General features: G+C 54.4%; 90 protein-coding genes (1 of these 90 running past the window's edge). 34 read left to right on the top strand and 56 right to left on the bottom strand.

Annotation, left to right across the window (positions count from 1 at the left end; translation table 11 throughout):
• The 8 genes from ACTU3N_RS09150 to ACTU3N_RS09115 all read right to left on the bottom strand — a co-directional run.
• A protein-coding gene (locus ACTU3N_RS09150) for a radical SAM protein (RefSeq protein ID WP_443085813.1) crosses the window boundary here: on the bottom strand, nucleotides 1–1041 show its 5' portion. It extends 333 nt beyond the left edge of the window; the window shows 1041 of its 1374 coding nt (coding positions 1–1041); its start codon is at nucleotides 1039–1041; its stop codon lies off the left edge, out of view.
• A 273-nt stretch (nucleotides 1042–1314) separates the two neighbouring features.
• Nucleotides 1315–1623, bottom strand: a complete 309-nt coding sequence (locus tag ACTU3N_RS09145) for a monooxygenase (protein WP_443085812.1) — start codon at nucleotides 1621–1623, stop codon at nucleotides 1315–1317.
• Nucleotides 1624–1786: 163 nt separating this feature from the next.
• Nucleotides 1787–2773 carry a hypothetical protein gene (locus ACTU3N_RS09140; RefSeq protein ID WP_443085811.1) on the bottom strand — a complete coding sequence of 329 codons (987 nt, stop codon included), beginning with the start codon at nucleotides 2771–2773 and terminating at the stop codon, nucleotides 1787–1789.
• Nucleotides 2770–4341, bottom strand: coding sequence for a hypothetical protein (locus tag ACTU3N_RS09135; RefSeq protein ID WP_443085810.1), 1572 nt, complete (start codon nucleotides 4339–4341; stop codon nucleotides 2770–2772). Before ACTU3N_RS09135 ends, ACTU3N_RS09140 begins: the two co-directional genes overlap by 4 nt.
• A 221-nt stretch (nucleotides 4342–4562) precedes the next feature.
• Complete coding sequence (locus ACTU3N_RS09130) at nucleotides 4563–5840, bottom strand: carbohydrate porin (protein ID WP_443085809.1); 1278 nt, start codon at nucleotides 5838–5840, stop codon at nucleotides 4563–4565.
• Nucleotides 5841–6129: 289 nt separating this feature from the next.
• A complete protein-coding gene (locus tag ACTU3N_RS09125; RefSeq protein WP_443085808.1) occupies nucleotides 6130–6771 on the bottom strand; it encodes a response regulator in 642 nt (213 codons plus the stop codon).
• Nucleotides 6768–8243: a PAS domain-containing sensor histidine kinase gene (locus ACTU3N_RS09120; protein WP_443085807.1), complete on the bottom strand. Its 1476-nt coding sequence runs from the start codon at nucleotides 8241–8243 to the stop codon at nucleotides 6768–6770. The genes ACTU3N_RS09125 and ACTU3N_RS09120 overlap by 4 nt, the downstream gene beginning before the upstream one ends.
• Nucleotides 8244–8373: 130 nt before the next feature.
• A complete protein-coding gene (locus ACTU3N_RS09115; RefSeq protein WP_443085806.1) occupies nucleotides 8374–8919 on the bottom strand; it encodes an RNA polymerase sigma factor in 546 nt (181 codons plus the stop codon).
• Between the two features lie 276 nt (nucleotides 8920–9195).
• On the opposite strand from ACTU3N_RS09115, the gene sctW reads away from it, so the two are divergent.
• The 11 genes from sctW to sctU are packed head-to-tail and all read left to right on the top strand — an operon-like array spanning nucleotide 9196 to nucleotide 19529.
• Nucleotides 9196–10338, top strand: a complete 1143-nt coding sequence (gene sctW / locus ACTU3N_RS09110) for a type III secretion system gatekeeper subunit SctW (protein ID WP_443085805.1) — start codon at nucleotides 9196–9198, stop codon at nucleotides 10336–10338.
• A 10-nt stretch (nucleotides 10339–10348) separates the two neighbouring features.
• Entirely contained in the window at nucleotides 10349–12472 is a 2124-nt protein-coding gene (gene sctV, locus ACTU3N_RS09105; RefSeq protein WP_443085804.1) for a type III secretion system export apparatus subunit SctV, read from the top strand.
• A 2-nt stretch (nucleotides 12473–12474) separates the two neighbouring features.
• Complete coding sequence (locus ACTU3N_RS09100) at nucleotides 12475–13344, top strand: FHA domain-containing protein (RefSeq protein ID WP_443085803.1); 870 nt, start codon at nucleotides 12475–12477, stop codon at nucleotides 13342–13344.
• On the top strand, nucleotides 13344–14705 hold the full coding sequence (gene sctN / locus ACTU3N_RS09095) for a type III secretion system ATPase SctN (RefSeq protein WP_443085802.1): 1362 nt from the start codon (nucleotides 13344–13346) through the stop codon (nucleotides 14703–14705). Before ACTU3N_RS09100 ends, sctN begins: the two co-directional genes overlap by 1 nt.
• Complete coding sequence (locus ACTU3N_RS09090) at nucleotides 14680–15144, top strand: hypothetical protein (RefSeq protein ID WP_443085801.1); 465 nt, start codon at nucleotides 14680–14682, stop codon at nucleotides 15142–15144. Before sctN ends, ACTU3N_RS09090 begins: the two co-directional genes overlap by 26 nt.
• Nucleotides 15141–15674: a type III secretion system HrpP C-terminal domain-containing protein gene (locus tag ACTU3N_RS09085; protein ID WP_443085800.1), complete on the top strand. Its 534-nt coding sequence runs from the start codon at nucleotides 15141–15143 to the stop codon at nucleotides 15672–15674. The genes ACTU3N_RS09090 and ACTU3N_RS09085 overlap by 4 nt, the downstream gene beginning before the upstream one ends.
• Nucleotides 15671–16708 (top strand): FliM/FliN family flagellar motor switch protein, encoded by a 1038-nt coding sequence (locus ACTU3N_RS09080; RefSeq protein ID WP_443085799.1) that lies wholly within the window; start codon nucleotides 15671–15673, stop codon nucleotides 16706–16708. Before ACTU3N_RS09085 ends, ACTU3N_RS09080 begins: the two co-directional genes overlap by 4 nt.
• A 5-nt stretch (nucleotides 16709–16713) precedes the next feature.
• A complete protein-coding gene (sctR, locus tag ACTU3N_RS09075; RefSeq protein WP_443085798.1) occupies nucleotides 16714–17367 on the top strand; it encodes a type III secretion system export apparatus subunit SctR in 654 nt (217 codons plus the stop codon).
• Between the two features lie 7 nt (nucleotides 17368–17374).
• A complete protein-coding gene (gene sctS / locus ACTU3N_RS09070; protein ID WP_443085797.1) occupies nucleotides 17375–17635 on the top strand; it encodes a type III secretion system export apparatus subunit SctS in 261 nt (86 codons plus the stop codon).
• The gene (sctT, locus tag ACTU3N_RS09065) at nucleotides 17635–18450 is read left to right on the top strand and encodes a type III secretion system export apparatus subunit SctT (protein WP_443085796.1); all 816 of its coding nucleotides are present in this window, start codon (nucleotides 17635–17637) and stop codon (nucleotides 18448–18450) included. Before sctS ends, sctT begins: the two co-directional genes overlap by 1 nt.
• A complete protein-coding gene (sctU, locus tag ACTU3N_RS09060) occupies nucleotides 18447–19529 on the top strand; it encodes a type III secretion system export apparatus subunit SctU (protein WP_443085795.1) in 1083 nt (360 codons plus the stop codon). The genes sctT and sctU overlap by 4 nt, the downstream gene beginning before the upstream one ends.
• 33 nt (nucleotides 19530–19562) lie before the next feature.
• Here sctU and ACTU3N_RS09055 read toward each other — a convergent pair whose 3' ends face one another.
• The 11 genes from ACTU3N_RS09055 to ACTU3N_RS09005 all read right to left on the bottom strand — a co-directional run bounded on the left by ACTU3N_RS09055 (nucleotide 19563) and on the right by ACTU3N_RS09005 (nucleotide 31729).
• Nucleotides 19563–19979, bottom strand: a complete 417-nt coding sequence (locus ACTU3N_RS09055) for a type III secretion system chaperone (RefSeq protein WP_443085794.1) — start codon at nucleotides 19977–19979, stop codon at nucleotides 19563–19565.
• 34 nt (nucleotides 19980–20013) lie between these two features.
• On the bottom strand, nucleotides 20014–25329 hold the full coding sequence (locus ACTU3N_RS09050; protein WP_443085793.1) for an AvrE-family type 3 secretion system effector: 5316 nt from the start codon (nucleotides 25327–25329) through the stop codon (nucleotides 20014–20016).
• Between the two features lie 63 nt (nucleotides 25330–25392).
• Nucleotides 25393–25578 carry an HrpT family type III secretion system protein gene (gene hrpT, locus ACTU3N_RS09045; protein WP_443085792.1) on the bottom strand — a complete coding sequence of 62 codons (186 nt, stop codon included), beginning with the start codon at nucleotides 25576–25578 and terminating at the stop codon, nucleotides 25393–25395.
• 15 nt (nucleotides 25579–25593) lie between these two features.
• Nucleotides 25594–27648: a type III secretion system outer membrane ring subunit SctC gene (gene sctC / locus ACTU3N_RS09040; protein ID WP_443085791.1), complete on the bottom strand. Its 2055-nt coding sequence runs from the start codon at nucleotides 27646–27648 to the stop codon at nucleotides 25594–25596.
• A gap of 33 nt (nucleotides 27649–27681) precedes the next feature.
• Complete coding sequence (locus tag ACTU3N_RS09035) at nucleotides 27682–27909, bottom strand: hypothetical protein (RefSeq protein WP_443085790.1); 228 nt, start codon at nucleotides 27907–27909, stop codon at nucleotides 27682–27684.
• Nucleotides 27910–27984: 75 nt separating this feature from the next.
• Nucleotides 27985–28581 (bottom strand): type III secretion system stator protein SctL, encoded by a 597-nt coding sequence (gene sctL / locus ACTU3N_RS09030; protein ID WP_443085789.1) that lies wholly within the window; start codon nucleotides 28579–28581, stop codon nucleotides 27985–27987.
• On the bottom strand, nucleotides 28568–29137 hold the full coding sequence (locus ACTU3N_RS09025; protein ID WP_443085788.1) for a hypothetical protein: 570 nt from the start codon (nucleotides 29135–29137) through the stop codon (nucleotides 28568–28570). The genes sctL and ACTU3N_RS09025 overlap by 14 nt, the downstream gene beginning before the upstream one ends.
• Nucleotides 29138–29143: 6 nt before the next feature.
• Nucleotides 29144–29908 (bottom strand): type III secretion system inner membrane ring lipoprotein SctJ, encoded by a 765-nt coding sequence (gene sctJ, locus ACTU3N_RS09020; protein ID WP_443085787.1) that lies wholly within the window; start codon nucleotides 29906–29908, stop codon nucleotides 29144–29146.
• Between the two features lie 5 nt (nucleotides 29909–29913).
• The gene (locus tag ACTU3N_RS09015) at nucleotides 29914–30279 is read right to left on the bottom strand and encodes an EscI/YscI/HrpB family type III secretion system inner rod protein (RefSeq protein ID WP_443085786.1); all 366 of its coding nucleotides are present in this window, start codon (nucleotides 30277–30279) and stop codon (nucleotides 29914–29916) included.
• 64 nt (nucleotides 30280–30343) lie between these two features.
• The gene (locus tag ACTU3N_RS09010; RefSeq protein ID WP_443085785.1) at nucleotides 30344–30583 is read right to left on the bottom strand and encodes a hypothetical protein; all 240 of its coding nucleotides are present in this window, start codon (nucleotides 30581–30583) and stop codon (nucleotides 30344–30346) included.
• A gap of 153 nt (nucleotides 30584–30736) precedes the next feature.
• Nucleotides 30737–31729 (bottom strand): sigma 54-interacting transcriptional regulator, encoded by a 993-nt coding sequence (locus ACTU3N_RS09005; RefSeq protein WP_443085784.1) that lies wholly within the window; start codon nucleotides 31727–31729, stop codon nucleotides 30737–30739.
• 465 nt (nucleotides 31730–32194) lie between these two features.
• On the opposite strand from ACTU3N_RS09005, the gene ACTU3N_RS09000 reads away from it, so the two are divergent.
• Both ACTU3N_RS09000 and ACTU3N_RS08995 read left to right on the top strand, forming a co-directional pair.
• On the top strand, nucleotides 32195–32872 hold the full coding sequence (locus tag ACTU3N_RS09000; protein ID WP_443085783.1) for a hypothetical protein: 678 nt from the start codon (nucleotides 32195–32197) through the stop codon (nucleotides 32870–32872).
• A 16-nt stretch (nucleotides 32873–32888) separates the two neighbouring features.
• Complete coding sequence (locus ACTU3N_RS08995) at nucleotides 32889–33923, top strand: hypothetical protein (RefSeq protein ID WP_443085782.1); 1035 nt, start codon at nucleotides 32889–32891, stop codon at nucleotides 33921–33923.
• A 58-nt stretch (nucleotides 33924–33981) separates the two neighbouring features.
• Here ACTU3N_RS08995 and ACTU3N_RS08990 read toward each other — a convergent pair whose 3' ends face one another.
• Both ACTU3N_RS08990 and ACTU3N_RS08985 read right to left on the bottom strand, forming a co-directional pair.
• Nucleotides 33982–35010, bottom strand: coding sequence for a lytic transglycosylase domain-containing protein (locus tag ACTU3N_RS08990; protein ID WP_443085781.1), 1029 nt, complete (start codon nucleotides 35008–35010; stop codon nucleotides 33982–33984).
• A 182-nt stretch (nucleotides 35011–35192) separates the two neighbouring features.
• Nucleotides 35193–37199 (bottom strand): hypothetical protein, encoded by a 2007-nt coding sequence (locus ACTU3N_RS08985; protein WP_443085780.1) that lies wholly within the window; start codon nucleotides 37197–37199, stop codon nucleotides 35193–35195.
• 1135 nt (nucleotides 37200–38334) lie between these two features.
• Between ACTU3N_RS08985 and ACTU3N_RS08980 the strand changes: the two genes are divergently transcribed.
• Nucleotides 38335–46902 carry a hypothetical protein gene (locus ACTU3N_RS08980; RefSeq protein ID WP_443085779.1) on the top strand — a complete coding sequence of 2856 codons (8568 nt, stop codon included), beginning with the start codon at nucleotides 38335–38337 and terminating at the stop codon, nucleotides 46900–46902.
• Nucleotides 46903–47010: 108 nt separating this feature from the next.
• On the top strand, nucleotides 47011–47688 hold the full coding sequence (locus ACTU3N_RS08975) for a type 1 glutamine amidotransferase domain-containing protein (protein ID WP_443085778.1): 678 nt from the start codon (nucleotides 47011–47013) through the stop codon (nucleotides 47686–47688).
• 208 nt (nucleotides 47689–47896) lie between these two features.
• Here the strand turns inward: ACTU3N_RS08975 and ACTU3N_RS08970 are convergent, their stop codons facing one another.
• Both ACTU3N_RS08970 and ACTU3N_RS08965 read right to left on the bottom strand, forming a co-directional pair.
• Nucleotides 47897–50266, bottom strand: a complete 2370-nt coding sequence (locus ACTU3N_RS08970; protein WP_443085777.1) for a phosphoketolase family protein — start codon at nucleotides 50264–50266, stop codon at nucleotides 47897–47899.
• 90 nt (nucleotides 50267–50356) lie between these two features.
• Nucleotides 50357–50680: a hypothetical protein gene (locus ACTU3N_RS08965; protein WP_443085776.1), complete on the bottom strand. Its 324-nt coding sequence runs from the start codon at nucleotides 50678–50680 to the stop codon at nucleotides 50357–50359.
• Between the two features lie 155 nt (nucleotides 50681–50835).
• Here ACTU3N_RS08965 and ACTU3N_RS08960 point away from each other — a divergent pair, with 155 nt between their 5' ends.
• From ACTU3N_RS08960 to ACTU3N_RS08935, 6 genes are all read left to right on the top strand, one after another.
• Nucleotides 50836–52158 carry a cation:proton antiporter gene (locus tag ACTU3N_RS08960; protein WP_443085775.1) on the top strand — a complete coding sequence of 441 codons (1323 nt, stop codon included), beginning with the start codon at nucleotides 50836–50838 and terminating at the stop codon, nucleotides 52156–52158.
• A 63-nt stretch (nucleotides 52159–52221) separates the two neighbouring features.
• On the top strand, nucleotides 52222–52419 hold the full coding sequence (locus ACTU3N_RS08955) for a hypothetical protein (RefSeq protein ID WP_443085774.1): 198 nt from the start codon (nucleotides 52222–52224) through the stop codon (nucleotides 52417–52419).
• Nucleotides 52420–53250 carry a hypothetical protein gene (locus ACTU3N_RS08950; RefSeq protein ID WP_443085773.1) on the top strand — a complete coding sequence of 277 codons (831 nt, stop codon included), beginning with the start codon at nucleotides 52420–52422 and terminating at the stop codon, nucleotides 53248–53250.
• A 697-nt stretch (nucleotides 53251–53947) separates the two neighbouring features.
• Entirely contained in the window at nucleotides 53948–54445 is a 498-nt protein-coding gene (locus ACTU3N_RS08945; RefSeq protein ID WP_443085772.1) for a YciE/YciF ferroxidase family protein, read from the top strand.
• A gap of 56 nt (nucleotides 54446–54501) precedes the next feature.
• Nucleotides 54502–55008, top strand: coding sequence for a ferritin-like domain-containing protein (locus tag ACTU3N_RS08940; RefSeq protein ID WP_443085771.1), 507 nt, complete (start codon nucleotides 54502–54504; stop codon nucleotides 55006–55008).
• A 21-nt stretch (nucleotides 55009–55029) separates the two neighbouring features.
• Nucleotides 55030–55908: a manganese catalase family protein gene (locus ACTU3N_RS08935; protein ID WP_443085770.1), complete on the top strand. Its 879-nt coding sequence runs from the start codon at nucleotides 55030–55032 to the stop codon at nucleotides 55906–55908.
• Nucleotides 55909–55965: 57 nt separating this feature from the next.
• Here the strand turns inward: ACTU3N_RS08935 and ACTU3N_RS08930 are convergent, their stop codons facing one another.
• Nucleotides 55966–56754: an OBAP family protein gene (locus ACTU3N_RS08930; RefSeq protein WP_443085769.1), complete on the bottom strand. Its 789-nt coding sequence runs from the start codon at nucleotides 56752–56754 to the stop codon at nucleotides 55966–55968.
• A 342-nt stretch (nucleotides 56755–57096) separates the two neighbouring features.
• Here ACTU3N_RS08930 and katG point away from each other — a divergent pair, with 342 nt between their 5' ends.
• Nucleotides 57097–59280 carry a catalase/peroxidase HPI gene (gene katG, locus ACTU3N_RS08925; protein ID WP_443085768.1) on the top strand — a complete coding sequence of 728 codons (2184 nt, stop codon included), beginning with the start codon at nucleotides 57097–57099 and terminating at the stop codon, nucleotides 59278–59280.
• A gap of 36 nt (nucleotides 59281–59316) precedes the next feature.
• Here katG and ACTU3N_RS08920 read toward each other — a convergent pair whose 3' ends face one another.
• Nucleotides 59317–59712, bottom strand: coding sequence for a RidA family protein (locus ACTU3N_RS08920; RefSeq protein ID WP_443085767.1), 396 nt, complete (start codon nucleotides 59710–59712; stop codon nucleotides 59317–59319).
• A gap of 113 nt (nucleotides 59713–59825) precedes the next feature.
• Here ACTU3N_RS08920 and ACTU3N_RS08915 point away from each other — a divergent pair, with 113 nt between their 5' ends.
• A complete protein-coding gene (locus ACTU3N_RS08915) occupies nucleotides 59826–60422 on the top strand; it encodes a TetR/AcrR family transcriptional regulator (protein ID WP_443085766.1) in 597 nt (198 codons plus the stop codon).
• A 221-nt stretch (nucleotides 60423–60643) separates the two neighbouring features.
• Here the strand turns inward: ACTU3N_RS08915 and ACTU3N_RS08910 are convergent, their stop codons facing one another.
• Nucleotides 60644–60853, bottom strand: coding sequence for a hypothetical protein (locus ACTU3N_RS08910; RefSeq protein WP_443085765.1), 210 nt, complete (start codon nucleotides 60851–60853; stop codon nucleotides 60644–60646).
• Between the two features lie 536 nt (nucleotides 60854–61389).
• On the opposite strand from ACTU3N_RS08910, the gene ACTU3N_RS08905 reads away from it, so the two are divergent.
• From ACTU3N_RS08905 to gap, 4 genes are all read left to right on the top strand, one after another.
• Nucleotides 61390–61575 carry a general stress protein gene (locus tag ACTU3N_RS08905; protein ID WP_443085764.1) on the top strand — a complete coding sequence of 62 codons (186 nt, stop codon included), beginning with the start codon at nucleotides 61390–61392 and terminating at the stop codon, nucleotides 61573–61575.
• Nucleotides 61576–62224: 649 nt separating this feature from the next.
• A complete protein-coding gene (locus ACTU3N_RS08900; protein WP_443085763.1) occupies nucleotides 62225–62386 on the top strand; it encodes a hypothetical protein in 162 nt (53 codons plus the stop codon).
• A gap of 98 nt (nucleotides 62387–62484) precedes the next feature.
• Entirely contained in the window at nucleotides 62485–63465 is a 981-nt protein-coding gene (locus ACTU3N_RS08895) for a GlxA family transcriptional regulator (protein WP_443085762.1), read from the top strand.
• A 75-nt stretch (nucleotides 63466–63540) separates the two neighbouring features.
• Nucleotides 63541–64554: a type I glyceraldehyde-3-phosphate dehydrogenase gene (gap, locus tag ACTU3N_RS08890; protein WP_443086176.1), complete on the top strand. Its 1014-nt coding sequence runs from the start codon at nucleotides 63541–63543 to the stop codon at nucleotides 64552–64554.
• Nucleotides 64555–64588: 34 nt separating this feature from the next.
• Here gap and exaC read toward each other — a convergent pair whose 3' ends face one another.
• The gene (gene exaC, locus ACTU3N_RS08885) at nucleotides 64589–66109 is read right to left on the bottom strand and encodes an acetaldehyde dehydrogenase ExaC (protein ID WP_443085761.1); all 1521 of its coding nucleotides are present in this window, start codon (nucleotides 66107–66109) and stop codon (nucleotides 64589–64591) included.
• Nucleotides 66110–66367: 258 nt separating this feature from the next.
• On the opposite strand from exaC, the gene ACTU3N_RS08880 reads away from it, so the two are divergent.
• Together ACTU3N_RS08880 and uilS are read left to right on the top strand one after the other, a co-directional pair.
• Nucleotides 66368–68119 (top strand): sigma-54-dependent Fis family transcriptional regulator, encoded by a 1752-nt coding sequence (locus tag ACTU3N_RS08880; protein ID WP_443085760.1) that lies wholly within the window; start codon nucleotides 66368–66370, stop codon nucleotides 68117–68119.
• A gap of 55 nt (nucleotides 68120–68174) precedes the next feature.
• On the top strand, nucleotides 68175–69035 hold the full coding sequence (uilS, locus tag ACTU3N_RS08875; protein ID WP_443085759.1) for a UilS family quorum-quenching N-acyl-homoserine lactonase: 861 nt from the start codon (nucleotides 68175–68177) through the stop codon (nucleotides 69033–69035).
• 191 nt (nucleotides 69036–69226) lie between these two features.
• Here the strand turns inward: uilS and mqo are convergent, their stop codons facing one another.
• Both mqo and ACTU3N_RS08865 read right to left on the bottom strand, forming a co-directional pair.
• Nucleotides 69227–70870 carry a malate dehydrogenase (quinone) gene (gene mqo / locus ACTU3N_RS08870; protein ID WP_443085758.1) on the bottom strand — a complete coding sequence of 548 codons (1644 nt, stop codon included), beginning with the start codon at nucleotides 70868–70870 and terminating at the stop codon, nucleotides 69227–69229.
• Nucleotides 70871–71162: 292 nt separating this feature from the next.
• Entirely contained in the window at nucleotides 71163–72044 is an 882-nt protein-coding gene (locus ACTU3N_RS08865; RefSeq protein ID WP_443085757.1) for an N-acetylmuramic acid 6-phosphate etherase, read from the bottom strand.
• 165 nt (nucleotides 72045–72209) lie between these two features.
• Here ACTU3N_RS08865 and ACTU3N_RS08860 point away from each other — a divergent pair, with 165 nt between their 5' ends.
• Nucleotides 72210–73814 carry a sensor histidine kinase gene (locus tag ACTU3N_RS08860; protein WP_443085756.1) on the top strand — a complete coding sequence of 535 codons (1605 nt, stop codon included), beginning with the start codon at nucleotides 72210–72212 and terminating at the stop codon, nucleotides 73812–73814.
• Nucleotides 73811–74530 (top strand): two-component system response regulator DcuR, encoded by a 720-nt coding sequence (dcuR, locus tag ACTU3N_RS08855; RefSeq protein WP_443085755.1) that lies wholly within the window; start codon nucleotides 73811–73813, stop codon nucleotides 74528–74530. The genes ACTU3N_RS08860 and dcuR overlap by 4 nt, the downstream gene beginning before the upstream one ends.
• On the opposite strand, the gene ACTU3N_RS08850 is transcribed toward dcuR, so the two are convergent.
• Both ACTU3N_RS08850 and ACTU3N_RS08845 read right to left on the bottom strand, forming a co-directional pair.
• Nucleotides 74511–75473 carry an FAD:protein FMN transferase gene (locus ACTU3N_RS08850; protein WP_443085754.1) on the bottom strand — a complete coding sequence of 321 codons (963 nt, stop codon included), beginning with the start codon at nucleotides 75471–75473 and terminating at the stop codon, nucleotides 74511–74513. The two genes, dcuR and ACTU3N_RS08850, sit on opposite strands and share 20 nt — an antisense overlap.
• Before the next feature lie 66 nt (nucleotides 75474–75539).
• Nucleotides 75540–78320 carry a flavocytochrome c gene (locus tag ACTU3N_RS08845; RefSeq protein ID WP_443085753.1) on the bottom strand — a complete coding sequence of 927 codons (2781 nt, stop codon included), beginning with the start codon at nucleotides 78318–78320 and terminating at the stop codon, nucleotides 75540–75542.
• 705 nt (nucleotides 78321–79025) lie between these two features.
• Between ACTU3N_RS08845 and ACTU3N_RS08840 the strand changes: the two genes are divergently transcribed.
• Nucleotides 79026–80465: an anion permease gene (locus ACTU3N_RS08840; protein ID WP_443085752.1), complete on the top strand. Its 1440-nt coding sequence runs from the start codon at nucleotides 79026–79028 to the stop codon at nucleotides 80463–80465.
• Between the two features lie 51 nt (nucleotides 80466–80516).
• Nucleotides 80517–82166 carry a class I fumarate hydratase FumA gene (fumA, locus tag ACTU3N_RS08835; RefSeq protein ID WP_443085751.1) on the top strand — a complete coding sequence of 550 codons (1650 nt, stop codon included), beginning with the start codon at nucleotides 80517–80519 and terminating at the stop codon, nucleotides 82164–82166.
• Between the two features lie 200 nt (nucleotides 82167–82366).
• On the opposite strand, the gene ACTU3N_RS08830 is transcribed toward fumA, so the two are convergent.
• The 25 genes from ACTU3N_RS08830 to ACTU3N_RS08710 all read right to left on the bottom strand — a co-directional run bounded on the left by ACTU3N_RS08830 (nucleotide 82367) and on the right by ACTU3N_RS08710 (nucleotide 112592).
• Nucleotides 82367–83059: a hypothetical protein gene (locus ACTU3N_RS08830; protein WP_443085750.1), complete on the bottom strand. Its 693-nt coding sequence runs from the start codon at nucleotides 83057–83059 to the stop codon at nucleotides 82367–82369.
• Nucleotides 83056–85578 carry a type VI secretion system tip protein TssI/VgrG gene (gene tssI, locus ACTU3N_RS08825; protein WP_443085749.1) on the bottom strand — a complete coding sequence of 841 codons (2523 nt, stop codon included), beginning with the start codon at nucleotides 85576–85578 and terminating at the stop codon, nucleotides 83056–83058. Before tssI ends, ACTU3N_RS08830 begins: the two co-directional genes overlap by 4 nt.
• Nucleotides 85579–85617: 39 nt before the next feature.
• Nucleotides 85618–85998, bottom strand: a complete 381-nt coding sequence (locus tag ACTU3N_RS08820; protein ID WP_443085748.1) for a DcrB-related protein — start codon at nucleotides 85996–85998, stop codon at nucleotides 85618–85620.
• 80 nt (nucleotides 85999–86078) lie between these two features.
• The gene (locus ACTU3N_RS08815; protein WP_443085747.1) at nucleotides 86079–87491 is read right to left on the bottom strand and encodes a serine/threonine protein kinase; all 1413 of its coding nucleotides are present in this window, start codon (nucleotides 87489–87491) and stop codon (nucleotides 86079–86081) included.
• Nucleotides 87492–87517: 26 nt separating this feature from the next.
• Nucleotides 87518–90130 carry a type VI secretion system ATPase TssH gene (tssH, locus tag ACTU3N_RS08810; RefSeq protein ID WP_443085746.1) on the bottom strand — a complete coding sequence of 871 codons (2613 nt, stop codon included), beginning with the start codon at nucleotides 90128–90130 and terminating at the stop codon, nucleotides 87518–87520.
• A 111-nt stretch (nucleotides 90131–90241) separates the two neighbouring features.
• Nucleotides 90242–91285, bottom strand: coding sequence for a type VI secretion system baseplate subunit TssG (tssG, locus tag ACTU3N_RS08805; protein WP_443085745.1), 1044 nt, complete (start codon nucleotides 91283–91285; stop codon nucleotides 90242–90244).
• Nucleotides 91282–93153, bottom strand: a complete 1872-nt coding sequence (gene tssF, locus ACTU3N_RS08800) for a type VI secretion system baseplate subunit TssF (protein WP_443085744.1) — start codon at nucleotides 93151–93153, stop codon at nucleotides 91282–91284. The genes tssG and tssF overlap by 4 nt, the downstream gene beginning before the upstream one ends.
• Nucleotides 93154–93155: 2 nt before the next feature.
• Nucleotides 93156–93719, bottom strand: coding sequence for a type VI secretion system baseplate subunit TssE (gene tssE, locus ACTU3N_RS08795; RefSeq protein ID WP_443085743.1), 564 nt, complete (start codon nucleotides 93717–93719; stop codon nucleotides 93156–93158).
• Nucleotides 93712–94524 (bottom strand): type VI secretion system accessory protein TagJ, encoded by an 813-nt coding sequence (locus tag ACTU3N_RS08790; RefSeq protein WP_443085742.1) that lies wholly within the window; start codon nucleotides 94522–94524, stop codon nucleotides 93712–93714. Before ACTU3N_RS08790 ends, tssE begins: the two co-directional genes overlap by 8 nt.
• A 9-nt stretch (nucleotides 94525–94533) precedes the next feature.
• Complete coding sequence (locus tag ACTU3N_RS08785; RefSeq protein WP_443085741.1) at nucleotides 94534–95505, bottom strand: hypothetical protein; 972 nt, start codon at nucleotides 95503–95505, stop codon at nucleotides 94534–94536.
• Nucleotides 95506–95525: 20 nt separating this feature from the next.
• Complete coding sequence (locus ACTU3N_RS08780; RefSeq protein WP_443085740.1) at nucleotides 95526–96320, bottom strand: PP2C family protein-serine/threonine phosphatase; 795 nt, start codon at nucleotides 96318–96320, stop codon at nucleotides 95526–95528.
• Nucleotides 96317–98113, bottom strand: coding sequence for a type VI secretion system-associated FHA domain protein TagH (gene tagH, locus ACTU3N_RS08775; protein WP_443085739.1), 1797 nt, complete (start codon nucleotides 98111–98113; stop codon nucleotides 96317–96319). Before tagH ends, ACTU3N_RS08780 begins: the two co-directional genes overlap by 4 nt.
• Before the next feature lie 526 nt (nucleotides 98114–98639).
• Nucleotides 98640–99641: a hypothetical protein gene (locus ACTU3N_RS08770; RefSeq protein WP_443085738.1), complete on the bottom strand. Its 1002-nt coding sequence runs from the start codon at nucleotides 99639–99641 to the stop codon at nucleotides 98640–98642.
• A gap of 77 nt (nucleotides 99642–99718) precedes the next feature.
• Nucleotides 99719–100201 carry an Hcp family type VI secretion system effector gene (locus ACTU3N_RS08765; protein WP_023480099.1) on the bottom strand — a complete coding sequence of 161 codons (483 nt, stop codon included), beginning with the start codon at nucleotides 100199–100201 and terminating at the stop codon, nucleotides 99719–99721.
• 196 nt (nucleotides 100202–100397) lie between these two features.
• A complete protein-coding gene (locus ACTU3N_RS08760; RefSeq protein WP_443085737.1) occupies nucleotides 100398–100826 on the bottom strand; it encodes a T6SS amidase immunity protein Tai4 family protein in 429 nt (142 codons plus the stop codon).
• Nucleotides 100823–101329: a type VI secretion system amidase effector protein Tae4 gene (locus ACTU3N_RS08755; protein ID WP_443085736.1), complete on the bottom strand. Its 507-nt coding sequence runs from the start codon at nucleotides 101327–101329 to the stop codon at nucleotides 100823–100825. The genes ACTU3N_RS08760 and ACTU3N_RS08755 overlap by 4 nt, the downstream gene beginning before the upstream one ends.
• 152 nt (nucleotides 101330–101481) lie before the next feature.
• Complete coding sequence (gene tssC / locus ACTU3N_RS08750) at nucleotides 101482–102981, bottom strand: type VI secretion system contractile sheath large subunit (RefSeq protein WP_443085735.1); 1500 nt, start codon at nucleotides 102979–102981, stop codon at nucleotides 101482–101484.
• A 3-nt stretch (nucleotides 102982–102984) separates the two neighbouring features.
• Nucleotides 102985–103509, bottom strand: a complete 525-nt coding sequence (gene tssB, locus ACTU3N_RS08745) for a type VI secretion system contractile sheath small subunit (RefSeq protein ID WP_443085734.1) — start codon at nucleotides 103507–103509, stop codon at nucleotides 102985–102987.
• 74 nt (nucleotides 103510–103583) lie between these two features.
• Nucleotides 103584–104591 carry a type VI secretion system protein TssA gene (gene tssA / locus ACTU3N_RS08740; RefSeq protein ID WP_443085733.1) on the bottom strand — a complete coding sequence of 336 codons (1008 nt, stop codon included), beginning with the start codon at nucleotides 104589–104591 and terminating at the stop codon, nucleotides 103584–103586.
• Between the two features lie 11 nt (nucleotides 104592–104602).
• The gene (tagF, locus tag ACTU3N_RS08735; protein ID WP_443085732.1) at nucleotides 104603–105307 is read right to left on the bottom strand and encodes a type VI secretion system-associated protein TagF; all 705 of its coding nucleotides are present in this window, start codon (nucleotides 105305–105307) and stop codon (nucleotides 104603–104605) included.
• A gap of 18 nt (nucleotides 105308–105325) precedes the next feature.
• Nucleotides 105326–108940, bottom strand: coding sequence for a type VI secretion system membrane subunit TssM (gene tssM, locus ACTU3N_RS08730; RefSeq protein WP_443085731.1), 3615 nt, complete (start codon nucleotides 108938–108940; stop codon nucleotides 105326–105328).
• Nucleotides 108937–110181 carry a DotU family type VI secretion system protein gene (locus tag ACTU3N_RS08725; protein WP_443085730.1) on the bottom strand — a complete coding sequence of 415 codons (1245 nt, stop codon included), beginning with the start codon at nucleotides 110179–110181 and terminating at the stop codon, nucleotides 108937–108939. The genes tssM and ACTU3N_RS08725 overlap by 4 nt, the downstream gene beginning before the upstream one ends.
• Before the next feature lie 17 nt (nucleotides 110182–110198).
• Nucleotides 110199–111542, bottom strand: coding sequence for a type VI secretion system baseplate subunit TssK (gene tssK / locus ACTU3N_RS08720; protein ID WP_443085729.1), 1344 nt, complete (start codon nucleotides 111540–111542; stop codon nucleotides 110199–110201).
• A gap of 24 nt (nucleotides 111543–111566) precedes the next feature.
• On the bottom strand, nucleotides 111567–112073 hold the full coding sequence (gene tssJ / locus ACTU3N_RS08715) for a type VI secretion system lipoprotein TssJ (protein WP_443085728.1): 507 nt from the start codon (nucleotides 112071–112073) through the stop codon (nucleotides 111567–111569).
• A gap of 24 nt (nucleotides 112074–112097) precedes the next feature.
• Nucleotides 112098–112592, bottom strand: coding sequence for a hypothetical protein (locus tag ACTU3N_RS08710; protein ID WP_443085727.1), 495 nt, complete (start codon nucleotides 112590–112592; stop codon nucleotides 112098–112100).
• 942 nt (nucleotides 112593–113534) lie between these two features.
• On the opposite strand from ACTU3N_RS08710, the gene ACTU3N_RS08705 reads away from it, so the two are divergent.
• Nucleotides 113535–115214, top strand: a complete 1680-nt coding sequence (locus ACTU3N_RS08705; protein WP_443085726.1) for an alpha,alpha-trehalase — start codon at nucleotides 113535–113537, stop codon at nucleotides 115212–115214.
• Nucleotides 115215–115343 lie beyond the last annotated feature (129 nt).

The raw sequence follows: 115343 nt of genomic DNA, 5'->3' as shown, positions 1-115343 counted from the left end.
GCACGGTTCTACCCCACCCTTCGCATTGACGTGCAAATAATTCGCACCGCCGGACATGCATCCATTGACTAAAAATCCATGGTTCCAGAAATCGGCTAAAAAAGCGAGACGACCTGATTTGCGTAATGCCTCAAGATAATGAAAACGCTGATAGCGTTGTTCTGCGCCTGGCACCAGTTCCATGGTTGCGTCTCTGCCCATTGGCATATACTGAAAAACCCACGAATATTTAACGCCGAGCGTTTCTATCAGAAAGTCCCAAAACTCATCACCGCAGATCTGATCATGGTTTTTCGACGTTGCCATAATCGACGCGCCACACAGCACGCCATATTTATTTAAACGTTCATACGCCGCCACTATTTTTTTATAAACACCTTCTCCGCGACGCCAGTCAGTCATCTCTTCGAAACCTTCAATAGAAATGGTGATACTGACATTCCCGAGCTGGGCAAGTTTTTTGACACGGCTTTCCGTTAACATAGTGCCATTGGTGAAAACCATAAAATAGCAATCATTGAAGTGTTCAAAGATCTTCATCATCGGTTTATACACAAACGGTTCACCGCCAGTAAAAGTAAAAAAGCGCAGCCCTAAATCGTAAAACTGCTGTATAACATCGAAAATTTCCTCTTCCGTATAGTGATATCTGTTGCCATAGAGCGCAGAGTAGCACCCTTTACACTCCAGATTGCACTCATAGGTTGGTGATATCAAAACCAGAAAGGGAATGTGCGTATCATTTGCCTCACCTGCCGCGTCGCGTAATTTTGCGCCATCGACAACATGGTTAAAAATAAGGTTTGAAATAAGTTTCTTACGCGCTACCGGGTTGAGTGCTTTAATGGTGCGGATCCAACCGTCCACCATCGGGTCATCATTTCTGCACAACTCCGCAAGCTTTAATAAATCCTCTTTGCTGGCACCTGACATTTTAGAGCCCAGCATAAAAATTTTCTCCAGGCCTTTTCTGTTCACATTTTTCAGGATAGATGATAACGCAACAGACAGCACGTTGTTACCGACATTTTTCATTTTCATAAGACTATTCCTTTACACCCTTCTTGCCTGAAAATCATTTCAGTGGATTTATTTTTAACGACTAATTAAATATACCGATAACTTTTCCATGTCATACCAATACATTTATTTTCAGGCGGGAACCAATGAATTATTTCGATAAATTCAATTCCGACAAAGAATAATTGACAAAAACGTATTTCAGGATAGTTAAGCAAAACGAAAAACACTGATAAATTACGGCTTATCAATCAGACTTGCCTCACGGGGTGAGGCAAGAAGCGCTAAGTGTGTTTATTTTATCTGACCATGATTTAATGCAGTTAATGGTTCATTAACATCAAAAAGTTTGAAATGAATATCTTCAATGCCCATTTGCTTCAGGCGCTCAGAATGTTTTTTAAGGTAAGCCAGCGCGGTCTCTTCGTTATGAAACAGATAAATCCCTCCCGCCTCATGCGTTTTTGCATTTTCAGTCCATATTTTCCAGATAAATCCCGGCTCCTGGTTAATACTCTTAGCCAGTTCAACAAGCTGCTCAGACATTTCGTCGCCGAATGGGCCGTTAAACGCAAAGTGAAGTTGCAATAGTTTATTCGACATATATCCTCCGTGATCACATGATCATAAGCGTAATAACATTATTTCCGCTGAAGTTAAACCGATACCTATTTTAAAAAATTGTACAAATATAATCACATCACGAAAAAAACGGATTTGTACGCCCCCTTTGCAGAGGGCGACGTGCGCCTGCCGGTATAACGTATTAGCGCTGTATCAAGGCGAGCGGGAAAAAGGAGTGATAAGCAAGCAGCGCGACGGCTACAAGGCTTAGAACGAGAAGCGGTGTGCAAATTAAGCGCCAGTTACGCAGGCTGCGCGCCTGTCCGCGCTGCGTAGCCTCAAATTCAGCCCTGAGTTTCTCCAGCGACGCCTGCCAGCGTTCATCCTGTGAGGTCAATGCGTGCTGCGTCTTCGCCTCTGCGGCCTCCAGCCACCGGTGCACTTCCTGCGCATGCTCCTTTGCACGAGCATCGGACTGCGCAAATTGTTGCTCTGCTGACGCTAACCGCGCCTCTGTTTCCTGTTTCAGCGACGCGTAGCGCTGTTCTGTCTCGCGTTGAAAGTTTGCCTGCAACCGAGCCTGCTCTTTTTTTAACCGCTCCATCGCCGCATCAACTAATTTGCAGGTCTCATTCATCAAGGCCATGCGCTTATCAAACTGATCGAGCAAATCGTCACGCGTTTGCTGAACCGCCTGGGCTATCTCGATAAGCTTTTTCGCCCCCTTGTCCGTTAAGCCTTTCAGGGCAAAGTACTCGCGTACCAGTTTCTCAAGTTCCTGATTCTGTTCTTCAAGCCGCTGGTGCTGGCCCTCCAGCTTTTTATCATTACGTGCAAGCTGTGCGGTTTGTGATTTTATGGTCTGCTGCTGTTCAGCAAGCTCCGCCTGTTGTTGATTCAACTGCTGCGACTGAGCAATACTGATAACCATCAGTTGCCCTAATTTTTTGGAAAAACTCGCCTGAAGCTCGGCAGCATTAAGCTGGGCGCTCTCAAGTTCATCGTTATTCCACCAGCGGCTGAACGCATTTCTGTCCTCGTGACGCTGACGAAATTTTTTTAAATCATCGAGTTTTTCATAATCCTGCGTGAACGCATTGAGCAGATTATGAATATCCACCTGTTCCAGCATTTCTTTGGATACGGTCATGGTCGCCATCGATTCGATGAGCTGGGTACCTGTACTCATTGCAACGTCCATCCCTTGTTATCTACGTCATTCAGAAACGCCTCAATTGCCGCCATATCGCTTTTGGCCGCCTCTATGCTTGCCTGCATATCGGTTAATACGCTTTCGCGCTGCGCGATTATTCGCTGCATATGGTTCACCGACGCGGTAGATGCCTGCTCAGAAAGCGCGAGATCAATTTCAATATCCACATACCCGGCAGAAATAGCCCGGTATTGTTGCGAGCTGGTATATTGCAGCGAAAGCCATTGCGCCATCTGTGTGATATTTTCGTGCAGTTGGCTGTTGTTGACTTCCTGTGCCTGTAATTTTTCTGTACCGCTCGAAGAGAGCCAGTCAAAAAAGCGGTCAATACCGTAAACCACCAGCGCCGTTGTCACGCCGGTTAATATCCCGCTGATTGCCGGCGCCAGAATGTCGGCAACGGGCGCTAATACTACAACGGATGAAATAAAGGCTTTCACCGACTCTTCAAAAACCATTCCTAACCCCAGCGTGACCACCGACGAAATAATTTTTGCAACCTGGCGACAAACTTCAATAAAAGGCATATCTTTGGGCGGATTAAGCAGCATTTTCCCGGCATCCCACAGCCCTTTCATACCCTCACGAATAATCGTTACCACTTTCGCAGAAGTAGTAATGACGGTATTGATAATAAAGGTGAGAAAATTACTGATAAATCCCTGCACGCCGCCGGTAATTAATGCTTCAAGCGCACTGCGTAATTTTGCAACTACCCGTTCGGCGACGCGTTTAAACGCGCTTATAATACGCTCCAGTAACGGCTCGTCGCTGGCGGTGGTCAGTGCTTTAAGCTCCACAAACGCGCCATTAACAAACTCATACAGTAATAGCCCCAGCGCCTGGCGTAATGCATTTTTCCCCGCCTCTTTTACGCCGGTTATCGCCAGCTCTTTTCCATGATATTTTACGCGGTCCATACTGGAGGGCATATGTGCATCAATGGCAGCCTGCGCTTTATCAATAATGGGTTGCGTAACACGGGTATCATAACCATTGGCTGCGGATAACGCGCTGTCAGCAGACTCATCACTCTTTTTCAGGTTATTATCTTTGGTCGTGTAATGCAGGTTTTCCGTTTCCGACGCTACCGCTTTACGCTGCTCTTTTGAGAGCATCCAGCCGCCATCTTTATGTATTTCGTTCAGCGGAATAGTATGGTCGAGATGGGCATTCATTCTCTGTTTGCCTTTCGACGTAGTGTACTGCGTCGATTCCGTTTTACCGGTATATTCATCGGTAAAGGTCTGGCTATTCATCGTGCCTTTTTTTACGGCGTCGGCCATTTTTTGCTTTTTGCCCGCCGTGTAGTCGTAATCATCTTTCCGGTTATACTCCTGCGATTCTTTAGCATATATTCCCTGGCTGGCGTTATGCTGGGTCGTGACATTCCCGCCCTGCTTATCGTCAAACATGGCAGGTGTTAAACCGAAGGGTCCGATGATTTGTTGTAATACCTGCTGCTGACAACTGGACAAAAGTTCTTCGAGCCGACGCTCGCGCAGTTCATTTTTCGTTAATATTTGCTGTGTGTGACTATTCATTATTTTGCCGTTCCGTCCATTCCTGACATGACATTTACGCATGCTGATGACACCGTGTATCGGTCATTATCGGCACTTATCCGCAATTCTTGATGAGTATTAATAACGAATATCCTGGCGATGACAGAAAATAACAGCATTGCTAAATAGCAGTATGGTTTCCAGAGCAGAAGATTAATTTTGCGGCACCAGACAGCGCCGCATTTTAATAAATAACAGGATCAAAATTCTATATTCGCCGACAGGCCGCCAACAAACGCATCATCGACTTTGCTTACCGCCCCTGGCGCGCTGATATATTGCAGATTTGGCCGCAATTGAAGCCATTTTGTTGTCTGAATATTGTAATAAACTTCGTAGTTATACTCAGAACCGCTCTGCACAGGCAAATACGTCGGGCTGTTGTAATCGCTCTCGCCGTTAAACCTATTTTGTTCACGCAGCGCCTGCGTATAAGCTGAGTTGACGTGAATGCGCGCGGCCCCCATCCCTATCTCATCGTCAGGACGCGCGTCGAAAGGCCCCTTCCACGTCAAAGCAATAGACTGGTAATTGTCGGTTTTCGAGGTTTTGTGATCGTTCATAACAGCCTGTACCGTCAGCGTTAACCCGCGAGCGTTACTGCCGCCCTGTGCCGTCAGCTGTTGCTGGGCAAGAATATAACCACCGTAAGAGTGCGCTTTATCCTCGTACCCACCGTTGCGCCACGAACCATAAACGTCACCGTTTACGGAGGAGTAGTAATAACCAATACGGTAATTACCCGACAGCTTATCAGCGCCAAACTGCGGCTTCCAGCCCAGCTCTACCGGCACAAGATTGCCTTCGGTTGGGCTGAACTCCAGACGGAAGCCATCGCCGCGCGCGTAGTTATACGGCGTCTGGTTATAGAAACCAACCTGCATAAAAACGTCCGGTGTTACGTTAACGCGCACACGCCCGCCCCACTGGGATACCGGCCAGTTATACCAGCGATCGCCGCGCCAGTTACCGGCCTGCCCGCTCCCAAAGGCCAGGTTCTGAAACTTGCTGTCGAAATTGTCAAAATCCTCGCCGACGGTCACACGCCCGGCTTTCACATCAAGGACATCATCAAAAAAACCTTTCCGCAGCCAGAACTGTGTCAGCCGCCAGGTTTGACCGCGCCCGTACACTTCCTGCGTGGATGAGAGCATCCCGGTGCGCGGGTCTGCCAACTGGTCAGAAACGTTCTGCCCGTCGCGGTTGGTAATGGTCATCTGGAATTCGGCATCCTGCCAGTGAAGTAACTTTTCCAGATCCAGGTTCACGCCAAACGCCCACTGATCGCTGTAACGCGCGGTGGTCGAGGTGTTATAGCCGCCGGCAAGATTGGAGGCAGTTTCCATGGTGTAGCCCAGCTGGAAATCCACGCCGTCCTGCTGCCAGGCGCTGCGATTTCCGCCCCAGTCGCCAAACAGCCACGGAGAATCCACGCTAAACGCGTCTGCTGCATATGCAAGCCCTGGCAGAGCTAACATAAATAAAACACCAGAAATCACTGGTAAAGTAGTTTGTTTTTCTACTGATTTAACTCTTTTCATTTCACTTATCCGTCTTCATTTACCACTTGCGGTATTTCAAGTGTGAAAGAGTTGGCTGGTCTGTTTTTATAGTTTTGTGCGTGTAAAAATTTATTGGCGGAAAAATATGATCCAGTGCACAAATTTATGCTGACCCATTTCCCTTTTAGAAAAAACCCAGGTCGCTATATATTTTCACAAATTAGCGGGAGGTCACCGCCAGAATGAACAGGCGGTGACAATGAAATTACTGCACCAGATTGTGCCGGAGGGAATATTTGACGATATGCGCGTTATTGGTGAATTTCATGCGCTTCATCATGCGGGATTTATAGGTGCTGACGGTCTTATTACTAATCGAGAGCGCATCCGCTATCGCATTAATGGATTCACCGTGGGCCAGCATGATCATTATCTGCCGTTCACGCATGGTCAGGCTTTCATGCGGTGCGCGATTATTACTCTGGTAGTCGGAAAATATAATTTCCTGCGCCAGATCGTGGTCAATATAACGTGAGCCTTGCGCCACAGTGCGAATCGCTTTCAGTAATATGTCGGGGGACTTGTCTTTTGTGATATAGCCAAGCGCGCCGTTATTTAACACCCGCCGGGCGATTTGCGGCTCGTTATACATACTCAAGACTAAAATTCGCAGCTGAGGATAGAGCGGCGTCAGGCGGGTTATCAAATCTTCACCGCTCAGACCCGGCATCGAAATATCCAGCAGCAGGAGATCGACCTCGTGCTGGCGCAGGCGCTCCAGTACCTGGCCGCTATCCGGCGCTTCACACACCACTTCAATGGTGTCATCGAGTGCAAAAATTTGCTTCAGGCCCTCGCGCATAATGGCATGATCGTCGGCAATCATCAGACGTATGCTTGGGTTCATCGGGTGATCCTCCTGGTTTTCGAACAGGATGGTGCTGATTTAACGCTGACAGAGAGCGGGAACTTCAGTTTGACCCGCGTCCCTTTCCCTGGCGTGCTGCTGATGGTGGCTTCGCCGTTGAGCATGCGCCCGCGCTCCGCAATCCCATGCAAACCACAGGTATCCTTCTTCACGCGATGCAGCGCAAACCCTTTGCCGTTATCCACCACTTCAATCAGCAGCGCATCGGGTTGAAGTTTGACAAAAATATAGACATTGCTGGCGCTGGCGTGCCGGGCAACGTTGGTCAACGACTCCTGCACCACACGAAACGCCGCCGTCAGCGTTGCGTCATCCAGCACCACGGAATGCTCTTCAGGAGCCAGTAAAATGCAGCGAACTCCGCTGTTTTTTATAAACTGGTCGCGCAGCCATTCCAGCGCCGGGATCAGGCCGAGGTTGAGGACGTTCGGGCGCAGGCGGGTCGAAACATCCCGCACCACCTGAATGGTGCTGTCCAGACGCGCCATCAGCTGCTGGATTTCCGCCTGCTGCTCCTCAACAGTGGGGTTTTTACGCATCGCCAGTAGCGACAGCCCGGTGCGTAAGGCGGTCAAATGCTGGCCCAGCTCGTCATGGATATCCCGCGCCAGCTGCTTTTTCTCCGCCTCCCGCGCGCGCTCCAGGTTATGGGTCAGCTGGCGCAGCTCCGCCTCGGTCTGGCGGATGGCGGAAATATCGCGCCCGACGGCCAGCACACTCATCAGCTCGCCGCGCAAGTCATATTCCGGCACGCAGCGCACATGCAGCGTGCGTTTTTCGCCGTTATGCTTAACCACCAGCTCATCTTCCGCGACCTTTTCATCCACCATCGTGCGGGAGACTAATTTAAACAGGCTTAGCCCGATGCCGCCGCGTGGCACGCTCTCGGTTAAAGGCACCCGGCTGATATCCTGCTCGCTGAGATTGAACCAGTTGCGCACCGCCAGGTTGGCGTACAGGCAGCGGGTCTGCAAATCAAAGCGCAAAATCAGATCCGGCGAATTCTCCACCACGCGGTGCATCTGTTTTTCCCGCAACAGCTGCTGCTCTTTTTGCCGACGCATTTCGCGCACATCGCGCACAATGCACAGAATATGTAATTCACCGTCCTGGTTGTATCCGCTGGAACTCACCTCCACCGGGAACACATTACGGCGCCCGGTATGCTGCGAGGTAAAATGGATACCTTCAGGGCGAGTACTCAGTTTCCACCACAAGGCAAAGACATCGCTGTCGCGCAATTCTTTATCAATAATATCAAAGCTGAGATGCGAAAATGCCTCGCGCGAATAACCCGTCAGCTGGCAGGCTTTTTCGTTGACATATTTGATACGCAGCTGGTCGTCTATCAAATATATCGCGTCATGGATTTTATTTAAGGCAATATTTGATAAGCCAGTGAAGGTGATATCGTGATGATCAGCCTGGCCAGATATACCCTGTAAAAGCATTACTCCCTCCAGGGATTTATCACACCGCAGGGAATAGTTTCCCGGCGGCATGATTGTCATAACCCGCTATAAATTAATGAGCTAATAAGCTTAGCAGCTAATTCTCTGCTGTTATCTGCCAGCGCCGGTTTCAGGCATATATTCTCCCTTTTAGCGTTTCCCGCGCGCGGGATAGTCGTGAGCGAACGGTGCCTACCGGGATATTTAACTGCTGAGCAATGTCCTGGTAACTGCCTTCATCCTCCACGAGGATCGATAACATAACCCGGGTGTCTTGCGATAATATTTCAATAGAAGCCAGCGTCTGACTCAGTAATTGCCTGTTTTCCGTCAGATCGCTGGGGTCATTTTCCAGCAGCAGATCGGCGGTAATATCATCATCAAGGCTGGCAAACAGATAATGGCTTTGCTTCGATTTATAGTAGTTGCGAATCAAATTCACCGCGATACCAAAAACCCAGGTTTCCGGACGGGACGCCCCGCGAAATTTATGGCGATTACACAACACTTCCAGACAGGTCATTTGCAAGATGTCATCGGCATCTTCATAGCTCGCGATACGTTTACGAATAAAGTTTAACAGCTTCTTATTATGCGTAATGAAGATCTCATCCCAATTTACGTTAATCGCGAAAGGTGACTCTACAGCAGCGGACACGAGCGTTGAATTTATCATTTCTTGTCTCTCTGATAGGTAGCAAATGATTGCGCTGCTACTTAGCAAGAGATATGCCACCCGCCAGACCAAACCCATCCTGTTGTTTAGTAGACACTTTCAAGTCTGATACGGAATTTTCCGAGCCAGTTTTTACCAGGATATTCATCACCGTTATGCAAAAAGTTGCATTGATACCAAAGCGAAATTATTCATCTTTTTTTTGCGCCTTTTGAGGGAACCGCCCGCCATCCTTTGACACAGAAAGAGGGTAATAACCACAGAGGATGGCTGGCGATGCTCAAGATACAACATGCGATACCGGCGCTGGCGCACTCGCTAAAAGCACTGCACAAAAACACGCAACAGGCCGCGGGTAAAAACAACGCGCCAGACAACGTTCGCGTGCGCGCAGAGTCGCTGAATGACGCGATGGAAGAGATAGGCACCATGTTCAGTGAAAAAATGGAGCGCAAACAGAAGGCGCAACAGCGGCGCAACGCGTTACGTAACCAGCTTCGCGGCAAGCACGCCATCAGCAAAGTCGGTGAACTCAACCAGCTTTTTGAACTGCTGGATGGCGGCGACGAGCAGCAAGCGCTTGAGCAGATGGAGTGGTTGCGTAACGCGTTGCGCCAGACACCGCCACCGGACAGCGACACCCTGCTCGACCACACCGGCGGCGACCCGGCACGCACGGCGCTATTGCTGCGTATGCTCGGCCAGCAGGCCGAAGAAACCGGCGACGGAGAACTGGCTGCGCTGGCCGGTGCGCAGCTCGATAAGTTGCAGCAAAGCCACGGACACACCATTCGCGCCGGGAATAACACGGCGGCGGCTATCGCCGGGTACACCAGCGATCCGCAGCGTAAACAGTCTCTGCGCAACCTTTACTACGACAGCATCGTGCACCAGCAATCCGCCATGATGATGCTGGATATGCTGCTGGAGCTGATTGATTCGCGCAATCTGTTGCCGACACTGCGCACGTTACAGCGCGCGCTGGCAGATGATATCGCCGCGTTAGCGCCCTCGATTAGCGTCAACACACTTGGGCGAATACATCGCGGGCTGCGCGATGCCGCCCGGATAAGCCAGACGCTGACCGAGAGCAGCCTCTTTTTACAGCGCATGCAAAGCAAACTGCCTGCTGTAGCCATGAACGCCCTGACGCTGGCGCGGCGGGTGTTGCACATCAGTCATAACGGCGCGTACCAGAGCGATTTCACCCAACTGTCGCAGGAAATTGTTGGCGAGCATAAACAGCATCTGCCGCTCTTTTTTAGCGCGCTGTTCCCGCTGGTTCACGGGCTGCCTGCCTCGCTGTGGCCGGAGCCGGACAACCGTATCAACGCGTTAAAACTGCTGCGCGGCATGATTTCAGACGTCGCCAAAACCGAGCAGCAACAGCAACGGCGCAGCCGGAACGCGGCGTCATGAGGTTATGTCGATGAATGTCCTGTTTCAGATCCTCAACCGTATCGCTATCAGCGCCATGCAGCGCTCCGAAGTCGTAGGCGCAGCCTTCGCCATGGCGCTGGTGTTCATGCTGATAATCCCGCTGCCGCTGCCGTTAATCGATGCGCTGATCGCCGTCAACATCTGCCTCTCATCGTTGCTGGTGGTACTGGCGATGTATCTGCCAAAACCGCTGGCGTTTTCGACCTTTCCGGCGGTGCTGCTGCTGACCACGATGTTTCGCCTGGCGCTGTCGATTTCCACCACCCGGCAGATCTTAATTCAGCAGGATGCGGGCCATGTGGTCGCCGCGTTCGGCAACTTTGTGGTGGGCGGTAATCTGGCGGTCGGGATGGTGATGTTCCTGATCCTGACCGTGGTGAATTTTCTCGTCATTACCAAAGGTTCCGAAAGGGTCGCCGAAGTGGCGGCACGTTTTACCCTCGACGCCATGCCCGGCAAACAGATGTCCATCGACAGCGATTTGCGCGCCGGGTTGATTGACGTGATGCAGGCCAAAAATCGCCGTAATGAGCTGGCAAAAGAGAGCCAGCTGTTCGGGGCGATGGACGGCGCGATGAAATTTGTTAAAGGTGACGCCATCGCAGGGCTGGTCATTGTGGTTATCAACCTGATTGGCGGCATCAGTATCGGCGTGCTGCAACTCGGTATGCCCGCTGGTGAAGCGATGCATATTTACTCGATTCTGACCATCGGCGATGGGCTTATCGCGCAGATCCCGGCGCTGCTTATCTCGCTCACCGCCGGGATGCTTATCACCCGCGTCTCCTCGGACAACGAACAAACGGTCGATAACAATATTGGCCGGGAGATAGCCGAACAGCTCACCAGCCAGCCGAAAGCATGGCTGCTCTCCTCGCTCGGGATGGTGGGTTTTGCGCTGTTGCCGGGTATGCCGACAACGATTTTTTTGCTACTGGCCTCGCTGACCATGATAAGCGGCGGTTTTCAAATCTGGCGCGTCAAAAAGAGCCTGCGCCTGGCGCAGCCGCAAATGGAAAACGAGGTCGTCCCGCCGGAGCTGAACGGTAAAGAGGATTTGCGCCAGTTCAATCCGACGCGCCCTTACCTTATCAATTTTCCCTCGTCGTGGCGCGGCCACCCGGAAATGCTGGAACTGGTGCAGGATATCCGCCGCCTGCGTAACCGCATCGTTTACCACTTTGGCTTTACCCTACCCGCGTTTGATATCGAGTTTCTCGATAACCAGCCGGAAGATGAATTTCGCTTTTCCGTTTATGAAATCCCCAAAGTCATTGGCACTTTCAATGTGACGCACCGGGCGGTGAAGCGCCGCTGGCAGGAGCAAATAGCGCCAGCCGATGCCCAAAATATCGTGCCTGGCGACGACCGACGCCGGGAAGGTGACCTTATCTGGCTGGCGACGGATCACCCGCTGCTGCAAAACGAGGAGGTCGAGCGCTGGACGGCGCGCGAGGTGCTGCTCAAACGTATGGAAAACGCTATCCACGCCAGCAGCCCGCACTTTATTGGCTTGCAGGAGACCCGCGCGCTGGTGAGCTGGCTGGAGGCGGAGCAGCCGGAGCTGTCGCAGGAGCTGCAGCGCGTGATGCCGGTGGCGCGCTTTTCCAGCGTATTACAAAAACTGGTTTCCGAACGCATCCCGCTGCGCTCGGTGCGCGCCATCGCCGAGGCGCTTATCGAGCACGGGCAGCACGAGCGCGACGTCTGGCTGCTCACCGACCAGGTGCGTATCTCGTTAAAAAATCATCTCTGTTACCAGTATGCCCGCCCGGATGGCCTGCATGTCTGGCTGCTGACGCCGGAGCTGGAAGAGCAGCTGCGCGATTCGCTGCGCCAGACGCAAAACGACCTGTTTTTTGCGCTTACCCATGAGCAGATAACCGCCGTGCTTGCTGAAATCACCGCCGCCTTCCCGGCAGACAGCGATGCCAGCGCCGTGCTGCTGGTCGCTCAGGATTTGCGCAGCCCCTTGCGCGGGCTTATCCAGGAAGAGTTTCACTATGTGCCGGTGCTCTCGTTTGCAGAGCTACAACCTAATCTCGCAGTAAATGTGCTGGGACGCATCGCGCTTGATCCGGCCGCTTACTCGCTTACCACGTGGGAGAGTTGAACATGTTCGAACTGCGCGTGCTGTCCGGCCTGCATTTAGGCGCCGCGTTACCCCTCTTCGGCGACAAATGGCTGATAGGCCAGGCCGATGAGGCCGATTTGATGCTAAGCGATGAGCGCGTTGCCGCCCGCCAGTGCACACTGCACTGTGAAGATTCGCAGTGGCGAATTGAGACCGACAGCGGCGAGACGGTTAGCGTCACGATAGAAGACCCATTTCAGGTGGCTGACGTCTGGCTGTGCGTGGCCCGCATCGATACCCCATGGGCCGCCTGTATGCCCCCCGCCTCACCCGAACCGCAAGCAAGCACGGCGCAAACACCGCCAGAGGTGGCCGCGCCCGCTGTCGCCCGCAAAGGGTTTTTCTCCAGGGGTATACGCACATTGTCATGGAGCCTGATGCTGCTGATGACCCTGACGGTAATGAGCTGGGTGTTGCAACCCACCGTTGCCCAGACCCAGGTCACCGCCGCCGGGGAGGCAACGCACAGCGCCGAAAAACTCAAAGCGCCATTAGTGAAAATGCTGCGCGAACGCGACCTGGCCTCTGCGGTGAAAGTGGCTGTCCATAACCATCGCCTGCGACTCACCGGTCGTCTGAGCAAATCACAGCTGCAAATATTTGACCGCATGATGGAGCGCTTTAACGCAACGTATGCCAGTGAGACGCCGCTGGATAACCAGGTCAAACTGCTGGAAGTCTCGCTGCCTTTTCGCATTGTGCAAATTACCACCGGCTCGCGCGCCAATATTGTGACCGATGACGGGCAGCGCCTGTTTGTGGGCGATGAAGTCGATGATTTGCGCCTGGTGTCGATAACCAGCAACCAGATTGAATTTAACGGTCGCGATAACATTAAGGTGAGCTGGTAATGACCGCCGTACTTGAACAGTGGTATCAACAGCAGCAGCGTCGCCTGGCGGCCTTTGCGCCGGTTACCAGCTATGGCCGGATAACCGGTATCAGCGGTATTTTGCTCGAAAGCAGCCTGCCGCAGGCGCGGATTGGCGATCTGTGCCAGATAGCCCGCGATGATGGTCACAGCGTGCTGGCGGAAGTGGTCGGTTTTAACCCACAACACACCCTGCTCTCCGCGCTGGGTCAGCTTGATGGCATCGCCCAGGGCGCACGCGTTGTTCCGCTGCGCCTGCCGCACAGTATTGTGGTCTCCGATGCGCTGCTCGGCAGCGTGCTGGATGGTTTTGGCCGCCCGCTGAACCCGGGCGAAACAGGCGCGTTCGCCCTGCCCGGCACGGTCGATAACGCCGTGGGCGTGCTGGGAGATGCCCCGGCCCCCACCGATCGCCCGCGCATTGATACGCCGCTGCCCACCGGTATTCGCGCTATCGACGGCCCATTGACGCTGGGCGTCGGCCAGCGGGTAGGGATTTTCGCCGGAGCCGGGTGCGGGAAAACAACCCTGCTGGCCGAGATCGCACGCAACACCCCCTGCGATGTCATTGTCTTTGGCCTGATTGGCGAGCGCGGGCGCGAACTGCGCGAGTTTCTCGACCATGAACTGGATGAAACGCTGCGCAGCCGCACGGTGCTGATTTGCGCCACCTCCGATCGCAGCAGTATGGAGCGCGCCCGCGCGGCATTCACCGCCACCGCCATCGCCGAAGCCTGGCGTGATAAAGGCAAAAGCGTGCTGCTGATTCTGGACTCCCTGACCCGTTTTGCCCGCGCCCAGCGCGAAATCGGCCTGGCGCTTGGCGAACCACCGGGGCGCGGCGGCCTGCCGCCCTCCGTCTATACCCTGCTGCCCACGCTGCTCGAACGCGCCGGGCAAACCTCGCGCGGGGCGATTACCGCGCTCTACTCGGTGCTGATTGAGGCCGACTCGATGAACGATCCGGTGGCGGATGAAGTGCGTTCCCTGATTGATGGTCACATTGTGCTGACCCGCCGCCTGGCCGAGCGCGGCCACTATCCGGCCATCGACGTACTGGCCAGTTTGAGCCGCACCATGAGCAACGTGGCGACCCGCGAACACATCCGGGATGCGACCCAGCTTCGGCGCATGATGTCGGCCTGGCAACAGGTAGAAATGCTTATTCGCCTCGGGGAATACCAGCCAGGGCACGACGCCATGACCGATGCGGCGGTAGCGGCTCAGGAGGACATTAACACCTACCTGCAACAGGCGATGCATGCCCCGTCCGGGTATGACAACACGTTGCACCATCTCTCGGAGGTCAGCCTGCATGCGCCGTCATCCGCTTCCCGATAACGACATCATCGCGCCCGATACCAGCGACACGCTGGCGCAGGCATTCGCCTTGCTGCTGCCTATTCGTCGCCAGCGGCTACGGCGCAGCGAACGCCTGCAACGTGAAGCCGAGCAGGCACTACATGAAACCGAGCGCCACACCGCCCAGACTGAGCAACAGCTTGATGAGGCGCAACAGGCCTATCAGGCACTGCGCGAGGGCTTCGCCGAACACCACCAGGCGGGCGTGCAAAAGCAGGAGCGTCTGATGGAAGGCCTGGCGCACGAACGCCAGGCAAGCGATGTGGTGAGCGGGCAGCGAAATCAACTCCAGCAGTACCGCCACCAGCACGTCACGCAACAGCAGCAGATGCAGCACGCACAGCAACAAACCCGGGCGCGTCAGCGCGAAGTGGAAAAACTGGAATATCTGATTGAACACAGCGAGGCATTGCGATGACAGCTCTGGCGCACACGCAGCAAAACGGTCAGCCCGCTCGCCCGGAAGCGGCGCGCCGCACAACACACGCCGGGCAGGCAGAGAGCAGCGCCGAGCGCAAAGCCCGGCCAGAAAGCGCTGGCGAGGCCAGTTCCCTTTTCGGCGAGCTGCTGTTAACCACGCCTTTTGCGCCACAGTCGCCGGTTATCACCCCCTGGGAAGGCACAAGCACTGCGCGAGGGCAGTTAACGCCCACGCAGGAGGCGCCCGCCTCTCCCGCCCGTGCCTGGCAGCAGCTGGAACCGGTGTTATGTGGCATGGTGGAAAAGCAACCCACCGGCCCGGTCTCCATGACCCTGCTACTGCCCATTTTAGGCGAAGTGGATGCGCGCATTGGCCCTTTCGCGGCAGGCTGGGATATCAGCCTGCGCTTTGCCCCGCAGGCCATGAGCATGATTGCGCCGCATCAGGAGCGCTGCCGCGAGTCGTTGCGCCGCCGGATGGCCTGCCCGGTGCGCCTGCGTTTTGAGCAGCGCGGAGGCCAGCAATGAAACCGCTGTCCCTGCGCCCGCTGCCCTTGCAGGAAGCCAGCCTGCGCCAGCGTATCGGCCACGGCCTGCGCTACCCTTATACGCTTGCCGACGAGCCAGGCGAAATCCAGCTGCGTCTGGCCCCTTCGCCTGATACACCACCGCACACGCAGACATTTTCCTGCCGTGCCGGTCTGCTGCATATCGCAGGGAGTGAAACGCTGCTGAGCCTGTTTTCCGCTTGTCCGCTGCTGGCGGAATCTGGCGAATGGTACTGGGCGCTCTTTAACCAGCATCTTAGCCCGGCGCTGCGCACGCTGTTTGGCACGCTTTCACCGCTGCCAGGCATACCGCCTTCGCAGGATGGACTGTGGCTTACGGTCACGGTCACGCTCGGCGAGGCGCACGCAGAAGGTTTGTTATGTCTTGCGCCCGCGACGCTTGCGGCGCTTTCAGACAACCCTGAGTGGCAACCTCTGCCCGCGCCGCTTTGCAGCGCATTACCGTTATCGCTACCGATAAAACTGGGCGCCCTGTCAGTTGCGCTGGCGCAGCTACGCCAGCTTCGCCCTGATGATGTTGTTTTCCCTGCTACCTCGTATTTTTCCCCGACCGGTCGCGGCGAGCTTCGCCTTGCGCAATTACACCTTGAGGGCGAATTGCTGTTCGAGGAGGGCCATCCCGCCCGTTTTCTTATTACCCGTCTGGAGAATACTTACGTGAATGTGACCCCCGAAGACCAATTACCTGCCGATATATCGCAACCCGATACGCCCCTGAGCGAAGCCCCGCTCAGCCAGGCGTCGCCGTTTGATGCCCTGCCGCTGGCCTTAACTGTTCGCTGCGGCCATCTCAAATTGACGCTCGGGGAGTTACACCGCCTGGACGTAGGTTCGACGGTCACGGTTGATAATGTCGTGCCAGGGGAAGCGCTGCTGTGTCACGGCGAATTTCCACTGGCAAAAGGTGAGCTGGTGGACGTGGAAGGCCGTCTGGGGCTGCAAATTACCCATATGTTGCCAGGCGTCGCCAGCCTGTCGGATGCAAACAGGTGACAGCGATGGAAATGGGACCGCTGAATCCAATTATGCTGGCGCTGTTTCTCGGCGCGCTGGCGCTGCTGCCGATGATGCTGATTATCTGTACCAGCTTTTTGAAAATCACCATGGTGTTGCAGCTCACGCGTAACGCCATGGGCGTGCAACAGGTGCCGCCCACGATGGCGCTGAACGGTATCGCGCTGGCGGCGACGCTATTTATTATGGCGCCGGTTTTCAGCGATATCACCGACCGGCTGAAGGCGATCCCCGTCGATTTTAGCAGTATGGAGCGGCTCGAATACACCGTGGGTAACGGTATCGAACCGCTTAAAAATTTTATGCGCAAAAACACCGACCCGGACATTGTTGTTCATCTGCAAGAGAACACGCAGCGCATGTGGCCGGAGAGAATGGCGAAGTCGGTGGCAACGGACAATATGCTGCTGGTTATCCCGGCGTTTGTGCTCTCGGAGCTGCAAAACGGTTTCAAAATCGGTTTTCTGATCTTCATTCCGTTTATCGTCGTTGACCTGATTGTGTCGAATATTCTGCTGGCGCTGGGGATGCAGATGGTGTCGCCGATGACCGTTTCCCTGCCGCTAAAGATTTTACTTTTTGTGCTGATTAGCGGCTGGACACGGCTGCTCGACGGTCTGTTCTACAGCTATTTATGAGGACGCCATGGATATTCTGACGCTGTTTCGCCAGGGATTAATGCTGGTGGTTATTCTCTCTGCGCCGCCGCTGCTGGTGGCGGTTGTCTCCGGGGTGATTATTTCGCTTATTCAGGCCGCGATGCAGCTTCAGGATCAGACCCTGCCGTTTTGTATCAAGCTGATGGCCGTGGGCCTGACGCTTGCGCTGACCGGGCGCTGGGTCGGCGTTGAGCTGATGCAACTGGCGCAGACGGCGTTTGCGATGATGTCCACGGTCAGCAACTGATGCTTATTGGCTACCCGTTAACCGATACGTTTCACGCCATCCTCGCCTTGTCGCTGGGGATGGCGCGCATCTTCCCGTGCCTGTTATTGACGCCCATCTTCTCTTTTAGCGTGATAAAAGGCCTGCTGCGCACCGCCATTGCCGTGGCGCTGGGGTTGTTTATCGCGCCGGTTATCAAGCCGCAAATTGATGCCCTGCAACCCGACATGATGACGCTTGCAGGCCTGGTGCTCAAAGAGCTGTTGATAGGCACCCTGATAGGGCTGCTGCTGGCGATGCCCTTCTGGCTGTATGAATCCGTCGGCGCGCTGTTTGATAACCAGCGTGGGGCGCTGATGGGGGGGCAAATAAACCCGCAACTGGGGCCGGACGTCACGCCGCTTGGCAAGCTGATGCAGCAACTGCTGATTTTGCTGCTGATAACCGGTTTAGGGTTATCGACCATCACGCAGATTATCTGGGACAGTTATCATTTGTGGTCAGCCACCGAGTGGATGCCGTTTCCCGGCGAAGCCGGGTTTCATGTCTGGTTAGGGCTGCTGGGGAAAATTTTTAGCGATATGGTGCTGTACGCCGGGCCGCCGGTGGCGCTGATGATGCTGCTGGATTTCGCCATTGGCATCATGAGTATTTACAGCCCGCAGTTGCAGGCAACCGCCCTGACCATTCCGCTAAAATGCCTGCTCGGCCTGCTGTTCTTTATTCTTTATCTGCCGCTGCTGGATCATTTGGGCAATGCACGCCTTTATGAGCTGCGCGATGTGATACCTCTCTTGCCGCACATTTTTGGCCCATCAGCGGGGAGCGCGCCATGAGCGAAAAAACCGAAGACGCCACACCGCAAAAATTGCAGGAATCGCGTAAAAAAGGTCAGGTCAGCCAGAGCCAGGACATTCCCAAGCTGCTTATCTGTATCGGCATACTGGAGACCATTTTCGCCATGGTGGACGCCAGTATGCAGCGGTTGCAGAGCATGATGCTGCTGCCTCTAACCCGCCTTCGCGATCCTTTTGACCATGCGCTCGAAGAGATAATCAGTGACAGTGTCACCGTATTAATCATTCTGGTGGGGATCGCCTGCGCCATTGCTTTAGTGCTGCGCATCGCGGGCGGCTGGATACAGTTCGGGCCGCTCTTTGCCACCGAAGCCTTGACCCCAAAGATGGATGCCCTGAACCCCTTCAACCATTTAAAAAATATGTTTTCCGCTCGTCAGTTTACCCAGTTGCTGACCAGCATTATTAAAGCGGTGATCATCGGTCTGGTAGTGTGGCAGGCCGTCGAGGCGGATTTGGGCAGCCTTGCCCGGCTGGCGCTTGGCGATCTTAACGGTTTCTGGCAAGGGGTGATGGCGCTGTTTGTGAAGCTCGCGCGCCGGGTGATGATGGTAATGCTCGCCATCAGCCTGCTGGACTTTGGTATTCAGCGCTACTTCTTCCTTAAACAGCAGCGTATGAGCCACGAAGATATCAAAAACGAGTTCAAACAGAGCGAAGGCGACCCGCATATGAAAGGCCACCGCCGCCAGGTGGCGCAGGAGATTTTGCACGAAGACCCGGTTCCCGCCCGGCAGGTGAATGTTGAAGAAGCCGATGTGCTGCTGGTCAATCCTACCCATTTTGCCGTCGGGTTGTATTATCGCCCGGATGAAACGCCGCTGCCGCGCCTGTTGTTTAAAGCCTGCGATGAAGAAGCACGAGCAATAATTAAAGAGGCGCAGCGTAAAAAACGCCCGGTTATTCGTTTTGTCTGGCTGACCCGCACCCTCTGGCGCACCACGCGTGAAGGGGCGTACATCCCACGCGAAACGTTAAACGCAGTCGCGCAGGTCTATCGCCTGCTGCGCGAGCTTGAAGAACACTATCTGGATGAGGTGATTGAGATAGAAGAGTGATGCGGATGCGCAGCCGCGCACCCGCCAGTGGCTTTAGCGCGCGGCTACCATTTCCGGCAATAACGCGCGCGCTTCGCGAGCTTGCTGCATAAACGCCAGCAGGAGGGCGGTAAACGTCGCGGGCGTTAAGCCCTCCAGCGATTGCTGATAACACAAGCGCACCTGCTCTTCTTCGTCTAACGCCAGCCAACACCCGCGCATAGCGTTCATTTCAAAGTTGAGTTTCATTAACAGCCGCCAGGTCGCCAGTTGCTCAGCCTGGATGCCCGGCGCAAAAAGCTGGCAATGCAGGAGCAGCGAATCGCTCCCCGCTGGCAGCTCCAGTACCACCGCTTCCTGCCCCTGCGCATCCTGTAACGCGCAAACCCCCTCGTCAAGCGACAGCGAAATCCCCTGACGGCGGCCAAAATCATCCAGCAGCCGTTGTACCCGTTGTTGCGGCATCATCATAAACTCCTGTGAAAAATGAAAACATGGCGCGGGCCTACAGCCACCCGCGTTTGTCCTGAACCTCAGCATTGGTCAGTGCATCTACCAGCGTTTGACTGGCCTGGGCAATTTCACCTTCAAGGGTAAAGGCAACGGGTGACAGTTGGTTTGCACCGTAGTTAAAGGTAATTTTGCCCAGATTACGGCTGATACTGACGCTGGCAGAGCTGCTGCCACCGGCAACAAACAGCGGCACATTGATGCCTTCCTGCTTGGTGTCGGTTTCGCTAAAGGCGACAGATTTGACCCGCAGGCTCTCTCTGTCACGCAGCATGGCCGCGACCTCCTCCGGCTGCGTTTCATGGCGCAGCCACATTTGCTGTAGGGTATATTTGTTCTCATCTTTCAGTTCGAGCGTGACCATTGCCTGGGTGTTACGGTTTTTTTGCAATTCCCGCACGACCTCTTTGAGCAGCGGTTTTTCTTCCATAAAACGACTGATGGCTTCTGCCGCACTTTCCGGCAGTTCACTGGCGAACAGGCTATGTACGACGTGCATCAGGTTATTGCTGTCCACCTTTCTCAGGTTGTTGTAGGTACTCTGGTACTCGGCGCTGTTCAGCCCCTGGCAGCGCAACCTCTGCGCCTGGCGCTGCAAAGAGAGCTGGCGCGCGCTGTTAATCACCCCGTACTGACCATTGTTAGCGGGGGATAATTCCAGCAGATAGGCCAGAAGCTTATCGAGCTTGCTCTCCGTGGCGGTCTGTTCATCCTGCATAAAGGTGCTGAACACCTGCGGTTCTTTCTCTTTTGCCGTGCTTTTTGCTTCCTTGCGCAGGGTTTCAAGCGTTGTGCGCTCGGTTTTAGACAGCGGGCGATACGCGCCGGGGTTCGCCTTGCGCGCGTCCAGACTCGCCGCATTGAGCGCTTTCAGCCCGGCGGAAAGTTCGGTTTTTTCTTTCTTAGGCGGTTTATCCGCGTCTTTTATCTCCTGTAGCAGTGTGTTGGTTTGCGGGTCGTCAAAATGTGTCCCGACCTGCTCGATAAGCTTATCCAGCTGGCGGGAATGAACCGGCTCCGCTCTGGCGATATCAAGGTTCATACTGTGTTTGGTGCGATTATCAATGCTTGCCTGGATGCTGGTACTGTTGACGCCAAACAGCGGAATGCGCAGTTTGGACGCGGCGCTGGCGCTGATGCCGACGCCACCGTTCACCCCGATGCTGGCGCTGGCGGTATTAAACATTCTGACGCGGTTATCACTGTTATTCAGCGAGGTGCCCGCCGCGCTTTGGGTAATGCTGCGCTCGCGCTGGGCGCTTAAGATATTCGCGCCCAGCTGCGCCATGCCGCCGACGCGGGCCATCGCCGTATTTTTCTTCGCATCCGCGCCGGTCGGGAAACGTAACCCTGCGCCCGCCATCGCTATCGCGGCGGCGTCAACATTAAAACTGAGCGTGGTGCCCTGCTTCACTTTATGGCTGACGCTCTTCTCCAGCAGGCTTTCGGGGCTGAGCGTACCCTGGGTCAGGTGTTCAATAAACGCCGGGAGTTCCGCTTCACTGAGCGTAAAACTGATGCTGTTTTGCAACTGGCGCTGCATCGCGACGGCCACGATGCCGCCAAGCCGCACCGACGGCGCAATGCTGCGATTGCCGCCCAGATCTTTCTTGATGTCAGCGGTCTGCGGCAACTGGCTAAACGGGTTCCAGCCAACGGCACCGAACACCGTCCCGGTACCGCCGCCGTTACGGCTAAAGGTTACGTTGATACCGTTATCGCCACGGGAAAAACTGGTGTTGTAGGCGCGATCGAGATTGCCCCGCACGCCCGGCACGCCAATCACTTCTCCGCCCGGGATGACCGACACGGTGACCATGCCGCCATAATTGCGGCCAAACCCCAGGTTTTCGCCCGTTTCGAGAGTTTTGAGCGTCTTTAATAGCTGCGCGGCCATCTGCTGCTGTTCCGGCGCTTTCAGCACCGTGCGGGTGGTAACATTCAGCCCATGATGCGGTTTGCTGAACGCATTGATAAAGGATTTGATTGCATCGTAGCAGGCCTCCAGTTGCGCGTTATTGACAAACCCCTGGTGGGTGGCTTTCTGCACGAGATTTTCGCCGTACTCCTCGTCGCGTAAAAAGCGCACGCGCGCGTGAATCTCAGCGACAGCCGCCGGGTTCTCGCGACAGGCTTCCATCATATCGACCACCTCATGCAGAGCGGCCATCATCAGCCCATCGAGGATCAGGCGGGATTTCACCAGCCCCATCGTATCAAACGGGTCACGCTGGCGTGCCAGCGGCGGTTGCGCCTTCTGGTGACGCACCGCCACGCCTTTTTCCTGTAACCGGGTCACCAGCGCGCCGCTCTCCTCACGCAGCGGATAGTGCCGGTAGACGTCCGCCAGCTTGTCGAGCAGGTTTTCATCATCGCTGTACGGGTTGATAGCCTGGGTGAACGCGGCAACCTGCGAAGGTGTAAAGCCTGACTTTTCGCTGCCATCACCGCGCAGCGCTCCAGTGTGCTGGCCGAGTAAACTGCCGTGGTGCTGCGCGCTGTCGGCCACATTCTCTGCAAGGGTTTTTAAATGCGCCAGCAACGTGCGGTTGAACGGGCGGGTATCCAGCCCTTCGATGCGCGCCTGTAAAGTGCCGCGCGGCTGCCCGGCGGTGGATAATGCTTTTAGTTGCTGGTGAAGGTGCGCCTGCTGCGCGTAGAGCGGGCGCAGCCCTTCGCGCCCTTGCCAGTTATGCCGGGTGGCGTACCAGGCCGTTTTTAGCGGTCTGGGCGTGCTGAGCCGGGTGTTGATAAGATGCGCGCCAAGCCGGTCGCGCAGACGGCTGTTGACATGGTTACCATCGCGCCCGGTCATACCGGCGATGCTGGTTTCATACTTGAGCGTCATCCCGCGCAGGTTAATACTTTTCGAGGCTTCGTCGAGCCGCTCCATCGCTTTTAACGTTTCCGGGTGGGGGGCAATCTCCGGCAGTGGTTGCGCCGGGTCGAACTCATCCAGCCTCTCCCAGCGCGCTTCCCGCTCAATATCCCCTGCGCCGTCTTGTTGCAAAACCGCGCCGCGCCCGGCCTGGTCTGCCACCATCAGCGCACCGCTCCCGGTGTTGTGAAGCAGTGCAAGCGTCCCCAGCCCCCCGGGCAGTGCCACCGGCTGCCAGCGCGCCTGCACAGCGCTACCGGCTGGTGCGCGCCACTGCGCTTCCGGCATACGCCAGAGCTTGCCCTGCTGGTCGAGGACATACAGGTTGCGGTGTTGATCGGTGCTGATATCGGTCAGCGTATTGCCCTCACCGTTGGCGTCTGCCGTGGCCGCCACGTGCGGCAGCCAGTTGCCTATGCCTGCTTTGGTCAGGGTTTTCATCATTTTGTGCGCCTGGCGGGTACCCGCCAGCGTGCGGTGGTATTGCAGGGTATTGTTTTCACTGATTGCCGCGCAGTTTTCCCCGTCAATGGGGGCAATCGCCCGCGCGGTATTGTCTTTGTCAAAGCCCGGTAGCGGCAGCTCCAGGCTGAGGCTGGCTTTCACCTGCCGCAGGGCAAAGCGATGGTGCGCGCCATCGATTTTGTCACTCTTCTGGCTCACTTTAACGCGTGACGGCAGCCTTTCAAAAATCACCCAGCCGCTGCCATCCTGCGCCCGCTTCAGGCTGTCGGCTTTCTCCTGGCTTGCTTCCCAGCGCCCGGAGTTTTTATCCCGGCTGTAGAGCTTGCCGTCATGGATAAGCAACTGCCCGGCCCGCCCAAGCTCTACCATCTCATGCGGCAAAGGGCGCGGCTGCAATAGTCCTTCGTGTTTATCCAGCACCAGGCTTTCGCTCAGATTCCAGCGCGCCTCAAACAGCCCTTGCTCATTGAGCGCACAAAGATGCTTCTGATCGCCGCCGCTTTTGGCCAACGCCATCAGCGGCCCGTCTTTATGCGCCACCAGCGCGCTGAGCATCACCCCTTCGCCCAGTTGGGCGGGAAGCTCGCGCTGGCGGGTATCCCGTTGCAACACCACCTGCGCATCGCCCGGTTGTGGCGCGGGGGCAGACCACAGATGCCCCAGGCTGTTCAGCGCATAGAGCGTGTCGTGATGCAGGGCGATAGCGGTGGCATGAAAAGGGGTGTTTTCGCCCTCAATGCTCGCGGTTTTCAGGGCCAGCGCATGGTGCTGCTCTTTTTTAGCGCTCAGGGTGTTGAGAAACATTACCGACTGGGCGGCGGTTTTTTCATCGCTGAGCAATACCAGCGGAGCGCTGCGCGGGCTGGTGCAGTATGCGGTGATTTTTCCTGTGAATTTTTCTGACTTTTTCCCGGTGGAGAGGTTATGCAGGCTTTTCTTATCGTAAATGGCGTACAGCATACCGTCCGGCTGTTTGCTCAACTTGCTAAAGGTTTTCTCTTCCTCTTTATCGACCTGATCCCAGCGCAGGGTCGCGTCGTTCAGCCGGTAGAGCCGCCCGCCATGCTCACGAAGCCGCTCCTTTACCCGCTCGTCGCCCTCGTCATTGCTGGCAATCTTCCGCTCATGGGTAAAGATGCCGGTCAGCACAGTGTGGGTGGTGCTGTCCGGCAGCGCGGCCAGGCGCTGTTGCGCATTTTGCTGGCGCCAGGTGGGCTGCGGGCGGCTACTGGTCAGGCCGATAAAGGTGGTGTCTGAACCTTGCAGGCTAAAAAGCCGGCCATCGGGCGCCTGCAATAAATGCTGGCAGTTATCCGCGCTCGCCTGATGCGCCAGCCAGCGATGCTGCGGGCGCGCCAGGGTTTCGCTCAGGATAGCGCTCAGGTGCTCCGATGCGCTCTCGCTGACGCTGAGTGTGCCATTTTCAAGGCTGAGCGTGGCAAACTGCGCGCGCGTCTCGTGCCGCCGGGCCGGGGCATCCTCTTCGGCAGCGCGGTATGCGCGCTGTTGCTGCGTGCTGCGCTCGCTCTCTTGCAGCGCCAACCAGGACTCTTCAGCGATGGGCGCCAGCAGATGGCGGCGGCGGTCGGGCCATGGTTGCGGCTCGCGCATCGGGCGCAGTGGCGGCGCCTCGTCGTCAGGTTGCGCTGCCTGCTCGCGCCGGATAGCGTTTTCAGCAGATGGGCGAGTCTGCACCGATGATGCGGGTGCAGGAGGCGAAGGGTGAAGCTTTTCCCGCAGGCGGCGCATGCTCTGGCGCAGGTTTTCACTCATGCGCTGGCGCGCGGTGGCCGCCTGCTGTCTCAACCCGGGTGCCGCCTGGCTGCTGGCACCGTCCTGGTGGAGCGAGCCGCCAGCGCGCTGGCGCGGACGGCTGCTAAATTGACGCAAAGGAATAGACGCGGTATCGGTGTGCGATGCTGAATGCGCCGCACGCAAGCCCGCCAGTAAAGGAATAGATATAGCCATGGTCGATCCTCGCTCAAATACGACCCCAGCGATCGCCTGGGGTCTGAGACTGCCGGACATCCGTTAGTTGTCTACCGCTATCTGCGTGTAGTCGTTAGGGCTATTACGTAACTGGGGTTGCCACCAGATAGTCAGGCTGTGAAGGTCTGACGCCGGGCGGCAGCTCACCTCATTACACCCGACGCTGGTCCGCGCGCAGGCGCTCAGCATCAGCGTGGCGAGGGCAAGCCAGAACAGTCGCAGTAACATGTGCTTTTCTCCTTTTCAGTAGAAGTTCCTCGCCAGTGCGCCACCCGCCGCCGAGAGCAGCGAAGCGCGCGACGGGCGTGCCGGAGCGGTGGTGTCAAAGGCGACAAACACTTCCGCAGATTCTCCCGGTGGGAGCGCGGCGCGCGGCCAGACAGCCACCGCCAGCGTGCGGTCACTGCGACAGGCCGCTTCATCAAAACGCTGTGTTTGATGGGTGTTGTTGGTTATCACGCCAACGGTTATCTGCACGCTGCTGTTGCCATACCATTGATGGCGACGCACATCGCTTTGAAACGCGCCGGGGATGCGGCACAACGCAGGCAGCGTCTGGCCGCTGCCGCCGCTGGTCATCCCTGCCGGTACGCGGTTACGCGCCAGGTCGCGCATCGCCCCTTCCACCATCCCTTTGACGTCGGTGTATTTATGGCGATTGGCGACTTCATCCATCGCGCTGTTGAGCTGATCGCGCGACTCGGCGGCAATGTAGCGTGACGGATCAACCTGGTCGCCAATCAGGTGCGGCGTAATAATAAACAGCCGCTCACGCTGGGAGGTTTCATAGCGCGTGGAGGTAAAGAGTTTGCCAATCAGCGGAATGCTGCCGAGCACGGGGATGCGCCGCTCGCGATCGCCGCTCTCTTTGGTGTGAAACCCGCCCATCACCAGCGAGCGCTTCGCTTCGACCAGCGCCTGGGTGCTGATCAGCGCGTTATGTGTCCCCTCGGCGTCGCCGTCATCGTTTTTGTTGAGCTTGCCATCCTCCACATCGACAATCAGTTGAATGGCGGATTTTTGCGAAGTGCTGATAGCGCGCGGCGTGACCCGCAGGCTGGTGCCCGCCGTGACCGCCTGAATATCCGCCACCCGCTCGCCAATGGCGCGGATAAAGGCGGTGTCGCTAAAATCAATCACCGCTGGCTGGTTCTCCAGCGTCAAAATGGTCGGGTTAGCGATAATCGTCGCCGTGCCTTCTCCCTCCATCGCTTCGATGCTGGCAAAAAAGCGCTGGAAGTCGGTGACGAACAGCGTGCTGGCCCCGGAGAGCATATTGGTCGCGCCAGAGACGTTACCAAACTGGCCGCCAATCCCGCTGGAAAACCGCTTGAGCGCGTTGCGGTCGATATCGACAATCACCGCATCTATCTCAATGAGTTTTTGCGGAACATCTATTGAGCTGATTAATGACTGGTAAGAGGCGCGGGTTTTCGGGTCGTCGCGGACCAGCAGCAGGTTATTGCGCACATCCGCCGACACTTTGCCCGCAAGACCCCCCACGGGCGCGCTCTGGCGCTCCGATTTCGGCATATTGCGGCCAATCATCTGGCTCATCAGGTTTTGCGACTGCATACGCATCGCACCCATCGCGTCGTCCCCCTCCCCCTGGCCTGAGGACATCCCGCTGGAGGAGCCGCTGTTTGACTGGCCCAACAGCTCGTTGAGGATGGTGGCAACGCCGGGCACCAGTAGCTCCTGATCGCGGTATTTAATCGTGCGATCGGCCACGGCCGCATAGCGCAGCGGGAACGCCATCATATCTTTGCTCTCTTTTTCCGGCTTGCTTTCCGATTTACGCGCAAAGTCGGTAATCTGGCGCACGTACTCCGGCGGGCCGGTCACCAGCACGACGCCTTCGTCCGGCAGTTCGCCCCAGCCAAAACGCGGCTCCAGCAGGCCAACGCCGCGCAGCGCCTCTTTGAGATCCGGTGCGGCTTCCGGTGAGATCTCAATGCGCCGGGAGGTTTGCGCCGATTGTGGGCTGACATAGAGGGTATTGTTGTAAACGAACCACTGAAAGCGGTACTCCAGCGCGAGGCGATTAAGAAACGCTTCCGGGTTGTCCGCGCGCAGTTTGGCGGTGACATTGCTGTCGCCCAGCGTGCCAAGATGCACCTCGACACCAAAGCTACTGGCAAAATCCTCAAGAATGATGCTCAGCGGTGTATTGTCTGCCGAATAGGCATAGGCACCGTTTTTCCACTCATCCGGCACGCGGGCGTTACTGATGCCCATGCTCAGTACGAGCAGGGTTATGGCCGCCAGCAGGCGGCCCGGAAAAGAAAACGTAAACACGCCTGACTCCTTGCTGACAGGGCTGGCCGGGGCCTAGTTAATGGCGTCGATAATCGCTTTACGGATGCCAAACTTAAACTGGGTATACTGAGAGCTGGCCCAGCTGGCGTTGGACATATCCATCAACTGGTTCTGAAAGGCATACATATCCGCCACGTTAAAGGATTCGCCGGAGAGATCTTTGGCGAACTGATACGCTTCATGATGCCTGCGGGATGTGTTGGTGGATAACTGACGCTGAAACAGATCGTTTGAACTCATGACATTAACTCCTCTTGTTTTGCACCACTTTTAAGTGGCGCGACAAGCGAAGCAGTTCCATGACTTTTACATTTTTTATGCTTCTTCCTGCTCACGCCCCGGCAACAGTTGCTGGCGCAACGTGTCCCAGTTCACAATCAGTTCGCCCTGGCCGGTGACCAGGCGCACGCTGTCTTTGGCAAGCGCCGGGTCCGGGCATAACGTCCAGCAGAGCTGTGGCTCGGCGGCAAGCCAGCCGCTGACCGCCTGCTCCTGCTCGCTGGCGCACCAGAGCGTGGCGGGTTGCTGGCGTGGATACAAACGCAGTAGCTGTTTAAGGAGCGCATGAAAGCGGCGCGCATCATCCACGTCATCCAGCAGTTGTTGCAACGCCTCGTTCAGCACGTTGCCCGCCAGTATCACCAGTTGCGCTTCGTCCTCTTCGCGCTGTTGCTGCCACTCAGTCAGTAGCGTCTGCGCTTGCTGCCAGAAGTCCGCTTCCCACTCGCGCTTCAGGGTCTGTGCTTCTGCGGCGGCCTCGGCGCGCGCCTGCTCGCGGATAGCCTCGGCCTGCTCGTGCGCCAGTTCTATTATCGAAACCGCTTGCGTTGAAAGCGCTATCTCTTCGCGTCGCAGAATGTTCCCTTGCGGGGCGATTGCGTTGAGCTGACGCAGGGTTTTAAGTGTCCACATCGCGCGTCTCCCCGGCGTGTTGTTGCACCTGCCAGAGCGCGGCTTCCCATAGCGGGCGTAGCCGGTGAGCAGGCAATAAGAGCGGCGGGCAGGATGGCGCATCCTCTGCAGGGAAAAGCAGCCGCAGGCGCGGCCATACGGCTGGGAAAAGCGCCTGTAACAGCCTGAGACTGCCGCCGCCGCCGCCATCGGCAAAAAGATCCCCCGGCACCCAGCACTCGGTGCGCATCCCTCTGGCCAGACGCCGCAGCCAGATCTTTAGCTCAGCGGAGAGCGCCGTGGTGCCCGCGCAAATCTCTGTGACCAGCCCCAACAGCTGTGCGCGCTGTGCGGCGTTTAATTCACTGATAGCCAGCACCAGCGGCTGCGGTTCCGGCAGCACTTCCGGCGCCAGGCCCAGCGTGCGCTGCCACACCGATGCATGCTGGCGCAGGTAGTCCAGTTGCACGGCCGCAGGCAATCGCGCAAGCGGCTGCGTTCGCCAGCTTTCATCGGCCTGCATCCAGAAGTCGTATTGCCACCAGCAAACCCAGCGCAGGGCGAGTGCATCATTCATAGCGCATCACTTCGCCTGCGCGGCCAGGCGTTTGCGGTTCAGTGCCTGGCGGATAAACACGTTTGCCACCAGCAACAGCAGCAATCCTCCCAGACAGGTGGTGACGATTTTCACCATGCTATAACGCTCAGGGGTGAGCTGAAATGGCCCCAGCTGCACCAGTTCAATAGTGTCCTGCCAGGCTTTTGCCGGCACAAAAACGATGGCCAGGTCGCGGTCATCGCGCCCGCCGAGGCCCGGGATACTGGTGGCGACCAGGCGGCGAATGCGTGGTTCGATACTGTCCGGGTCGAGGTTTTCGTGATATTTAATAAATACCGAGGCCGAGGCGGGCTGCACCGGCTCGCCTGGCGCGATACGCTCCGGCAGCACCACATGCACGCGGGCCACCACTACGCCATCGATTTGTGACAGTGTCGCTTCTACCTCCTGGGAAAGCGCGTAGATATAGCGCGCGCGTTCCTCCAGCGGGCTTGAGATGACGCCGCTTTTTTGAAAAACCGCGCCCAGGTTCGTGCGTGCCTGGTGAGGCAGCCCGGCAGCGTTAAGAATATTCACCGCGCGCTCGATATCCGCACGCGCGACGCTGATGTTAACCCCTTCTTTGGAAACCTGTTTCTCCGCCTCTATTTTGAAGCGGCTCAGTTCGGCCACCACATCGTTAGCATCGTTTTCCGATAACCCGCTATGTAGCTGCGTCTGGTCGCCACAACCGGCCAGCAGCAGTGCCAGGCAGGCGGCGCAGAGGATTTTTATTACGGAGCCATTCATAAGGATCACTGCAGGTTACTGAGTTTGTCGACGGACTGAACGGTCTTGGCAATGACTTTCGCGTTCATCAGACTCTCAATGTAGTAGTTTGAAAGCTGCGCATTGGCGCGGGAGAAATCCTCCACGCTCGATGAGCGCGAAGCGACCTTCAAATCGTGAAAAGCATCTTTTTGCGCGCGCTGGCTGCCGCTGATGGACTGCATAATGCCGCCAACCACGCCTGGCTCTGCGGGCGCTGGCGCACTTTTCGTCGCGCTTTCGTTAAGCTTTGACGTGAACCAGTGAATGTCTTCCTGCCCCGGTGGTTCATCATAAATCTCAACCAAAGGCACCGGCTCGGAGGTGAGCGAGGAGGATTGAGTGACTTTCATCAGCAGAACTCCTTTGAGTGGGGGAAAGCAGGGAGGCGCAGATAACGCTCCCTGCTTGCGCCGGTTAGTACTGGATTTTGACCTGGGCTGCGGCAGAACCTGCCTGCGCGGCGCTGTCGGCGATGCCGTTGATGCGCTGGTTTTCCGCATCCAGCGCCATTTTATCCAGCTGGTTTTGCTGCATCTCACCCTGAATTTTCTGCGCACCTACCATAAAGCTGGCACCGTCCCACGCACCGGACAGTTTGGAGTAGCCAGAGCCCGCGTTTGTGATCCCGTTGGAAAGTAAACTAACAAGTGACATAGCCGTTCCTCACGTTAAAGATGGGTTGTAGTGAATTGGTGTTGCGTTCATTAAGTGGCGAACGAAACCGGGTGGTTCCAGGACAGGTGAAATTTTTTTCACGCGGGGCAATTCAGGCCATCTGGCCCACCGCAGAGCGGGCGGGCAATAGCGTCAGGCGGTCAGTTTTAGCAGTTTCAGGCGATGATAAAGCGTACGTCTGGGGATCCCAAGCTCCAGAATGACGTCATCAATACGGTTACCGTGCCGGTTCAGGCAATCGTGGATCAGACTGCGCTCAATGCGCCGCAGCCGGTCTTTTAACAACCCGCGCCCCTCTTGTTTTATTTCACTGCACAGCGGCGGCAAGCCGAGAACGAAGCGTTCCGCCGCCGCTTTCATTTCGCGGATATTTCCCGGCCAGCTATGCAGCAGGAGCGTCTCATCCAGCGCGGGCGACCCCGGCGGCAAAGGTTGGTTCAGGCGCAGCGCCGCCTCCTGTGTAAAGCGGCGAAACATCGGTAAAATCAGCTCCGGTCGTGAGCGAACGGTCGGCGTGGCGATTTTAATCGTGTCGAGGCGAAAAAAGAGATCGCGGCGAAAACGCCCCTGCGCCACCAGTTGCTCCAACGGAATTTGCGAGGCGGCCACCACACGCAAATCCAGCTCAATACTTTTCGTGCTGCCCAGGCGCTCCACCGCACGGTTTTCCAGTACGCGCAACAGTTTGGCCTGCACCGTGAGCGGCATACTGTCTATCTCATCAAGAAACAACACGCCGTGGTTGGCGCTTTCTATATAGCCTGCGCGGGAGGTGCTGGCGCCGGTAAATGCCCCGGCCATCACCCCGAACAGCTCGCTTTCCGCCAGCGTCTCCGGAATAGCCGCGCAGTTGACCGGCACCATCGGACCACGGCAACCGGAGAGCTTATATAAGCGCCGGGCCAGCGCATCTTTCCCGGTACCGGTTTCCCCTTCGATCAGGACATCAATTCTTAACGGTGCAATCGTATTTAAAATTTTATACAGATGGGTATGGATATCGGTCAGTGGTTCCGGATAGCCCGCCGCCGCAGGTGCGCGGGGGTCAACCTGGCGCAATACGTTATCCGCACTCCCCTCATCTACAGCCCCTTTGGGTAGCTGTGTCCCAGAAAGACGAACCATACATTCTCCATTGGCTTTACGTAAACGCGCCTTGCACGTGGCGCGAAGGTAATTCAGCTCTTGTGGATTTTTTGGAAGTTTAGACTGATGTAAAGAATTACAAATTTATCGCGTCCTCACTCTCCCTCAAGCCGACACGACCCGCTATCAGTCCAGGATGAATGTTTTGTAGGGATAGGCTTTCCTGCTGTAGGGATTTCCTTACAAACGTGCAATAAAAGTCCGCTAAAACAGAGTGCTGGAATATTTTCACGCACGGAGAAAAGATTGAAAACTCGGAATCCGCATCACAGAGCCGATATTTAACGGGAACTCATCAGGAACAATCCCCACTCAGTGTGCGAGGTGGCAACGGGTCAAGCGCGTTAAATTGTGCAGCCTGCGAGGATTATGGTTGCAAAATGTAACTTTACCCTGCCCCGCCCGACCAATCTCTCCGGTTACATTAACTCTGAGGAACAATGCATGAAGATTCCAGGATTTGGTGGTGCAGCAACAAACACGAGCAAAGTCGATCTCCCGCCGGCCAATAATATGGGCAAAATCCCCGGCAACCAGACCGGGCGTCCAGACCTGCCTGCTGCCAACAACGGGAAAACCAGCCCGCTGTCATTTGCCAGCAACGCGCTGGGTGGCGTCAGCACGCTGGCTTCACTTGCCGGGATCGGTGGCAATCAGAACCGCACTCAGGCCAACGGCAGCAACGGCGCGACGGATGGTAACAACTCGCTGCAGGGCGGCGGCCTGATGCAACAACTGATGATGCTGCTGGGCCTGCAACAGTTACTGGGCGGTGGCCAGCAACAGACCTCGCAACAACCTACCCAGAGCCACGCGCCGTCATCCCATAGCGCCAGCCAGAGCAAAAATCCGCTGGAGCAGTTGATGCAGATGCTCCAGCAACTGCTCCAGCAGCTGATGGGTACCGGTAAAGGCCAGGGTACGGGGCAAAATCAGGGAACCGGGCATTCGCCGCAGTCACCCTCTCATGGTCAGGGCGTGACGGATAATGCGAGCCAGCAGTCGGGCGGCATGGGCGGTATGCTGAAAAATGTCCTGATGATGCTGGGTCTGTCTTCGGTGCTACAAATGCTGACGGGCGGTAGCCAGGGGCAGTCTTCGCAGAACAACACGCAGCTCTGATTAGGGGGCCTGGTCTATGGCTATTCAATTACCTGGCGGGGGGATTACCCCCGCTTTTTCTCCTGGTGGAAAACCCGCCAGCGGCTTGCCGTTGCCCTCCTCACTGCTCGGCCCGGCGTTTTCCGGTCTCAAAGGGGATAACGCTATCTGTTACGGCGGCAACAGCGGGACGCCCATGTCTGGTTTGAGCGACCCGCTACAGCAGGATGAGCAGATGCTGATGCTGCTGGGGCTGGCGGCGCTGGTCGATGCCGCCGGTGAAGGCGGTATTCCTGAGGAACTGTTTACCACCATGACGCCGCAGACCACGGGCGATGGGGTTCGCACCAGCGAAAAGGACACCAGCGTCAGGCCGACAGAAGAGAACCTGACAGGTCGCCCGCCGGGCGATAATCGTAGCGCCGAGCAGATCATTGATGATAACCCGGTGCTGAAAAACCTCGGTAACCAGAAAGATATCAAGCGAGAGCAGTTGAAAGAACGTTTTGGCGACTGGACGGATGCGAACAAAGATCCCAAAAGTCGTGCCGATGCGGCTTATAACATGTCTTGTGTGTTAAACAGCGTGAAAAGCCTCAACGCGCGCGATGGCAGCGAGCGTAAGGAGATTTCCGCGAACGATAAAATCGAAGGGATCACCAAAGACGGTGACGCGCGCCACGGTACCGAGGCGGGTGTGCTGAAGGATATTGCCGAGCAGGGCTTAAAAATGCTGCCGGAAAATAAACAGCTGCCTGACACTAAAGATACGCACGTCCGGCTTGATGGCACCAATAAAGATAACTTCCAGTGGGGAATGGGCGAGTTTGGCAAAATCCTGTCAAACATCCCTATCCTGAAATCCGTTGCCGCGCCGTTCTTTAACAATATCGGCGAGGCCAGAAACCTGGGCGAAGTCTTTACCGGGGGTCTGAAAGGGCTGGCTGAAGGCGGTCTGAGCGCAGCGCGCGGTCCGGTGGGCTGGGGGATTACGGCAGCCACCGATACGGTGCAAATTGTGGCGGAAAACGCGGGTGGTAAAGGGAAAAACGAACCACCGCCGTTTGCCTGATGGGCTGCTGAAGGTTCTGTCCCTGTACACGGTACAGGGACTTTTTTTTGCTCAGATGTCAGGCGGGTAAGGTACCGTTGCCGGACGAGATGATGTCGGCAAATTTAAGCACTTTCTCAACATAGGTCGCATCGCCGGTTCCGGTTTTGGAGATATCCGTCAGGTCGTTCACGTTGACGTTCCCCGGCCCGGAGTTATAAGCGCGCAGCGCCGCCCCCATATTACCGCCAAAGGCGTTTAGCTGCTCCTTCATATACAGCGCCCCGGCCATAATGCTGTCAGACGAGTTTGACGGGCTGGCATTCGGCCCCAGCAGATGTGAGTTTTTGCTTTGCAGATCGGCAAAGGTGTTCGAGTTGACCTGCATCACGCCGCTGTCGGAAAGACCGTTGCCGCCATTGGTGGTCACCGCATCGGCTTTACCACGGGACTCCTGCCAGATTTGCCCGGCCAGAATTTCTGGCGGTATTTGGGTCTCTCTGGCGGCACGCATAATGTCCTTCTCATAACGTTGCAGCGCCTGAGGCAAATGCAGCCCTGAACTGCCCTGGGTCGTCGGGATACCGCTGCCTGACGTCGGCGCGCTCTCCTGCGTCGGCGTGCTCAGTGAAGCGTTTGTCGGTGCCGGGCTGTTTGCAGGCGCAGTGACGGGCGGCTGGGTGGTGGCGTTAGCCGGTGTGGCAAGCGGCGGCTCCCCGGTTTGCTCTTGTGCCGACGCACCCGGCCATCCTGCGCCGTTACCGCTATTGTTACCGGCCCCTGCCTGCGTACTGTTGTCCCCCTGCTGGCCAGAAATGAGTTGTTGCAGGAGAGACAACAGCTGGATCAGCCCCTGAAGTTGCGGGGCAAGCAACTGCGCCAGCCCCTGCATCTGCGCCTCACTCATATTGCCCGTATCCGCGGGCGTACCGGTGAGGCTGGCGAAGTCCGTGCCGCCCATCGCGTTGTTGCCGTAGTTGATTGCCTGGGTGCCGCCGTAATCTGAAGAGGTCATCTGTGAGTAAAAGTTTTTATCATTCAGGGCGCTAAAATCAGGTACATCCTGCGGCTGTACCGGCCCGAAAACCGAACCTGACGAGATATGCATCTTTCTGTCCTCATTGCTCAAAAAGCCGTAACCGACACCAGTAAAAACTGGCGCATCCCTTCCGGTAAAACCGGGGTATGAGTGAGTGGAAATAGCGCAGCGCGGGTTCCGGCTGGCGCGTGAGATACGCCAAATTCAGGCGTAAAAAAAGCCGCATCGCTGCGGCTTTGGAGGGAGCGTTATCAGGCTGGTTTTTTGACCTCTGATGGCTCCGATTTCACGGATGCCGCAGAGGAGGCTGGTTCTGATTTCGGCAGCGGGATCATCTCCGCGATGCGGGTGTTCATCTCCTGCGCTTCCGTTTCAATGTGTGCTGCAAGGGCTTTTGCTTCATCCGGTGATAAGGTTTCCGGTTTTGGGCCAGGTTGCGTTTTCGGGGCGTTCGGGAAATCGGTCCACCACGGGTGCGTATCGCCCTGGGCGCGCATCTCTTCTGAGCGCGGCGGCGGGGTGTTGCGTAGCGTGCCGGAGTAGTGCGTGCGGATGCTGGCGCTGTCGGAGCTTTCCGAACGGCCCGCGTCTGACGGTGTTTTTGCCCGCTCACCGACGCTCGCGGCTTCGGATTCCGGCGGTGAACCGTCCGGCGTTCTCGCCAGCGTCCCCACGCTTGCGGCTTCCGATTCCGGCGGTGAACCGTCCGGCGTTCTGGCCAGCGTCCCCACGCTCGCGGCTTCCGATTCCGGCGGTGAACCGTCCGGCGTTCTGGCCAGCGTCCCCACGCTCGCGGCTTCCGATTCCGGCGGTGAACCGTCCGGCGTTCTGGCCAGCGTCCCCACGCTTGCGGCTTCCGATTCCGGCGGTGAACCGTCCGGCGTTCTGGCCAGCGTCCCCACGCTTGCGGCTTCCGATTCCGGCGGTGAACCGTCCGGCGTTCTCGCGCCTGAACTTACCGGCGAGTCTTCGGTTGTCGTTGACGTCGAGCTTGAGCTGCTTTCGTTTTCCTCAGCCGGATGTAGCTTATTGAGCACCGCGCGTTTTAGCTCGTTATACATAATGCCGGCCGCGCCCTGCTCAAAGTATGCGCCAGCGGCAGGTATCAAATACGCAGCCTGCCCAACCCCTTCACGGATGGCACGAAAAGAGGGATTTTTCATCAGTTCCTGCGCGGTGGCGGGCGCATGCGCCAGCGCCGAGGTGAGACTGGTACGCGCGGCGCCTTTGGTAATATTCGCCACGCCCAGACCGGTGCCCAGGCCGATGCCTTCGGCTATCTGCGAGAGCGCCACCAGGTTTCTCATGGCGTCAAGCCAGGTTTTTGGCGTTTTTGCGTTCTGCTTCAGCTCATCAAAACGCCCGCCTTCAGCGCTATGTTTCCGCCCGCTGGATAATGCCTGGTAACGCTCCTGCCAGTCATTACGGCCAAATAAAAACTCCGCGCCATGCATGTTGTCAAAGCGGTTTTGGATAACCCCGCTGAGCGCTCCTGCGCCAATGGTCAGCGCCAGACCTGTCGCCTGATTACCGAGATAGCCTGCCTGGCGCGCACCTTCTAAAATCCCCATCGGTTTTGCTCGGGGCGCATTTTCCTCCAGCATCTGGGTACCGGTGGAAACCGCGCCGGTAAACGGGTTACGGATGTCATAGCCCGTCCCGCCCAGTGCCGCCTGCTTGAATTGATGCCCCAGCGTGTTGCGCTTTTTCATCACCTCCTGCATCACAGGCGCCAGCGCATCCATATCAGCCTGCATCCATTTGCCATTTTGCAGGCTGTTACCGATGACTTTTGACAGTACCGCCTTAAAGCCTACCGCTGTTAACCCCCCCGCAAGGCCGGTGACAAAATCATGCGCGGGCGTCCCGCCCTGCAGCCCCATGGCACTCGCAATCCCCTTGCCAATCAGATCGCCAGGCATACCAGAAAGCGCATAGGTCAGCCCGATCGCGCCTTCTGCCAGTGCGGAGGTATTCCTGTCGTGATGGTGCGCATTTTTGATAACATCTTTTACGTCATCAGCCGTCTGCCCCATCTCATCATGCAGAACCACCGCTATCTCGCGCAGGTAATCGCGGATCTCTGCGCCCCCCGTACATTTATCTTCCAGAGCGTGCGCAATGCGGCCTATCTCCTCATTACGTGCTGCCGCCGCGCGATCCACGGTCGCGGCCGCACTGGTGGTGTTGCGCGTTGCCAGTTCAATCGTATCGTGCCCGGGTACAGGCGTATGCCCGTGACTGCCTCTCACATCCATCGTTTTCACTCCGCCAGGTAAAAAACAGGCTATGCCAGTTATGCATAACCGGCCCATTAATGACTTTGCGAAATGAGTCGCTCACCCCGCAATGATAGCGTTGAGTGACGGGTAAGCATCCAGGGTTTCACCACCCGTGCGGTTTCTTAACAATTTGTGATCGTCATCAAAAAAAATAGTTGAGCAAAATCGGTACGGCCGGGGGTTTTACGCTTTTTTAGCAGTGCCCAAAGTGCATACGTAAATCATGCGATTAGGATAAAAAACGGTGGAGCAGCCCTGGTAAATCGCTCACTTTATAACCGTTTATTGCAGGAAAGCCCCGCCTGCTGGCAGGTATGTTGACGACATATTTCACCTGCCGGAGTCAACGAAAATGCCGAAAACCTTACCCGCTGAACGTGAGTATTTCCGTACCGATATTCCCCGTGAGACGAAGACGCCTGAAACCCACCCACTGGTGATCAACGAGCTGGAATCGGTTAACCCTTCGCCGCAAACCCTGCGCTATTACCTGCCGTGGATTTCCGATAACACCTGGCGGCGGTTAAGCGAGCTGTTTTCCAGTGGCGGGACGCCGGGCGATAAAGAGCGCAACGCGAAACTGATTGAAGTCCTCTCCCTGAAACAGGAAATGGAAATGGCTAAGCGCGAGCAGGCGCAACGAGAGCAGGCAGAACGCTCGCGCACCTGCACGCGTGTCGGTATCGCGCTGGCCGCGTTTTCAGCGGCGGCGGCGACCGGATTGTTAGCGTACGGTCTGACCCGTAAAGAGGACAATGCCCTGTCGCTTACAAACACCAATGATTTGATGAAAAACGACTATCCACAGCCTGTCTGGCTCCCCGCCGCAGCGCTTAGCGATTACCGACAACGAGCGTTACCGTCCTGGCAGAGTAGCAACCTGTCGCCGCTCATTAACACCACCCGTAATGAACTGGTGTCGCGCTTTCCGGGCATCGGGCCTGACGCGGTATCAAAACTGATGGTGATGCCCTTACTGAAGATGCTGGACAGTAGCTTGCCGCAACCGCTTAGCGCGGACGCACTGGCGCTGCGCCAGAAACAGTTAGCGCTGATGATTGAGGTGCTTATCCCAACGCTTTCGATACCGGAGCACCTGCGTCTCTATCAGGTGAATAAAAATGACGCAGAACTCTTTCCCCGCTTTTTCGCCCGCAATGGTTATGCCTGGATTACCGTGGGCCAGCAGGCATTTCTCTTATCGACTATGCCTGATGGTGCGCCATTTATTATCGATGCTGACGGCAGCTGCCGTTTTGTGCGTTTTAATCAGAAGAAAAGCGCCTGGGAGTTTGTCAGTGAAGTGGATAACCATGGTTATACCCCGGAGAACCTTAAGCTGCTGGAAGAATACAGTCTGAGCAAGGTCGATCCTGTTGCAATAAAAGCAATGGAATACAATGAAGAATTAAATGTACTCGAAGCCAAAAGCACAGATGCAAAACACCACCGTGGTGTCTTCGCCAGGGGTAAATTTATCCCGACAGCCTGGTTTGATACGCATAAAAAAACCGGCAAACCAGCACTGGCGGCAAAAACCGTGGTGCCAGCAGCCTGTAATGAACCGGCCAGCGCAAAGTTAATCGCCAAAAGTGATTATGGCTGGCAGGTTGAACCTGCCTCGGTAAAAATGGACGAATACCTGAAAATTCTTCTGGAAGACAAAGATCGCTGTGTCAAAAAGACGCCGGTTCGCCCCCTTGAATTAATCGACCCGGCTAACGGACTGAGCGACGACAATGCGGGTAAAAAGTTTTTAAAGAAAGATTATCGCTATTTTAACGTTGAGCGTAATGCCGCAAATAGCAATGCTGAACGCGAGCTGACGCTTACAGATTTTAAAAATGCGACGATCGCCTGGAAGAACGGCGTAATGTTACTCAAACATGCCGATAACATTATTCATGCGCTTAAAAACGATAAAATAAAAAATACCGTTGTTAATTCTGAACCGTTTTATATTGAAAGCGATACCGTTAATTACCTGCGGGAAAATGCTGCATCGTTAACGGATACACCCGACCACGCGCTGTACTGGCGCTATTCCGGCCTGTGGCAAGGAAAAAACGGCGCAATGCTTATCGTTGCGGATAATAAATACGCCGTGCGCGAATACTCAGATGCCGCGATATATGTCAAACATGCAAAATACCCGGCGCAATCTGAGCGTGATATCGTGCTGTGGTCAACGGGTGATACGCTTGTCAGAGTCAGGGACGGCAGCGTTTCAACACCCTATACTGATCTGCATTATAATGACGCCCTGCTCCCCCTGAGCATTGAAACGTCGCTGCATAGCCTTTTGCTAAAATCTATTCAAAGCGATCTTATCAGCAATATTCACCCGGCAGCAGAAGATCTTCTGAAAATTGAAGAGTTCACGCTTCCCGTCGCATGGTTAGATAAACGCAACTGGCAAAGTCTCTTTTTATACCGTGGCGAATATTTTCCGGCGATGTTTATTGATGCCAGAAGTTTGAATAATCCTTGCGGGATGAATAGCATCAGGGTTTATGAAGCCGGGGACTTTTACCGGGCGAAAAAAGAGCTGGCGACATTTGTTATACAGAGGGACGCAGACAAAATTGAAATGAAAACCTGGGAGAGTCTGATTGCCGAAACGTTAAATGTAAAACATGAGGCCGCCGCACTCTATCTTAAAAACTTTCCCTGGCGACACACGGCCAAAATTCGTTCAGTCGAAGAAGCCGTCAGCGAAGTGTTAGCGACCGGCAAACACTATGTTGCCCCTGCCGGTGAACCGTTTAAAAAAACCTGGAAAAATACCGATATTGCCGCGCAGCGGCGGTTTGCCAGAGAACATCTGTACCCTGCCAGAATTAAGCCTAATCAGTTAAAACTTCTCAAGCTAACGGCAGAGGATAAGACGATTAACGCTAGGAAAAAGGAGCAACAAACAGCAGTAAAAGACATAACGCAGTTTATAAAAAATGACGTTTTAACGACGCTGCAAACCTCACTGACTTATAACTCTCCTCACAGGCCGGTGATTAAATCCTATCTGCATAATGCATTTGGTGTGGACAGCGATGAATTCCAGTCAGCGTTGGCCGCCACCTGGCGTAAAAACCTGCAAAAAGTAAACGATCAGCTCTCCGCTGATAATATCTATTTAGTACATGGCAAAGATATAAAACTTAAGGATACAGAAAAAAACGCCGGAAACAGGGTTTTTATGTCACCTGAAAGCGGCCATATTTATATTAATACGCATAAACTCAACCACGAGAATAATGAGCAAGTCCAGCTCTCGGCTGAAATTATCCAGGCCGTAGCTTATCAGCAGGGGATCAACTGCGATTTTCTCGACATTGCCCCTATTAAAAGTATGGCAACGCCGGTATGCGATGCCGGGGATATCGTCACTGACAGATTAAAACAGCGTAAACTAACCCAACCGCAGTGGTTAACTTTAAAAGAAACGAGCAAAAAATACCTGCAGCAGGTTCCGGCTTATAAACATAAAACAAACTCGCTAATGGTGCCGGAAAAACTGGCCTATCTGAGCCATTTTGACCCGGCCTATCGAAGCCATTTGTATCTGAATTCCGCGCCGCTTTTAACGCTTCTCTCCCTTGATACGTTTTATCAGCTGGCCTCGAAGAATAAGGTAACGACAAAGGCTGATGCATGGATTAAACAGTATTGCGCGCTGCGCGCTTCCTGCCCGTCGTCAACAATAACGCCACCGCCAACATCGCCGTCAACGTCGACGTCAACGACGGCAAAGCCGTGGCCTCATCTTCCTGCTTTACACTGGTCACCCAAAAAAGACTCTGACGAAAGCGTCGATACGGATGCTTCAGAAGCGCAAGAATCTGTAGAGGATTCCGATGAAGCCTCACGTCGGGATACTGATACATCATTAGAAGAATCGGTCGAGGATACCGATGAAGATTCTGACGATACCTCGCTGCAAATTTCTGAAGAAGAGAGCGACGACTCCTCGTGGCGTGACGTTGATGAATCCTCAGAGGATGTCTCTGAGGATACCGAAGATACCTCCATTGAAGATACCGACGACACGGACTCACATCCGGGTGAAGAATTAGGCGACGATGCGGATTCGCCGAGCCCACCGCGTGGCCCGACGCCAGATTCTCCTGGCCTGCCAGCACCGCCCGTTCCGGTGCCCCCGGTGCCTGTTCCACCTGTTCCTGCCCCCCCACTGCCAGGAGGAAGCCCCTTACACCCGATAAGGGATATACTCGCCCCGGCCGCAGGCGGTGGCGCACTTGCCGGAGCCGGTGTGGGTATAGGTCTTGGCGCTCCCAAACTGCCGTCAAATACCACGGAAAATCACAGCACAGAGAGACCGGAAACACACTCACATAAAAAAAGCGACCAGTTTTTCCGCCACCCGCAAATCAATATCAAAAACACGCACGGGCACTATATTCCCGATCCGAATGACAACGTTTTTTTACCCGAACAAACTGACAATCCGCCAGAGTCGGGCACCGTCGTCGAGAAGGATAAACCGCAGGGCTGGCGCCACCCTATCGCTATTCGATTCCAGGGGCGAAAACTCGGTGAAAACGAAGATATGATTTATGTCGAGGGGCACGGCAACGTGGTGCGCGTGGAAATACCAGAACTCGCCTGCCTGGGTGAAAAAAAATTAACCGTCTCGCATATGTTACGTTTAATCGGCCAGGCATTAGTCGCCCCTGCTGTCACCAATGCGCTTGCCTGGCAGGAAATTTATGAACTGGAAATCAAAGGAGGGGATTGTCCCACGCCGGAGGATGTTTACTGGCTGGCTGACAGGGTCGAGGTGTTTGATGCCATCATCAATACCGTGCTGGGTCTGGTACCAATCTTTTGGCCCGCGTTTGCGTTAAAGAACCTGCTCGGCCCGACGCTTATTCTGATTGCCGACGCACTGGACGGGAAAAGTATCAGTATCGGTGATGTATTATCGCTGGTGTTAAATGCCATTCTCCAGGTATTTTCCTTCTTCCGCACAGAAATTCCGATGCTTAACGGCGCGCAGCGCGTGAAGTTTATCAGTAAACCCGATACTTTAAATCCAGGTAAAACCAGTTTCCCCTTCGCTAATCGTTTTTCCTTTAAATCTGACGGTAATCCCTACATTAAAATAAAGGAAAGGGAATATATGCTCGAAACAACAGATGAAGCGACAACGGTCGTTCAGGATGAGAACGGGCATTACCAACAGGTCAAATTCAATCAGCAAGAAAATCGCTGGGATATGTTTTATAGCGCCAAAAAAAATATGGATAAAGAATCCAGAGTGGTACAGACGAAATATCGCTACCCACTCAATGATCTCCCACGCAATGCCGTTGCTGAAGCAGGCGCGAAGGACAGCATAATTATTAAAATCCCCGGCAAACCGACGCTCACTGGTGTATTTATTGACATGGATTTTATCCCTGCCCGGCTCGAAAGTATCGATGGACAAACCATCGCTTATACCACGCTTGAATCGGTGCCGGACGAAGAACAGCGGTTACTTGTCTGGAGTCCTTATGGCTGGGATTTTGAACGTCCGTCAGTAAGAATGGATCGTAACCTGAAAATTCTGCTGGCAAATAAAGACGATGCCAGCATGGATGTTACTCAGGCTCGTTTTGGCGCTATGCGCGAATCAAATGGGTTAAGTTATGACTACTGGGGAAATGCTTATCTTAAAAAAGACAATGTTTATTATAAAGTCAATAAGCAAAGCGGCACACAAACAGACAATGTTTTTACTTTACCTGATTATTCAGATGCACAGATTAAGTTTAATAAAGGTTATTTTTCATTAGAACATGGCGACGATATGCTTTTTACTCTTAAGACACTCAGTGTTAAAGATAAAAATACTCCATTCAGGATCGAATCGGCCGCGCTGGATTATTTGCGAAAATATGCAGTTAAATTAACCAGCACAGAGGCCAAGTCTAGCAGTTCATTATTTACTGTCGATGATGAGAATTTCGTTGTAACGTCGCGTACGGATAAGGATATTCAGTTTACCTCGAAACCGCGCTACGGTAGCACGCCAATTAAACTCTGGTCAGATAATGGCGTGTGGTTTCGCATCAGAGAGACAACAAGAGAGAGATCGCTTATCGAATACATTAGTCAGAAACAGTGTCGCGTAACGAGGACGCCCGGCGGTGGTTCATCCTGTGTCGCGCAAGGGCTTTCGATTGATACCGATCTTAATATAAGATTGCACCGGGCAATACGCGAAGAAATGACCTCTAATACCCTGCCCGCCTTGTCCAAGCTGACGCCAGTGCGTACGGGTGAGATCCCCGGTTTATATCAGGACAAGAAGACTAATCAACATTATTTAAACTATGCCGGTAATTATTTTAATGCAAAAATACTTAGCAAAACAAATAAAGAAGAAAACCCAACAGGTTATCCCTGTGTCAAAGTAACTGGCCGCAGTGATTTTTTTAACCGGGAGAAAGAAATTGCCACTGTTGTTGTTATTAAGGATGGCGACACGATAAATTTCGTTGATATTGTCAATTATCTTGCCGAGAAAGTGAATATAACACCTGAACAGGCCAGAATGTTTATAAAAAATCGCCCATTTATCAATATGGAGAATGCCAATGAGATAGAATCATTAATGAATCAAGTACAGCTCTCTGAAGATATTTATGTTGAAAGACCGCTGGAAATAACCACTACGCCGCAAACACGCCCTTCAGATAGCGCGTTATTAGAGATGGCAAAAAAAGCGTTGATACCAGATAATATTTTAAAAAATAATGATTTTGTCGTCGAAATCCATGACCTTCATACTACCAGGGGAACCTATAACCCGACATTGCAACAAGCCAGGATTCATATCTCCGGGCAGATGGATTATCTGCAAAACACCATGCTGGTAAGTGTTCTTAAATCACTTAACCCGCTGGACTATAATAACCCCCTGATAGAAGATTACCTCAGTGAAATATTTGAAAGCGATGACACTAAATTTCTCAGCGAAGTGCAAAATTCTTTATATTCACGGCTTCTCAGCGCTAAAGATGAGTTAGCCAGACGCAATATTAAACTTATTACGGCTATCCAGACCAACCCATCCAAGTCTGCGAAATATGTAAATAAAATCACCAGCCCGGTATATATTGGCGAAGGAAATGACGATATGTTGTTTATAAATATCGACGACCTGGGTCTGGATGAAACAACGAAAAGTGTATCCACACGTGAACTTACCGGCGCTGTTCTTGATGCCGTCATGCTCTCATCGAAGAGAACATTCGATCTTTTAAATGTTCCGCTAAAAGATGGCGCTCATATCAACATCAAAGATGCCTATGCACAGATACAAAAGTCGCTGGTGGCAGGTAAATTCAGTACGCAACAGAAAACAAAATTGCACAGTGTCATTTCGAAATACCTGAGCAAAACACCTGTTTATCAATCCAATGTTAATATTTTAAATGATATGCCGGAGAACTCGCTTAAATTTAACTATATGTTCCGCAATGATGTGGGTTTCCGTGCTCATGTAACGCTTAATTCTCATCACTTTGTCACCCTCATGACGCAGGATCTCCATTACCGTGTGGCAACCTATCAGCAGGATGTCTTTGTTCTGCACCCGTGGGTAAAAAATCATGGAGTAAAACGTGGCGTGAACACATTTTTTTCCGGTACGGAAAATTATACCGATGAATTAACGCCGAGAGAGCTGGAAATTTCGTTCCTGAACCGATTACGTTTCGACGCTAAAGATGTCACCGCAGTTCCGGGGAGTAAAAATGTCTTCAGTACGGCGGATAATAACCTCTACCTGAAATGGCAAAATAATTATTACCCAATTCAATTCCTGGGTAAAAGCCAACGAATTGTTGAAGTCGGCGCGCCAAACGAAGTTCGCCAGATTTATTATTATCATCCTATCTCCGGTAATATTTCGATTATCCCGCACAGCAGTAGTTACGGCTGTATGATGAAATACTACCCTGAACTTGAACTGTATGAGCGCAGCAGTGTGGAAGCGGGGTATTCTGAAGTCTTCAGATTTGATCCACACGATGAGCGCCTGGTTTCCACCGGTGCAACAAAAATAGTTCATATGCCTGGTAATGTTGTACGAATAGAGTTTCCGCAATTCAGCCTGTATCACACAAAGAGTGCAACATCTGATTTGTACTTACAGGGACACGGGAAAACATCGCGTGTCCCGAGCATAGTCCCCAATAATATTGAAGTAAAATATTACACCGCGCCGGGTCATCAACTGGTGCCTTATAAAGGTAGCGCGGTAGATTTTATTAGCGGCAGATTTACCGCTAAAGAAATTAAAAATCCGGGCGAGACAACTGAAAAATATACGATTAGTGAGTTTACCGGTGCTGCGCCTAATCCTTATCATCTGGCCCGAAAATATAATAAAAATATGCTCCATATGTTGTCCCCCAGCATGGATTCCGAAACGCTGATGACATCCATTTCAAATCTTTTTGGTGATAAACAGGCCAGGCTGAATCTTTATATGTGCCGTAAATTTGAGCGTGGTACGACGCCGCAAAACCAACCTTCAACTTCCACTGCGGTCAGTGCGGCTGGAGAGGGAGTTCATTATAATTCCGGGCTGGCGATCGGTAGATGGGCATTTGATCAGGAGTTTACTACGACCACTCAGCCAGGTTCAAAAGGCTTCGCCCCGCTTAAAGAAGGCCAGGTCTACCTGCGCCCGCATACGGTCGATGCACTGGTCACCCACTCATTGCAAAGCGTTTTTAAAGAAATCCCCTATGAAACCTGGTATGGATTTGAAACCAACGAATTCGCTAAACTGCAAGTTCCGCCTTATATCATTGAAAGCCGCGCACAGTTGCGTAATGCAATGATCCGCGTAAAAAATACGCTGAGTAACACTCTGGCGAAGCTGGATAATGCGGCCATGCAGGAGAAGATCGATGATTATATTTCCGTGGCTTTCGATACGGTTAATACCGATATTATCAACCAGGTGAAAGAGCGTTTAAAAGTGATTTCATCACGCATCAAAGGTTATATTGAGGAATCCCAGGAGATTGATTATAAAAATATTGCTATTTCTTCCACTATACGTGCCGAAGATCCGAAAATACCCAGATATTATCCCACCAAGCTTAAAAATGAACCCTCATCAATAATGGCGTTTGTCCTGTCCGGCGACGGGCTGCGGCGTATGTTTGTCATTGATGACTTTTTCCCCAAAGTGAAGTCCTCGTCCCCCCAACAGGCGGCGGTAGAAAGAACGCAGGAACATTATATTATCCATGAATCTTCGCATACTGCTGCTGATACGGTGGACGTCTTTTATACGCTTGATATGAATTTCCGCGAACAGGATGTACAGCTCGGGGTGAGGAGACTGGATTCCCTGCTAAGCACCGGAAATATTAAAAAAACCTCCTCGTGGCGAAATACAATACCGGCCATATTTAAGCACTTAAATATGCAACAGCCCGATGATGCGGCTGCGATAAAATTCATTAATGACAACCCGATGGTGAGGGCGAATATCATTATTGAGAATGCGGACAGCGTTACCCGTTATATTCTGGATATTGCAAAACTCGGCCAGGTAACCACCGTCAGACGTGATGTTGCAGATGAACAAAATGATCTGGATTATAAACTTTTAGCGCTGAGTTATTATGGGTCAGCCGAGCGGCATCTTTAGCGCCATTTTCGTTACACGGCATAGCCAGCTATAGTTTACTTTTAATAAAGCCTGCGCCTGGTCGCAGGCTTTCAGAATCAACTCACTGGCTGAAAAAAGGAGATGCAGATGAAGGTATTGATGGTACTGACCTCGCACAGTGAACTGGGCCAAACCGGTAAGAAAACCGGTTTCTGGCTGGAGGAATTTGCGGCACCTTATTATGTTTTTAAAGATGCAGGCGCAGAGATTGTTCTTGCTTCCCCGGCAGGCGGGCAGCCGCCGCTGGACCCGAAAAGTGATTTACCGGACTTTCAGACCGCGCTGACACAGCGCTTTAAAAAGGACTCAGCGGCGCAGCATGCGCTGGCAAATACGGTAAAACTCGACAGCGTCCGTCAGGAGGATTTTGACGCCCTGTTCTACCCCGGCGGTCACGGCCCGCTGTGGGATCTCGCTGAATCAGACACCTCTGTCAAGCTGATTGAATCTTTCGCCCGTGCTGATAAACCTATCAGTTTCGTCTGCCACGCACCGGGCGTGCTGCGCCATGTCAAAGCCGCTTCCGGCGAACCGCTGGTAAAAGGCCGTAACGTTACCGGTTTTACCAATGGCGAGGAAGACGGTGTCGGACTGACAAAGGTTGTGCCTTTCCTGGTGGAAGACGAGCTGATTGCGCTTGGCGCGAACTACAGCAAAAGCGCCGACTGGGCACCCTATGTGGTTGAAGACGGCAAGCTGGTCACCGGGCAAAACCCGGCAAGTTCCGAAAATGTGGCCCAGGCGCTGCTAAAACAGCTGCGCTAATTGTTACCCCGCCAGAAGGCGCATCATGCGGACCCTTCTGGCGGGTGATTTCAGAGTGTCAGACCTATGGCAGGTAAAATCCATAAGCGAATAAAACCCGGTGGATTCTGTACGGCCAGGTTCGATAACGCCGCGCCTGCCGACGTTATAAACATTGGCACATAAGCGCAAATCCACCAAAGCGCATCGCTTTTCCTTTCGTCCACCTTTATTCCGGGAACGATTCGCCGCCTTGCTGCGACGGCCATTTCCAGTTACGCACTTCGGGAAAATCCTCACCATATTCACGCACATACTGATGATGACTGGCAATTTTCTCCGCCAGCTCATCAAGAATAGCGTCCGCTTTACCCTGCAATGAAGGCGTATGCACAATAGCCGCCTGTGCCAGATGGAAACGGTCCAGCTCATTCATCACCGTCATATCAAACGGCGTGGTGGTGGTGCCCTCTTCCATAAATCCGTGCACGTGAAAATTGCGCTGGTTATTACGCTTATAGATCAGGCGATGGATCAGGCTGGGGTAGCCATGAAAAGCAAAAATCACCGGCTTATCCTGAGTGAAGAGCGCGTCGAAATCACGCTCGCTGACGCCATGCGGATGCTGCTCCGGCGTTTGCAGCGCCATCAGATCCACAATATTGACGACCTGAATACGCAACGTGGGAAAATACCCCCGCAACAGATCGACCGCCGCCAGTGTCTCCATCGTCGGCACATCTCCGGCGCACGCCATCACCACATCCGGTGTGGCACCTGCCTCCATCGTCCCGGCCCATTGCCAGACGCCCATGCCTGCCGCGCAATGTTTTGCCGCCTTCTCCAGCGTCAGCCACTGAGGCGCAGGCTGTTTACCGGCCACAATCACATTAATACGATCCCAGGTTTTCAGGCAGTGATCCGCCACATGCAGCAACGTGTTGGCATCCGGCGGCAGATAGATACGCACGATATCCGCTTTTTTATTCGCGACGTGATCAATAAAACCAGGGTCCTGATGGCTATAACCGTTATGGTCTTGGCGCCAGACGTGAGAAGAGAGAAGATAGTTCAGCGACGATATGGGTTTTCGCCAGGGAAGACTACGCGTCACCTTCAGCCACTTTGCGTGCTGATTAAACATTGAATCAACAATATGAATAAACGCTTCGTAGCAATTAAACAGGCCATGACGACCGGTTAACAAATACCCTTCAAGCCAGCCCTGGCACTGATGCTCGCTGAGAATTTCCATCACCCGCCCGTCCGGGGCAAGTTGTTCATCGTAAGGTTTGAGCGGCTCCCGCCAGGTACGGCTCGTCACCTCAAAGACTTTACTCAGGCGGTTCGACGCCGTTTCATCCGGACCAAATAAGCGAAAATTGTCCGGGTTTTGCATAAAAATCCCCTCCAGATACGCCCCCAGCGCGGCGGTGGATTCCGCCTGGGTTTCACCGGGTGAAGCCACGTCAACAGCATAAGATTCCAGCGCGGGCGTATGCAGTTCCCGGCGCAACCTGCCGCCGTTTGCCCAGGGCGAAGCCCCCATGCGTTTATCGCCACGCGGCGCGAGTGCGCGAAGCTCAGGCTTGAGCCTTCCTTGCTCATCAAACAGGTCGTCAGGATGGTAACTGCGCATCCACTCTTCGAGGATCTGGCGATGGGCGTCATTTTCCCGGCAGGAGGAAACCGGCACCTGGTGCGAGCGCCAGAAATCTTCCACTTTTTTACCGTCCACGCTTTGTGGGCCGGTCCAGCCTTTAGGACTGCGCAAAATGATCATCGGCCAGCGCGGTAACTCAGATGCCTGCGCCAGCTGCTGAATATGGCGAATTTTATCCAGCGCCTTATCCAGTGCCTGAGCCATTTGCTGATGCATATCCGCAGGCTCATGCCCGCTCACCAGCATCGGTTCGTAGCCATAGCCGCTGAACAACTGGCGCAGGTCTTCATCGCTGCTACGACCGAGCAACGTTGGGTTGGCGATTTTGTAGCCATTGAGGTGCAAAATCGGTAGCACTGCACCATCGTGCTGCGGGTTAAGGAACTTGATACCGTACCAGCTTGACGCCAGCGGCCCGGTTTCGGCCTCCCCGTCGCCAATAACACAGGCGGCAATCAGCTCAGGGTTATCAAACACCGCCCCGAACGCGTGGGAGAGTGAATACCCCAGCTCGCCGCCTTCGTTAATCGAGCCTGGCGTTTCCGGCGCAGCGTGGCTTGGGATGCCACCGGGAAAGGAGAACTGCCTGAAAAGCTGCTGCATCCCGGTGATATCGTCTGCGATATGCGGGTAAATCTCGCTGTAGCTGCCTTCAAGCCAGGTGTTGGCGACCATCCCCGGCCCGCCGTGACCCGGCCCGCAGACATAAAGCATATTGATATCACGCTGGCAAATGACCCGGTTTAAATGCGCATAGATAAAATTCAGCCCCGGCGTCGTGCCCCAGTGCCCCAGCAGGCGCGGCTTAATATGCTCAGGTTTCAGCGGTTCGCGCAGCAGGGGGTTATCCATCAGATAGATTTGCCCGACGGATAAATAATTTGCGGCGCGCCAGTAGCGGTCAAGAAGCGTGAAGTCAGCAGTGGCTTGTGTCATTGGAATCCTCTGTTCGGGCGCAATAGTAAAAAAGTCTTACTTACCCCTAATAGAGGAATACCGACCCTGCCAGACAGGTGAGCCGCGCATTCAGACCCAGTCCTCCACGGTACCGCTTACGGGGCGCAGCGGTGGCGAGACTTGCGCTATCTCTTCGGCAATATCAAATGTTGCCAGATCTTCCACACTTGCCAGCAAATAGCTGTCGCCCTCAGCGCAGCACCATTCAGAGATAAAATATTGCTCCTGGCCTGCCAGCGTCACTTTGCGCTCCCCCGCCCGGTCGAAGAATTGACCGTTTCGCTCATCCTGCGTAGAGAGGTTTAGCCCCATCGCCGGGTAGATACCGCGCCACACTTCACCGTGATGCTCACCACCTAACACCAGGTATTCCTGCATCAATTTTTTGGTCATTACGCCTCCTTTATTGATTGAGTCAGTAAGCATAGCCAGAAACGGGGCGGCTTACAGACCAGACTGAAAAATACGTCTCCTCCCGGCGCGTCCGCTGAAGCGGCATATACTTGGTCTGGCAGAGTGTTACGTTATTTCAGAAAGGATGTAGAAGTATGAGTTATCTTGCATGGACGGCAGCAACAGGCGGGCTGTTGTTGTTGATGTCATTATTCTCTGGATGGATAAGCCGTGTCCCCGTGCCGGTGTTTGGACTCTATTTGCTGGTGGGTGTGCTGTGTGGGCCCTGGGTGCTTGATATTCTGCACATTGACATCGTGGCACATGCGCCGCTGGTCAGCCGAATCACAGAAATCGCTATGGCGGCGTCGCTATTTATTACCGGGCTTAAAATACGTCTGCCGCTGAACTCCCCTTACTGGAAGATGGGCATCAAACTGGCCTTACCCGCCATGCTGCTGACCATCGCGGCTATCATGCTGGTGAGCCACTATCTGGCGGGCCTGTCCTGGTCGTTATCGCTGGCCTTAGCCGCTATCCTCGCGCCAACTGACCCGGTGCTGGCAAGCCTTGTATCGATAAACGATGCGCAGGATGACGACCGGCTGCGCTTCGCGCTTTCAAGCGAGGCCGGTATGAACGATGGCACCGCGCTGCCCTTTTTGATGCTGGCGCTGCTGCTGTATAAATCCGGCGATACCATTGATAGCGGAGAGTTACTGCGCTGGTTTAGCGTGGATCTGCTGTGGGCACTGATTGGCGGGCTGGCTATTGGGTTCGCGCTGGGGCGCCTGATAGGTATCCTGGCAACGCGATCGCGCTCGGTGCAGGGCGTGGTCGCGCCCAGTGATTTTATCGCGCTGGCGTTAATCTGCCTGAGTTTCTCACTGGCGTTAGCCCTTAGCGCCTCCGGCTTTCTGGCGGCTTTTGCCGCAGGCGTCGGGATGCGCAGCGCCGAGGTGAGTACGCAAAAAAGATATCCCGATAAACGAACCGAAGACGATTTGCCCGCCGAAATGCTGGTTAACCCGCACCGGCGGCATGCGCTAAACGAGCGCAACCCTGTCAAATCAGTCGGTTTACTGATCGGCGATGCGCTCTCGTTTGGCGACACGGTGGAGCGTATTTTTGCCGCCGTGCTGGTCATTGTGTTGGGCGTCACGCTGGCGCAACACTGGGACACGCGCGCCCTGCTGCTTGCCGCCATCATCTTTTTCGTTATCCGGCCGCTGGCGGTGCTCATCGTCTCCTGGCGCAGCAAAAGTCCCCTGCTACAACGCATCTTCGTGGGCTGGCTCGGTATTCGCGGCATCGGCAGCCTTAACTATATTGCCTGGGCATGGGTACATGGTTTTCAGGGCGACGGGATGAATACCGTCACTAATTTGGCTATTACGGTGGTGACGATAAGCGTGCTGGTTCACGGTATTACCGTCACGCCACTTATCCGCTATCGCGACAAAAAAACGCAGCTCTGACAGGAGGAAACTTACGCCATGCTGGAGTCATTTCGATATTTATCGCCAGGAGGTCTTTGATTTATGAAGAAAATGCTGCACTCGCTCTTTTCAAGCCCGGATCAATTACTGCAAGTGATGAGCCACGGGGAGATGATAGACGCCATTGAAGAGGGAGACAGAATCATTGTCGACACTGATGGGAATACCTCCGTCAATATCCATTGTCAGGAGGTACAGGATGATTTCAAACGGCATGTCGATGCATTAAAGAGGGCGTAAATGGGTACAGCAATATTTATGGTGTTAATGGTTTGCGGATACTGGTACACCTCGCACGATTTAACGACCCGCTTTAAATTCAAACGCAGCTTCGGCTGGGATGTCTACTTTCTGGTCGCGCTTTATGGCTGCATCTTCGTATTGCAAGGGATGCTGGCAACCGGCGTGCTGTGGCTGGCGCTGCTGCTCGCCTCCTCGATGATGAACCTTTTTCCGGCATGGTTTGGCCCTGAGTATCATCACCTGCAGATGTCTTTTATGAACTGGAGCTTTCTGGGCATTCAGGCGCCGGTAGTCATTATGCTGACCTTTGCCGTGGTGTTTTGCCTCTGGCACTCAAACTGGTCTGCCAGCGCGCGCCTGGACAGCCGCGGCCGCCGCGAGCTTTACAAGCATCTCTCCCGCGCCAACGGTGTGGAAGGCCTGGTGTATCAGTGTATGGAAAATGGCGACCTGGCGTGGTTAACGCTGAAATCCCAGCGCATCTACATCGGTATGATCCAGACGGCGACCTTTGACAGCGGCGATGCCAACAATATTGTGCTGATCCCGTTACTGAGCGGTTACCGGGACAACAAAACCCTCGATCTGCATGTGGAGCATAATTACAGCGCCTGGTATGCCGATCATGATATAGATTTGTGCTCGGAGCCGCGCTCTGCGATGGATTTTCGTAAAGTCATCATGCTCTCCCAGGTCGAAAGCCTGTCGTTATTCGACCCGGCACAAGTGCTGGCGATGGGCTTTAATAAAACCGCCACGCTTAGCGAAAACCCGGAAGCGCAAGGCGTCAGCACGCATAAATCATCGCCACGCGATGCGACAAGCTAAAACGGCAGCAACGCCCGGCGTTAAGGATGGATTGCAGCAACACTGCACCGCTGCTTAAAGCCGGGTGAAGCATACAAGCGCACTAAGCGCCGCGAACCGGTCAGCTTTTTGCAATCCACCGCTACGATTTGGCTCCCATACCAGTGAAAAATACCTTAGCCTGCGCTGGGATTACTCCCAAAACAGCGTGAATTTTTTTTCAGCCTGCGCCGCAAAATGTATAGAAATGTAAATTTAATTCAATGAACGTAAATCATCGATGTACTGACCCACAGCCAAAAGTTGATATTGTTCACAAAACAAACATGTGCAAACCATAAGTATTTTATTTCACTTAGAAAATTATTTTACTAGCTTATTTTTCTTAAAAGACAATCCCTGAATTATTTCCTGCCTCGCTTGTTTACCCACCTCATTTGACTATTTTACGCCAGCGACTAATTTTATTTACGACACCACTGACACATTGCTGAATATATGTCAGATATTTAAATTTCGCACCGGGAGAATAATATGAAAGAAGCGTGCAGCAGGCATTATATCAGGGAGTATCATTTCCCCCTGAATGCGCAACACGCTGCCGTGGCATTCATTTATAAAATGACCACACCTTTATTCTGAACCGTAAAAAGTTTCATTTCGCATGGCGGAAAAATATCGCCACCCTGACACCTACTGACCAGATGGATATATCTCTATGCAAATTAATTCTCTGACTGACCTTTTTATTCATAGTTTGTCTGATATTTACAACGCTGAGAAACAGCTGACCCGCGCACTGGCCAAACTTGCCCGCGAAGCAGACAACAAAGAGCTGGTTGATGCCTTTAAACAGCACCTTGAAGAAACACAGGGGCAGATTGAGCGTCTCGACCAACTGCTGGAGGCTGAGCCGAATATCAAACTAAAACGTATGAAATGCCATGCGATGGAGGGTTTGATTGACGAGGCAAAAGAAGTGATTGAAGCCAGCGATAAAGGCAGCGTGCGTGACGTTGCGCTGATCGCCGCCGCGCAAAAAGTCGAACATTATGAAATCGCCTCTTACGGCTCCCTGTGTACCCTGGCCGATCAGCTGGGTATGAAACAAGCCAAAACCCTGCTGGGCCAAACCCTTGAAGAAGAGAAAAAAACCGACGATCTGCTGACAAAAATTGCTACGTCGAAAATCAATCCGCAAGCTGCGGGTAAATAATCATATTTTCTGACTGATACCACAATTAACACGACGATAATTAAAGGAAGGTTAATATGACGCCACTCGAAAATTACCATGACTGGCTGCGTGATGCTCACGCGATGGAAAAACAAGCGGAATCAATGCTCAAATCTATGAGCGGGCGCATCGATAATTACCCGGATCTGCGTGCCAGAATTGAGCAGCACCTGGCTGAAACCGAGCAGCAAATTAAATTACTCGACGAGGTTATCGACCGCAACGGTATTAATCGCTCATTAATGAAAGATGCCACCAGTAAAATGGCGGCAATGGGCCAGGCCGCTGGCGGAATGTTTGCCTCTGACGAAATCGTAAAAGGCGCAATCAGTAGCTACGCCTTTGAGCAATTCGAAATTGCCTGTTACACCTCACTTATCAGCGCCGCTGAAAAAGTGGGTGATACCGCAAGTGTTGCCGTGTTTAAGCAAATTCTTGCGCAGGAACAAGCGATGGCAGACTGGGCCATTAATCATATTCCTGACGTAACAGAACAATTTTTACTGCGTAGCGCAGCGAAAGGCGTAGAAGCCAAAAAATAACAGATAAAAGGGAGAGTAATTATGTTTCGTCATGTGAAGCAATTGCAATATACCGTTCGCGTTAGCGAACCTAACCCAGGGCTGGCGAATTTATTACTGGAGCAATTTGGCGGCCCGCAGGGCGAACTCGCCGCAGCATGCCGCTACTTTACTCAGGGTCTGGGCGATGATGACGTCGGTCGTAAAGAGATGTTAATGGATATCGCGACCGAGGAATTAAGCCATCTGGAGATTATCGGCTCGCTGATGGGCATGCTTAACAAAGGGACAAAAGGCGCACTGGCTGAGGGAACGGAAAGTGAAGCTGACCTTTACCGTTCCTTAACGCAAAACGGTAACGACAGCCATGTCACCTCCTTGCTCTATGGCGGCGGCCCTGCCCTGACAAACTCAGGCGGCAAGCCCTGGACGGCATCTTACATTGATACCATCGGCGAAGTGACGGCGGATCTGCGATCCAACATCGCCGCAGAAGCCCGCGCGAAAATCATCTATGAGCGTCTGATAAATGTCACCGACGATCCGGGCGTAAAAGATGCACTGAGTTTCCTGATGACGCGTGAAGTGGCGCATATGCTTTCATTCGAGAAAGCGCTGCATGCCATTCGCAACAATTTCCCGCCGGGTAAATTGCCTCCGGTCGAGCAGTATACCGACGTGTACTACAACATGTCGCAGGGTGACGATCCGCGCGGCAGCTGGAACAGTGATGAGAACTTCACCTATGTTGCCGATCCGCAACCTGCCGTCAATGGCGGCGATGGACTGGTGACGGTAAAACTCACGCCTGAACAGCTGGCGATGCTGGACGCCATGCGTGAACGCACCAAATCCGATCAGAAAGTTGATCCTATTACCGGTGCGGAACTGGGCATTGGCGAGCCAAAAGAAGTGAAATAACTTTAGCAATGACGCCTGAAAAGCCCTCTCACAGGGGCTTTTTGCGTGGTGTCGACTTTATAATGACGGCAGTTGCTCCGCCTGACCAAAATGGTCCGTGCTTCCCCGGCCATGTTCGCCGGAACCGCGAATACGCTGAAGCTGGATAACTTCCCCCTGCTGCCAGGCATCGGCTCCTGGCGCCACCGGGCGCGCGGGTAAATCCTTGCGCGCCTCGCGAATGGCCTGCGTATCCACATCCAGGCGGCGATCCCGGTCGGCCAGTAAACGCGGGTCCAGCTGCCCGTCAGCCGTGAACCCCATCATCAGCGCCGGTGTCCCCATCGGCAGCGTGTTATCGCGCTCCGTGTGCCAGGTATGCCAGGTTTTACCATAGGTATTCACGACTTTGCTCATTAACGCTTTATCGGCTGGCGCAGGCAAACCGGGCGCGATTAGGCTCCCGGACTTCACTTCGTAACGATGGCTGTGCCAGAGCTTTTTCTCCTCGGCGGGCAGCGACGTAAACAGGCGCTCACTGATGATGTACTCCACGCCCATCAGCCGCGCATCTTTCGTATTACCATCGTAGATAACCGCCTGCATCAGGTCGTCATTCAATACCGTGACATAGTGATGCGCTTCCATCTGACCATCTTTGTCGCCGCTGTAAAAATGAAAACCATCAAGATACGTATTGATGGCATCAATCGGCGGGCGCGATTGTAACAGCGCAGCCCCCGCATCAAGGGTACGTAGTTTTGTGGAGGTTTTATCGCCTGCAGTCGGTGCGTTTGGCGGCGTATTATTTGCGCCACAGCCAGCCACACTCAATGTCGCAACCAGCAGCAGAGGTAACGGTTTCATTGTGTCTCCTTTCATCCTGTGAGCTATGAAAGTAGTACACGGCAGGTGTTTCAACAGGCGAAAAGGTCACAAGCGGTTAATAACTGTGCGTTGCTGAGGCCATCAGCAGCCGTTTTGTTTCCTGGCATATTCAGAATCTGCACAGCGTCAAATAAATCGCTAAAAATCCTGAACAGAGCAGCAGAAGTTGCTACGTTAATCAGCAGTTATTTCCGTCGTTTTTTGTGTGATTTTCCTGCGTATTTGTTAGGTATTAGCTATCAAATCTGTAGATTAGTTCAAGTATCTTTAACTTTAAGCTGTGTATATCGTTACGGCATAACACACGCAATGGAGCCAGATATGAGTACGTCAGACGATAAACTTCTCTCTTCCGCCGCCGGGAAATGCCCTTTCCATGACCAGGCGAGCAAACCAGAAGGTGGGCGAACCACCGCTAACAGCGACTGGTGGCCGAATCAACTGCGTGTTGATTTGTTAAATCAACACTCCAACCGTTCTAATCCCCTGGGTGAGAAATTCAATTATCGCGAGGAGTTTCAAAAACTCGATTACGCCGCGCTAAAAGCCGATATCCGCAACGTGCTGACCGACTCCCAGTCGTGGTGGCCCGCTGACTGGGGCAGTTATATTGGCCTGTTTATCCGTATGGCATGGCACAGCGCCGGTACCTACCGCACCGTTGATGGTCGCGGCGGCTCCGGGCGCGGGCAGCAGCGTTTTGCCCCGCTCAACTCCTGGCCTGATAACGTCAGCCTCGACAAAGCGCGCCGCCTGCTGTGGCCGGTGAAGCAAAAATATGGTCAGAAAATTTCCTGGGCCGACCTGTTTATCCTGGCGGGCAACGTTGCGCTGGAAAACGCCGGATTCCGCACCTTCGGCTTTGGCGCCGGTCGTGAAGATGTCTGGGAACCGGACATGGACATCGACTGGGGTAACGAAAAAGAGTGGCTGGCCCACCGTCACCCTGAAAGCCTGGCCCAGGCCGCAATTGGCGCGACCGAAATGGGGCTTATCTATGTGAACCCGGAAGGCCCGGATGCCAGCGGTGAACCCATTTCTGCCGCTGCGGCTATTCGTGCAACCTTCGGCAACATGGGCATGAACGACGAAGAGACTGTCGCGCTGATAGCCGGTGGTCATACGCTGGGCAAAACCCACGGTGCCGCCTCGCCGACTGAGCATGTTGGCCCGGAGCCGGAAGCCGCGCCTATCGAAGCACAAGGTCTTGGCTGGATGAGCAACTACGGCAGCGGTGCTGGCCCCGATGCCATCACCTCCGGACTGGAAGTGGTGTGGACGCAGACCCCAACCCAGTGGAGCAACTACTTCTTCGAGAACCTGTTCAAATATGAGTGGGTGCAAACCCGCAGCCCGGCAGGGGCAATTCAGTTTGAAGCGAAAGACGCGCCGGAAATTATTCCTGACCCGTTTGATCCGGCGAAAAAGCGCAAGCCAACGATGCTGGTGACCGATTTAACGCTGCGTTTCGACCCGGGATTCGAGAAGATTTCCCGCCGCTTCCTTAACGATCCGCAGGCGTTTAATGAAGCCTTTGCCCGCGCCTGGTTTAAGCTGACCCACCGCGATATGGGGCCGAAATCACGCTATATTGGGCCGGAAGTGCCAAAAGAAGACCTGATTTGGCAGGACCCGCTGCCTGCGCCGGTGTATCAGCCAAACGGTGCCGATATCGCCAGCCTGAAAGCCGCCATTGCCGAGTCCGGGCTGTCGGTCAGCGAGCTGATAAGCGTTGCCTGGGCTTCTGCCTCTACCTTCCGTGGCGGTGACAAACGCGGCGGCGCAAACGGTGCGCGCCTGGCGCTCGATCCGCAAAAATCGTGGGCAGTGAATGCGCTTGCGGTGAAAGCGCTCCCGGCGTTGCAAAGTATTCAGCAATCCATCAACAAAGCGTCGCTGGCGGACATTATTGTGCTGGCAGGCGTTGTCGGTGTGGAAAAAGCCGCTGAGCAAGCAGGTGTTCCGGTGACGGTTCCGTTCACCCCAGGGCGTGTGGATGCTCGTCAGGATCAGACAGATGTGGACTCCTTTGCGCTGATGGAGCCGTTAGCAGACGGTTTTCGTAACTATCGCCGCGTGTGGGATGGCGTGAGCACCGAGACACTGCTTATCGATAAAGCGCAGCAGTTGACGCTTACCGCGCCGGAAATGACGGCGCTGGTGGGCGGGATGCGTGTACTGGGCGCTAACTTCGATGGCAGCCAGCATGGGGTGTTCACCGATCGGGTGGGCGTGCTGAGCACGGATTTCTTCGTCAACCTGCTCGATATGCGCACCGTCTGGCAGCCGGTTGATGAGAAATCGGAGCTGTTCGAAGGGCGCGATCGCAAGAGTGGCCAGCTGCATTACACCGCTACCCGCGCCGACCTGATTTTTGGCTCTAACTCGGTGCTGCGCGCGCTGGCTGAAGTCTATGCCAGCAGCGATGGCAAAGAGAAGTTTGTCACTGACTTCGTCGCCGCATGGACGAAGGTGATGAACCTGGATCGCTTCGATTTACTGTAATGCTAATAGCAAGCCTGCGCTGAGCGCAGGCTTTTTTTATGCCTGCGGAATACGCGCAATCACCTTGATTTCAAAATCAAACCCCGCCAGCCAGTTCACCCCTACCGCTGTCCAGTTTGGATAAGGCGCTTTGGGGAAAACTTCCTGTTTTACCTGCATGACGGTGGCAAACTGCTGCTCAGGATCGGTATGAAAACTGGTGACATCAATAAGGTCATCAAAGCCGCACCCGGCGGCGGCAAGCGTTGCGCCGAGATTATCAAACGCCAGGCGCACCTGGGCGGCAAAATCAGGCTCCGGGCTGCCATCAGCGCGACTGCCCACCTGCCCTGAGACAAAAAGTAAATCACCGGAACGAATTGCGGCGGAGTAGCCATGCTCCTGATACAGCGCATGACGGTTAGCGGGAAAGACCGTTTCACGAGGGATCATAACGTTACCTTTTGCTGAAAGTGATAAGTTGAGATACATTGCGTATATGAATAGAACATACATACGTGACGTATGTCAATTGATATACGCAATGTATGTGAAAAGGAGGAGCTATGGCAGGCAAACGTCGCGCCGAAACAATGGAAGAGAACCGGGCGAAACTGATCGCGGCCGCCCGCAAGGCATTTGCCACGAAAGGTTTTGCTGACGCCTCAATGGATGAACTGACCGCCAGCGTCGGGCTGACGCGCGGTGCGCTCTATCATAACTTTGGCGACAAAAAAGGGCTGCTGGCAGCGGTCGTCGCGCAGGTAGACAGCGAAATGGCGCAGCGTGCGAAGGCGCAAGCAACCAAAGAGCAAGATGCCTGGCAAAGGCTGCTGGCAGAAGGTAAGGCCTATATTGAGATGGCGCGGGAGCCGGAAGTGCAGCGCATTGTGCTGCTGGATGGCCCGGCGTTTCTCGGCGATCCCTCAAGTTGGCCGAGCCAGAACGCCTGCCTGGACGCCACACGCAACGCGGTACGCGACATGGTGGTACAAGGCATCATGAAGCCTGTGGATGTGGAAGCCGCCGCCCGCCTGCTCAACGGCGCAGCGCTCAATGCGGCGCTGTGGGTGGCGGCAAGCGACGATCCCGCCACGCTTGCGAAAGCGACAGAGGCTTTTATGCTGCTGGCCGGAGGATTACGCGCCACTCCTGACGCATAACGCGGCGGCTGGCCAATCGGTGACAACGTCACGAACTATCAACCTTGTAAACAGGCGCTTTCCTCTCAGGCGGGGAAAAGCGCTGTTTTGGCGTGTCAATACTGCATCACCGCGTAATTTGCTACGCAGCGATGGTTTGCGAATGAAAAGAAAAACGTTGCCGGGCGGCGAATGACTGATTGCGCCGCCGGAAATACAGACGGGGTGCTGCGTTAGGTGTATTAGCCTGAAGCGGAGGATTTCTCCTGCTCAAGCCTCAGAACAAAGTGGTGATCATGGTTACTGATTTTGACCCCATTTAAACCGTAATTCGTCGACAACATAAAAAAAGCATCCGCATCGACATCAAAAGCCAACTCGACTTCGTTATGCTTTCCTGAGCTAATCATTTGATATGCCTGCTTTAAGTTATAAGCCTTTGCTATAGCCATGGAAAATTCTCCGCGCAGTGCTGATTATGTGATTTTCTCGCTCTTTCTTTATAGACGTGTTTGGCCAAAAACCCCGCGCCCGGCGCTTAATTTTTGCGCTCAACAGATAAAAATCATGCCAGACCAACCAGCGCTGCCGCGCAGGCTGTGTATACGCCCCTTCCCACTCCACTTGCACACCGGATGTTTTAAGAACTTTCCTAAACGGTAAGATATCTTTATGCTTTTTTACCCTTGAAATAAATAAAGCAATAAAAACAATTAACTATCTCGCTCCGTTTTTTTGTCCACCAGCGTAATAATTCCCAAGGCAATTAAGTGTTATTTTTGTGAAAATTACTAAGTTGTTTATTTAAAAGGGAGAACGCGTTGCAGCCACAAAAATAACATGAAAACCACCTGACAATAATAAATCGAAACGACGACGGCAGGTTGTTTGACTATTTTCAGGAAACGGCTAGTTTTATTTCTGCACGAAGACGACAACGGCTAAAAAGTGTTGTCGTTTATTTAAATAACGAACCAGGAGAAATATTATGGCTGAACATCGTGGCGGCTCAGGTAATTTCGCCGAAAATCGTGATAAAGCAGCTGAAGCAGGCCGTAAAGGCGGCCAGCATAGCGGCGGTAATTTTAAAAACGATCCACAACGTGCTTCGCAAGCAGGTAAAAAAGGTGGCCAGAATAGCCACGGCGGCGGGCGTAAATCGGGCAATGAATGACGCTGTGGCCAATTGATTTTACGCCTTTTATCGACGCGTAAAATGTAGAGCGAGTCGGCAACGGCTCGCTCTTTGTTCGTCATGAGCGGTAGCGGTGATTAATTTTTAATACATGGCAAGATGTTGTACATTTACTTACACACTAGTTTATAGCAACTGAAACATTATTTATAAAGTACAAAAACCGAACGCTGATATTATCCCAACATGCCTTAAGTGCACATAAAATAACCAAAACAAAAAACAACCACACTTTCTTTGCTATTTTCATTATTGCGCTGGAATATATCTGGAATATATCACGATTTATGACTAATTTTGACCCGTCGGTTTAGCTGGCACCCTGGCAATAAAAAACCAGGTGTCAATGACGCGGCTGTAAATTAGCCACGTCACATCATCGTTTATTCAGAGGGAATACAATAAAGCTAACTCACTGAAAAATTGGAAATTTCCCAGCGCACCTTAATGGTAAGCACGGCTGAAGAGTGCAGAAGCTTTGGCAAGCGTGCCTGGAGACGCGTTAGCAGATCATGCGTTTGCCTGATTGCGGCATTCTGTGACCGGCGTCACAATAGATTTCCCGGCGGCACAGCCACTTCGGGAATTGAAGCAAAATGCGATGTTGCTGAGCAACGGAGATGTAAGCATGTTACCCCGTGACCCCCACTCTGAAGAAATAAACGAAACCCGTGTTGAATTCTCTGGCGATGCAGACGTTGAGTTAAATCTCGATCCCATCCAGCAATATCTGGTCTATACCATGGCCAACCGTGATGAAACCGATGCGCCGGATGAGGTGCCTGACTAAGCCACCAGTATGTTTTGTGTCTTGTTATATTTTCCGGAGCTGCGCCTCCGGTTTTTTTATGCATTGACTTAAAAAGTAATTGGCGTACTTTTCAGGACATGAAGACCTTTCTGATTATTGTTCCTGATGGCAGCATGCTGTTTGAAGCTGCCGGTATCGCCGACATCTTGATGCAGGCCAACCGCCTGCGCCCTGACGTTACCGCCGAACCACGCTATCACATCAGCATCGCCACGACCCAGCCGCACCCGGTTATCCACGGAATGTCGGGTCTGAATCTGCTGGCCGATCATCGCCTGCCGGAGCTTGACCCGCGCACGCCCTGGGACACGATTATGGTCACCGGGCGCGGAATGAATGCCGAAGAAGGCACGGCAGTGGTGGACTGGCTGCGCCTTGCCGCACCGCATGCCCGCCGGGTAGTTTCTGTTTGCGGCGGCGCGATGCTGTTAGCCGAAACGGGCCTGCTCAACGAGCGGCATGCCACCACCCACTGGCGGCTGCTGGAGACCATGCAGCAATGCTATCCGCAGGTCAAAGTAGAAAACGGCCCGCTGTATATTCAGGACGGTCCGGTCTGGACATCCGGCGGCGTCAGCTCCGGTTTTGACCTCACGCTGGCGCTGGTTGAAGCGGATTACGGCTTCACGCTTGCCCGCGATGTAGCGCAAGATCTGGTGATGTTTCTGCACCGTCCCGGCGGTCAGAACCAGTTCAGCCGTTACCAGCTTCCGCAGGCCAGCAGTAACGAGGCCATCAATGCCCTACTGGCCTGGATTGCCGACAACCTGGCCGTCGAGTTGCCCGTCGAGACACTGGCAGCGCGCGTTGCCATGAGTCCGCGCAATTTTACCCGCGTCTTTACGCGCGAAACCGGCATACCGCCTGCACGCTACGTCGCTGAAGCGCGCCTCGCTGCCGCCCGCGCAAAGCTTGAACAAACCCGCGATACGCTCGCCCGCATCGCTCTCGAATGTGGTTTTGGCAACAGCATCAACCTGCGGCGCATTTTTGAACGCCAGCTGCACCTGACTCCCGGCGAATATCGCCAGCGCTTTCACTGCCGCAAAATGGCCTGAATTGATCCTCTTTTGTCATTTACGCCGTTTCCTTCACCGCCTACAGTGTTATCAGATACCCCACAGAAGGAGTCCATCATGGTGAAGGTCGGTATTAACGGTTTTGGCAGAATTGGGCGCAACGTATTACGCGCAGCGCTGAGCGATAACGACGTACAGATTGTGGCCATCAATGATTTAACGGACAGCGCAACCCTGGCGCATCTGTTAAAGCATGACTCGCTGCTCGGCACGCTACGCGTTCCGGTTGAAGCGGGTGACGGGCAGTTGATTGTCGATGGTAAACCGGTGCGGGTATTTAGCGAGCGCGACCCGGCGAATATTCTGTGGCGCGACGCAGGAGTCGATATCGTTATCGAAGCGACCGGCTTTTTTACCGAGCGCGAGAAAGCGGCCGTGCATATTGAACGCGGTGGCGCTAAACGCGTGATTATCTCTGCGCCGGGTAAAAATGATGACCTGACGATTGTGCTCGGCGTTAACGACACCCAGTACGATCCGCAGCGCCACTTTGTGGTCAGCAACGGCAGTTGCACCACCAATGGCCTGGCCCCGGCGGCACAGGTGCTGCACCAGAATTTTGGTATCGAGCACGGCTTAATGAACACCACGCACGCTTACACCAACAGCCAGGCGCTGCACGATCAGCCGGAAAAAGATTTACGCGGCGCGCGGGCTGCTGCGTTGTCGATTGTCCCCTACTCCAGCGGTGCGGCAAAAGCACTGGGGCGCGTTATCCCTGAGCTGGAGGGGCGGTTGACCGGTTACTCCCTGCGCGTGCCGGTACCGGTGGTTTCCATCGTCGATTTGACCGTCACGTTAAAACGTGATGTGACGGTTGATGAAGTGAATGATGCCTTCCGTAAGGCCGCCACCAGCGGGCCGCTGAAAGACATCCTCGGTTACAGCGACGAACCGCTGGTGTCCAGCGATTACCAGGGCGATCCGCGCTCGTCCATCATTGATGGATTATCAACACTGGTGATTGGCGGCAACCTGGTCAAAATCCTCGCCTGGTACGATAACGAGTGGGGCTTCTCCAACCGGCTGGTGGATTTAAGCAAACTGATGGCACAGCGCGGTCTGTAACACTTCGCGGGGCATCGCTGCCCCGCTTTCTCACTTAGTACAAGCCAAGCGGTGTGCCGCTGTAGCTGACCAGCAGGTTTTTGATCTGTTGATAGTGGCTGAGCGCCATCTTGTGGGTTTCCCGCCCGACGCCTGAGTTTTTATACCCGCCAAAAGCGGCATGCGCCGGATAGAGGTGATAACAGTTCGTCCAGACGCGCCCTGCCTTGATGCCACGCCCCATCCGCCATGCCCGGTTGATGTCCAGCGTCCACACCCCGGCACCGAGGCCGAATTCCGTCTCGTTAGCGATGCGCAGCGCTTCGGCTTCATCTTTAAAGGTCGTAATACCGATGACCGGGCCGAATATCTCCTCCTGGAAACAGCGCATGTTGTTATGCCCTTTGATAAGCGTCGGCTGTATATAGAAACCATTTTCCAGCGCATCACCGTGCTTGATATGTGCGCCGCCGGTGATAATTTCCCCGCCCTCTTCTTTGGCGATATCAATGTACGAGAGGATTTTGTCGTACTGCTCCTGCGAGGCTTGCGCACCAATCATGGTGTCGCTATCGAAGGGATCGCCTTTGCGGATGTTCTCCATGCGGGCGATGACCTTTTCCACAAACTGCGGGTAGATAGATTCCTGCACCAGCACACGCGACGGGCAGGTACAGACCTCGCCCTGGTTGAAGAAACCAAGCACCACACCCTCAACCGCTTTATCGATAAACGCCTCGTCGCCATTCATCACATCAGCAAAATAGATGTTCGGCGATTTACCGCCCAGCTCGACGGTACTGGGGATAATGTTTTCCGCCGCGCAGGAGAGAATATGGCGGCCAATCGGGGTCGAACCGGTAAATGCAATCTTCGCAATGCGTTTACTGCGCGCCAGCGGCTCTCCCGCCTCGGTACCAAAACCGTGCACCACGTTAACCACGCCTTTTGGCAACAGGTCGCCAATAAGCTCCATCAATACACAGATGCCCAGCGGCGTTTGTTCCGCAGGTTTAAGCACCACGCAGTTACCGGCCGCCAGCGCCGGAGCCAGTTTCCAGGCAGCCATCAGCAGCGGGAAGTTCCACGGAATGATTTGCCCCACCACGCCCAGCGGTTCGTAAATATGATACGCCACGGTGTTGCTGTCTATCTCGGCGGCAGTGCCTTCCTGCGCCCGGATACAGCCAGCAAAATAGCGGAAATGGTCAACCGCCAGCGGAATATCGGCACCCATCGTTTCACGCACCGGCTTACCGTTATCCCAGGTTTCAGTTAACGCCAGCACTTCCAGGTTCGCTTCGATGCGATCGGCTATGGCCAGCAGGACATTGGCGCGCTCCTGAACGCTGGTTTTCCCCCAGCTTTCTGCCACTGCGTGTGCGGCATCCAGCGCTTTTTCGATATCCGCTGCGCCCGAACGCGGAAACTCCGCAATCGCTTTTCCGGTCACCGGTGTGGTGTTGGTAAACCAACGCCCGTCAACCGGGTCAATAAACTCGCCGCCAATGTAGTTGCCGTAGCGCGGCTTAAAAGAGACTTTCGCGCCCGTCAGGCCAGGATGTGCGTATTTCATAAGAGATCCTCTTTTATTATGGGTACAGGTGAGGTGTCGCGCACCGCGCAGACTGTCTCTGTATAAGCATCTCTTATGCCAGTTTTATGCTGGCAAGCGCGAAAACTAAAATATTCATCAAAAACAGATGAATACAAAGAGTCACTCTGCAATGCCGTGAAGGATGCCGGGGAATAAATCCGTGAAATGTGTCCCTCATCGCTACATGTGAAACACCTTTGTGCTACATATTTGCAACACTCACCGACGGAGAGAGCCATGTCGCCAACCGTACCGTCCTTAGTGCCAGCCCTGACCAGAGCCAGTTTGCCCGTTGCGCTGGAAGACTCCTGGCAGCGCAGCCTTGCTTATGGCCTGGCGCGAGACGACGAGGCCCAGCCCTGGGTCAACGCATCCGTACTCAAAGAAGCCCAGGCGCAAAACGCGGTAGGCCCACTTATCGCCCCGTTGCTCCCCCGGCTGGTTCCGCGCCTTGCCGCAAGCCCCTCGATCATGGTGCTCGCAGATGCCTGCGGTCTGGTGCTGGATACCTGGGGTAACCGTGGCTTTTTGCAAAAAGCCCAGCGTTACGCGCTCGCCCCAGGCAATATGTGGGCCGAGCAGGCACGCGGCACAAATGCCATCGGTACCGCGCTCGCCACGCAGCGCCACTGTGAAGTCGCCGGTAATCAACACTTTCTTAATCATAATGCCGGACTTTTTTGCTCGGCCTCGCCAGTATTTGGCCCTAACGGGCGCGTGGCGGGGGTACTGGATCTTTCCGCTCCGGCCAGCGCACCGCTGGCGGATGCCGCAACACGCATCCGCCAAGCGGTCTATCAGCTTGAGCATGCGCTCACCACCCGTGCTGCGGGCGCGAACCGCTGGTTGCTGAGCCTGCATCAGGACGCAAGCGGGCTAGGCAGCGCGCAGGAACTGCTGCTGATTTTTGAAGACAACACGCTGCTTGGCGCCAACAAGTTGGCTATGGAGGCGTTTACCCTCTGTATTGAGCATTTCGGCGCAACATCGCTGCAGGCGCTTTTCCCCGGTGCAGGTTTACGCGGCGGCGAAACGCAACTCACCTTTGGCGAAAGGCGCTATTATGCTCGCCAGCATCCGCCCGAACGCCGCATCATTGGGCGCAGGAAGCCAGGCCCGGCAAAGGAGGAGCTGCCGGAACATGACAAAGCCCTGCGGATCGTCAACGCCGGAATAGCATTGTGCATTACCGGCGAAACCGGCTGCGGAAAAGAGCATCTGGCGCGCCAGCTTCATGAGCACAGCCAGTGGCGCAACGGCAATTTTGTCGCCATCAACTGTGCTGCGCTGCCGGAACATCTCATCGAGTCGGAACTGTTTGGCTACGTCCCCGGCGCATTTACCGGGGCCAGCCCCAGAGGCTATATCGGCAAGTGTCGTGAAGCGGAGGGCGGCGTACTGTTTCTTGATGAAATCGGCGATATGCCGCTGGCGTTACAAACCCGGCTGCTGCGCGTATTGCAGGAGAAAACAGTGACGCCGCTGGGCGCGAACAGCACCTGTCGCGTCAACTTCGCGTTGATGTGCGCCACGCACCATGATCTGGCGGCTCGGGTGGCTCAGGGGGCGTTTCGCGAGGATCTGTTCTATCGCATCCAGGAGTTTCAGTTACGTATTCCGCCGCTGCGCGAATGGCCGCGTATCGATACCCTCATTCATAAACTCTGGCAGGAACAAGGCGCGGCAAACCGTGGCCTGACCCTCAGTCCGGCGCTGGTCAACGAACTTGCCCGCCGCCGCTGGCCCGGCAATGTGCGCCAGTTGTTAAGCCAGCTCAGAGTACTGATGGCGCTTGCCGACGATGGCGATTGTATTACGCTTGCCGATCTCCCGGCACCCGACAGCGCGGCGGATGCACCTGACGCGCGGCGTGATGAACAGCAGGCAATTGCTCAGGCGCAGGGAAATATGAGCCTTGCGGCGAAAACGCTCGGCATATCACGCAGTACGCTTTATCGACGGCTGGTTAAACGCCAGGCAGCAGGCTAGTATAGGCGCGCAGGAAAACGCCTGCATCACAAGGACATGTACAGGGAATTTATCAATGGAGAGTTCAACTATAAAGCTTGCCAATGGAATCGCGCTAACGCTTCACACCCCTACCCTTGATGACCGCAACCCGGTGATTATTTTGTGCCAGGGTTTCTGTGGCATTCGCAAAATCTTATTGCCTGCTTTTGCCGATGTATTTGCCAAAGCCGGGTTTGCCACCATCACGTTTGACTACCGGGGGTTTGGCGATAGCGAGGGCGAGCGAGGCCGGCTGGAACCCGCCCGGCAGATTGAGGATATTCATGCCGTGATTGCGTGGGTGCGGGAGCAGCCGTCGCTTGATGCCGAGCGCATTGGCCTGTGGGGGACGTCGTTTGGCGGCTGCCATGTCATCGCTGTGGCCGCGCAGGACCGGAGAATTAAGTGCGTCGTCAGCCAGCTGGCCTTTGCCGATGGAGAAGCGCTGGTCACCGCAACGATGGAGCCGGATGAGAAAGCCGACTTTATTGCAACGCTTGATAAAATGGCGCAAAAAAAGGCCGAGACCGGCAAAGAGATGATGGTCGGGATTACACGCGTGGTGAGCGACAGCGAAACCAAAGCTTTTTTTGAGCAAAGCAAACAGCATTACCCGGAAATTGACGTCAAAATTCCCTTTCTGACTATCCGCGAAACGCTGCATTACAAACCGGCGAGCTACGCGGCAAATGTTTTCTGCCCTACGCTTGTGGTGATTGCCGGGAAAGATACGATAAACCCGCCTGAGCAAGGCCGCGCGTTATATCACGCCCTGGCCGCCAGAGAGAAAGTTCTCTACGAAGAGCAAGAGGCGCGCCACTATGATGTCTATAGCGGTGAGTATTTCGGGCAAATTGCCGGGGTCGAAAGAAACTGGTTCGAACGCTACCTGTAGTGACGTGATAACCCGGGTCGGCAAAATCGCTGACCCGGCGCAGATGTGCTGCGCTGCATTATTGTCGGCGGGTCACGAACAGGCGAGAAAACAGCTGTGTTATTTCTGAGTGGATTTAACCGGGCGGTAAAATTCAGCCCGGCAGGAACCGGGCTGAGAGGTATTATCCGTTGAAACGGACGGCGGCGGTATCAGAGCGCCATATCATGCTGCGGTGAGTCTTCGCGTTTCGGCTCGGCCGGTTTAGCAACGCTCTCTTTCATCTCAATGACCGGCGGTTTGGTCAGTTGCAGCGTTGATGCGGTGTCATCCCACACCTGCTGGGTCAGCGCAACGTTACCGTTGATCGACTGGCCAAAGCTCGGAATGATTTGGCGGATTTTGCTCTGCCACTGCGGCGAGTTGAACTGCTCCGGGAACATTTTCTTGATAACGTTTAACGTAATCGGTGCTGCGGTAGAGGCACCCGGCGATGCGCCGAGCAGTGCAGAGATGGTTTTTTGCTGATCGACCACCACTTCGGTACCCAGTTTCAGCACACCACCTTTCTCTTCATCTTTTTTGATAATCTGCACGCGCTGACCGGCCTGAATAAGTTTCCAGTCCTCTTTACGCGCCTGCGGGTAGTACTCTTTCAGGGCCGCAAAACGCTCGTCATCGTCCAGCATCACCTGGCCAATCAGGTATTTCACCAGATCAAAGTTATCCAGCCCCACGTGGGTCATCGGCATCACGTTGCTGGTCGTGGTGCTGCTCATCAGATCCCAGAACGAACCGTTTTTGAGGAATTTGGTGGAGAACGTCGCGAAAGGCCCGAACAGCACCACGCGCTTGCCGTCAATAAAGCGGGCATCAATATGCGGAACCGACATCGGCGGCGCGCCCACGGAAGCCTGACCGTACACTTTCTGCAAATGCTGGCTGGTGACCGCCGGGTTTTCGGTCATCAGGAAGGAGCCGCCCACCGGGAAACCGCCATAGTTGTCGGCCTCAGGAATACCGGTTTTTTGCAGCAGTTTCAGCGCACCGCCGCCCGCACCGATAAAGACATATTTCGCATCGATGGCGTGCTCGTCACCGCTTTTTACGTCTTTAATGGTGACATGCCAGGAGTTGTCCGCGTTGCGTTTAAACTCAGTGACTTCCGAAGAGGTCTGCAGGGTAAAGTTGGGGCTTTTTTTCAGGCTTCCCACCAGCTGGCGGGTAATTTCACCGTAGTTAACATCGGTACCGACCGGCGTCCAGGTTGCCGCCACTTTCTGCTGCGGATCGCGCCCTTCCATCACCAGCGGCGCCCACTGTTTAATTTGCTGATGATCGGTGGAGAATTTCATCCCCTGGAATAGTGTCGTTTGTTGCAACGCGGCATAACGTTTTGCCAGGTAGTCCACATTATCGCCCCAGACAAAACTCATGTGCGGCGTGGAATTAATAAACGCGTGCGGGTTATTCAAAATACCGCGCTTGACCTGAGCACTCCAGAACTGGCGGGAAATCATAAACTGCTCATTAATTTCCAGCGCTTTGGTAACATCAATAGAACCGTCTGCACGCTGCGGCGTATAGTTAAGTTCCATATTCGCGGAGTGACCGGTACCGGCATTATTCCAGCCGTTGGAAGACTCCAGCGCCACGCCGTCAAGTTTTTCCACCATCACTTGTTTCCACTCTGGCTGCAGCTCCTGCAACCAGGTGCCCAGCGAGGCGCTCATAATACCGCCACCGACCAGCAGAAAATCGGTTTTCTGCGTTTCCTGCGCCCATGCATGGGTCACAGAACCAACGAGCATCGCGATGGCGCTCAGAGAAATAATTGTCTTTTTAATTGCAGGCATAATTATCGGGCTACATAGCATATGTGATTTGTGAAAACATATATTAACTCATCTTTACGTTAATTTAAAATATCATTCACAAACCTGAACACTTCTGAAATAAGAAATCGTCGCTTTTTTTAATTAAAAAAAGAGCATCCACTTATTATGTGGAATTAAACCACGCGCAATTTATTTTAAGGCGTAGAAATATAAAACGGGTTGTTGCAAAGAAAAGAGAAAATAAATATCAGGACAGGGAAATTTTTCTACTGGCCCGGGAAAATATCGCCGGGCCATCACTATTTTTTGCTTATGAAGCCGTTTTGAGCGCTTTCACCTCCTGCATCGCCAGGCGCACATGGTCTTTGTTCTCCGCCAGCAATTCTGCCGCCTGCCGGGCATTCACGCCGGTCAGCAGCACGACAATCGCGGCCCGGCAGTGTTGATGGCAGCTCGCCAGCGCGCGTTTCGCCTGTTCACGCGTACACGCTGTTGCGGCCATCACTATCGCAATCTGCCGCTCTGCCCAGTAGAGCGAGCTTGCCGGAATATCAACACGCAAATTGCTGTAGACGCGCCCGCTACGCACTGCCAGCCCGGTGCTTAGCATCGTGAGAACGTGCTGCTGGGCCAGGCGTGCTTTCGGTTCATTAAAACCGCTCACCACTTCCGCCCCGCTGTCCGGCGCAACCAGAATATCCGCCAGCGCCGCCGCCTCGCTGTTCGCCACTCGGGTAATAACGGCACAGCGCGCGCCTGCCTCCCGGGCATAATGCAAAACCCCCAGCGACCAGGGCGTGTTACCGCTGACTGTCAGCACCACGACCATATCCTCGCGGGAAAACTTAACCGCCTGCAACGCGCTCGCGCCGCTGGCAAAATCCGTTGTTCCGCTGCCAGCACTCAGCCCCACCAGCGGATTATCAGCGGCGGCAAAATCCCGGGCGTTTTGCAATGCCGCATCCCCGGAGGCTCCCGCCCCCGCCAGCACCACTCGCCCACCGTGATGCACAATGGCGCAGGCATTATCAACCAGGCGAGTAATATCAGGAAGGCAGGCGGTGATAGCATCGGCAACATATTTATCCTGCTGATTAATCAGAGCCAACATATCGTCGGTGGCGAGCCGGTCAATATCGACCGTGCTGGCGTTTTGGCGTGCTATTGGTGATCCGTTCGGCTGACTATGCATACACTGCTCCTTCGTTATAGTTCCCTGCTCACTATAAGGTTATTGCCTGCACAGACCTGCGAAAGGGGTCACGCTTTAGGGTCGTTTGAGCATTTTTACCACGGCTTTATGAAATCGATTACATCGGTGATAATAATGGCTTCGTTGCACTCAATCAGGTTTGCTATGAATACGATGTCTAAAGCACGCAAGGGCCCGATGAAGCTCAGCACAACGGTGACGCTGATGGTCTGTAGCGTTATCGGCTCCGTGCTGCTGCTGGCTTTCGCCTTATGGTTCTGGCAAATCAGCAACGCCACGCGTGATGGCGTCAAAGAGACGGCGCTGGCCGTTGCGCGTACCTTAGCCGATGCCCCGGAGGTGAAGCGCGGTCTGCTGTTACCCCCTGGCAGCAGCGCAATCCAGCCGCTGGCGCAGGCGGTGACAAAGCGAAATGACCTGCTGTTTGCCGTGGTCACGGATATGCGCGGAATTCGTTATTCGCACCCTGACCAGAAGATTATCGGGCAGAATTTTATTGGCAACGATTTGCTTCCGGCCTTGCAGGGTAAAGAGAATGTGGCGGTGAACCGGGGCGTGCTCGCTCCGGCACTGCGCGTTTTTACGCCGGTATATAATGACCAGCGTCAGCAAATTGGCGTGGTCGCAGTCGGTATCTCCTTAAATAAAGTCAACGAGCAGGTGAGCCGCAGCCGCTGGGCGGTGATAGGCATGGTGCTCTTTAGCATATTCATCGGCACGCTGGGAACCTGGCGGCTGGTGCGGGTGCTCAAGCGTATTTTGCTGGGACTGGAGCCGCATGAAATTTCGGCGCAGTTCAAGCAGCGCCAGGCCATGTTGCAGTCTCTGAAGGAAGGCGTTATCGCTGTTGATGCTCAGGGGCGGGTAACGCTCATCAACCATGCCGCCCGGCAAATGCTGCTGAGCAACGCGGGTTTTGGCGATTCCGGCCATGAGCCTATCCTTGCCGATTTGCGTGAAGTTTTACGTACCGGTGTGGCTATTCAGGACCAGGAAATAGGGTGTAACGGGCTGCTGCTGCTCAGTAATACCGTGCCGGTGCGCAGCCAGGAAACGATTATCGGCGCTATCAGCACGTTTCGCGACAAGACTGAAGTGAGCCAGCTGCTGCAGCGCCTGGATGGGATGGTGAACTACGTAGATGCCCTGCGTGCTGCGTCCCATGAGTTTATGAACAAACTCCATGTGATCCTCGGTTTATTAAATTTAAAGAATTACGGCAAGCTCGAAGAATATGTGCTGCAAACGGCGCAAAATTACCAGAATGATATTGGCGCTATCCAGCATCGCATCAAATCTCCCGTGGTTGCCGGTTTTCTTTTAGGAAAAATCCAGCGCGCACAGGAGCGAGGATATATCCTTACCTTAGCAGACGAGAGTCTGGTGCCGGACAACCCCAACGAAAAACAGGTCACCGTGCTGGTGACGGTGCTCGGTAATTTAATCGAGAACGCGCTGGACGCCATGAGTAATCAGGAGGAAGGCGAAGTGAGCCTGCTGTTGCATTACCAGCAGGGCTGGCTGATGTGTGAAGTGAGCGATGACGGGCCGGGCATTGCGCCAGGCAATCTTGGCGAAATTTTTCGTAAAGGATTTTCCACCAAAGGCGAAAACCGGGGCGTCGGGCTGTTTCTCGCCAGCCAGCAGTTAAACGAGCTTGGCGGCAGCATTAGCGTCGAGTCTGAACCGGGTGTGTTCACCCAATTTTTTGTACATCTCCCCTGGGACAGTGAAAGGAAGAACGCGTGATAAATGTATTGATTGTTGACGATGATGCCATGGTGGCCGAACTGAACCGCATGTATGTGTCGCGGCTCTCCGGCTTTCAGTGCTGCGGCACGGCATCAACGTTACGACAAGCCGAGGAGATGATTAACGATCCGCAGAACGTAATCGATTTGGTTTTGCTGGATGTGTATATGCAGCAGGACAGCGGGCTGGATCTGCTGCCCGTTATTCGCGCGTCGGGGCGTGCTACCGACGTCATTATGATAACGTCTGCGGCAGATGCCACAACGATTCAGACTTCGCTGCACTATGGCGTGGTGGATTATTTGATTAAGCCGTTTCAGTTCCCGCGTTTTGAAGAGGCGCTGACGTCCTGGCGGGAAAAACGTAAACAGATGAATGCCCAGTCCTGGTATGAGCAATCCGACGTGGATCGTTTAATTCACGGCGGCGCGCCGGATGTGGCCGATACGCGTCGGCTGCCGAAAGGGCTGACGGCGCAGACGCTGCGCACGATTTGCCAGTGGATTGACGCCAACCCGGCGATGGAGTTTTCGACCGATGAGCTGGCCGCCGAGGTGAATATCTCCCGCGTATCCTGCCGTAAATATCTTATCTGGCTGGCGCAAATTAATATTTTGTATACCACCATTCACTACGGCGCCACGGGCCGCCCGGTATACCGTTACCAGCTGATTGCCGAGCAATACAACCTTCTTAAACAGTACAGTCAATAAGCCGGTAGCGATCATCGCTGTGCGTGTAGCGAAATTGCCGCTGCGAGGAAAGTATGATGTCGCGGTTTTTAGTTATAAAAATCGCTTCAATATCCTCGTGCTCGCGCAGCGCCCGCATCCCTTTCCCGACGCCGAGGCCAAAGAGCAGCGTGGTCCAGATATCGCCATCGAGCGAATCGGCAGAGATAACGGTCACGCTCTCCAGCTCGTTCTCTAGCGGGTAGCCTGTGCGGGGGTCAAGGATATGGTGCCAGCGCTTCCCGTCCTGCTCAAACCAGCGCTCATAGATGCCGGAGGTGACTACTGACTTATTTGCCACATCAATGGTGCCGACCAGTTCATCTGCCGCGCCAAAGGGTTTTTTCAGCCCGATGGACCATGTCTTCTGCGGCGTTGCCAGCGTCTGCACGTTGCCACCAAGATTGATTAACCCGGTAAACGTCCCTTGTTGCTGTAAATAGTCGCGCACCCTGTCGGCGATATAACCTTTGGCAATCGCCCCGAGGTCTATCTCCATGCCGGGCTGAGTGAGATACACACTGCTCGCCGCGTCATCAAGCACCACATCCTGTGCGCGGGTAAGGCGTAACCGGGCGGCAATCTCTTCAGCCAGCGGTACGCTGTCGCCTTTAAAACCGATGCGCCAGAGCTTCACCAGCGGGCCGATGGCCAGGTTGAAAGCGCTTTCCGGCAACATACTGGCCGCCTTCGCGCATTTAATCAGTTCGTAAACCGGGCGACTCACCACCACCGGGTGCAACCCGGCCGCATGGTTGATTGCCATCACCTGCGAAGGGGTGCGGTTAACGGTGAAAAGATCTTCGTACTTCTTAATAAGATTAAAAACGCGGGAAGCGAGCGCTTCATCAGATGAGAAAAGTTTTAGCTGGATTGGGGAACCCATCAGCACAGCAGCGTAGCTGTAGAGACGATTATCAGGCATAGCCAGCTCCTTTGTGAGTGCAGTAAAAACACAGCCCGACATGTGCCGGGCTGTGTAAGCGGGAGTTTAGCTGCGTTTCGCCCGCAGCGCAGCCTGATGCCCGGCAAGGCTACCAAAGATAATGATATCCGCCACCGCATTCCCGCCGATACGGTTGCCGCCATGCAGCCCACCGACCACTTCACCTGCGGCATAAGCGCCAGGAATTACCTGTTTATCCGTGTTCAACACCTCAGTTTGGGTATTGATGGTGACGCCGCCCATAGTGTGGTGAACCCCTGGCGCGATACGGATGGCATAGAACGGGCCTTCGTTAATCGGCGCACGCAACGCAGTAGTACGACCAAAATCCTCATCGTGCTGCTTTTCAACAAAGCCGTTGTAGCGCTCAAGCGTGGCAAGAAACGCGTGGTAATCGATGCCCAGTTTAGTCGCCAGTTCGCGCGGAGAGCTGGCGCTGGTCACCAGCCCACGCGCAATATACTCATCGGCCGCTTTATTTTTCACCCGGACATGCTCATCAAACACGATGTACGCGTAATGTTCCGGCAGCGCGATAATAGCGGCGGAGACTTTGTCACGCGTGGACATCTCATTAAAGAAGCGCTGCCCCTGCTGGCTGACCAGAATCGCGCCGCCGCCGCGGATAGATTCTGAAATCAGGTACGAGGTACTTTGCTCAACGGTCGGGTGGATCTGGATTTCCCCCATATCCACGGTGCCCGCGCCGATACGTTCCAGCAGAGCAATACCGCCGCCGGTCGCACCTTTGTGGTTTGTGGTGACAAAACCGTCCAGATCCGGGCGATATTTCACCACCATTGCACTGTTGGCACTGAAGCCCCCGGTGGCGACCACTACGCTTTTCGCCAGCACTGTCAGGTTTTCACCCTCTTCTGTTTTCAGGCGCACACCGGTGACTTCACCCTGTTCAAACAGAATTTCATCAACCGATGTATCGAGCATTACATCGATTTCACGTTTATTCACATTACGCAGCAGACCACTGACCAGATAGCCGCCAACGGCCGACCCGTCACGCGGGCGATGAGTACGATCGATGCTCATACCGCCGGTGGTGGTGATGTCGTTGAGCATAATGCCGCGACGAGCGAGCCACTCAATGGCTTCAGGCGCATTCTCTACAAAGCGTTTTAACAGCTCAGGATTATTTTTATTGCCGCCGCCTTTCAGGGTTTCCTGATAGAACAATTCTTTGCTGTCCTGAATATCTTTCACACGCTGGAAACGCGTTTCCGCGGCGTTCATACCGGCAGAGGCTTTGATGGTGTTGCCACCGATGGTTGACATTTTCTCAACCATCAGCACGCTCACACCTTCATCATGCGCCTGAATAGCAGCCGCCATACCGGCTCCGCCGCTACCGATAACCACCACGTCGTACTGCTTCGCGGCGTGGGTATCGTGGCCTTCTTCTGCGGCCAGCGCTTTGCTTGATTTGATCATCGCTTTCGACACGGCTTTTTTCACCGCTTCGCTCTGACTGGTTGCGCCAGAAATAGCATCCACATGCGGAGTATTCGCATCCAGGATCCGGCTGCGGATCTCCTCAAAGCTGCTGGTGAACTCCACGTTTTGCACCGGGCCGGAGGCAAGCGCGATATCCGCGATACGATCGGTTTCCAGGCTGACATTAATCACCAGCTCGTTGGTATCATCCTGCACCGTCTCAACGAACAGGCCTGGCTTAAATTTCGACGCGCCCATGCTCATATCGCGGATCATGGCTTCTACCAGCGAGAAGCGCCACAGCGGTTCCGGGATCAGCAATGCTTCACGCTGGGTGCTGTCGATAGCAAGCTCCAGATCTTCACCACGCGCAATACGATCCGTCCAGTCCGGGTAAGCGATGCAGGCACGCCCGACCGCTATCAGGTCATAACCATGATCCAGGCCCTGTTCGGCGTCAGCGGCGTTAATAATACCGCCCACACCCATAATCGGCACCTGAGCAAGGGTTTCGGAGCGCATGGCGCAATATTTTTCAATCAATGGCGTCGGGCAATCCGTCTCCACGATGGATGAACGCAGCGCTGCGCCGAGAGAAAAGTGCAGATAGTCCACGCCGCGCGCGGCCAGTTTTTCCAGCAGAAACAGGGTGTCATCGAAACGAATTCCCGGAACTTCCAGCTCTTCCGGTGAAAAACGGTAGCCAATGATAAATGCGTCGTCGGCATACTGACGCGCTATTTTATGGGTGATATCCAGCACCGCCAGCGGGAAGCGGGCGCGGTTATCGCGGCTGCCGCCCCATTCGTCATCGCGCTGATTAGAGTTCGGGGAAAAGAATTGCTGGATAAGATAGGTATTGGCGCCGTGAATTTCGACGCCATCAAACCCGGCCTGAATGGCACGGCGCACCGCGTCGCCAAACTTACCGATCATCGCCTCGACTTCTGCCGAGGTCAGCGCCACCGGCGTAGCTGCACCTTCACGCGGGGCCGCCAGCGCACTCGGAGCGACCGGCGTACGCCCGCCAATCAGCTTCGGTTCGACCATACGCCCGCCGTGGTAAATCTGCAGGATAGCTTTCGAACCTTCACCCTGGATCGCGGCAGCGATTTTTGCCAGCCCGGCGATTTTCTCGTCGTTATCAATGCCCAGCGCCCCCGGGAAGGCCGGGCCAAGATCGTCGACGAAACAGCACTCAACAATAATCGTGCCGATGCTGCCCGCGCGGGCGCGGTAATATTCCACCAGTTCATTGCTGACGGTGCCGTCATAATACCCGGTACAGGTCGTCATTGGCGCCATCAATAAGCGGTTTTTTAACTCGGTGCCATTCGGTAATGTAAATGAACTTAAAATACGTTCGTTGCAGGTCATAAAAAACTCCACAGCTAAATTTAAAAATTATGAATTTGGTGACGGATTTATTTATTCGTTATTTTTCTTTAATCCTGAAGTCAGGCTGTTAATATACCGCGTTTTTTACTTTCCAAAACAATTACGTTAGTTAAGAAACTATTTAATACCTCGGGTAACAGACCTACTCACACTGTATTATTCTTTTTAAATAATACATTCACATTCTTTTAATTACCGGTAACATTGCATTCACCTTAAATCACCTGATCACTGATTTAATGAATTACATAAAGCTATATAAATCAATATAATAAAAAAACAAAAGCGATGAAAAAAGATTTATTTTCAGTACATTTACTTAACATTTAAGATTTTTTATAAAAAAATACCCATGTAACTCACTGTGGGTATTCATATTATTTAAAATGCGCTCACTTTTGCGCTTTGTTGATCTTAATCAAGAGTATTATTGAGTGAAAGAGCACTATATAATTATATTGAAATTTTTATTTAACGCTGTCAGATTTGCGTTGAGTAATTGCCGCTGAATGATGAGAAAAACACATAAATAACTAAAGTAAGTTTTGAAACTAAATAAACCAAACTCATCACTCCACAGCAAAATGAATTATCAACTACTTATAGATGCTCAATATGAACGAGAAAACGATAACTCCACCACCTGCTGTTAATAGCAGTGCAAAATCAGGAATTAAACGCCTGATGATGATGGCACTGCCCATTATTGTTGCCGTACTGTTACTTTTTGTTCCAGTACCGGAAGGTTTACCTCCCTACGCCTGGCATTATTTCGCTATTTTTGTTGGCGTTATTGTCGGTCTGATCTTCGAACCGCTGCCCGGTGCCGTCATCGGGATGACGGGCGTCGTTGTCATTGCGTTGTGCAGCCAGTGGCTGCTTTTCAGCCCTGAACAGTTGGCCGATCCGAAATTTAAGATGGCGGGCCAGTCCTTTAAATGGGCGGTCAGCGGTTTCGGTAACTCAACCGTCTGGCTTATCTTCGGCGCATTTATGTTTGCCGCCGGCTACGATAAGACGCAGTTTGGTCGCCGCCTGGCGCTGATTCTGGTGAAATATCTTGGACGTCGCAGCCTGACGCTCGGTTACGCCATTACGTTTGCCGATCTGCTGCTGGCACCTTTTACGCCATCCAATACCGCGCGCAGCGGCGGGACAATCTACCCGATTATCGCTAACCTGCCCCCGCTGTATGACTCAAAACCTAACGATCCAAGCGCGCGCCGTATTGGTTCTTATCTGATGTGGGTTGCCATCACCGCCGCCTGTATCACCAGTTCGATGTTCCTCTCTGCCCTTGCACCAAACCTGCTGGCGCTTGCGCTGGTTAAAAGCATCGTCGGGCTGAATATCTCCTGGGGAACCTGGTTTATCGCCTTCCTGCCGCTGGGTGTGTTGCTGATCCTTACCATGCCGCTGCTGGCTTACTGGTTCTACCCGCCGGAAGTGAAGGTGAATAATGAAGTGCCGCTGTGGGCCAGTCGTGAGCTGGAGAAACTCGGCAAATTATCGCGCAACGAAATCCTGCTGTTAGTGTTCGTCTGCTGCGCGCTGCTGATGTGGATTTTTGCTGCCGACTGGATTGAGCCTGCGCTGGCTGCCTTACTGGTCGTGGTACTGATGCTGTGGACCGGCGTGCTGACGTGGAATGACATCACCGGTAACAAACCGGCGTGGAATACGTTTGTCTGGTTCGCCACGCTGGTTGCGCTGGCAGACGGTCTCTCGTCCACCGGCTTTATCGCCTGGCTGGGTAAAGAAGGCGGCGCGCTGATGGTGGGTATCTCTCCGGGTATGGCGACCATCGCACTGTTGCTGGCGTTTTATCTGCTGCACTATCTGTTTGCCAGCACCACGGCGCACACCACCGCCCTGCTGCCCGCCATGCTGACTATCGCGTCAACCATTCCGGGCATCAATATGGAAGTGTTTGTGCTGGTGATGGTGACGTCGCTGGGCGTGATGGGCATCATCACACCCTACGGTACTGGCCCAAGCCCGATTTACTACGGTAGCGGTTATCTTCCGACTAAAGACTACTGGCGGCTGGGTACTATCTTTGGCGCAATCTTCCTCGCTGCGCTGCTGCTGATTGGTTATCCATGGATTTCCATGATGTTCTGATTCACAACCGTCGGGCTTTCCCGGCGGTTTAATTTTCTGGAGTAAAGAGCAATGTCGAATAAACCCTTTGTATACCAGGATCCGTTCCCGCTGGCAAAAGACAATACTGAGTATTATCTGTTGAGCCGCGAGTACGTTTCCATCGCAGAATTTGAAGGTCAGGAGATATTAAAAGTGGAACCGGAGGCGCTGACGCTACTGGCGCAACAGGCCTTCCACGACGCGTCTTTTATGCTGCGTCCGTCCCACCAGCAGCAGGTGGCTGCCATTCTTACCGATCCACAGGCCAGTGAAAACGACAAATACGTCGCGCTGCAATTTTTGCGTAACTCAGAAATTGCCGCGAAAGGCGTATTGCCGACCTGCCAGGATACCGGTACGGCAATTATTATGGGTAAAAAAGGCCAGAATGTATGGACCGGTGGCGGTGATGAAGCGGCGCTGGCGCGCGGCGTGTATAACACCTATACCCAGGACAATCTGCGTTATTCCCAGAATGCCCCGCTGGATATGTATAAAGAGGTTAATACCGGTACTAACCTGCCGGCACAGATCGATTTGTACAGCGTTGACGGTAACGAGTACAAGTTCCTGTGTGTTGCTAAAGGCGGCGGTTCTGCGAATAAAACCTATCTTTACCAGGAAACCAAAGCGCTTATCACCCCGGCGAAGTTGAAAAATTACCTGGTTGAGAAGATGCGTACGCTCGGTACCGCAGCCTGCCCGCCGTACCATATTGCTTTTGTGATTGGCGGCACGTCGGCAGAATCGACGCTGAAAACCGTGAAGCTTGCTTCGACGCGCTATTATGATGGGTTGCCGACCGAGGGTAACGAGCACGGTCAGGCCTTCCGCGATGTGCAGCTGGAGCAGGAGTTGTTGCAGGAAGCGCAGAATCTTGGCCTCGGCGCGCAGTTCGGCGGCAAATACTTTGCGCATGATATCCGCGTTATTCGCCTGCCGCGCCACGGTGCATCCTGCCCGATTGGTATGGGTGTTTCCTGTTCTGCGGATCGTAATATCAAAGCGAAGATTAACCGCGAAGGTATCTGGATTGAGAAAATGGAGCACAATCCGGGGCAGTATATTCCCGAAGCCCTGCGCCAGGCAGGCGAAGGTGAAGCGGTGAGCATTAATCTGAACCAGCCGATGCCCGCGATCCTTGCAGCGCTTTCCGCACATCCGGTGTCCACGCGTTTGTCATTGAACGGAACGATCATTGTGGCGCGTGATATTGCCCACGCGAAGCTGAAAGAGCTGCTTGATAATGGCGAAGCACTGCCGCAGTACGTAAAAGATCACCCGATTTATTACGCAGGCCCGGCGAAAACGCCTGAAGGTTATGCTTCCGGTTCGCTTGGCCCGACGACGGCAGGTCGTATGGATTCCTACGTGGATCTGCTGCAATCGCACGGCGCGAGCATGATTATGCTGGCAAAAGGCAACCGCAGCCAGCAGGTGACTGACGCGTGTGCAAAACACGGTGGGTTCTATCTGGGAAGTATCGGCGGCCCGGCGGCGGTGCTGGCGCAGCAAAGCATTAAGAGCCTGGAGTGCGTCGCATACCCTGAGCTGGGTATGGAAGCTATCTGGAAGATTGAAGTGGAGAATTTCCCGGCGTTTATTCTGGTGGATGATAAGGGGAATGACTTCTTCCAGCAGATCCAGAACAAACAGTGCAACGGTTGTAGCCAGCGTTAAATGATAAAACCCCGGCAGGCGGCTGTCGGGGTTTGAATATATGACGAATAACTAAACATCGTAATTAGAAGAACCCGTAACAATGGTTCCGGCGGGCGAAGGGGGAAAATGGCGTCACCAAGGCTACTGGCTGCGTTGCTGATATCGTCAGTAATTCCGGCACAGACCTGACAATTCGGAAAGGATTACGGGAGCAAAATTTAATCCATCCATTTACCCGTTTGATTAACTAATATTTTATCCCCCTGACTCACAATAAGTTGCGGCGGTTCATAATTAACTTTATAGGTAATATTTTTATTCATAAACTCAGCACCAACAACCTGACCTGCAATCTCTACGGTTTTTCCTCGCAGTGTAATAACGCTATTATCACTCTTTCTCACTCCCAGATAAAACATATCTTCGCAGGCTGAGGTAAAATCGCCACATTTATTCGTGACGGTGATTGAAAATTTATCAGTAACAAATTTTCTGGTATCCGCTTTTTTAGTTTTTAGTTCTTTTGTAAGAGTATATTTATTGGGCGCATAGTACTCACCATTTTTCGGAGGCTGGATCATATACCACGTCATATTATTGGCATTGACTTCAAGTTTTGCTTGACCATTAACACCGCCAAATGATGAATTAAAAGCAATATCAGCATGGTTATTATTTACCCTTCCCCATAAATTGATCTCATCATTTTCCGGACAATCAATCCGATTGCCACTCTGGCTAACAAAACAATAAGTCCCGGTGAGCCGTTCACCCTTTTGAGATATTTTTAAACTAAGGGTAGATGAGGAAGATTTTTCACCTGTCCAATGCCCGGAAAATATCCCATCAGCGGAAGCTGTAAAACTCAACAAACACATCAACGAGAAAAAAACGCCAGTTGCTATTTTCATTCTAATACCACCTGTGAACAACGATCGACTCGGTTTAACCATCCCGTTAAATATTTAGCATTTTTAGGATTATTTATCACCAGATTTTCATAATACTCTTTACGGATGTCAGCAATCCTTGAGGTGAGCTTTGCAGAATCTGACACACTACTCATTGCTTCAATCGTTTTTGGCCCAATTTTACCGTCTGTTACCAGTTGCTGACCAAACTCATTATTAAGTAATTTCTGTATTTGTTTGCCTGCTCCTCCCGATGTAATCGTCCAGTCATACGCCATAAGCGCGAGCTTTTGATCTTTCAGATCATTAAAACCAGACGGATCCCAATACCGCTTACGATAGATAACCTCTGCCTGCTCAGTAGTAATGTTTTGCAAATTTTCCAGTGTCGGCTCTACCCCAACATCCTCTTTGGCGTATCGGGTCCATGTTTTCCATGCAATTCCTTTATTAGTTGCACCTCCCGAATCATCAGGATCATTCACAAAACCCCCTTCGTTCTTAAATACTACCTGAGAAATTTTTGAAAAATTATCACGTGGTTGAGCTGTTGCCATTTTTGCAGGAGCAGGCACTACTGCTTTGCCACGCTTTATCTCCCCATTCGGCGCAAAAAATTGCTGCACCGCGGCGTCTATATCGCTTTTATGATTTTCCCCCGGCGCGGCCGTTCCCGGTTTTGCACCGTCCGCATTCAGATTCAGCTTGCCGCCGGTGGTGATATGCCCATCCTCGTCAACGAAGATGTTAAAGGATTTACCAACCAGATTGATTTTGCCGTTGGCATTCAGCTCAATCGCACTTTCACCACACACCAGACGCAACGTAGTGCCGGACGCCACAACATATTCTTCGACCGCCGCATCCATTTTACCTTTGCCGGTGAAGATCTTTGTTTCGCCTTTCACGGCCTGAGTTTGATTCGCTTCAACGCGATGCAGCTCATTTTTGCGCACATAATGGCTATGGTTGCTGCCAATCGATCGTGACGCATCATTCTTGACGTTGACATCCATATTGCGCTCGGCCTGGATCCACACCTGCTCTTCCCCGGCTTTGTCATCAAAGCGCAGGGCGTTAGCGTTATCCACGGAGCCATCTTTCGAGCGGCTGAGAAACCCCATTTGTGTGGCGGCGGCAGGCAATGACCACGGCGGCATGCTGGCTTCGTTGTACACCCGCCCGGTGATGATCGGCCGGTCCGGGTCGCCGTTGATAAAATCGATAACCACCTCGTCCCCCACCCGCGGGATTTGCACCCCGCCGAATCCCTGGCCTGCCCATGCGCTCGACACGCGTACCCAGCACGAACTCGTCTCATCGCCCTTCGACTGCCGGTCCCAGTGGAATTTCACCTTCACCCGGCCATATTTATCCGTCCAGATACTCTCCCCCTGCGGACCCACCACCCGCGCCGTCTGCGGGCCATACGTCTTCGGCCACGCCGTCACCGCCGCCGGGCGGTACACCACTGACGACGGGATGACCGTAAAGTCTATCCGGTGCTCCGTCTGACCATCGCTACCGCTCGCGTAACGGTTCTCCTCAAAGAAGTAGTTCGCCTCCGTCGTCAGGTACTCCCCGTTGTCGCTGAAAAACGGCGCGTTATACAGCGCAAACGTGTGACCCGGTGCCACGCCAATGGCCGTCGCCGTGCCCTGTATCTGCTGGTGCTCCACCTGCCAGCGCTCCTGGCGGATGCGCGCGTAGTACTCCCCGTGGCCGTGCTCGACAAACCGGCCCGGCCAGTCGTACACATCAATGCTCCCCGGCTGCGGCGATGACGGGTTCTGCCGCGCCTGGAACAGCCACGCGTTCGGCTTGCGGAAGTCGTAATCGTCCAGGCTGTAAATCCCCGGCGTCACGCTGTCCTCCAGCGCCCACTGGCTGATGCCCTCCTCCTCCGTGCTCCCGCCCGACGGCGTCGCGTGGTACGGGATACTCTCATAACCCGCAAACGGCTCATGCTCCGTCGCCGCATCCGTCAGCACCATCACATGCCGGTCCGCCTCGTGGCGGAAGTGGTACGCGATACCCTCCAGCTCCATCAGACGACTGATAAAGTCCAGGCTCGACTCCTGGTACTGCACGCAGTAGTCCCACACCCGGTAACTGCCCGTCAGTTTGTCCTCGACATTCACCTGGTATTCGCCCAGCAGCGTCCTGACAATATCCGGCGCCGTCTGACCCTGGAATATCCGCAGGTTACGGTCGCGCTTCATCGGCCACAGGTCCGGCTCCATCGTCAGCTGGTACACCGCGTAGCGCGTGCCCGACAGCTCCACGGCGCTCACCGCCACCCGCGTCACCTTCCCGTTCAGATAGCGCACCCCCGTCAGCCCCTGCGCCGGCAGCGTCACCGTCACCGGCTGGCCCAGCAGCCTGCTGCGGTCAACCCGCGCGTCCGTACCCAGCACGCTCAGCGACAGGGTGAATGATTCCGACAGCGCCTCGCGCCCGGAGAGTTTCCAGAACAGCAGCCCTTCAACCGGCAGCGTCACGGTAATTCTGTTCAGCATAGCGATAAGTCCATAATAAAGAATTTTTCACCGGCACGATTATTTTGCGCGATGGAATTTAATACTCTGGATAATTTCGTGGTATTGCTTTTGATGATCGTCATTAAATTCCCCGGGGCAGGTGCCGATATAACTCACCATTTTTTTACCGGTTGCCGGATCGTCGAGCAAAATAATCGTCTGGCGCTGGAAAATAACGTGATTATCATTTTTGAATTGATAAAAAAGCTCGACGGCAGGAAAACCATCCACTTCCAGCATTTGTGAAGACTCAAGATGGAAGTCGGTGAGTGTTGTTTCCAGCTCGCGGGTTTTTCTGGCGGCGAGTGTGTGAACTTTATCATCTGCCTGCGCGCTTGCACGCGACACAACAAAGGTAAATTCACTGCCACCATTATCGCTGAGTGTTAATAAATTCATAATGCGGTCTTTTAATAAGCGCGCGCGAAGTATTTTCCTCGCGCGCTACCGGGCAGAAATTACCCGGTGAGAAGGGATTTCTACGGCTGCGGGTTAATAAGCCAGGTACCGGCACTGGCAATATTAATTGTCTGGCTACGTGTTTGACCATTGCCGCGCAATACCACTTCATAACGTCCGGGTTGTAATTTCAGCGCGGCAAAACCATTGGTACCGGCCGAGACAGACTGCGCCTCGCCATTGACGCTCATCTTCTCGCCTTCATTCATGCGTACATAAATTTGGGCAATCGGTTCCTGGGTAGCATCGGGAGCAGCGGCCTGGTCGCTGGGTTCAGCGCCCGGCTGCGCCACCGGTTCCTGTGACTGCACCGGTGCCTGCGGCTGCACATTGCTGGCGGTGTCTTCTTCGCCAGCGGAGTCGCCACCAAAGAGCATACCGCCAGCAATCAGCCCAACCAGCACGCCTGCGGCCACCAGCCCTGGCAGTTTGTAACGCCGCAACTCTTTCAGCGGCAGCGATTTTTCTTCCGCCTCTTCCACCGGCACCAGCATCGTTCCCGGCTGTTTAACGCTCATCACGTCATCAATACCGGCAACCGGCATCTCGATAAGCGCAGCAAACTCATCCACGGTTTGCGGGCGATCTTCCATTTTCAGCGCCAGCGCGCGATCGATAGCCTGTAACAGCGCCAGCGAGTAGCCGGGGATATTACGCGTGGCGAGCGGGACATAAGTATCCTGAATGCTGCGCACCACGCTCACCGGCGGCGGCGAGCCGATAATCAGCGTATGCAGCACCGCGCCCAGCGCGTAGATGTCTGTCCACGGCCCCTGCTCGCTTTCGTTATCGTCGGTATACTGCTCGATAGGCGCGTAGCCGGGGCGCAGCATGGTTTCTGTTTCATCAGAGACGGAACCGATGCTGCGGCGCGCAGAACCAAAGTCCAGCAGCACCGGCAGGCCATTTTCCTGAATCTGGATATTATCCAGCGAGATATCCCGGTGCAGATACCCCTCTTCATGGATAGTTTTAATAGCCCCGAGCAGCATCGGCAGCATGCGGCGGATCCAGGCTTCATTAATCAGCGTCGGATCTTTTTCCCGCAGGCGGGAGAGCGTTGTTCCGCTGTAGAACACCGTGCCCATGTAAGCCGTGTCGTTTTGCACCCAGAAGCGCAGCACATGCAGCAGGTTCGGGTGGTTAAAGCGCGCCAGCAGACGCGCCTCCTGAATAAAGCTATTCAGCCCGGCGGTAAACGCTTTACTGAAGCGCTCGCTGCGCAAAACCAGCGTCATATCATCATTGCGCACCGCCAGCGACGAAGGCATAAATTCTTTAATAGCGATGGTTCGCTCAAGCTGGTGGTCCCACGCGCGATAGACGATGCCAAAACCGCCGCCGCCAATCACCTCTTTGATTTCAAATTCGTTGAAGCGATATCCTGGTGGCAACGCGTTCGGTACACTCCGGTTGTTATCGTGATCCGTCATATTGGAGAACTCTCTTGATAGTGGCTTTACGCCGCAAACTGACAGTGAAACTCACCCTGCCCGAAGGTGACACGCAAGCGCTTATATTGCTCGTCCCGCGCGCTGGCGTCGAGTAATCGCTGGCTCATCAACGGCAGCAGAGTATTAGTAAGGATGGCGTCCACCATGCGGCCGCCGGATTCGACTTCGGTGCAGCGGGCAACGATTTGCTCAACCACGCTGTCATCCACTTCAGAAACAATGCCGTGATTCTCCGCCAGGCGGCGCTGGATACGCTTGAGCTGCAAGCGCACAATCTGCGCCAGCATCTCGTCGCTGAGCGGGTAGTAAGGCACTACCAGCAAACGCCCCAGCAGCGCGGGCGGGAACACCTGGAGCAGCGGCGGGCGCAGCGCATCACGCAGCGCGTCCGGCTCCGGCATCAGCTCTGGATCGGCGCACATGCCGGTGATAAGTTCCGTACCGACGTTTGAGGTCAGGATGATTATCGTGTTGCGAAAATCGATGTGCCGCCCTTCGCCATCTTCCATCCAGCCTTTATCAAACACCTGGAAGAAGATCTCATGCACGTCCGGGTGCGCTTTTTCAATTTCATCCAGCAACACCACGCTGTATGGACGACGACGCACCGCTTCGGTCAGCACGCCGCCTTCGCCGTAACCGACATATCCCGGAGGCGCGCCTTTCAGGGTCGACACCGTATGCGCTTCCTGGAATTCACTCATATTGATGGTGATAACGTTCTGCTCGCCGCCGTAGAGGGATTCGGCCAGCGCCAGCGCCGTTTCCGTTTTCCCGACCCCGGACGGGCCGCAGAGCATAAACACGCCGACCGGTTTGTTCGGGTCATCCAGGCGCGCGCGGGAAGTGCGCACACGTTTTGCGATAAGCTCCAACCCGTGGCGCTGGCCAATCACACGCTCATTTAACGTGTCGGCCAGTTTCAGCACCGCGTCTATCTCATTTTTCACCATACGGCCCAGCGGAATGCCGGTCCAGTCAGAAACAACGGCGGCGACCACATTTGCATCGACAGAGGTAAAAAGCAGCGGTGAATCGCCCTGCAACGCACGCAGCGCTTGCTGCTGCTGCGCTAACGTCTCGCGCAGCGCAGGCTGGATATCTTCCGGCGAAGTGTGCAACTGTGCACGCAGCGCGATAATCGCGTCCACCAGCGCCTGTTCCTCCTCCCAGCGGGCGGTGAGCGCATCACGCTGTTGCGCCAGTTTCTCCAGCTCGGCTTGCAGTTTGATGACGCGTTCGCTGTCACCCGCGGCCATTTTTGCTTCGCGATTAGCGATTTCTATCTCGACGTTCAGCCCGGCGATGCGGTGCAGACAATCTTCCAGCTGCGGCGGCGGTGAGCTGAGGCTAACGGCAACGCGGGCGCAGGCGGTATCAAGCAGCGCGACGGCCTTGTCCGGCAACTGGCGCGCCGGAATATAGCGATGAGAAAGCTTCACGGCAGCGACCACGGCTTCATCGAGCAGCAGCACGCGGTGGTGTTTTTCCAGCGCGGAAACGGTGCTTCGCAGCATCAGCACCGCTTTCTCTTCATCCGGTTCGGCAACCTGCACGGTCTGGAAGCGACGGGTCAGCGCAGGGTCTTTCTCAATGTATTTTTTATACTCAGCCCAGGTGGTGGCACCGATGGTGCGCAGCTGCCCGCGAGCCAGCGCGGGTTTGAGCAGGTTGGCAGCATCGCCGGTTCCCTGCTGGCCACCTGCGCCAATCAACGTATGGATCTCATCAATAAACAGGATCACCGGCGTCGGGCTGGATTGCACTTCATTAATTAATGATTGCAGGCGCGCTTCGAACTCGCCTTTCATCCCGGCACCGGCTTGCAGCATGCCGATATCAAGCAGCCAAAGCTGGACGTCCGTCAGCGGCTCTGGCACATCGCCCGCCGCAATGCGCAACGCCAGGCCTTCGACGACCGCCGTTTTACCGACACCCGCCTCGCCGGTGAGCAGCGGGTTGTTCTGGCGACGGCGCATCAGAATATCCACCATCTGGCGGATCTCTTCATCACGCCCGACCACCGGGTCGATTTTGCCTTCACGCGCACGCGCCGTCAGATCCTGGCCATATTGCGCCAGCGTACCTTGCGCCTGCGGCACGGCAGCGTTTTCGTCCAGCGCCACGACCGTTTGCTGCGCTTCTTTACTGTTGGCGCAGATGGTGTCGAACCCATCCAGCAGCGCATCAGCGCTGACCCGCTCAAACTGCGCGGAGATCCCTTTTAGCACCGTGGCAAGGCTCCAGGTTTTCAGGATACCCGCCAGCAAATGCCCGCCGCGAATACGCGTCACGCCAAATTTCAGCGAACCATAAACCCAGGCACGTTCCACGGCGGTATCAATGTGTTCAGACAGATCGGACACCGAACTTGCGCCACGCGGCAGCTTATCCAGTGCCGCGACGATGTCTCGCGTCAGCGCCTCTTCATCAAGGGAAAAGTGGCGGATAATCTGCTGTAAATCGCCGTCCGTCTGCTGCATCAGTTGGTGCAGCCAGTGAACCAGCTCCACATACGGGTTGCCACGCAGTTTACAAAATGCAGTAGCGCTTTCCAGAGAGGTAAATAACAGCGTATCCAGTTTGCCGAATAAGACGGCGCGGCTGATTTCTGACATGGGTTGTTCCATTATTTATGATGAGTTTCCGGCTGTCGCCTGATGTCCGTGTGTAGCAATGCGGCGCGAATGATGGTGTGCATACGTCAGACTGATATCTGAAATCGAAGGTTAGCCCTCCGGGCTAAAGACCAAATCTCCACGCGCCTGTGGCTGCGGTTGCACGCCAAGCCAGGCACTGTAGCCCAGACGACTTGCGCCGCCGAGCGCTGCGCCTTCAACATCCTGATGGCGCAAAATCACTTTGACTTCCCACTGGTACTCGATCCCCAGGTACTGGCGCACCCAGTCACGCAGCTGGGTAATATATTTTTCGCCAGGCATAAAACGCCGGTAGTCGGATAACGACAGCGGGCCGATTTCGATACGAAACTTATGCGCCACGTCGCGCACAGCTTTACCCAAAAAGGCTGACTGACCAAGGCGTGGCGCGTGACGCCCGCCTTTTAAGCAGGCGCGCTCGCGAAGGCTCAGCGGCATCCACTGCGGCACGTTTTCCACCACCGTCACCGGCACCTTAAAATAGCAGCGCAGGATCTTCTCAAGCCCTTCCGGGTCGCGCCCGTTGCGGGTCAAATGCCCGGCAAGCGCAAAGCGTGAGTGCGGGCTGAGGCTGCCCTTTTCCAGCTGACCAGGCTGGCCCATACCGATAAGCGCAGCGATGTATTGCTCAAAGCGTTTATTGTCTGCCCGGTCGAGAGACACGGTAGGCTGCGCATCTGCCCACGCGCGGTAAAACAGCAGCGTCAGCCGGTGGTGAAACAAGTCGGCAAACGCGCTCAGACTGTGGTCCTGATGATGATCGATGCGCTCGCTGGCGTATTCCGTCATATGAACAGGCAGCGGGCCGTTGGGGCCAAACAGACCAAAGCTCAGGATGGAGACATCATACAGCGGCGAATTTTCGCGCCGGGTAACGCTGGCAAGCGTCGAAGGCGCAAAACCGAGCGAGGGCTTTTGACCAATACGCAACGGTTCAAAGCGCGGCAACGGCGCGCGCCCCAGCGGGTAACGCTCGCCGCCGCGTGCATCGATATGGCGCAACAGCGTGAACAGATCATAACGCCAGGGCGTTGCCATCACGTTTTGCCAGAATTGCTCCGGCAACGCGTTGGCACGGGTGATGGCCGGGATACGGGCAAGGGTGTCGGTCATATCAGCGCCCTTTTGCCCATGCGCGGCGGCCAGTAACCCACTTCGCCGCGCTGCTGGCTTTTAAGCGTGAACTCGGTGAAGCTGTTGATGCCAACCAGCCGGGCAAAGACGCGCTCCAGCACGCTGCCAAACAGATACGGGCTGAAGCCGGAAAAGGCTTGTTCATCGACGGTCAGGGTGATGCCCACACCGCGCGCAAAAACGATTGGCCCCGGCTCAGGTACGCGGCGGTGCACCGGTTCCAGCACGCAGTGGCGTACCCCTTCAATCTGGCGCGCAACCGGCGCTTCGGCGAGGCGCGTATAGAGGCCGAGCAGCTGGCGCAGGGCTGCCGCACCTTCGCCGTCCTCACCATCCATCAGGCTTAGGTAGTTCATCTGTAGCTGGCTGATAAGCCGCCAGGTGCTTAGCCCTTCGGCCAGCGCCGGGCGCGGCGGCGTCGGGCCTTTGCGCAGTTGCAAATTTTTGACCGGCAGCGAGTCCGGCATCACGAAGTGGCCGATATCCTGTTGCAGCATCAGCGGCAGGTCGCGGCTGGTGCACAATACTTCGGCGGTGATATAGCGTAAATCTTCCCGCCAGGGCGCGTGCTGCTCATCCACCAGCGAGGCGAATACTTCAGAGCCGATATAGCCAGTGCGGGTGCCGTAGCGCTGGGCTTTTTCTGACAACGCCCGCTGTTCGCGACGCAGGGAAAAATAGGCGCCAAAGTTGCCGTTGTCCTCGCTCCAGCTACTCCAGAACGGGCGGAAGGTTTGCTCGTCGCGCTGACCATCGACGCTTGCGTGAATTTTGGTCACCGCATAGATTTCGTAATCCAGCGGGCGAATGTTATCAACCACCAAATGGTACTCGTGCTGGCTGTCGCTGAGCTTCTGGCGCTCGGCGACTTTGGGAAACAGGTTTACTACCGGCGTGCAGTGCAGCGCCAGGTGGTTTTTATCGACCACGCGCTCCAACTGATCGTCAGCTTTATCCAGCAGGATAATAATATCGAAAGACTTCGCCTCGCCGCTTTGCTTAAGCATCGGGCGCAGGCCGTGCAGACTGATAAACAGAAAGCGCGACGGGAAAGCAAAATACTCCAGCAACAGACGATAGCCGTCGAAGTTGCGCAGATCGTCGGGTAAAAGTGCCTGATCGGCGCGAAACCCTTCCTGGCGCAGCGCATCATCGCCCAGTACCAGCGGCGGCGTTTTCTGCCCGCTGGCCTGGCACAAGATGCCGACCTGGTGCTCCATCAGCAGCTCCAGCAGTTTCAGCGCCTGCATATCCGGGCCGCTGAGAAACAGTTCCAGGCGGTCAAAATCGAGATGGCTCAGGTTGACCGGACCATCGCAGCTCACGCGAATACGCAGCGCGCTTTGCGCCCCGCGCTGGCTCAGCCCAACCTGGGCGAGCGGTAAATCGGCAGGGACGCCGCCGAGTTCCACCTGGCTTATCGCCAGCGGCAACAACGTGACATCATGTGCGGTGGTGTAGCTACAGGTCACACCGTTCTTTTTCATCAACTGGCTGTCCATCATGGTGCCGCGCGGCACCACAAACCCGTTGCTGAGATCGCCTTTGGCGCTGTCCGGTTGCAGTTCGGCAATCGCCATCGACGGCGTGGGCGCCAGGTAATTTGGCGCAACCATTTCCAGCAGACGCTGGGAAAAACGGGGGAATTCCGCGTCCATTTTGAGCTGCACGCGGGAGGTGAGAAACGCGAAGCCTTCCATCAGGCGTTCAACGTAGGGGTCGGAAACATCCATCCCGCGCATACCGAGGCGACCGGCAACTTTCGGGTAGCGCGCAGCGAACTCCTGCCCCATTTCACGCAGCCAGGCCAGTTCGCGGTTGTAGTAGTCCAGTAATTTGCTTTCCATTATTACCCCGCGTCTTTCAACTCGAAATGCCCGTTTTCCAGATCAACATCCGTACGAAATAAAAATTCCAGCGGATACGGCACGCACCACAGGCGGCCTTTTATTTCAATCGATAATACGTTGTGCAAATCCAGTGACCGGGTATCAGAAATACACCGTACCTGGAGTCCCTGCGGCAAAATACGTGGTTCGAAGTGCAGAATGGCCTCGCTGAGTTTTTGCTGAATATCCTGCCATTCGATATCGGACATGCGTTTACCCGCGAGCGGCGCAACGCCAAAATTCACCACCGAGCGACGCACTTCAGCAAACCCGGTGAGATCCTGCTGTGCTTCGTTATTCACCGTATTAAACAGCCATTGCAGGTCGCGTAGCACATGGCGGCGCAGCGCAGAGTGTGAGATGAGGTTGCTGTTGGTCGGCTCCGTGGCTTTATCCGGCGTATCATCCGTCAGGCGATCGAGCAGTGAAGGCTGCATTTTATCGCGCGCGCCCACCGTCTCTTTGCCCCGCCTGGCGCGCCAGCCGCTGCGCAGCAGGTCCTCATCGTGCGCAGAATTACTCATGCGGCGCTTCCGTGGTGAAGCTTACGGTTAATAAGTCGAGCAGCGGATACTCTGCGGCATCGTTAAGCCACACTTTTTGCCCCATCCCCAGGTAGTGCGGCGTATCAATCGTCTGCGCCTGCCATTCGGTCACGCGCGCAAGTTTGAAGCGGTCTTCTGCGTCGGCATCCAGCGGGTAGCGCACCGGGATCTGGCATACCTGTTCGCTGCCGTCATGCAGGCGCACCAGCGTATGACGCCAGACCAGGTCGGTGACACTTGCCGGGGGTTGAAACTGCATGGCGGAGATAGCGCTGAACGGCAGCCAGAAATAGCGACCATTGACGATGGCTTCACACACCGGGCCGAAGCGGCAGTCGCCATCCATCAGCCAGTCAAATGCGACGGTTTCGCCATGCTGAGTGGTTAACTGCCCCGGATTCGCCTCGGCCATCTCCAGTGCGGATTCACGGTGCGCCGATGCCTGCGCCAGCTCCGCCTCCAGTGCGTTAATCATCCCGGCAAGCCACGGCCACTGGTTTTCCGGCGTGACCGGACGTGCGCGCCCGGCCATCACGTCTGCACGCTGGCGCTCACCGTTAATAGCCTGCTCCAGCAGCGTCACCGTCGGTTGCGCCTGAGGTTTCAGCGCGGCCCAGCTTTTCAACTGCGCCTGCGCACGCGGCCAGTTAGCATCAAGACACAACAGTTGCGCAAAGGCTGCGCGCAGATCCGCATCGCCCGGCTGTGTGCGAATCTGGCTCTCCAGCCGTGCCAGGCTCTCTTTGAGCGACTCGCCCGCCAGTTGTTGCAACAGAGTATTCATGGCCGCTCCTTAGTTCAGGGTTTTGTACGTCCCGACCGCAGGGTCGCGCAGCTGCGGGTGCAGCGAGTCAATCAGTAAAATATTCAACCCGGTGCCCGGCTCAAACCATGGCGTCCAGACTTTGCGCACTTCATCAAGGTGTGCGCGCAGGCGCGTTTCATCGCTGGCGATATCGCGTGATATTTCTACCGCTACCGTACCGTTCGCCTGCCAGCCGTTAAGGCTTTTGACGTAAGGCATAATCATCCAGCTTTGCGCCAGCGTGCCTTCGCTCACTACCATGCGTTCGTTATTCACGCTGGTGATGAGCAGGCGGTCGGCATCCGCGCTTTCACTCAGGCCGGTCACAGGGAAGCCGTGCACGAAGGTCATGGTGATTTTTTTCTCAGCGCCATTGCTAAGCTGCGCCACCTCGCTGCGCCCGTTCAGCCAGCCGCCCTTTTCGCACTTGCCGTCGCTTTTTGCCGGGATAAACAGCGCCGGTGCGCTGGCATCGCCCTGCCAGAAGGTGCGCAGACGGCAACCGTCTTGTAGCGTGAACTCCTGCCACGGGGTACGGTTAGCCGATGACGACAGGTCTTCCGCGCGCCCGGCTGGCGGCGCAAAACCGGTCGTGATAGCGGTATCAGTCGTGCTGACTACCGGCTGCCATTCGCTGGATTTCTCCGCCGTGCCTTGCGCCAGGGTGGTGTTCTGCGCATCGGTCAGCGTCCACTGGATCTGGCGCAGCGTGCCGCACTGGCTCTCCAGCAGCGAACCCACGCGCGGTAAAAAGTTATCAATCACCGACGTTTTTTTGTCGCCGTTGGCAACAATTCGCAGCGGTAATGTTTTTGCGCACCAGCTTTTCGGCGTGTTGTCGGCGATGTTATCGATCCAGACATCCAGTTTTTGCGAAGGGGATTGCACGATGCGGTAGTTTTCTGCCTGCGCGCCGCCGCATACTGCCAGCAGAGCCACACCCGGTAGCCAATGTTTCATAAAAATCCTTGTAAGCTGTATCAATCACGAAGAGGGAAAAACTGAGCGGCTTCAGAGAGCGTATGCAAAAGCGTCGTCTCCTCTGGCGTGCCCATCCACACCGCTACGGCGCTGTAGTTATCCTGCCGGGTCTTTGCGCCGACACCATTTTTCAGCAGGATTTGATTCATTAACGTTAGCCATTCGTCCGGCGTGTTGACCATATGCAGGGATTGCTGCATCTGTTCTTCCGTGACGCCGTGCCAGAAACCGTCTGTGCAGAGCAAAAAAACATCGCCGTCTTCAATCGGCACCACATCGCTGTAGCTCGGCTCGCGCTCATCATCACCAAGACCGAGCGCAAAATAGAGCAAGTTACCGTTGATGCCTTCAACCTGATGACCGGCATCTTTCATTTGCTGGACCAGGCTGTGATCGGTGGTGACGTGATACAACCAGCCGCGACGAAACAGGTACAGGCGGCTGTCTCCGGCGTGCGCCCAGTAAGCCAGTTTGTAATCGCGGTCGATAAACAGGCTGACCAGCGTCGTGCCCATTTTGCTGTAGTCCTGCACCGCTTTTTGTTCAGCGCGGATGGCGCGGTTTGCTTCATTCACATACTGGCGAATGTGCTGCGCATTGAGGTGCTCTTCCCCGTCGAACTGCGTAATGATGGCATTGCGCGCCAGCTCTGCGGCGACATCACCGCCGGGTAGCCCGGCGATGCCATCACACACCACAAAGCAGGCGGCGCGCTCGCCGACGGTTTCCCCCGTCTGATCCTGATTACTGGCACGCTCGCCTTGTCGGGATATTGAGGCCGTGCTGATATTCATTCTTCCGATCCGCTTTGTGAGTCTTTGTACTGATTAACCTCCATGTCGTACGCGTGGAGGAACGCTTCGCCAAACAAGGTGTGGAAATCGTCGTCGATTTCACCCGCCGTTTGCGCGTAGGTGCGTACAAAGTAATCCCACAGCGCCGCTTTGCGGTTAGACAGCATGCCAAGGCGTGCAGTGGCACCATCGCGTTTGGCATCTTCTTCCAGCTGTTCCGGGTTAAACGACTGCAACATAGCGGCGATAATGGCGCGGATACCGGAAATCATCCCTAACTGGTGAGCCTGCAAATCAATCAGCGCATCGCGCACGGATTTTTTCGGCGGCATAAAGCCCGGCATACGCGTACCGAACATCTGCATCAGGACCGTTTTCCCGGAAGGCAGCAGCTTGAACGGGTTGTTGGCGTCGTCCAGCACCATGGTCATATCGGCTTTTACGCCGCGTTTAAGAATCGAGCGTGAAGAGAGCAGCGCCACGGTGCCCTGCGAGAACATGCTGAGCATCTGCCCAAACTGACGCATATTTTCTTTATCAAACTGCGGCACGGGTTGCATGTCGCCAAGCCCCATTCCTTCGAGCAGCGCATCCAGCAGCTCGCCTTTCAGCACGTCACCGCTGTCGCCATTTTGGCTGGCAGGCGCACGCACCGCTCCGTTGCTCTGTACCGGATCGATACGCAGACGCCCTTTCGGTGTTTGCGCCGCGCTACGCTGCACAGCCTGCGGGGTGGGCAGCGTGATGCCCGCGTAATCCTGGGACTCTTCTGGCGCGATTAGCGGTTCTTCATCGGCAAACAGCGGCGTGGCGCTAAGATCTTCCGGGCGCAGTTCGGTGATGATGGGCTGCGGGTCTGGCGTTATCGCGCTTGAGCTGAGATCGGTAATGATTGCCGACGGTTCCTCAGGTTTGGCGATGTCATCGGCATGCGCCAGCGGTACGGCACCGCTGAGCAGGCCCAGCGGATCATCGCTGCGTGCCTGCGGCGCGCTGCCGCCTGCGCCGCCAAACAGCGCCAGCGGGTCGAGTTCGTCTGACTGGGGCGCTTGTGGTTTTGCGGCACGCTCAGACGGCGGCACCAGCGCAGAAGGCGTGGCATCGTTAAAGATGCTGTCGTTTTTAAACAGTTGCTCATCGTTAAACAGCTCATCGGTCGCCAGGGATTTTGGCGTGACCAGCGGTTCGTTATCGCTGAGTAAGGAGAGCGGGTCTTCCGGGTTGCGCTCCGGTGCTTTCGGCGCGGCAAACGGGTTGAGATTTTGCGGGTCGGGCTGTTTTGCCCGGCTGCTGGAGATGCTGTCGGAGATGGAGAACTCCTGCATCAGGCTGTCCCAGATTTCCGTTGGCACGGAGGCCGGCGCGCTATCCGCCGCCGCGTTTGGTGCAGCGGCCGGTTTAGCGGGTTCACGCTGCGCAGGCGGCGTCATTTGCGCCTGCATGCTGGCGGCCATGCGGCTCACCGGCTGGGTATCAAGCATCAAATCGGTGACTTCAATACGGTACTCATCAATGCCGAGAATATCGCCATCCTGTAATTCCACCTGGCGACCACGCTCCAGGGGGATATCGTTGAGCACAACGCGGGTTACGTTGCCACGGTTAGTCACGCGGCATTCGCCATTGCCGGAAATATGCACAATGGCCTGGAGGCGAGAGATGGAACGGTCGTTGTCCGGTAGCACCAGATTGTTGTCAGTGCCGCGGCCAATCGTGCCGCCCGGTGGATAAAAGTCGCAGCGGCTTTGCGGCGGCTGATGACCGGGTTTACTGGTAATAATAGTGAATCGCATCGCGTATTCCTGCTGGAGTTATGTGCACTCAAACGGCGCCGTTTTGGGAAAAGCGGCTGCGTTTGAATACCGGATTAATGCAGATATGTTTTAAGTTAATTAGGCCCCGAACATTCTTAGCCGTAGTAATGCAGATATATAAGCATTTCACAAAACCATAAAACTGTTATGGCATGCTGAATCATATATAGCCGATGGAGTTTCAACATCCATCCTATCTTTTCCTCCGGTAGCTGTTGTATAAAGTTATATGCTTCTGGCTGCACAAATCGATCTTTGGTGAATTTCATCCTCACACCTTTATAGAGCCGTATGAAATAAATTATTTTGTGGTGATTTAAAAGAGATCCAAAAAAAGATGAATAATTGGAAACATAATCTAAGTCAAATCCATTTTGCCTGTATTCTGATAGTAACTGACGGTACAAGCTCTCATTTTTTTTGAAAAACCAGGCAGCTATGAATGCTATCGCTAGCAATGCAACAATGAATAACACATTTAAAATAATCAATGCTAACTGCCATGTCATAATATTTTACTCATAATATAGTCAGCACCGTTTTCGGCCATATTACCCACAGTATCACCTACCAGATAACCGCCTACTGCTGCGCCGATAATAGTACATGCCAGATAACCTGTGCCCCCACTCACAACACCTAGAGCTACACATGTCGCTCCCAATGCTAATGATCCAACCGTACCACCAAAAATACCACCAGCGATACTTGCACCAAACTTGCTGTATTCCTTCACGGCAACTTTTGTGCATTCGTTTTCTCGCCCTGAAGTACAGGCATGATAAACTTCATTAGTCGTATTCAGACCTGCAAAACCAATTGCTACCCACCCGCCCATCTTCATAAAACGCGCAGATTTTGCAGCGTTGTCGAGCCAGGTGGAATAACCCCGGATCCCTCCCACACCAGCTGTTGTCCAGTCATGGACAATTGAGCGGCTGGAAAGCCCCAGTGCATGGCGCAGATCTTCATAGGGCCTTAATTTTAAGGCTAACCTCGAGAGTTTATTAAGCAGCTGGTTTAATTCGTTGAAAAGCCGTGCTCTTTCAACAACGAATTGCTCACTAATCAGCATGCCGCTCATTCTGAATTGATTTTGATATGCAACTTCTATTGCTTTTAATTTTGATCCGATTTCATTGAAATATCGCTCGCCAGCATCTCCTGCTACACCAAGTGACTTATCGAGGATATTGGTTACTGCTGCTATCGTTGCATAATTCTGGTTAAAAAAATCAGCGTCTTCAGTACTCAGGCCGTTCATCACATTATTTACTTTTGATTTAGCCTGACTTAATTGCCCAAGCATCATTCTGTTTTCCGACTGCGGATCGGCAACGATCAGCATCTGGCCAGGCTTTAACCAGGATGTGTCCCGGTTAATTTGCATAAAATAACAAGCAGCTTCACTTCTCGGGTTATTGAAAAGTAGCCTGGCCTGAAAATCCAGTGTGCCTGGCTGCTGGACAATCGTGTATCCCGGCGCGATGAATGATTGTTTACTCATTATCTTATTCCTTGTAGCCGCTAATGACCAAAACGAAAGCAGTCAAAAGAGTGAGCCCTTGCGGGCTCACCAGCGCATTACGCTTCTTTGTTTTCTTTGATGTTCCAGCCAGCGCTGGTTTCAGCACCTTTACCGCCGGAAGAGGACTGCTCCCAGTACTGCTGTTTCACTTTCGCAGCCTGGAACGCATAGGTCACACCTACGGTGTCGCCGTTGTCCGCACCGGTGTACTGCACAGAGGTCACCAGAACGTCTTCCAGCGTGATGCGCGCATATTCAACCTGTTGACCGCCTGCTTTGCAGACAGACAGTTCAACTTTGGTCAGATGCTTGCCGCTGGAGCAATGCTTCAGAATAGCGGTGGTGGATTTATCGATCAGCGCATTAACATGCAGGTCGTTAAAATTGACTTTACCGGCACCGCCGCCACCGCCAACACTCATGTTTCCGGGTTGTGAAGCCCCCCAGGAAAAAGATGTGATATCAGTCCAGCCGGTGTGGTTGGAATCTTTCGATTCACCCGTAACTCCATCGACCTTCAGAAACATATCAATAGCCATAATATTTACTCTTCGTTAATGATAAATATTGCTTTCGAAAAAGCGCTTATATGACAAATGGGTAAGCATGGGGCCGAATAAAACCATCCATATTTTACCTCTGCCTCGTTTCTTTCTGAAAAGAAACCTGTCTTTTCAGAAATCTTTATTCTCCCGCGACGAGAGAAATAAACTTTGAATTTTTTACTGCGTAAGGTTACTGGTTTGGATTATCCTGATGCCAGGTATGATCTGGATTTTCTACCAGTACCTCTGTTGCCAGTTTATCAAGCTCAGGGCTGTGATATAAACGCAGGCAATTTAATGTCACACCTTTTACGCTTTGCTTGCTTTCGGTATGAAATTGGTTAGGCATATTTTTAAAATTTTTAATTAGTGCGTTAACTTTGTCGTTACCATTTTCAATATCAAAGGGCACCCATTCCCGTAATGCATTTGCACTGCGTGCTGCGTCCAGTGAGAAAGCGGAATTCGGCTCGGATACTTGCGCAATACAGCGCGCCAGCACCATATCTTTCACAACTTGCGTATAAGGTTTATCTTTGATAAACGCCATCGGGTCGGGTGTTGTATTTGCAAAAACACCGCCGCAAACAAACAACAAACTTAAGCACACTTTTTTCATTGTAGCTCCCAAAAACTGGCGTTGGTCGTTGTGTAATTAGTATTTGGCGCGTTGAAATAACAGTGATCGGAACAGGTTAAACCATTCCAGAATGTTGCATGACCAGTAGCATCGTTCCAGTCATCAACAGCAAAAAGAATAATGCCTTTTTTATTATTCAACTTATCTACTGGTAGTGTTGGATAACTTAGAATTAAATCTGGCTTTCCCCACTGGCGGGTTAACCATTCGATAACGTCCTGTACCCGGAAAAAATACCACTTTTTATCGGCACCGGACACGGTTTTCCCATTAATACGTGGAACCGGAAACCCTGTATAATTTAAGACATAGCTCATGCGCACAGCACAGCTATTTACCCAACCACCTTCACTTTCAGGAATTTCAAAATTGACACGAACTTTACCGCCAATCACATTCTTAACTTTAGTCAATGGATCACGGGGATCATAAATTTGTGCAGCCGCGCCCCATGCAGCGACAAATGAAGGCCTGTTGCTCATAATCACCTCCCTTAATTAAATTAATTGCCCGACAGAGTATATTGGCGGTTTTTTACAGGAACGATGATGCTGCGTCATTGCTTCAATAATTAATGTTGAGACGCGATCTGAAAATACCCAGGCCGCAGCGCTAAACCTGCGGCCTGGCAGCTTTACGCCTCTTTCGTTTTCAGCGAAGGCAGTTTTGACACCAGACGCAGCGACACGGTCAGACCTTCCAGCTGGTAGTGCGGACGCAGGAAGAATTTCGCCGCGTAGTAACCCGGATTGTCTTCAATCTCCTGCACCTGCACTTCCGCTGCGGCCAGCGGTTTGCGGGCTTTGGTTTCCTGCGAAGAGTTCGCCGGGTCGCCGTCGACATAATTCATTACCCAGTCATTCAGCCAGCGCTCCATCTCATCACGCTCGCGGAAGGTACCAATTTTGTCGCGCACGATGCACTTCAGGTAATGGGCAAAACGGCAGCAGGCAAACAGATACGGCAGGCGTGAAGCCAGACGCGCGTTGGCGGTGGCGTCAGCGTCGTGGTATTCCATCGGTTTTTGCAGCGACTGCGCACCGATAAAGGCCGCGAAGTCAGAGTTTTTACGATGGATAAGCGGCATAAAACCGTTCTTCGCCAGTTCCGCTTCACGACGATCGCTGATGGCAATCTCCGTCGGGCATTTCATGTCCACGCCGCCATCATCGCTTGGGAAGGTATGACATGGCAGGTTTTCAACGGCACCACCGGACTCTACCCCGCGAATAGAGGTACACCAGCCAAACTCTTTAAACGAGCGGTTAATGTTCGTCGCCATCGCATACGCGGCGTTAGTCCAGGTGTAATTATTATGATTCGCGCCATCGGTCTCTTCTTCGAAGTCGAAGCTGTCCACCGGGTTAGTACGAATGCCATACGGCAGGCGGGCGAGGAAGCGCGGCATCACCAGGCCAAGATAGCGTGCATCTTCGGACTCACGCAGCGAGCGCCAGGCTGCATATTCCGTGTTCTGGAAGATTTTTGTCAGATCGCGCGGGTTCGCCAGCTCCTGCCAGGACTCCATCTGCATCACGCTCGGTGCCGTACCGGTGATAAACGGGCAGTGCGCCGCCGCGCCAATACGCGCCATTTCGCCGAGCAGCTCCACATCCTGCGGGCTGTGATCGAAGTAATAGTCACCCACCAGGCAGCCAAACGGTTCGCCGCCAAACTGGCCGTACTCTTCTTCGTAGACTTTCTTAAAGATAGGACTTTGATCCCAGCCCACCCCTTTGAAGCGCTTGAGGTTACGCCCCAGCTCCTGCTTGGAGATGCTCATAAAGCGAATTTTCAGCATCTCGTCGGTTTCGGTGTTATTCACCAGATGGCTCAGACCGCGCCAGGCGCTTTCCAGCTTCTGGAAATCTTCATGGTGGATAATCTGGTTAATCTGCTGGGACAGCTTTTCATCGATACCGGCAATCAGGTTCTGAATAGTGCGGTATGTATCGTTAGAAAAGGTGACGGTGTTTTCCAGCGCCTGCTGAGCAAGCGTTTTCACCGCGCTTTCCACGGCGGTTCGCGCCTGGTCCGTCTTCGGGCGGAACTCTTTGCTTAACAGCGCGCTGAATTCATCCTGGCTGAAAGCCTGTGCGCCCTGCTGTTGCTGCTGTTGAGAAGGGTTGCTCATGGTTTACTCCTCTTTACCTTGCGCATCGGCATCCGTATTCGGCAACTGGCTGAGTGATTTCAGCAGCGTCGGGTCCTGCAGCACTTTTGCGATAAGCTCTTCTGCGCCGTTTTTGCCGTCCATATACGTCAGCAGATTGGAAAGCTGCGTGCGCGCTTCCAGCAATTTATTTAACGGTTCGACTTTGCGTGCTACCGCATCCGGCAGAAAGTCATCCATGCTGTCAAAGGTTAAATCAACGTTCAGACGGCCTTCGCCGGTCAGAGTATTGTCAACATTAAACGCCACGCGCGGTTTCAGCGCTTTCATGCGTTCGTCGAAGTTATCCACGTCGATTTCGAGGAATTTGCGCTCCTCAATAGAGGGTAAATTCTCCACCGGTTTCCCGACCAGATCCGCCATCACACCCATCACAAACGGAAGCTGGATTTTGCGCTCTGCACCGTAAACTTCCACGTCATACTCAATCTGTACGCGCGGCGCACGGTTACGTGCGATAAATTTTTGACCACTGTTACTTATTGCCATGATGTTCTCCATCGAATATGCGCGGTGAAGGTTTGACGTAAGATCCCATGCCTTGCGTCGTCACTCGGTACGCGTCAATCCTGACGCCCAAAGATGTTTTGCAACTGATTCACGCCATCGGGCGCCAGATCGCGAATAATCTCCATAAAGTCCAGCTCGATTAGCCGCTGCACGCGGTCAATCATTAGCGGCGCGGGGTGGCTCGGCTCATGCTGGGCGAAATACTGCTTCACCTTCTCCAGCATCAGCTGGGCGTCCGCCCGGGTAGAAACCTGCGCGCTGCGCCAGTCGGTGGCCGCAGGCAGCGGCGAAGCCACGGGCTGCGGCGCGGTTTGCACGACCGGTTCTGGCGCGGCGGGTTTCTCATCAGGACGAGAGGCGCGGCTCGCACCGGCAATCATCCCGACGGTTTTAAGTAACTGTTCCATCTCCGGCACCCCGCTTTCGCCAAGTTGTTCCAGAAGCCACGAACGGATAGTTAACAAGCGCCCTTCGATTTGCCCGATAGCTTCAATACCAGGCTGGTCGCCGCGCGCCAGTTCATCAATCAACCGCACGCGACCACCGGGATACCCCGCGCATTCGGTTTTGCTGCCATCAAGCAGCGCCTGAGCATCGCGCACATTCAGCTCGTCACCATTACTGCGCAGCAGCGTCGATTGCCGTAATGCGCCGGTGAGTGCGGATTTATCACTTAATGCTGCCAGAGCGTTGATACGGTAAAACGGGTCGAACTCGCCACCGTCAGTGAGCGACGGCCAGAGCTGCTCCCAGTAGAGCGCCAGCGCCTGGCCGAGCAACATCAGCCCGTCGGCGTAACCCTCAAGCCCCCGGCGGCGCGTCCAGGCGTGGGTCAGGGCTAACATCACGCGGATATCTTTGGTGCGCTCCAGAAGCGTAGTCGCCAGTTTCTCCACACGGTTCCAGTCGGCAGGTTCGGCAGGAATAATCGTGTCGCCGAATTGCTGCTCCGCTTTGCCCTGGGTGGCCTGTTCCATTGCCAGGAAATCCGCGTCGTACTCCAGGTTTTCACCACAAGGGTGTTCCGGTGAGACCGGCGCGAGTAAAGATTCAATCGTCATGCGCAACCTGCTTATTCAAACATAGGTGGGTAGAGACCGTGGCGGCCAGGCCTTGCGCCGCCAGCTGGCTCAAACAGCAAGGTAAAAAGCTGGCCGGTAAAATTGCCGCTGTGCACATGGGTGTAGAGCGGGTTACCGTCGCTGCGATTTGTCCACCAAAAACTGATTTGACGCTGCGGATCAAAACATTCGGCGGCCTGTTGCCAGCCGATGGTGGATTCGCCGTCGCCTTCATAACCAATCACATCGAGAATTTCAGAGCGCGTTTCCGGCTCGACGGATTGCACAGCGGGGATTGCGAGCAGCGCCTGATCGAGCTGTTCTGGCGAGTAGCCGTTGCGCACCGCATGCAGCAGGGTGCGGCCCAGGTTCTGATACCAGTCCCCCGCCTGCGAGAGATGGCGCGGCGTCCATTCCAGCGGGTTAATGGCCAGCAAGGCGCACACCGGGTACTGGCGGCCCACGCTGTCCTGGCCCGGTAACAGGCAGCCCATCTGCACTTGCTGACCGCCAAGCATCGGCGGCACGACAAAGTTCCAGATAGGCGCATTGCTAAACTGCCGGTCGCCAGGGCGCTGTTCCTCTTTTTGCCAGTTCATCAGCCCGACCTGAAACCAGTGGGACCACTGACGCTGCAGGGCATCCGGGAAGCGGCGCTGTAGAAAATCACCGGCACTCGGCAATTTGCCATACCAGCTAATGGTTGTTGTTGTCATTCGGCTTTCCTTTGCGGGTCAAGGACATGCGAAACGGGGAAGCTGGAACGGGTTGCGGATGCTGTTCGGGGTGAACTCCAGCGTCACCTGATGCCCGTCAACCGTGAATGTTGCCTGGCGACTCATGCTGCTGCTGCCGGGGCTGACGCGCGCTTTATCGAAAAAGCGGTTCAGCGCCCAGGCACCGTTAGTCACCAGCGAGGTGGTAGTACCGTTCGCCAGCCCCAGCTGCATACGCACCTGATTGGTGCCGCCGGTGCCCGGCCAGCTAACTACCTGTGCTGCCTGCGGGCCGTGGCTGTAGCGCAACAGCTGGCCATCCACATCCAGCGTCATGTTAAGAATAGTGTTGTCCATCCGCACCGTGCGCACGGTGGTACGAAACGACGGCGTAGCGCTACCGTTGGCAAAGAAGGCGTCACGAATGGATTGCGCCTGCTGGAACGGCACCAGCACACCTTCACTGCCCGGCAATGTTTTACCGTCTATGCCTGGCATAAAGCGCCAGGTGCGTTGCGTGGTATCCACTTTGTTGGTCAGGTTATCGCGAAAGAACACATCCATCAGACCGGTGCCCGGCGCAAACATCCGCGCCAGATCGTCCGGGGTGACTTCGCTGCTGGCAGAACGCACCAACGGGTAGCGCCCGGCGATGGCCTGGCGGCAGAAGCTGCCGACCTCTACACTGATGCGCTTGCGTACGTTTTCCAGATCCCGGCGCTGTGTATCGCTGCTGGCACCGACCGCCATATTACTGAACATCGTTTGCAGCCCGCCCGGCAAACGCCCGGCGCTGGCCTGTAAACGGCTAATCGCCTCGCCGCCCGGCGCTGGCATGCCACTGTTGGCGGCATCCTGCACGGCGGTGAGATAGCGATACAGCTCATCGACCTGCTTTAAAAAATCATCAAAGACGATGGTTTTCCCGCCCTTTTCCAGCGGCTGGGCAAGCTCAATGACCGGCATAAAATGGTCTGTCACCCGCTGCTCCGGCGTCTGATTAGCCATCGCATTACCGGGTGCTGCATTGCCGTCATGGTTGCTGAACAATGTTTGCAGCATCTGCGTGCCGCGATTACCACTCTCCTGGGCTTGCGCGGTGTCACTATCACCCGCCTCTTCGCGCGAAAGCTTCAGCACCTGGCTTAAGTTCATCACCAGGCGGCGCAGCGGCGAGTTGTTACTGGAGAGCAGCCGCGCTGTGTTGATCCGCTGGTTGAGATCGGCGCTGTTATTAAGCTGGATATCGCTTAAAAAGCTGTCCCAGATAGCGATAAAGTCGCGGGCGTAGAGCTGGCGCACGGCGCTATCCGTCTGCTGCTTATCTTCCGGTTGCGTGGTCGCGCCCAGCACCCAGACATCGTCTTCATACAACGAGGCGGTCACCGCGGCGATTTGCTGGTTAAAGCTGTTCCAGTAACCGTCCGGCGTATACAGCCCCGGCACGCCCTCGTTCACCGGTTTCCCGCTTTTACGCGAGAAGACCAGCTCGCTTTGCGGCCCGCCAAGCGTTGCCAGCGACACCGGTTTTAAGTTTTCATCACGCTCAAGCAGGCGTTTCAGGCGGCCATACACACGGGTGGAGAGCGGCTGCTGGTTGATAAGCGACTGCTCGCGGGCAATCAGCGCCTCGTCTTTGGCATACGGAGAGGACTGGATTTGCGGCTCCAGCAACTGCGACAGATGCCACTCCAGGCGGCGGATTTGCGCCTGAGTCACGTTCTGCGGCAGGTTGCGCTCCAGGTTCAGCATCACCCAGGAGTGCAGGAATTTGCCGTCATAATGCTTCGGTTGATAGAGCATCTGATAGGCTTTCAGCGCCTCGTAGGAGTACTCCACATCGCTGCCGTTATCGTTACGCAGCCAGGTGGTGATGCGCATCGCCACTTCCGGCAACAGCATCTGTTGCAGCGCTTTCTGGTAGAGCGTACTGGCAGCATCCGACACATCATTACCCCGGTACAGCCCCATGCGGCGGGTCAGCGGCGGCGAGTTGACGTCAAACTCTTCGCTTTGCGGCAGCGCCGCCAGACCGTTCAGCAGCGGTAACAGCGCAAACAGATCGCCCTGCTGGCGATTGCGCAGCGTTTTAATCTGGCTCTCCAGTTCCGGCACTTTAGCCTGCACTTCATCCAGGTAGTCTTTGTTGTTGCCGTAGCTGGTCAGCCACAGCCCGCCGAGGATCACCAGCAGCGCCAGCAGCGCCGCATAGCCAGACCAGATGACCGCCCGGCTGCGCAACTCCCACCAGCGGTTTTGCCCGGCGATCCCGGCTTCCTGGAAGATAACGTTTTGCAGCAGATGTTTAATAAAGAAGCTCTGCCCTTTGCCGCCCGGCACCGGGGCTTCTTTACTCACTTCGTCCCAGTTATCGCCGGACTTGCCCTGCGGCAGCGACAACGCACGATTTAGCTCGCCCATCACCCGGTCAAATGGCAAGCCTTCCTGGGTTCCGCTGGCAAAATAGATACCGCGCGGCGAGAACTCGGTCTCGAAGTTAGAGCGGGCAAAGATAGCATTCAGGTAGTCGGCCAGCAGCGGTCTTATCGCCGCGAACTCCTGGGGGAACAGGAAACATTCGGCGCGCGCCTGCGCATCGCTTTCGCGCAGCATCGTGTCCGGCAGCGCCGCATCCAGACGCTGTTGCAGCAAGGAGAACTCTTGCTGGAAACTGCCCTGCAAGTCGAAATCCGCCAGCCGGGCTTTTTCCCACGGGAAGGTGAAGCCCCAAATCTGGTCGCGCTGGGCTTTATCAAAGCCGGAAAAATAGGCGCGAAAGCCTTTCAGCAGGTCTGCTTTGGTCACCAGCACATACACCGGGAAGCGGATACCGAGCTGCTCGTGTAACTCGGTTAAACGCTGGCGAAGGTTCAGCGCCTGCTCGCGCGACGCTTCGGCTGACTGCGTTAACAGATCGGCGATGCTGACCGTGACGATGACGCCGTTAATCGGCTGGCGACGGCGGTATTTTTGCAGCAGGCCGAGGAACTTGTGCCACTCGCTGGCGTCCTGCGCCTGTTCGCTCTCCTGGGTGGTGTAACGCCCGGCAGTATCGAGCAGCACCGCTTCGTTGGTAAACCACCAGTCGCAGTTACGCGTACCGCCAATACCGCGCAGCGCGGTTTTCCCGAAGCGATCCGCCAGCGGAAATTGCAGGCCGGAGTTCACCAGTGCCGTGGTTTTACCGGAGCCTGGCGCGCCGATAATCACATACCACGGCAGCTGATAGAGGTACTGCGTGCTAAAGCGCTGCGCCCACTGCCCACGCTGGCCGGGCTGGTTGAAGTGCGCTTTTTTCAGCACCTGCGCCGCTTCTTCGAAACGCTCGTTGAGCACCTCATCATCGTTGCCAAGGCGCTTGCGCTCCGTTGGGTCTTTCGCCTCTTCGCTCTTGAGGTTATCCATCAGCTTGCGGTTAAGCCACGCGTTATACAGGCGCGGAATAATGTGGCTGTGCACCCAAATCAAATACATCACCGCAATGGTTATCATGCGGTTTTGCTCAGACTCAAGCGGGCGGGAATCCACGACGGAGAGCAGCGGGCCTATCATCCAGATAACGGCGGCCAGCCCGGTTACGCCAAGGAACCCCCACAAAATGCGGTTGGTCAGCAATGAAAGCAACATATTCATCCTTCGTTTCCTTGCACCAGTCCGTTCAGCTCGGCGGCGGTATTATCCGGCGACACCAGCAACGTAATTTCGACGCGACGGTTACGTGCGCGGTTTTCCGCCGAGTTGTTTGGCGCAATGGGGTTCATCTCCCCTCGCCCTTCGGCTTTCACACGCTGCGGCGCAGAGAGGTGTTTTTGCAGTAGTGATTGCACTGAGCGCGCGCGCTCCAGCGACAATTCATAGTTCGACGGGAAACGGGCGCTGCGAATCGGCACGTTATCGCTGTAGCCCACCACCAGAATGCGCCCACTGACGTTGTTCATCGCCTGCGCCACGCGGTCAATAACCGGTTCGTAGCTCTCACGGGCGACGGTCGAGCCGGAGGCGAAGAGTCCGTCGCCTTTAAGCGTGACAACGCTGCGATCGGCTTCATCACGCACCGACACCAGCCCGGCTTCAATTTCCGGGCGCAGGAAGGCGCGCAAATTCAGCACCGGCGGCAGGCTCGGTGCCGGCTGCTGGATAGACGCTTCCGGCAGTTGGGTCTGGTAAACTTTTGCCAGCACCGGACTGGTGGCATCGCCAAGACGCCAGTTGAGCACGATATAAAACAGGCAGGCGAGGAAACCGGCAAGACCGGCGCAGGCCCATAACGGGATAACAGGACGCCAGAGTTTGCGTATCACCGGCTGGTCTTCCGGGTGCGGAGAGAGCGGTGGCGGGTAGTTGCCGCGCACGCCGCGGATCATTTGCCACAGCCGCTGTTTGATGGTTTCCAGCTGGGTGCGACCATTGTCCATCACCCGGTAGCGCCCCTCAAAACCTAACAGCAGGCAGAAGTTAATCAGTTCCAGCAGCGCAATATGTTCGCGCGGGTTCTGGGATAAACGCGCCAGCAGCTGGAAGAATTTCTCCCCGCCCCAGGTTTCGTTATGAAAAGTCACCAGCAGACCGCTGCCCGACCAGACGCCACGGCTGCCCCACGGCGTCAACGCGGCGGCTTCGTCCAGCGCGGTACACAGACAGTAACGCGCACCGACAATCACTTCATACGCCAGGCCGGATTGCTGACAGCGCACTTCAAAACGACGGATCTCATCAATTAAATGCTGGCGTAAACCGTTCTGATCGTCGTGGGAGACGGAGTGACGAATTTGCGGTATTGCATTAAGCAGCGGGTTTGCCGCCGCAACCAGCGGATTGTTGCCGCTGGCGCCTGCCAGTCCGGCATCACTGCCCCGGGCGTGTTGTTCCTGCATAGTGTGCGCTCGCTGTGTTATTCAGTCGGGCTACGGATGGCCCAAAATTCCATATCAAGACCCGGGAATTCGCCCGCCAGATGCAGTGCGAAAGCGCCCGATTTCTCCATTTCGTTCCAGAGCTCGCCGCCCTTTTCCAGTTCGAAATAGTTATACCCGGCATGCCAGGGAATTTGCGGCGGCGCAACAGGCATGGCGCGCAGTTTCATTCCCGGCAATTGAAGCTGCACCAGATCGCGGATTTTGGTGACCGGAGCCACTTTCATCTGCGCCGGGAAGTGGGTTTGCAGTATCTCGCCCGGCACGCTGGCTTTTACCGCCAGCACAAAACCAAATTCCCGCGCCATGGTGATGGTGGGCAGCGTGGCGATATTCAGGCCGTGCGTGCGTTCGGTAAGCGGCAGCTGGATGGCATGTTCTTCCATCACCAGCGACAGCCCCTGGCGCAGCATCAGCTGTAATTTGCTAAAGCAGTCAGCCAACGCATCATGGTCATACACCGGCAGCGACTCATCCGGCGAGCGCGCAGCGCTCCAGGTGGTCAATTCGGTAGCCAGCGGCAGCCAGTGGCGCCACAACTCTTCCGGGTGAAGCAGCGGCAGCGTTTTTAAATGCGCAATCAGACCGACGTGATGGTTAATAAGCGACAGCAGTGAAAACTCAACCATTTCGGAGGTATTAAACCGACCGGGCTGGCGCAGACGCAGGCCAATTTGCTGGCTGCGCTGGAGCAGCAAACTTTGCAAATCATTCACGATGGCGTACAACGGCGGGTTGTTGATAACGTTGAGCATCGGCGGGATGTAATGGGTATCCAGGCGCACATGGTTGTCGTTACGTTTTTCGATGACCTGCGCCACGCCAATCGCTGTCCACTCGGCGCTGAGATCTTTTTCCAGCATCAGCTTCAGACGCAGGCGGCCAAACTGCACGGCCGCAGGGCCGACGGACATCGCGTTATCGTCGTCCACCTCACCTTCCCAGGTGACGTAGCGCGCCAGCGAGTCTTTCTCTTCGCTGAAGATAACTTCCTCGCGACCGCCGCGCCGGGCTGGCAGCGCCAGCACCACACGTTCGTTGCTGGTGTTATCAGGAATAGCCAGAGGAGCGGGTGCCTGGCGAGGATCATGGAATGAAAAGAAGGTGCCGTCCGGCAACAAGCCGCTGGCTGAACTGAGCGCGATACACCCCTGGCGCAGCATCGCGTCGTCAAGCTCAAGATCCAGGTAGCCCCAGAGGTAGGGTCGTTGCAACGTTCCCCACTCACGAATGTGGTGTTGCAGGTAGCTTTCCGCACGCTGAAAATGGTGAGGACGCAGAAACATCCCTTCGGTCCAGACGACCTTTTCTGCTTTATTCATACAGTTTTCCCGTTGAGGCTGGCGCTATCTAGAAATGACGCGAATACCGTTGATGTCGAGGAAAATATTGGCTTCCAGCGCATCCGATGACGTTTTCCAGAATTCGTAGAAGTGGCTCTCTCCCTGAACAGGAAGAGGTAATGACATCCGCCATTTTTTACCGTCCAGCGCCTGATATTCCGCCATCACGCCGATATAGCGCGCGTCGGGGGCGCTTTTGCCGCTGAGCGTTTTCGCAAGCTGACCGGGCATCAGGAAGAATTCATCACTGTTAAGCAGGTTGGCACCCAGCACACTGTCTGCGTTATTTTGCAGCGACCAGAAATCGGCGGACATAAATGTCGCGTCAGATTTCAGCAGCAGCACTCTGACTTTGAGAGGGGCGGATTCATTGATTTGCGGATGAGCCCGGAACTGAAGGTTATAGTTGCCAGGCTCGCTGTGTGAAGTCGTTCCACAACCGCTGGCCAGGGAGGCCAGCACAAAGAAAAACACCAGGGCTGCCTGGCGCAGTACAGCGTTATTATTCATAGCATGACTCTCGTCACCGCTGGATTAATCGATGATCCAGGTTCCTGACTTCGCGTTTTTACAGGCTTTGCCGCTGCCATCGACCGAGACGCAGGTTTGTTTTTTCGGTGGAACGTAACGTTTACGATCCTGGCGCAGCGTTTTTTCGTACAGCTCACTTTTCACCACGGCGCGCATCGGCACATAACCAATCAGCTCTTCCTGGCCTTCATCGGCCAGCGCCATCCAGAAATGCTCCACCTGCCCTAATACAACGTAAGTTTTACCGGCATCCAGCTGACGAATAACTTTGCCGCCGAAATCCGGGGTACTCATCAACGAAGCAGGGTACAGCGCGCGATAGTCTTGTTTAACCGGCTCAAACTCTTTCGGCGGCTGAACAATGTAGCGGTGAGTCAGGGTGACGCCATTGACTTCGCTGGTCACGATGGTGTCATCGGACGGAGCAGGTTGATTACGCGGTACGCAAGCAGAAACACTAACGACAACAAGAAGGGCCAATACCATTCGCATATTCATAGATTTTATCCATTGCAAATATATTACTGTTATTACTGTATTGATCAGGAGGTTTTTGGAAAGGTGTTTTTAAAACGCTCTGAATCACCGAATTCCTTGTCCTGTGATACGTCGGGATAATGAACAAAAGGCATAGCTACCGCACGAACCTGGTGGAGAACGAGGCTGCAATATTATTGCTCTTATTGACTATCACGACATGATTCTACAGATCAGATAATTCTGTTCAATAGAATATCCTGTCTGTGCAATCAGGTTTATTTAAATTATTCGTAAAATAGGAAAAATCTCAAGTAGTAATTTAGCTTTGGTTAAAATTTATTTCATTTGAATGCATTTCTATTAATAACATAAGTTAACAAAATCACCCACCTTTAAAAATCATAGAGTTGAAAAAATAACTTAGGCGTAGCATAGAAACCCAACCCCATACTAAGATTTATCTTAAAAATTATTAATCGATGAGATAACCCACGATATTTGGTAGTTCGTTCCCGCATTAAAAGTAGGGTCTTTAGTTGACATATATTTATTCCAGTGATTTGGCTGCGTGCAAACAGAAATATATTGTGCAAAAAATGAATGTATTTGTCCGCAAATGAGCTGAGCACGATAATTATCGCATATGTTCCTCTGAAATAATTTCATAAAACAATTGTACCATTTCAAACTATGCACTTTTGCTTAAGTAAAATTAAGTTAATCTACACTTCCAATTTGCAGAACGCCTTTTCCGCCGCTGCTGAACTATTTCTCAGGCCGATTGTTAGCTTTCAATTCGCCGTTTTTTATGCCGTCATCGGCTCCTATTCATTTACCAGGTGAATTATCTGGAAGCACGCAAAATGTTAACCGCACCACACGACGAATCTGAAATTGAACTAAGGTTGTGAAAAGTTTGTTAAAGCGGCACCCTGATTTATTCGCTAAGGAGAACAGTTGATGATAAAGCCTTCCCTGCCCTGCGCCCGTAATCTGTTGCTGGCGATGCCGGTCGTGCTTGGCGGCGCATTTCTTGGTGTAACGTCCCCGGCGCTGGCAGCCGATGCCCAAACGCCACCTCCCCCACCGGACATCCTGCTCGGGCCTCTGTTTAATGATGTGCAGAGCGCGAAGCTCTTTGCCGATCAGAAAACCTTCGCCGATGCGGTACCGAAAAGCGACCCGCTCAGGATCCTTGCAGATTACCGGATGCAGCGTAACCAGAGCGGCTTTGATTTGCGCCATTTTGTTGAGATGAATTTCACGCTGCCGAAAGAAGGCGAAGAGTATGTTCCACCCGAGGGGCAAAGCTTGCGTGAACATATTGATGGGCTGTGGCCGGTGCTGACCCGCTCGACCGACAGCGCAGGGAAATGGGACTCGTTGCTTCCGCTGCCGAAACCTTACGTAGTGCCGGGCGGGCGGTTTCGCGAAGTCTATTACTGGGACAGTTATTTCACCATGCTCGGGCTTGCCGAGAGCGGGCACTGGGACAAAATAGAGGATATGGTCACTAACTTTGCGCATGAAATCGACGCATGGGGCCATATCCCTAACGGTAATCGCAGTTACTATTTAAGCCGCTCGCAGCCGCCTTTCTTCGCGCTGATGGTTGAGTTGCTCGCCTCCAACAAAGGTGACGAGGCGCTGAAAACCTGGCTGCCGCAAATGGAAAAAGAGCACAGTTACTGGATGGAAGGCGCGGCGTCTCTGCAGCCAGGCGAGCAGGTTAAGCGGGTGGTTAAACTCAGCGATGGCACCTTGCTCAATCGCTACTGGGACGACCGCGACACGCCGCGCCCGGAATCCTGGCTGGACGATGTGACCACGGCGAAAAACTACCCTGCCCGCCCGGCGACGGAAATCTACCGTGATTTGCGCTCTGCCGCCGCCTCTGGCTGGGACTTCAGCTCCCGCTGGATGGACGACCCGAAACAGCTTGGCTCTATTCGTACCACCAGCATCGTGCCGGTTGATTTGAACGCCCTGATGTTCAAAATGGAGAAAATGATAGCCAGGGCTTATAAAGCCTCCAGCGACAACGCGCGCGCGAACCAGTATGAAGCGATGGCGACCACGCGGCAAAAAGGCATCGAAACTTATCTGTGGAATGATAAAGAGGGCTGGTATGCGGATTATGACCTGAAAATGCAAAAGGTACGTAACCCGCTGACCGCCGCAGCGCTTTACCCGCTGTTTGTTAATGCGGCGGCAAAAGACCGGGCGGATAAAGTTGCCGCAGCAGCCGAAGCGCGACTGCTCAAACCGGGCGGTATTTCTACTACCACCGTGGATAGCGGCCAGCAATGGGATGCGCCAAACGGCTGGGCGCCGTTGCAGTGGGTGGCCACGGCCGGTCTGCAAAATTATAACCATGAGAAACTGGCAATGAACGTCAGCTGGCGTTTCTTAACCAACGTTCAGCACACTTACGATCGCGAGAAGAAGCTGGTGGAGAAATATAACGTCAGCACCACCGGAACCGGTGGCGGCGGCGGTGAATATCCTTTACAGGATGGTTTTGGCTGGACGAACGGCGTCACGCTGATGATGCTTGATTTTATCTGCCCGAAACAGCAACCGTGCGACAGCGTGCCGCAAAATCAACCCACGCCTGAACCACAAAGTATCGCGCAGTAAATTGACTAGTCCTGATATAGGTTGACACTCTTCCGCCTGTAAAACGCCTGATGAACATCATCAGGCGTTTTGTATTTCAGGGCCAGATGTGGCCGTTCATGGTTATAAATTGCCACAGATTCTTTTACT

It is taken from the genome of Vagococcus sp. WN89Y, from assembly GCF_052220145.1.
Classification (GTDB): Bacteria; Pseudomonadota; Gammaproteobacteria; order Enterobacterales; family Enterobacteriaceae; genus Kosakonia.
Note: the sequence above shows the minus strand (reverse complement) of the source record. Positions and strands in the feature narration are given on the sequence as shown.

Excerpts from the sequence above, each read along its gene's own strand:
- ACTU3N_RS09145 (WP_443085812.1), bottom strand. The coding sequence starts at position 1,623 with ATGTCGAATAAACTATTGCAACTTCACTTTGCGTTTAACGGCCCATTC.
- ACTU3N_RS09140 (WP_443085811.1), bottom strand. The coding sequence starts at position 2,773 with ATGAGTACAGGTACCCAGCTCATCGAATCGATGGCGACCATGACCGTA.
- ACTU3N_RS09135 (WP_443085810.1), bottom strand. The coding sequence starts at position 4,341 with ATGAATAGTCACACACAGCAAATATTAACGAAAAATGAACTGCGCGAG.
- ACTU3N_RS09130 (WP_443085809.1), bottom strand. The coding sequence starts at position 5,840 with ATGTTAGCTCTGCCAGGGCTTGCATATGCAGCAGACGCGTTTAGCGTG.
- ACTU3N_RS09125 (WP_443085808.1), bottom strand. The coding sequence starts at position 6,771 with ATGAACCCAAGCATACGTCTGATGATTGCCGACGATCATGCCATTATG.
- ACTU3N_RS09120 (WP_443085807.1), bottom strand. The coding sequence starts at position 8,243 with ATGCTTTTACAGGGTATATCTGGCCAGGCTGATCATCACGATATCACC.
- ACTU3N_RS09115 (WP_443085806.1), bottom strand. The coding sequence starts at position 8,919 with ATGATAAATTCAACGCTCGTGTCCGCTGCTGTAGAGTCACCTTTCGCG.
- sctW (WP_443085805.1), top strand. The coding sequence starts at position 9,196 with ATGCTCAAGATACAACATGCGATACCGGCGCTGGCGCACTCGCTAAAA.
- sctV (WP_443085804.1), top strand. The coding sequence starts at position 10,349 with ATGAATGTCCTGTTTCAGATCCTCAACCGTATCGCTATCAGCGCCATG.
- ACTU3N_RS09100 (WP_443085803.1), top strand. The coding sequence starts at position 12,475 with ATGTTCGAACTGCGCGTGCTGTCCGGCCTGCATTTAGGCGCCGCGTTA.
- sctN (WP_443085802.1), top strand. The coding sequence starts at position 13,344 with ATGACCGCCGTACTTGAACAGTGGTATCAACAGCAGCAGCGTCGCCTG.
- ACTU3N_RS09090 (WP_443085801.1), top strand. The coding sequence starts at position 14,680 with ATGCGCCGTCATCCGCTTCCCGATAACGACATCATCGCGCCCGATACC.
- ACTU3N_RS09085 (WP_443085800.1), top strand. The coding sequence starts at position 15,141 with ATGACAGCTCTGGCGCACACGCAGCAAAACGGTCAGCCCGCTCGCCCG.
- ACTU3N_RS09080 (WP_443085799.1), top strand. The coding sequence starts at position 15,671 with ATGAAACCGCTGTCCCTGCGCCCGCTGCCCTTGCAGGAAGCCAGCCTG.
- sctR (WP_443085798.1), top strand. The coding sequence starts at position 16,714 with ATGGAAATGGGACCGCTGAATCCAATTATGCTGGCGCTGTTTCTCGGC.
- sctS (WP_443085797.1), top strand. The coding sequence starts at position 17,375 with ATGGATATTCTGACGCTGTTTCGCCAGGGATTAATGCTGGTGGTTATT.
- sctT (WP_443085796.1), top strand. The coding sequence starts at position 17,635 with ATGCTTATTGGCTACCCGTTAACCGATACGTTTCACGCCATCCTCGCC.
- sctU (WP_443085795.1), top strand. The coding sequence starts at position 18,447 with ATGAGCGAAAAAACCGAAGACGCCACACCGCAAAAATTGCAGGAATCG.
- ACTU3N_RS09055 (WP_443085794.1), bottom strand. The coding sequence starts at position 19,979 with ATGATGATGCCGCAACAACGGGTACAACGGCTGCTGGATGATTTTGGC.
- ACTU3N_RS09050 (WP_443085793.1), bottom strand. The coding sequence starts at position 25,329 with ATGGCTATATCTATTCCTTTACTGGCGGGCTTGCGTGCGGCGCATTCA.
- hrpT (WP_443085792.1), bottom strand. The coding sequence starts at position 25,578 with ATGTTACTGCGACTGTTCTGGCTTGCCCTCGCCACGCTGATGCTGAGC.
- ACTU3N_RS09035 (WP_443085790.1), bottom strand. The coding sequence starts at position 27,909 with ATGAGTTCAAACGATCTGTTTCAGCGTCAGTTATCCACCAACACATCC.
- sctL (WP_443085789.1), bottom strand. The coding sequence starts at position 28,581 with ATGTGGACACTTAAAACCCTGCGTCAGCTCAACGCAATCGCCCCGCAA.
- ACTU3N_RS09025 (WP_443085788.1), bottom strand. The coding sequence starts at position 29,137 with ATGAATGATGCACTCGCCCTGCGCTGGGTTTGCTGGTGGCAATACGAC.
- sctJ (WP_443085787.1), bottom strand. The coding sequence starts at position 29,908 with ATGAATGGCTCCGTAATAAAAATCCTCTGCGCCGCCTGCCTGGCACTG.
- ACTU3N_RS09015 (WP_443085786.1), bottom strand. The coding sequence starts at position 30,279 with ATGAAAGTCACTCAATCCTCCTCGCTCACCTCCGAGCCGGTGCCTTTG.
- ACTU3N_RS09010 (WP_443085785.1), bottom strand. The coding sequence starts at position 30,583 with ATGTCACTTGTTAGTTTACTTTCCAACGGGATCACAAACGCGGGCTCT.
- ACTU3N_RS09005 (WP_443085784.1), bottom strand. The coding sequence starts at position 31,729 with ATGGTTCGTCTTTCTGGGACACAGCTACCCAAAGGGGCTGTAGATGAG.
- ACTU3N_RS09000 (WP_443085783.1), top strand. The coding sequence starts at position 32,195 with ATGAAGATTCCAGGATTTGGTGGTGCAGCAACAAACACGAGCAAAGTC.
- ACTU3N_RS08995 (WP_443085782.1), top strand. The coding sequence starts at position 32,889 with ATGGCTATTCAATTACCTGGCGGGGGGATTACCCCCGCTTTTTCTCCT.
- ACTU3N_RS08990 (WP_443085781.1), bottom strand. The coding sequence starts at position 35,010 with ATGCATATCTCGTCAGGTTCGGTTTTCGGGCCGGTACAGCCGCAGGAT.
- ACTU3N_RS08985 (WP_443085780.1), bottom strand. The coding sequence starts at position 37,199 with ATGGATGTGAGAGGCAGTCACGGGCATACGCCTGTACCCGGGCACGAT.
- ACTU3N_RS08975 (WP_443085778.1), top strand. The coding sequence starts at position 47,011 with ATGAAGGTATTGATGGTACTGACCTCGCACAGTGAACTGGGCCAAACC.
- ACTU3N_RS08970 (WP_443085777.1), bottom strand. The coding sequence starts at position 50,266 with ATGACACAAGCCACTGCTGACTTCACGCTTCTTGACCGCTACTGGCGC.
- ACTU3N_RS08965 (WP_443085776.1), bottom strand. The coding sequence starts at position 50,680 with ATGACCAAAAAATTGATGCAGGAATACCTGGTGTTAGGTGGTGAGCAT.
- ACTU3N_RS08960 (WP_443085775.1), top strand. The coding sequence starts at position 50,836 with ATGAGTTATCTTGCATGGACGGCAGCAACAGGCGGGCTGTTGTTGTTG.
- ACTU3N_RS08955 (WP_443085774.1), top strand. The coding sequence starts at position 52,222 with ATGAAGAAAATGCTGCACTCGCTCTTTTCAAGCCCGGATCAATTACTG.
- ACTU3N_RS08950 (WP_443085773.1), top strand. The coding sequence starts at position 52,420 with ATGGGTACAGCAATATTTATGGTGTTAATGGTTTGCGGATACTGGTAC.
- ACTU3N_RS08945 (WP_443085772.1), top strand. The coding sequence starts at position 53,948 with ATGCAAATTAATTCTCTGACTGACCTTTTTATTCATAGTTTGTCTGAT.
- ACTU3N_RS08940 (WP_443085771.1), top strand. The coding sequence starts at position 54,502 with ATGACGCCACTCGAAAATTACCATGACTGGCTGCGTGATGCTCACGCG.
- ACTU3N_RS08935 (WP_443085770.1), top strand. The coding sequence starts at position 55,030 with ATGTTTCGTCATGTGAAGCAATTGCAATATACCGTTCGCGTTAGCGAA.
- ACTU3N_RS08930 (WP_443085769.1), bottom strand. The coding sequence starts at position 56,754 with ATGAAACCGTTACCTCTGCTGCTGGTTGCGACATTGAGTGTGGCTGGC.
- katG (WP_443085768.1), top strand. The coding sequence starts at position 57,097 with ATGAGTACGTCAGACGATAAACTTCTCTCTTCCGCCGCCGGGAAATGC.
- ACTU3N_RS08920 (WP_443085767.1), bottom strand. The coding sequence starts at position 59,712 with ATGATCCCTCGTGAAACGGTCTTTCCCGCTAACCGTCATGCGCTGTAT.
- ACTU3N_RS08915 (WP_443085766.1), top strand. The coding sequence starts at position 59,826 with ATGGCAGGCAAACGTCGCGCCGAAACAATGGAAGAGAACCGGGCGAAA.
- ACTU3N_RS08910 (WP_443085765.1), bottom strand. The coding sequence starts at position 60,853 with ATGGCTATAGCAAAGGCTTATAACTTAAAGCAGGCATATCAAATGATT.
- ACTU3N_RS08905 (WP_443085764.1), top strand. The coding sequence starts at position 61,390 with ATGGCTGAACATCGTGGCGGCTCAGGTAATTTCGCCGAAAATCGTGAT.
- ACTU3N_RS08900 (WP_443085763.1), top strand. The coding sequence starts at position 62,225 with ATGTTACCCCGTGACCCCCACTCTGAAGAAATAAACGAAACCCGTGTT.
- ACTU3N_RS08895 (WP_443085762.1), top strand. The coding sequence starts at position 62,485 with ATGAAGACCTTTCTGATTATTGTTCCTGATGGCAGCATGCTGTTTGAA.
- exaC (WP_443085761.1), bottom strand. The coding sequence starts at position 66,109 with ATGAAATACGCACATCCTGGCCTGACGGGCGCGAAAGTCTCTTTTAAG.
- ACTU3N_RS08880 (WP_443085760.1), top strand. The coding sequence starts at position 66,368 with ATGTCGCCAACCGTACCGTCCTTAGTGCCAGCCCTGACCAGAGCCAGT.
- uilS (WP_443085759.1), top strand. The coding sequence starts at position 68,175 with ATGGAGAGTTCAACTATAAAGCTTGCCAATGGAATCGCGCTAACGCTT.
- mqo (WP_443085758.1), bottom strand. The coding sequence starts at position 70,870 with ATGCCTGCAATTAAAAAGACAATTATTTCTCTGAGCGCCATCGCGATG.
- ACTU3N_RS08865 (WP_443085757.1), bottom strand. The coding sequence starts at position 72,044 with ATGCATAGTCAGCCGAACGGATCACCAATAGCACGCCAAAACGCCAGC.
- ACTU3N_RS08860 (WP_443085756.1), top strand. The coding sequence starts at position 72,210 with ATGAATACGATGTCTAAAGCACGCAAGGGCCCGATGAAGCTCAGCACA.
- ACTU3N_RS08850 (WP_443085754.1), bottom strand. The coding sequence starts at position 75,473 with ATGCCTGATAATCGTCTCTACAGCTACGCTGCTGTGCTGATGGGTTCC.
- ACTU3N_RS08845 (WP_443085753.1), bottom strand. The coding sequence starts at position 78,320 with ATGACCTGCAACGAACGTATTTTAAGTTCATTTACATTACCGAATGGC.
- ACTU3N_RS08840 (WP_443085752.1), top strand. The coding sequence starts at position 79,026 with ATGATGATGGCACTGCCCATTATTGTTGCCGTACTGTTACTTTTTGTT.
- fumA (WP_443085751.1), top strand. The coding sequence starts at position 80,517 with ATGTCGAATAAACCCTTTGTATACCAGGATCCGTTCCCGCTGGCAAAA.
- ACTU3N_RS08830 (WP_443085750.1), bottom strand. The coding sequence starts at position 83,059 with ATGAAAATAGCAACTGGCGTTTTTTTCTCGTTGATGTGTTTGTTGAGT.
- tssI (WP_443085749.1), bottom strand. The coding sequence starts at position 85,578 with ATGCTGAACAGAATTACCGTGACGCTGCCGGTTGAAGGGCTGCTGTTC.
- ACTU3N_RS08820 (WP_443085748.1), bottom strand. The coding sequence starts at position 85,998 with ATGAATTTATTAACACTCAGCGATAATGGTGGCAGTGAATTTACCTTT.
- ACTU3N_RS08815 (WP_443085747.1), bottom strand. The coding sequence starts at position 87,491 with ATGACGGATCACGATAACAACCGGAGTGTACCGAACGCGTTGCCACCA.
- tssH (WP_443085746.1), bottom strand. The coding sequence starts at position 90,130 with ATGTCAGAAATCAGCCGCGCCGTCTTATTCGGCAAACTGGATACGCTG.
- tssG (WP_443085745.1), bottom strand. The coding sequence starts at position 91,285 with ATGACCGACACCCTTGCCCGTATCCCGGCCATCACCCGTGCCAACGCG.
- tssF (WP_443085744.1), bottom strand. The coding sequence starts at position 93,153 with ATGGAAAGCAAATTACTGGACTACTACAACCGCGAACTGGCCTGGCTG.
- tssE (WP_443085743.1), bottom strand. The coding sequence starts at position 93,719 with ATGAGTAATTCTGCGCACGATGAGGACCTGCTGCGCAGCGGCTGGCGC.
- ACTU3N_RS08790 (WP_443085742.1), bottom strand. The coding sequence starts at position 94,524 with ATGAATACTCTGTTGCAACAACTGGCGGGCGAGTCGCTCAAAGAGAGC.
- ACTU3N_RS08785 (WP_443085741.1), bottom strand. The coding sequence starts at position 95,505 with ATGAAACATTGGCTACCGGGTGTGGCTCTGCTGGCAGTATGCGGCGGC.
- ACTU3N_RS08780 (WP_443085740.1), bottom strand. The coding sequence starts at position 96,320 with ATGAATATCAGCACGGCCTCAATATCCCGACAAGGCGAGCGTGCCAGT.
- tagH (WP_443085739.1), bottom strand. The coding sequence starts at position 98,113 with ATGCGATTCACTATTATTACCAGTAAACCCGGTCATCAGCCGCCGCAA.
- ACTU3N_RS08770 (WP_443085738.1), bottom strand. The coding sequence starts at position 99,641 with ATGAGTAAACAATCATTCATCGCGCCGGGATACACGATTGTCCAGCAG.
- ACTU3N_RS08765 (WP_023480099.1), bottom strand. The coding sequence starts at position 100,201 with ATGGCTATTGATATGTTTCTGAAGGTCGATGGAGTTACGGGTGAATCG.
- ACTU3N_RS08760 (WP_443085737.1), bottom strand. The coding sequence starts at position 100,826 with ATGAAAAAAGTGTGCTTAAGTTTGTTGTTTGTTTGCGGCGGTGTTTTT.
- ACTU3N_RS08755 (WP_443085736.1), bottom strand. The coding sequence starts at position 101,329 with ATGAGCAACAGGCCTTCATTTGTCGCTGCATGGGGCGCGGCTGCACAA.
- tssC (WP_443085735.1), bottom strand. The coding sequence starts at position 102,981 with ATGAGCAACCCTTCTCAACAGCAGCAACAGCAGGGCGCACAGGCTTTC.
- tssB (WP_443085734.1), bottom strand. The coding sequence starts at position 103,509 with ATGGCAATAAGTAACAGTGGTCAAAAATTTATCGCACGTAACCGTGCG.
- tssA (WP_443085733.1), bottom strand. The coding sequence starts at position 104,591 with ATGACGATTGAATCTTTACTCGCGCCGGTCTCACCGGAACACCCTTGT.
- tagF (WP_443085732.1), bottom strand. The coding sequence starts at position 105,307 with ATGACAACAACAACCATTAGCTGGTATGGCAAATTGCCGAGTGCCGGT.
- tssM (WP_443085731.1), bottom strand. The coding sequence starts at position 108,940 with ATGAATATGTTGCTTTCATTGCTGACCAACCGCATTTTGTGGGGGTTC.
- ACTU3N_RS08725 (WP_443085730.1), bottom strand. The coding sequence starts at position 110,181 with ATGCAGGAACAACACGCCCGGGGCAGTGATGCCGGACTGGCAGGCGCC.
- tssK (WP_443085729.1), bottom strand. The coding sequence starts at position 111,542 with ATGAATAAAGCAGAAAAGGTCGTCTGGACCGAAGGGATGTTTCTGCGT.
- tssJ (WP_443085728.1), bottom strand. The coding sequence starts at position 112,073 with ATGAATAATAACGCTGTACTGCGCCAGGCAGCCCTGGTGTTTTTCTTT.
- ACTU3N_RS08710 (WP_443085727.1), bottom strand. The coding sequence starts at position 112,592 with ATGAATATGCGAATGGTATTGGCCCTTCTTGTTGTCGTTAGTGTTTCT.
- ACTU3N_RS08705 (WP_443085726.1), top strand. The coding sequence starts at position 113,535 with ATGATAAAGCCTTCCCTGCCCTGCGCCCGTAATCTGTTGCTGGCGATG.